This window comes from Janthinobacterium sp. P210005 (assembly GCF_036231865.1).
GTDB lineage: Bacteria > Pseudomonadota > Gammaproteobacteria > Burkholderiales > Burkholderiaceae_D > Janthinobacterium > Janthinobacterium kumbetense.
On sequence record NZ_JAZARC010000002.1, the window covers coordinates 1 to 115,343 of the forward strand.

At 64.0% G+C, this 115,343-nt stretch carries 96 protein-coding genes, 2 tRNA genes and 1 rRNA gene (1 of these 99 running past the window's edge); 56 read left to right on the plus strand and 43 right to left on the minus strand.

Annotation, left to right across the window (positions count from 1 at the left end; genetic code table 11):
• Both VPH40_RS09980 and VPH40_RS09985 read right to left on the minus strand, forming a co-directional pair.
• Positions 1–113, minus strand: a 16S ribosomal RNA gene (locus VPH40_RS09980); the annotation flags it as partial.
• Between the two features lie 382 nt (positions 114–495).
• Positions 496–1,272: an enoyl-CoA hydratase gene (locus VPH40_RS09985; protein WP_328573355.1), complete on the minus strand. Its 777-nt coding sequence runs from the start codon at positions 1,270–1,272 to the stop codon at positions 496–498.
• 173 nt (positions 1,273–1,445) lie between these two features.
• Between VPH40_RS09985 and VPH40_RS09990 the strand changes: the two genes are divergently transcribed.
• Together VPH40_RS09990 and VPH40_RS09995 are read left to right on the plus strand one after the other, a co-directional pair.
• Positions 1,446–2,654 (plus strand): MFS transporter, encoded by a 1,209-nt coding sequence (locus VPH40_RS09990; RefSeq protein WP_328573356.1) that lies wholly within the window; start codon positions 1,446–1,448, stop codon positions 2,652–2,654.
• Positions 2,655–2,791: 137 nt separating this feature from the next.
• The gene (locus VPH40_RS09995) at positions 2,792–3,229 is read left to right on the plus strand and encodes a universal stress protein (RefSeq protein ID WP_034785626.1); all 438 of its coding nucleotides are present in this window, start codon (positions 2,792–2,794) and stop codon (positions 3,227–3,229) included.
• Positions 3,230–3,269: 40 nt separating this feature from the next.
• Here the strand turns inward: VPH40_RS09995 and mltA are convergent, their stop codons facing one another.
• Positions 3,270–4,454, minus strand: a complete 1,185-nt coding sequence (gene mltA, locus VPH40_RS10000) for a murein transglycosylase A (protein WP_328573357.1) — start codon at positions 4,452–4,454, stop codon at positions 3,270–3,272.
• A gap of 94 nt (positions 4,455–4,548) precedes the next feature.
• On the opposite strand from mltA, the gene VPH40_RS10005 reads away from it, so the two are divergent.
• A complete protein-coding gene (locus VPH40_RS10005) occupies positions 4,549–4,695 on the plus strand; it encodes a hypothetical protein (RefSeq protein WP_167468630.1) in 147 nt (48 codons plus the stop codon).
• A gap of 23 nt (positions 4,696–4,718) precedes the next feature.
• Here VPH40_RS10005 and apaG read toward each other — a convergent pair whose 3' ends face one another.
• A complete protein-coding gene (gene apaG / locus VPH40_RS10010; protein WP_328573358.1) occupies positions 4,719–5,093 on the minus strand; it encodes a Co2+/Mg2+ efflux protein ApaG in 375 nt (124 codons plus the stop codon).
• 165 nt (positions 5,094–5,258) lie between these two features.
• On the opposite strand from apaG, the gene rpe reads away from it, so the two are divergent.
• The 7 genes from rpe (at position 5,259) to VPH40_RS10045 (ending at position 11,402) form a co-directional block, all read left to right on the plus strand.
• The gene (gene rpe, locus VPH40_RS10015) at positions 5,259–5,933 is read left to right on the plus strand and encodes a ribulose-phosphate 3-epimerase (protein ID WP_077399332.1); all 675 of its coding nucleotides are present in this window, start codon (positions 5,259–5,261) and stop codon (positions 5,931–5,933) included.
• An 11-nt stretch (positions 5,934–5,944) separates the two neighbouring features.
• Positions 5,945–6,637: a phosphoglycolate phosphatase gene (locus VPH40_RS10020; protein ID WP_328573359.1), complete on the plus strand. Its 693-nt coding sequence runs from the start codon at positions 5,945–5,947 to the stop codon at positions 6,635–6,637.
• A gap of 269 nt (positions 6,638–6,906) precedes the next feature.
• On the plus strand, positions 6,907–8,403 hold the full coding sequence (gene trpE / locus VPH40_RS10025; RefSeq protein ID WP_328573360.1) for an anthranilate synthase component I: 1,497 nt from the start codon (positions 6,907–6,909) through the stop codon (positions 8,401–8,403).
• 1 nt (position 8,404) lies between these two features.
• A complete protein-coding gene (locus tag VPH40_RS10030; RefSeq protein ID WP_099665565.1) occupies positions 8,405–8,968 on the plus strand; it encodes an aminodeoxychorismate/anthranilate synthase component II in 564 nt (187 codons plus the stop codon).
• A gap of 65 nt (positions 8,969–9,033) precedes the next feature.
• Entirely contained in the window at positions 9,034–10,077 is a 1,044-nt protein-coding gene (gene trpD, locus VPH40_RS10035; protein ID WP_328573361.1) for an anthranilate phosphoribosyltransferase, read from the plus strand.
• 33 nt (positions 10,078–10,110) lie between these two features.
• Positions 10,111–10,911: an indole-3-glycerol phosphate synthase TrpC gene (gene trpC / locus VPH40_RS10040; protein WP_328573362.1), complete on the plus strand. Its 801-nt coding sequence runs from the start codon at positions 10,111–10,113 to the stop codon at positions 10,909–10,911.
• A gap of 20 nt (positions 10,912–10,931) precedes the next feature.
• Positions 10,932–11,402: a hypothetical protein gene (locus VPH40_RS10045; protein WP_328573363.1), complete on the plus strand. Its 471-nt coding sequence runs from the start codon at positions 10,932–10,934 to the stop codon at positions 11,400–11,402.
• Here VPH40_RS10045 and VPH40_RS10050 read toward each other — a convergent pair.
• From VPH40_RS10050 to dkgB, 9 genes are all read right to left on the minus strand, one after another.
• Positions 11,353–12,522: a GGDEF domain-containing protein gene (locus VPH40_RS10050; protein ID WP_305053958.1), complete on the minus strand. Its 1,170-nt coding sequence runs from the start codon at positions 12,520–12,522 to the stop codon at positions 11,353–11,355. The two genes, VPH40_RS10045 and VPH40_RS10050, sit on opposite strands and share 50 nt — an antisense overlap.
• A 214-nt stretch (positions 12,523–12,736) precedes the next feature.
• Entirely contained in the window at positions 12,737–14,647 is a 1,911-nt protein-coding gene (locus VPH40_RS10055) for a M61 family metallopeptidase (RefSeq protein WP_328573364.1), read from the minus strand.
• A 27-nt stretch (positions 14,648–14,674) separates the two neighbouring features.
• Positions 14,675–15,283: a nucleotidyltransferase family protein gene (locus VPH40_RS10060; protein WP_305053956.1), complete on the minus strand. Its 609-nt coding sequence runs from the start codon at positions 15,281–15,283 to the stop codon at positions 14,675–14,677.
• Positions 15,284–15,296: 13 nt separating this feature from the next.
• Positions 15,297–17,561: a xanthine dehydrogenase family protein molybdopterin-binding subunit gene (locus tag VPH40_RS10065; RefSeq protein WP_328573365.1), complete on the minus strand. Its 2,265-nt coding sequence runs from the start codon at positions 17,559–17,561 to the stop codon at positions 15,297–15,299.
• Between the two features lie 10 nt (positions 17,562–17,571).
• Positions 17,572–18,030, minus strand: a complete 459-nt coding sequence (locus VPH40_RS10070) for a (2Fe-2S)-binding protein (protein ID WP_077399302.1) — start codon at positions 18,028–18,030, stop codon at positions 17,572–17,574.
• 132 nt (positions 18,031–18,162) lie between these two features.
• Positions 18,163–18,879 carry a DsbC family protein gene (locus VPH40_RS10075; protein WP_287774243.1) on the minus strand — a complete coding sequence of 239 codons (717 nt, stop codon included), beginning with the start codon at positions 18,877–18,879 and terminating at the stop codon, positions 18,163–18,165.
• Between the two features lie 159 nt (positions 18,880–19,038).
• On the minus strand, positions 19,039–20,271 hold the full coding sequence (locus tag VPH40_RS10080; RefSeq protein ID WP_328573366.1) for an FAD-dependent monooxygenase: 1,233 nt from the start codon (positions 20,269–20,271) through the stop codon (positions 19,039–19,041).
• 66 nt (positions 20,272–20,337) lie between these two features.
• Complete coding sequence (locus tag VPH40_RS10085) at positions 20,338–21,258, minus strand: LLM class oxidoreductase (protein ID WP_370385308.1); 921 nt, start codon at positions 21,256–21,258, stop codon at positions 20,338–20,340.
• A 10-nt stretch (positions 21,259–21,268) separates the two neighbouring features.
• On the minus strand, positions 21,269–22,093 hold the full coding sequence (gene dkgB / locus VPH40_RS10090) for a 2,5-didehydrogluconate reductase DkgB (RefSeq protein ID WP_305056721.1): 825 nt from the start codon (positions 22,091–22,093) through the stop codon (positions 21,269–21,271).
• Positions 22,094–22,279: 186 nt separating this feature from the next.
• Here dkgB and VPH40_RS10095 point away from each other — a divergent pair.
• Positions 22,280–22,355: transfer RNA gene (locus VPH40_RS10095), tRNA-Phe, on the plus strand.
• 132 nt (positions 22,356–22,487) lie between these two features.
• On the opposite strand, the gene VPH40_RS10100 is transcribed toward VPH40_RS10095, so the two are convergent.
• On the minus strand, positions 22,488–23,027 hold the full coding sequence (locus VPH40_RS10100) for a DUF2058 domain-containing protein (RefSeq protein ID WP_077399286.1): 540 nt from the start codon (positions 23,025–23,027) through the stop codon (positions 22,488–22,490).
• A 266-nt stretch (positions 23,028–23,293) separates the two neighbouring features.
• Between VPH40_RS10100 and VPH40_RS10105 the strand changes: the two genes are divergently transcribed.
• Entirely contained in the window at positions 23,294–23,599 is a 306-nt protein-coding gene (locus tag VPH40_RS10105; RefSeq protein WP_046682222.1) for a PsiF family protein, read from the plus strand.
• A 51-nt stretch (positions 23,600–23,650) separates the two neighbouring features.
• Here the strand turns inward: VPH40_RS10105 and VPH40_RS10110 are convergent, their stop codons facing one another.
• Both VPH40_RS10110 and ptsJ read right to left on the minus strand, forming a co-directional pair.
• A complete protein-coding gene (locus VPH40_RS10110; protein WP_328573367.1) occupies positions 23,651–24,370 on the minus strand; it encodes a glutamine amidotransferase-related protein in 720 nt (239 codons plus the stop codon).
• 33 nt (positions 24,371–24,403) lie between these two features.
• A complete protein-coding gene (gene ptsJ / locus VPH40_RS10115; RefSeq protein WP_328573682.1) occupies positions 24,404–25,705 on the minus strand; it encodes a MocR-like B6 salvage transcription factor PtsJ in 1,302 nt (433 codons plus the stop codon).
• 92 nt (positions 25,706–25,797) lie between these two features.
• Here ptsJ and VPH40_RS10120 point away from each other — a divergent pair, with 92 nt between their 5' ends.
• The 3 genes from VPH40_RS10120 to VPH40_RS10130 all read left to right on the plus strand — a co-directional run bounded on the left by VPH40_RS10120 (position 25,798) and on the right by VPH40_RS10130 (position 31,477).
• A complete protein-coding gene (locus tag VPH40_RS10120; protein ID WP_328573368.1) occupies positions 25,798–26,604 on the plus strand; it encodes a YggS family pyridoxal phosphate-dependent enzyme in 807 nt (268 codons plus the stop codon).
• Positions 26,605–26,741: 137 nt separating this feature from the next.
• Positions 26,742–29,000 carry a putative bifunctional diguanylate cyclase/phosphodiesterase gene (locus tag VPH40_RS10125; RefSeq protein WP_328573369.1) on the plus strand — a complete coding sequence of 753 codons (2,259 nt, stop codon included), beginning with the start codon at positions 26,742–26,744 and terminating at the stop codon, positions 28,998–29,000.
• 92 nt (positions 29,001–29,092) lie between these two features.
• Positions 29,093–31,477: a S9 family peptidase gene (locus VPH40_RS10130; protein ID WP_328573370.1), complete on the plus strand. Its 2,385-nt coding sequence runs from the start codon at positions 29,093–29,095 to the stop codon at positions 31,475–31,477.
• A gap of 42 nt (positions 31,478–31,519) precedes the next feature.
• Here VPH40_RS10130 and VPH40_RS10135 read toward each other — a convergent pair whose 3' ends face one another.
• Positions 31,520–32,515, minus strand: coding sequence for a cytochrome-c peroxidase (locus VPH40_RS10135; RefSeq protein WP_328573371.1), 996 nt, complete (start codon positions 32,513–32,515; stop codon positions 31,520–31,522).
• Positions 32,516–32,723: 208 nt separating this feature from the next.
• Between VPH40_RS10135 and VPH40_RS10140 the strand changes: the two genes are divergently transcribed.
• A complete protein-coding gene (locus VPH40_RS10140) occupies positions 32,724–33,155 on the plus strand; it encodes a hypothetical protein (protein ID WP_099665581.1) in 432 nt (143 codons plus the stop codon).
• 41 nt (positions 33,156–33,196) lie between these two features.
• On the opposite strand, the gene VPH40_RS10145 is transcribed toward VPH40_RS10140, so the two are convergent.
• The gene (locus VPH40_RS10145) at positions 33,197–33,967 is read right to left on the minus strand and encodes a hypothetical protein (protein ID WP_328573372.1); all 771 of its coding nucleotides are present in this window, start codon (positions 33,965–33,967) and stop codon (positions 33,197–33,199) included.
• 119 nt (positions 33,968–34,086) lie between these two features.
• Between VPH40_RS10145 and VPH40_RS10150 the strand changes: the two genes are divergently transcribed.
• The 6 genes from VPH40_RS10150 to VPH40_RS10175 all read left to right on the plus strand — a co-directional run bounded on the left by VPH40_RS10150 (position 34,087) and on the right by VPH40_RS10175 (position 40,669).
• A tRNA-Phe gene (locus VPH40_RS10150) sits at positions 34,087–34,162 on the plus strand.
• Between the two features lie 176 nt (positions 34,163–34,338).
• Complete coding sequence (locus tag VPH40_RS10155) at positions 34,339–35,448, plus strand: serine hydrolase domain-containing protein (RefSeq protein ID WP_328573373.1); 1,110 nt, start codon at positions 34,339–34,341, stop codon at positions 35,446–35,448.
• Between the two features lie 186 nt (positions 35,449–35,634).
• Entirely contained in the window at positions 35,635–36,984 is a 1,350-nt protein-coding gene (locus VPH40_RS10160; RefSeq protein ID WP_328573374.1) for an RCC1 domain-containing protein, read from the plus strand.
• Positions 36,985–37,546: 562 nt separating this feature from the next.
• Positions 37,547–37,879 (plus strand): hypothetical protein, encoded by a 333-nt coding sequence (locus VPH40_RS10165; RefSeq protein WP_077399256.1) that lies wholly within the window; start codon positions 37,547–37,549, stop codon positions 37,877–37,879.
• A 123-nt stretch (positions 37,880–38,002) separates the two neighbouring features.
• Positions 38,003–40,357 (plus strand): acyl-CoA dehydrogenase, encoded by a 2,355-nt coding sequence (locus tag VPH40_RS10170; RefSeq protein ID WP_328573375.1) that lies wholly within the window; start codon positions 38,003–38,005, stop codon positions 40,355–40,357.
• A gap of 66 nt (positions 40,358–40,423) precedes the next feature.
• Positions 40,424–40,669 carry a DUF1059 domain-containing protein gene (locus VPH40_RS10175; protein ID WP_099665586.1) on the plus strand — a complete coding sequence of 82 codons (246 nt, stop codon included), beginning with the start codon at positions 40,424–40,426 and terminating at the stop codon, positions 40,667–40,669.
• Here VPH40_RS10175 and VPH40_RS10180 read toward each other — a convergent pair.
• On the minus strand, positions 40,666–41,874 hold the full coding sequence (locus VPH40_RS10180; RefSeq protein ID WP_328573376.1) for a TCR/Tet family MFS transporter: 1,209 nt from the start codon (positions 41,872–41,874) through the stop codon (positions 40,666–40,668). The two genes, VPH40_RS10175 and VPH40_RS10180, sit on opposite strands and share 4 nt — an antisense overlap.
• Positions 41,875–41,979: 105 nt before the next feature.
• Between VPH40_RS10180 and VPH40_RS10185 the strand changes: the two genes are divergently transcribed.
• From VPH40_RS10185 to gdhA, 9 genes are all read left to right on the plus strand, one after another.
• Complete coding sequence (locus VPH40_RS10185; RefSeq protein ID WP_328573377.1) at positions 41,980–42,618, plus strand: TetR/AcrR family transcriptional regulator; 639 nt, start codon at positions 41,980–41,982, stop codon at positions 42,616–42,618.
• Between the two features lie 221 nt (positions 42,619–42,839).
• Positions 42,840–44,228 (plus strand): FAD-binding oxidoreductase, encoded by a 1,389-nt coding sequence (locus VPH40_RS10190; RefSeq protein ID WP_328573378.1) that lies wholly within the window; start codon positions 42,840–42,842, stop codon positions 44,226–44,228.
• A 92-nt stretch (positions 44,229–44,320) separates the two neighbouring features.
• Positions 44,321–45,682: a prephenate-dependent tRNA uridine(34) hydroxylase TrhP gene (gene trhP / locus VPH40_RS10195; protein WP_328573379.1), complete on the plus strand. Its 1,362-nt coding sequence runs from the start codon at positions 44,321–44,323 to the stop codon at positions 45,680–45,682.
• A gap of 184 nt (positions 45,683–45,866) precedes the next feature.
• Complete coding sequence (locus tag VPH40_RS10200) at positions 45,867–47,114, plus strand: DUF819 family protein (RefSeq protein ID WP_328573380.1); 1,248 nt, start codon at positions 45,867–45,869, stop codon at positions 47,112–47,114.
• Positions 47,115–47,427: 313 nt separating this feature from the next.
• The gene (locus VPH40_RS10205) at positions 47,428–48,168 is read left to right on the plus strand and encodes a Stf0 family sulfotransferase (RefSeq protein WP_251349263.1); all 741 of its coding nucleotides are present in this window, start codon (positions 47,428–47,430) and stop codon (positions 48,166–48,168) included.
• A gap of 56 nt (positions 48,169–48,224) precedes the next feature.
• Positions 48,225–49,265, plus strand: coding sequence for a polysaccharide pyruvyl transferase family protein (locus VPH40_RS10210; protein ID WP_289899411.1), 1,041 nt, complete (start codon positions 48,225–48,227; stop codon positions 49,263–49,265).
• Positions 49,266–49,267: 2 nt separating this feature from the next.
• Positions 49,268–50,569 (plus strand): Rieske 2Fe-2S domain-containing protein, encoded by a 1,302-nt coding sequence (locus VPH40_RS10215; protein ID WP_328573381.1) that lies wholly within the window; start codon positions 49,268–49,270, stop codon positions 50,567–50,569.
• Positions 50,566–51,555: a glycosyltransferase family 2 protein gene (locus VPH40_RS10220; RefSeq protein WP_328573382.1), complete on the plus strand. Its 990-nt coding sequence runs from the start codon at positions 50,566–50,568 to the stop codon at positions 51,553–51,555. The genes VPH40_RS10215 and VPH40_RS10220 overlap by 4 nt, the downstream gene beginning before the upstream one ends.
• A 208-nt stretch (positions 51,556–51,763) precedes the next feature.
• Positions 51,764–53,107 (plus strand): NADP-specific glutamate dehydrogenase, encoded by a 1,344-nt coding sequence (gene gdhA / locus VPH40_RS10225; RefSeq protein WP_328573383.1) that lies wholly within the window; start codon positions 51,764–51,766, stop codon positions 53,105–53,107.
• A 157-nt stretch (positions 53,108–53,264) separates the two neighbouring features.
• Here gdhA and VPH40_RS10230 read toward each other — a convergent pair whose 3' ends face one another.
• Positions 53,265–53,822, minus strand: coding sequence for a flavin reductase family protein (locus VPH40_RS10230; protein WP_077399216.1), 558 nt, complete (start codon positions 53,820–53,822; stop codon positions 53,265–53,267).
• A 174-nt stretch (positions 53,823–53,996) separates the two neighbouring features.
• Between VPH40_RS10230 and VPH40_RS10235 the strand changes: the two genes are divergently transcribed.
• Positions 53,997–54,626 (plus strand): head GIN domain-containing protein, encoded by a 630-nt coding sequence (locus tag VPH40_RS10235; RefSeq protein WP_328573384.1) that lies wholly within the window; start codon positions 53,997–53,999, stop codon positions 54,624–54,626.
• A 42-nt stretch (positions 54,627–54,668) separates the two neighbouring features.
• Entirely contained in the window at positions 54,669–55,475 is an 807-nt protein-coding gene (locus VPH40_RS10240; protein WP_328573385.1) for an enoyl-CoA hydratase, read from the plus strand.
• A 6-nt stretch (positions 55,476–55,481) separates the two neighbouring features.
• Here VPH40_RS10240 and VPH40_RS10245 read toward each other — a convergent pair whose 3' ends face one another.
• The 5 genes from VPH40_RS10245 to VPH40_RS10265 all read right to left on the minus strand — a co-directional run bounded on the left by VPH40_RS10245 (position 55,482) and on the right by VPH40_RS10265 (position 61,639).
• Positions 55,482–56,219, minus strand: coding sequence for an AIM24 family protein (locus VPH40_RS10245; protein WP_152252167.1), 738 nt, complete (start codon positions 56,217–56,219; stop codon positions 55,482–55,484).
• A 3-nt stretch (positions 56,220–56,222) separates the two neighbouring features.
• Positions 56,223–56,864 (minus strand): AIM24 family protein, encoded by a 642-nt coding sequence (locus tag VPH40_RS10250; protein ID WP_034784288.1) that lies wholly within the window; start codon positions 56,862–56,864, stop codon positions 56,223–56,225.
• Positions 56,865–56,881: 17 nt separating this feature from the next.
• A complete protein-coding gene (locus VPH40_RS10255) occupies positions 56,882–57,535 on the minus strand; it encodes an AIM24 family protein (RefSeq protein WP_077399203.1) in 654 nt (217 codons plus the stop codon).
• A gap of 122 nt (positions 57,536–57,657) precedes the next feature.
• Positions 57,658–60,822: a S8 family serine peptidase gene (locus VPH40_RS10260; protein ID WP_328573386.1), complete on the minus strand. Its 3,165-nt coding sequence runs from the start codon at positions 60,820–60,822 to the stop codon at positions 57,658–57,660.
• A gap of 1 nt (position 60,823) precedes the next feature.
• Complete coding sequence (locus VPH40_RS10265; RefSeq protein ID WP_099665602.1) at positions 60,824–61,639, minus strand: NF038120 family PEP-CTERM protein; 816 nt, start codon at positions 61,637–61,639, stop codon at positions 60,824–60,826.
• 436 nt (positions 61,640–62,075) lie between these two features.
• On the opposite strand from VPH40_RS10265, the gene VPH40_RS10270 reads away from it, so the two are divergent.
• Together VPH40_RS10270 and VPH40_RS10275 are read left to right on the plus strand one after the other, a co-directional pair.
• A complete protein-coding gene (locus VPH40_RS10270; protein ID WP_099665604.1) occupies positions 62,076–62,984 on the plus strand; it encodes a histidine kinase in 909 nt (302 codons plus the stop codon).
• The gene (locus VPH40_RS10275) at positions 62,981–63,658 is read left to right on the plus strand and encodes a response regulator transcription factor (protein ID WP_257218760.1); all 678 of its coding nucleotides are present in this window, start codon (positions 62,981–62,983) and stop codon (positions 63,656–63,658) included. The genes VPH40_RS10270 and VPH40_RS10275 overlap by 4 nt, the downstream gene beginning before the upstream one ends.
• Here VPH40_RS10275 and VPH40_RS10280 read toward each other — a convergent pair.
• On the minus strand, positions 63,655–66,156 hold the full coding sequence (locus tag VPH40_RS10280) for a TonB-dependent receptor (protein WP_328573387.1): 2,502 nt from the start codon (positions 66,154–66,156) through the stop codon (positions 63,655–63,657). The two genes, VPH40_RS10275 and VPH40_RS10280, sit on opposite strands and share 4 nt — an antisense overlap.
• A gap of 98 nt (positions 66,157–66,254) precedes the next feature.
• Positions 66,255–66,716, minus strand: coding sequence for an Lrp/AsnC family transcriptional regulator (locus VPH40_RS10285; protein WP_328573388.1), 462 nt, complete (start codon positions 66,714–66,716; stop codon positions 66,255–66,257).
• Between the two features lie 99 nt (positions 66,717–66,815).
• Between VPH40_RS10285 and ilvB the strand changes: the two genes are divergently transcribed.
• Positions 66,816–68,570 carry a biosynthetic-type acetolactate synthase large subunit gene (ilvB, locus tag VPH40_RS10290; protein ID WP_328573389.1) on the plus strand — a complete coding sequence of 585 codons (1,755 nt, stop codon included), beginning with the start codon at positions 66,816–66,818 and terminating at the stop codon, positions 68,568–68,570.
• Between the two features lie 10 nt (positions 68,571–68,580).
• Here the strand turns inward: ilvB and VPH40_RS10295 are convergent, their stop codons facing one another.
• A complete protein-coding gene (locus VPH40_RS10295; RefSeq protein ID WP_251349274.1) occupies positions 68,581–69,438 on the minus strand; it encodes a helix-turn-helix domain-containing protein in 858 nt (285 codons plus the stop codon).
• A 113-nt stretch (positions 69,439–69,551) separates the two neighbouring features.
• Between VPH40_RS10295 and VPH40_RS10300 the strand changes: the two genes are divergently transcribed.
• The 5 genes from VPH40_RS10300 to bamE are packed head-to-tail and all read left to right on the plus strand — an operon-like array spanning position 69,552 to position 72,987.
• Positions 69,552–70,991 (plus strand): cytochrome P450, encoded by a 1,440-nt coding sequence (locus VPH40_RS10300; RefSeq protein ID WP_305063335.1) that lies wholly within the window; start codon positions 69,552–69,554, stop codon positions 70,989–70,991.
• A 35-nt stretch (positions 70,992–71,026) separates the two neighbouring features.
• On the plus strand, positions 71,027–71,488 hold the full coding sequence (locus VPH40_RS10305; protein WP_328573390.1) for a GNAT family N-acetyltransferase: 462 nt from the start codon (positions 71,027–71,029) through the stop codon (positions 71,486–71,488).
• On the plus strand, positions 71,485–71,844 hold the full coding sequence (locus tag VPH40_RS10310) for a nucleotide pyrophosphohydrolase (protein ID WP_251349277.1): 360 nt from the start codon (positions 71,485–71,487) through the stop codon (positions 71,842–71,844). The genes VPH40_RS10305 and VPH40_RS10310 overlap by 4 nt, the downstream gene beginning before the upstream one ends.
• A 49-nt stretch (positions 71,845–71,893) precedes the next feature.
• Positions 71,894–72,682 (plus strand): hypothetical protein, encoded by a 789-nt coding sequence (locus VPH40_RS10315; RefSeq protein ID WP_328573391.1) that lies wholly within the window; start codon positions 71,894–71,896, stop codon positions 72,680–72,682.
• Positions 72,679–72,987, plus strand: coding sequence for an outer membrane protein assembly factor BamE domain-containing protein (bamE, locus tag VPH40_RS10320; protein ID WP_328573392.1), 309 nt, complete (start codon positions 72,679–72,681; stop codon positions 72,985–72,987). The genes VPH40_RS10315 and bamE overlap by 4 nt, the downstream gene beginning before the upstream one ends.
• Before the next feature lie 35 nt (positions 72,988–73,022).
• Here the strand turns inward: bamE and VPH40_RS10325 are convergent, their stop codons facing one another.
• From VPH40_RS10325 to VPH40_RS10335, 3 genes are all read right to left on the minus strand, one after another.
• On the minus strand, positions 73,023–74,678 hold the full coding sequence (locus VPH40_RS10325; RefSeq protein WP_328573393.1) for a methyl-accepting chemotaxis protein: 1,656 nt from the start codon (positions 74,676–74,678) through the stop codon (positions 73,023–73,025).
• A gap of 437 nt (positions 74,679–75,115) precedes the next feature.
• A complete protein-coding gene (locus VPH40_RS10330) occupies positions 75,116–77,272 on the minus strand; it encodes a DEAD/DEAH box helicase (RefSeq protein ID WP_251349280.1) in 2,157 nt (718 codons plus the stop codon).
• 272 nt (positions 77,273–77,544) lie between these two features.
• Entirely contained in the window at positions 77,545–78,390 is an 846-nt protein-coding gene (locus VPH40_RS10335) for an alpha/beta fold hydrolase (protein ID WP_328573394.1), read from the minus strand.
• Between the two features lie 135 nt (positions 78,391–78,525).
• On the opposite strand from VPH40_RS10335, the gene VPH40_RS10340 reads away from it, so the two are divergent.
• Positions 78,526–80,142 (plus strand): M28 family peptidase, encoded by a 1,617-nt coding sequence (locus tag VPH40_RS10340; protein WP_328573395.1) that lies wholly within the window; start codon positions 78,526–78,528, stop codon positions 80,140–80,142.
• 140 nt (positions 80,143–80,282) lie between these two features.
• Here VPH40_RS10340 and VPH40_RS10345 read toward each other — a convergent pair whose 3' ends face one another.
• The 3 genes from VPH40_RS10345 to VPH40_RS10355 all read right to left on the minus strand — a co-directional run bounded on the left by VPH40_RS10345 (position 80,283) and on the right by VPH40_RS10355 (position 84,792).
• Positions 80,283–80,699, minus strand: coding sequence for an SRPBCC family protein (locus VPH40_RS10345; protein ID WP_328573396.1), 417 nt, complete (start codon positions 80,697–80,699; stop codon positions 80,283–80,285).
• A gap of 132 nt (positions 80,700–80,831) precedes the next feature.
• Positions 80,832–81,530 carry a dienelactone hydrolase family protein gene (locus VPH40_RS10350; RefSeq protein ID WP_289899433.1) on the minus strand — a complete coding sequence of 233 codons (699 nt, stop codon included), beginning with the start codon at positions 81,528–81,530 and terminating at the stop codon, positions 80,832–80,834.
• Positions 81,531–81,618: 88 nt separating this feature from the next.
• Positions 81,619–84,792 carry a DUF6701 domain-containing protein gene (locus tag VPH40_RS10355; protein ID WP_328573397.1) on the minus strand — a complete coding sequence of 1,058 codons (3,174 nt, stop codon included), beginning with the start codon at positions 84,790–84,792 and terminating at the stop codon, positions 81,619–81,621.
• Positions 84,793–84,907: 115 nt separating this feature from the next.
• On the opposite strand from VPH40_RS10355, the gene VPH40_RS10360 reads away from it, so the two are divergent.
• Positions 84,908–85,912, plus strand: a complete 1,005-nt coding sequence (locus VPH40_RS10360; RefSeq protein WP_251349285.1) for a GlxA family transcriptional regulator — start codon at positions 84,908–84,910, stop codon at positions 85,910–85,912.
• Positions 85,913–85,924: 12 nt separating this feature from the next.
• On the opposite strand, the gene VPH40_RS10365 is transcribed toward VPH40_RS10360, so the two are convergent.
• Complete coding sequence (locus VPH40_RS10365; protein ID WP_034784311.1) at positions 85,925–86,158, minus strand: hypothetical protein; 234 nt, start codon at positions 86,156–86,158, stop codon at positions 85,925–85,927.
• Between the two features lie 118 nt (positions 86,159–86,276).
• The gene (locus VPH40_RS10370; RefSeq protein WP_328573398.1) at positions 86,277–87,383 is read right to left on the minus strand and encodes an S-(hydroxymethyl)glutathione dehydrogenase/class III alcohol dehydrogenase; all 1,107 of its coding nucleotides are present in this window, start codon (positions 87,381–87,383) and stop codon (positions 86,277–86,279) included.
• A gap of 216 nt (positions 87,384–87,599) precedes the next feature.
• On the opposite strand from VPH40_RS10370, the gene VPH40_RS10375 reads away from it, so the two are divergent.
• From VPH40_RS10375 to VPH40_RS10385, 3 genes are all read left to right on the plus strand, one after another.
• Entirely contained in the window at positions 87,600–89,048 is a 1,449-nt protein-coding gene (locus VPH40_RS10375; protein WP_328573399.1) for a PQQ-dependent sugar dehydrogenase, read from the plus strand.
• A gap of 117 nt (positions 89,049–89,165) precedes the next feature.
• The gene (locus VPH40_RS10380; RefSeq protein ID WP_077399141.1) at positions 89,166–89,609 is read left to right on the plus strand and encodes a thioesterase family protein; all 444 of its coding nucleotides are present in this window, start codon (positions 89,166–89,168) and stop codon (positions 89,607–89,609) included.
• A 41-nt stretch (positions 89,610–89,650) separates the two neighbouring features.
• On the plus strand, positions 89,651–90,451 hold the full coding sequence (locus VPH40_RS10385; RefSeq protein ID WP_328573400.1) for a substrate-binding periplasmic protein: 801 nt from the start codon (positions 89,651–89,653) through the stop codon (positions 90,449–90,451).
• 29 nt (positions 90,452–90,480) lie between these two features.
• Here the strand turns inward: VPH40_RS10385 and VPH40_RS10390 are convergent, their stop codons facing one another.
• The gene (locus tag VPH40_RS10390; protein ID WP_099665620.1) at positions 90,481–90,984 is read right to left on the minus strand and encodes a DUF3016 domain-containing protein; all 504 of its coding nucleotides are present in this window, start codon (positions 90,982–90,984) and stop codon (positions 90,481–90,483) included.
• Between the two features lie 436 nt (positions 90,985–91,420).
• On the opposite strand from VPH40_RS10390, the gene VPH40_RS10395 reads away from it, so the two are divergent.
• On the plus strand, positions 91,421–92,926 hold the full coding sequence (locus VPH40_RS10395) for a DUF3369 domain-containing protein (RefSeq protein ID WP_099665621.1): 1,506 nt from the start codon (positions 91,421–91,423) through the stop codon (positions 92,924–92,926).
• A 226-nt stretch (positions 92,927–93,152) separates the two neighbouring features.
• On the opposite strand, the gene VPH40_RS10400 is transcribed toward VPH40_RS10395, so the two are convergent.
• Positions 93,153–95,108, minus strand: coding sequence for a GAF domain-containing sensor histidine kinase (locus VPH40_RS10400; RefSeq protein WP_328573401.1), 1,956 nt, complete (start codon positions 95,106–95,108; stop codon positions 93,153–93,155).
• A gap of 185 nt (positions 95,109–95,293) precedes the next feature.
• Between VPH40_RS10400 and VPH40_RS10405 the strand changes: the two genes are divergently transcribed.
• From VPH40_RS10405 to VPH40_RS10425, 5 genes are all read left to right on the plus strand, one after another.
• A complete protein-coding gene (locus VPH40_RS10405; protein ID WP_305063324.1) occupies positions 95,294–96,841 on the plus strand; it encodes a C13 family peptidase in 1,548 nt (515 codons plus the stop codon).
• Between the two features lie 42 nt (positions 96,842–96,883).
• The gene (gene czcI, locus VPH40_RS10410) at positions 96,884–97,252 is read left to right on the plus strand and encodes a cation efflux protein, CzcI family (protein WP_328573402.1); all 369 of its coding nucleotides are present in this window, start codon (positions 96,884–96,886) and stop codon (positions 97,250–97,252) included.
• Between the two features lie 107 nt (positions 97,253–97,359).
• A complete protein-coding gene (locus VPH40_RS10415) occupies positions 97,360–98,598 on the plus strand; it encodes a TolC family protein (RefSeq protein ID WP_328573403.1) in 1,239 nt (412 codons plus the stop codon).
• Positions 98,599–98,610: 12 nt separating this feature from the next.
• Positions 98,611–99,816, plus strand: a complete 1,206-nt coding sequence (locus VPH40_RS10420) for an efflux RND transporter periplasmic adaptor subunit (RefSeq protein ID WP_289919319.1) — start codon at positions 98,611–98,613, stop codon at positions 99,814–99,816.
• Positions 99,817–99,841: 25 nt separating this feature from the next.
• On the plus strand, positions 99,842–103,024 hold the full coding sequence (locus VPH40_RS10425; RefSeq protein WP_328573404.1) for an efflux RND transporter permease subunit: 3,183 nt from the start codon (positions 99,842–99,844) through the stop codon (positions 103,022–103,024).
• A 23-nt stretch (positions 103,025–103,047) separates the two neighbouring features.
• Here VPH40_RS10425 and VPH40_RS10430 read toward each other — a convergent pair whose 3' ends face one another.
• Positions 103,048–103,560 carry a hypothetical protein gene (locus VPH40_RS10430; protein WP_099665627.1) on the minus strand — a complete coding sequence of 171 codons (513 nt, stop codon included), beginning with the start codon at positions 103,558–103,560 and terminating at the stop codon, positions 103,048–103,050.
• A 122-nt stretch (positions 103,561–103,682) separates the two neighbouring features.
• On the minus strand, positions 103,683–103,862 hold the full coding sequence (locus VPH40_RS10435; RefSeq protein WP_077399114.1) for a hypothetical protein: 180 nt from the start codon (positions 103,860–103,862) through the stop codon (positions 103,683–103,685).
• Positions 103,863–104,131: 269 nt separating this feature from the next.
• On the opposite strand from VPH40_RS10435, the gene VPH40_RS10440 reads away from it, so the two are divergent.
• Positions 104,132–104,512 (plus strand): hypothetical protein, encoded by a 381-nt coding sequence (locus VPH40_RS10440; RefSeq protein WP_099665628.1) that lies wholly within the window; start codon positions 104,132–104,134, stop codon positions 104,510–104,512.
• Here the strand turns inward: VPH40_RS10440 and VPH40_RS10445 are convergent, their stop codons facing one another.
• Positions 104,513–107,557: a sensor domain-containing diguanylate cyclase gene (locus VPH40_RS10445; protein WP_328573405.1), complete on the minus strand. Its 3,045-nt coding sequence runs from the start codon at positions 107,555–107,557 to the stop codon at positions 104,513–104,515. It abuts the gene before it with no gap.
• A gap of 225 nt (positions 107,558–107,782) precedes the next feature.
• Between VPH40_RS10445 and VPH40_RS10450 the strand changes: the two genes are divergently transcribed.
• Positions 107,783–108,502 carry an AraC family transcriptional regulator gene (locus VPH40_RS10450; protein ID WP_328573406.1) on the plus strand — a complete coding sequence of 240 codons (720 nt, stop codon included), beginning with the start codon at positions 107,783–107,785 and terminating at the stop codon, positions 108,500–108,502.
• Here the strand turns inward: VPH40_RS10450 and VPH40_RS10455 are convergent.
• On the minus strand, positions 108,486–109,391 hold the full coding sequence (locus VPH40_RS10455) for a sterol desaturase family protein (RefSeq protein ID WP_328573407.1): 906 nt from the start codon (positions 109,389–109,391) through the stop codon (positions 108,486–108,488). The two genes, VPH40_RS10450 and VPH40_RS10455, sit on opposite strands and share 17 nt — an antisense overlap.
• Positions 109,392–109,472: 81 nt before the next feature.
• Positions 109,473–110,186, minus strand: a complete 714-nt coding sequence (queC, locus tag VPH40_RS10460) for a 7-cyano-7-deazaguanine synthase QueC (protein ID WP_328573408.1) — start codon at positions 110,184–110,186, stop codon at positions 109,473–109,475.
• Positions 110,187–110,407: 221 nt separating this feature from the next.
• On the opposite strand from queC, the gene VPH40_RS10465 reads away from it, so the two are divergent.
• Together VPH40_RS10465 and VPH40_RS10470 are read left to right on the plus strand one after the other, a co-directional pair.
• Positions 110,408–112,333, plus strand: coding sequence for an autotransporter assembly complex protein TamA (locus VPH40_RS10465; RefSeq protein ID WP_328573409.1), 1,926 nt, complete (start codon positions 110,408–110,410; stop codon positions 112,331–112,333).
• Positions 112,333–115,343: the 5' portion of a translocation/assembly module TamB domain-containing protein gene (locus tag VPH40_RS10470; protein ID WP_328573410.1), read on the plus strand. 1,417 nt of this gene lie beyond the right edge of the window; the window shows 3,011 of its 4,428 coding nt (coding positions 1–3,011); it begins with the start codon at positions 112,333–112,335; its stop codon lies beyond the right edge, outside the window. Before VPH40_RS10465 ends, VPH40_RS10470 begins: the two co-directional genes overlap by 1 nt.

Genomic DNA, 115,343 nt, shown 5'->3' on the forward strand with positions numbered 1-115,343 from the left:
TACTCACCCGTTCGCCACTCGCCACCAGAGCAAGCTCCGTGCTGCCGTTCGACTTGCATGTGTAAGGCATGCCGCCAGCGTTCAATCTGAGCCAGGATCAAACTCTTCAGTTTAATCTCTGTTACTTTGCCGTTTTACCGGCACCATCATTACTGATGGGTCGCTCACTCAAAAAACTGACAGGCTACTTCCGAAGAAGTATCCTATTTCATTATTTCTTGTGAACATTTGATATATTTTAAGTATTACGCCAATCCGAAGATTGACGCTGCACTTACATCAAATGCCCACACTTATCGACTGTTAATTGTTAAAGAACTGTATTCGGTTACTGCTTTCGCGCTATCGACAAAGCGTTGTGTTTGTCAGCTGCGAAGAAGGAAGAGTATGAAGCGTTTCGGCCATTTCGTCAACCTTCTTTTTTACTACCCAGCCTCGGAAGGCTGTCCCTTTTGTGCCGCAAACCAGTGCGTCTTATCGGGGAGGCGAATCATATCAAAGACCGTCGAAGTTTGGCAAGCGCTTTTCCAAGAAAGCGTGCATGCCTTCTTTTTGTGCAGGCGTACCGAAGGCGGCCTGGAACAAGCGGCGCTCGTAGGCGACACCATCCGTCAAGGTGGTTTCAAAGGCGCGGTTGACGCAATCCTTGATCATCATGGCCACCGAGGTCGGCATGGCGGCAATAGTCTTGGCGGCAGACAGGGTTTCTTCCAGCAACTTATCGGCCGGCACGACGCGCGACACCAGGCCGATGCGCTCCGCCTCGGCGGCATCGATGGTGCGCGCCGTCAACAGCAGATCCATGGCCTTGGCCTTGCCGATGGCGCGCGGCAAGCGCTGCGTGCCGCCCGCACCCGGCGTGACGCCGACCTTGATTTCCGGCTGGCCAAATTTGGCGCTGTCGGCGGCGATCAGGAAATCGCACATCATGGCCAGTTCGCAACCGCCACCGAGCGCATAGCCGGCCACCGCGCCCACCACAGGTTTGCGCACGCGCAAGATATGTTCCCAGTTGCGGCTGATGTAGCCCTGGGTAAAGGTGTCCGGGTAGGTGTAATCGGCCATGGCGGCGATGTCGGCGCCGGCGGCAAACGCTTTTTCGCTGCCAGTGAGCACGATGCAGCCGATATTGTCATCCGCATCGAACTTCAGCAAGGCGTCGCCCAGCTCATTCATCATGTTGTCGTTCAAGGCATTCAAGGCCTTCGGGCGATTCAGGCGGATAAGCGCCACTTTGCCCTGGATATCGATGATCAAGTCTTCGTATTGCATATAGTCTCCTCTGGATGAACACGGTGACAACGATTGTAGCGGCTAACGGCAGCGGCGCGGCAGGTGCGCTGCTATTATTGTGAGCCTGATCATTTCATATCGAGCAAGATATTTTCTCCTCCCTCTTCCAGTACTGCGCCCATTACCTGCGCGGCGACGGCAGCGCCGCCAGCGTGAATTTCCGCCGCCTGTGGTTCAGCAACGGCCTCAATTGCTTCGGCGCCCAGATCACCTCGCTGGCCCTGCCCCTGTGCGCGGTGCTGTTATTGCATGCGACGCCGGAACAGATGGGCGTGCTGGTTGCCTTGCAGGCGCTGCCGTTCGCCCTGTTCGGCTTGCCCGTCGGCGTGCTGCTGGACCGGCGCAGCAAGCATCCGATCATGCTGTTCAGCGAAAGCATGTCCGGCCTGGCCCTGGCCAGCGTGGCAGTGGCCTATTGGTGCGACGTGCTGTCGATGCCGTGGTTATATATAGTGGGGTTCATCATCGGCACGGGCTTCGTCGTGGGTGGCGGCGCCGAGCAGGTGTTTCTGACTTTCCTCGTGGGCCGCGATGGCTTGATCGATGCGCAGTCGAAATTTGCCGCCACCGAATCGGCGTCGCGCCTGATCGGCCCCGGCCTGGCCGGCGTACTGGTGCAAGTGCTGTCCGCACCCGTCGCCATCCTGTGCACGGCGTGCGGCTATCTGATTTCCGTCTTCAATTTGCGCGCCATGAGCGTGCGCGATCCACGGCCGGCGCCATCCGACAAGCACGCCTTGCGCGACATCGCCGACGGCTTGCTGTTCGTGTGGCGCGAACCGCTGCTGCGCGCGCTGGCCTGGGGCGCCGGCATCTGGCACTTCCTGTTTTACGCCAGCATGGCCTTGATGGTGCTGTTCGCCACGCGCGATCTGGGCATGAGTCCTGGCGTGCTGGGCATGACGCAGATGCTGGGCGGCGCCGGCGTGCTACTCAGCGCCTTCATCGTCAAGCCATTGACGAAGCGCTACGGCGCCGGCCGCACCATCCTGATCGGCCTGGCATCCACCTCCGTGTGCTTTGCCCTGACGCCGACGATTCCGGCAGCACTGTTCGGCAGCGCGGCCGCCAGCGCCGTGGCGTATGCCATATTGATGTTCTTTTTCGATTGCGGCGTGATGCTGTTCTTTATTCCCTACCTGGGCCTGCGCCAGAAGGTGACGCCCGACCCCATGCTGGGCCGCATGACATCGACCATGCGCTTCCTGACGGTGGCGACGGCGCCGCTGGGCGCGCTGGCCGCCGGCTGGATCGCGGAACACTTTGGCGTGCGCAATGGTCTCGCTTGCATCGCGGCCGGCAGCATCCTGTTGACGGTGGCCATGGTATGGGGCACGCCGCTGCGTAGCGTGCGCACCTGAAGCGATGAACGGGCATACACTGTTAAAAGATTGCCTTGGCGACATTATTCACGCCAAAGCCTGTGAGGTTTGATTTATATCAAGGTTTTAATTGATGTAAATCCATAAGCTGTCTGACATCACTTGAGGAGCACGCTATGTTTAACACCATCTTATTTCCCACCGACGGCTCGCCGTTGTCCGACAAAGCCGCCGAGACCGCCCTCGCCTTCGCCCAGCTGAACAAAGCCAAGCTGGTTGCCATCAGCGTGGTGCAGCCCTTCCCGTTCTCGCCGATGGCCGACGGCGGCATCGTGCTCGACGCCAGCCTGTATGAACAGCAGATGCAAGAAGCCTCGCAACGCGCCATCGACAAGATCGGCGCAGCGGCAAGCGCTGCCGGCGTGCCTTTCGAAGGCGTGGTGGCCGTATCGCCGAGCCCGCACGATGAAATCGTCAATGCGGCGCAAACCTACCATTGCGACATCATCCTGATGGCCTCGCATGGCCGCAAGGGCTTGAACAAGCTGTTCGTGGGCAGCGAAACGCAAAAAGTGTTGGCCCACACCCATTTACCCGTCATGGTCCTGCGCTAACCTTGCGCTAGCGCAATCCCCGCCCGGCGCCGCGAGAAACTCAGCGCGCCGGCGCCTGCTTCGGCAACAACACCCACACGGCGCCGCTCTGTTTCATGCGGCCCGCATTCTCGGCAGCTTCCGCGCCAAAGCCAAAGAAATAATCGATCCGGATCGGCCCGCGAATGGCGCCGCCCGTATCCTGCGCCATCACCAGGCGCTGCATGGGAATTTCGCTATTGGCTTGCGTGGTGGACAGGAACACGGGCGCACCCAGCGGCAGGAAGCGCGAATCGATGGCCACCGAGCGCTGCGGCGTCAGCGGCACACCCAGCGCGCCCTTCGGCCCCACTTTCGGATCGGGCAAGCGCTCTTCCTTGAAGAAGACATAGCTCGGGTTGGCGTTGAACAATTCATCCTTGCGCGTGGGATGGCCCGCGATCCACGCCTTGATGCCCTGCGCGGACGCCTGGCTCAGGGTCAGCTCGCCCTTGTCGACCAGGTAGCGGCCGATCGATTTATACGGATGGCCGTTTTGATCCGCGTACGCCACGCGCACGGTTTCCTGCGTATCGGTCAGCTGTACGCGCCCGGAACCCTGCACTTGCAGGAAGAACGCCTCGACTTCGTCATCCACCCACAGCAATTCCTTGCCAGTGACGGACGTGGCGCGCTCGATGTCGGCGCGAGTTGCGTACGGTATCACCTTCTTGCCGACCAGCTTGCCCCGCAAGCGCATGTTTTTCAGCTCCGGATACACGCCGGACAAGTCCACCGAGACCAGATCGTCAGGCACCTTGTACAGCGGTGTCTGGTATGGACCGCCGCGCTTGCGCGCGCCGTGCAGCAATGGCTCGTAATAACCGGTCACCAGTCCAGTATTGGCGCCATCGGCGGTGAGGACTTGATTTGGCACAAAGAAGGTCTCGAAAAACAGGCGGATGGCCTTGTCGCTGTCGGCATTGACCTGGCGCGCAATCGTGCACGATTCCTTCCAGTCCGGCCGTTTCACCAGCACGCCGCACGAAGCCATGAAGGCGGGCCAGGCGGCGCGCATGTCGTCGCGAGCCCAGCCTGGCAAGGCGGCAAACTTGGCGGGCACGAAGGTGGGCGCCGCCACATCCGTGGCATCCTTGGCATCGGCCGGCTTGGCAGGCACAGGCTTGACGACGGTCGGCGCAATGGCGGGCGCCTTGCCGCTGGAAGCAGCGGGCGGCGCGACGGGCGGCGTGGTGCAGGCGGACAAGACAAGCGCGACGGCGCCGATTGAAACGGGTAGACTACCGCGTGTAAACAGACGGCTGGTAAATGGGCTGCGGGTAAATAACATAGGGATGCGTATGTGGATCTTGATGATAGAGGCGCTGGTGGCGTTCTTCTTGCTGGCATTTATAGTCTGGTGGACCATGTATTCGGGCAAAAAGCCCGCACCGCCGGCACGCAAGCAGCTCAGTGAAGAACAGGACGCCACCGAAAAACTGAAATGAGGGGGCAAGCCCCCGGCGTTTCCTTAATGCAGGGTACGCGGCACCGACAGCACGAACTCGGGAATCGGCGCTTCGAACTGATGGCCGTCTTCGGCCACGCAGAAGTATTCGCCGTGCATTGAGCCTTGCGGCGTGCCCAGCATGGTGCCGCTCGTGTATTCGAACTGCTCGCCCGGCTGCAACAGCGGCTGGTGGCCGACGGCGCCCAGGCCGCGCACCTCTTCCACCTTGTTGTTCGCATCCGTGATGACCCAGTGGCGCGAAATCAGTTGCGCGCCAGCCGTGCCCGTGTTGACGACGCGGATCGTGTAGCTGAACACGTGCCGCCCCTCGTCCGGTGCCGATTGATCGGGCAGATATTGCGTTTTGACCGTTACCGTAAATTCATAAGTCGCCATCGTCATTCCTCTTCAGACATTGCCAGTCATATTGTGTGTCGCGCGCGACGCAATGGCCATCGCGCGATGCGTATTCTGTGTTTCACCGTACTTCAATGAGGCATGGTAACGGCGTCAGGCGTAAAATAGCGCAAATCGCATTTTCTATCCTTTGGCTACTTCACCATGACAACATTCCGTATCGCTCCCAGCATCCTGTCCGCCGACTTTGCCCGCCTGGGCGAGGAAGTGCGCAACGTCGTTACCGCCGGCGCCGACATCATCCACTTCGACGTGATGGATAACCATTACGTGCCGAACCTGACCATCGGCCCGCTGGTGTGCGAAGCGATCCGCCCGCACGTGCAAGTACCCATCGATGTGCATCTGATGGTCAAGCCTGTCGATCGCATTATCCCGGATTTCGCCAAGGCTGGCGCGAACATCATCACCTTTCACCCGGAAGCGTCGGATCACGTCGACCGTTCCTTGCAGTTGATCCGCGACAATGGCTGCAAATCGGGCCTGGTTTTCAACCCGGGCACGCCGCTGCACTACCTGGAACACGTGATGGACAAGATCGACATCATCCTGATCATGTCCGTCAACCCGGGCTTCGGCGGCCAGTCCTTCATTCCGCAAGCACTGAAGAAAATCGCCGAAGCGCGCCGCATGATCGACGAATCGGGCCGTGACATCATGCTGGAAGTCGATGGCGGCATCAAGATCGACAACATCGCCGCCGCTGCCGCCGCCGGCGCCGACACCTTTGTCGCCGGCTCGGCCATCTTCGGCAAGCCGGACTACAAGGCAGTCATCGACGCCATGCGCGCCGAACTGGCCAAAACGGTGGGCAACTGATGCAAACGGGCATGGTGAAGGACCACGTACTGGCTGGCGTGCGCGCCGCCATCATCGACCTCGATGGCACGATGCTCGACACCGTGCCCGATTTTCATGTCGCCATCAATGGCATGCGCGCCGAACTGGACCTGGCACCCATCAGCGCCGACGCCATCAAGTTAATGGTGGGCAAGGGTTCGGAAAACCTGATCCGCACCGTGCTGGCGCTCGACTTCGATGACGCCGGCGTGGAACAGCGTTTCGAGCAGGCGATGGAGGGCTACCAGCGTCACTACCTGGCCATCAACGGCCAGTTCAGCACCCTGTATCCGGAGGTCGAAGCGGGATTGTCGGCGATGCAGGCGGCGGGCCTGCGCCTGGCCTGCGTCACCAACAAGCCGATCGCCTTCGCCCTGCCCCTGCTGAAACTGAAAAACCTGGACCAGTATTTCGAGATCGTCTATGGCGGCGATTCGCTGCCGCAGAAAAAACCGCACCCCATGCCGCTGCTGCAAGTGTGCGCGGACTTCGACTTGCCGCCATCCAAAGTAGTGGCCATCGGCGACTCCTCGAATGACGCGCAAGCGGCCAGGGCTGCGGCTTGCCCCGTACTGACGGTACCGTATGGCTACAATCACGGACACTCTATACACGATACCGATTCCGATGGTATAGTAAAGACACTGCTCGAAGCAGCCCGTTTTATTGGCATGCAAAACTAACCGGCATACTGACCAAACCCAACACCATATCGTGAACACGTTTCTCATCAAAAAACACAATGTCACCCAAACCGGCTCGATTGAGGCCTGGCTTTGGCGACGCTGGCAATCCTGGCAGGCTTAAGGGCCGAGCCGTTACGATTGCTGCCGGTTGTACACACGTCGTTTGCGCATATTGCGCACGTTGCGTGTCCCGGCAAGTTTTTTGATAACCCACCGCAGGGTTTGTGCACTATGCACACTCATACCCTGACGGCATGGAGAGAAACATGACCGAACTCGAATTCAAATCGCTGGCCCAGCAAGGCTACAACCGCATCCCCCTGATCGCGGAAGCGTTCGCCGACCTGGAAACCCCGCTCACCCTGTACCTGAAACTGGCACAGTCCCAACAAGGCGGCAAGAACACCTTCCTGCTCGAATCCGTCGTCGGCGGCGAACGCTTCGGCCGCTATTCCTTCATCGGCTTGCCCGCCACGAGCGTGTTGCGCAGCTATGGCAAACGCACCGAAATCGTCAAGAACGGCACCGTGATCGAAGAACACGAAGGCAATCCGCTCGACTTCATCGAACAATTCCAGTCGCGCTTCAAGGTGGCCCTGCGCCCCGGCATGCCGCGCTTCTGCGGCGGCCTGGCCGGCTACTTCGGCTACGACACCGTGCGCCACATCGAGAAAAAACTCGCTGGCGGCGCGCCGAAAGATGACTTGAAGCTGCCCGACATCCAGCTGATGGTGACGGAAGAACTGGCCGTCATCGACAACCTGTCCGGCAAGCTCTACCTGATCGTCTACGCCGACACCACGCAACCCGAATCGTTTTCGAAAGCACAGCAGCGCCTGAAGGATTTGCGCATGATGCTGCGCCGCGGCGTCGATGCGCCCGTCACCAGCGCTTCCGTGCGCACGGAAACCATCCGCGACTTTTCCAAGGAAGACTACCTGAAGGCCGTTGCCAAGGCGCATGAATACGTGATGGCGGGCGACCTGATGCAGGTGCAGATCGGCCAGCGCATCCGCAAACCTTATGTGGATTCGCCGCTGACTTTGTACCGCGCCTTGCGTTCGCTCAACCCGTCGCCGTATATGTACTTCTATAATTTCGGTGACATGCAGATCATCGGCGCCTCGCCGGAAATTCTGGTGCGCAACGAAAAGACGGCGGACGGCGGCAAGAAAGTCACGCTGCGCCCGATCGCCGGCACCCGTCCACGCGGCGCCACGCCAGAGCGCGACGCCGAATTGTCGGCCGAGCTGCTGGCCGATCCGAAAGAGATCGCCGAGCACGTGATGCTGATCGACCTGGCGCGCAACGATATCGGCCGCATCGCCGAGACGGGCAGCGTGCAAGTCACCGACCGCATGGTCATCGAAAAATACTCGCACGTGCAGCACATCGTTTCGAACGTGGAAGGCAAGCTGAAGGATGGCCTGTCGAACCTGGACGTGCTGCGCGCGACCTTCCCCGCCGGCACCCTGACGGGCGCGCCGAAAGTGCGCGCCATGGAAGTGATCGACGAACTGGAAATCACCAAGCGCGGCATCTACGGCGGCGCCTGCGGCTACCTGTCGTTTGGCGGCGAAATGGATGTGGCGATCGCCATCCGCACGGGCGTGGTCAAGGACGGCATGCTGTACGTGCAGGCCGCGGCCGGCATCGTGGCCGACTCCATCCCCGAAATGGAATGGCAGGAAACGGAAAACAAGGCGCGTGCCGTACTGCGCGCCGCCGAACAAGTGCAAGATGGCCTGGATGGAGGGTTTTAAGATGCTGCTGATGATCGACAACTACGACTCCTTCACCTACAACATCGTGCAGTATTTCGGCGAGTTGGGCGAAGATGTGCGGGTCTACCGCAACGATGAAATCACGATTGCACAGATCGAGGCGCTGAACCCGGACCGCATCTGCATCTCGCCCGGTCCGAAAGCGCCGGCACAGGCCGGCATTTCCGTGGAAGTGCTCAAGCACTTCGCCGGCAAGAAACCGATACTGGGCGTGTGCCTGGGCCACCAGGCCATCGGCGAAGCGTTTGGCGGCAACGTCATCCGCGCCAAGCAAGTCATGCATGGCAAGACTTCCCTCATCGCGCATACGGGCGTGGGCGTTTTCAAAGACTTGCCCAGCCCCTTCACAGTGATCCGCTACCACTCTTTGGCGATCGAACGCGCCTCGCTGCCTTCCTGCCTGGAAGTGACGGCGTGGACGGACGACGGCGAAATCATGGGCGTGCGCCACCGGGAATACGATATCGAGGGCGTGCAGTTCCACCCCGAATCGATCCTCTCGGAGCACGGCCACGCCCTGCTGAAGAACTTTCTCGAGCGCTGATTTTCCGCGCACGCCACGGCGTGCCATCAGTGTCCTCCTGCGCCATCATTGAAGAAGGAAGCATCATGCCGATCACACCACAAGAAGCCCTGCTGCGCTGCATCGAACACCGCGAAATCTTTCACGACGAAATGCTGTACCTGTTCCGCCAGATCATGTCCGGCGAAATGTCGCCCACCATGATCGCCGCCCTCACCGTGGGCTTGCGCGTGAAAAAGGAAACCATCGGCGAAATCGCCGCCGCCGCGCAAGTGATGCGCGAGTTTTCCACCAAAGTGCCCATGGCCGACACCACCAACCTGCTCGACATCGTCGGCACGGGCGGTGACGGCGCGCACACGTTCAATATTTCCACCGCCTCGATGTTCGTGGCGGCGGCAGCCGGCGCGCGCGTGGCCAAGCATGGCGGGCGCAGCGTGTCTTCCTCGTCCGGCAGCGCCGACGTGCTGGACTCGCTGGGCGTCAACATCAACCTGCAGCCCGAGCAGATCGCCCAGTCGATCGCGCAAACGGGCATCGGCTTCATGTACGCGCCGAATCACCACGCGGCCATGAAGCATGCGGCGCCCGTGCGCAAGGAGCTGGGCGTGCGCACCATCTTCAATATCCTGGGCCCCTTGACCAATCCCGCCGGCGCGCCGAACATTTTGATGGGCGTGTTCCACGCCGACCTGGTCGGCATCCAGGTGCGCGTGCTGCAGCGCCTGGGCGCGCAGCACGCCATCGTCGTGTATGGCCGCGACAACATGGATGAAGTGTCGCTGGGCGCGGCCACCATGGTCGGTGAACTGGTCAACGGCGAAATCCGCGAATATGAAATCCATCCCGAAGACTTCGGCATGTCGATGATCGCCAGCCGCAACCTGAAGGTGGCCGATTCCGTGGAATCGAAAGCCAAGATGATGGAAGCGCTGCGCGGCGAGCCCGGTGCCGCCGCCGACATCGTGGCCCTGAACGCGGGCACGGCGCTGTACGCGGCCGGCGTGGCCAGTTCGATCGAAGACGGCCTGGCGCGCGCGCGCACCGCCGTCAGTTCGGGCGCAGCCCTGGCGAAACTCGCGCAATTCGTGCAGGTCACGCAACAGCTGGGCACCCCGGCACAAGCGTAAGCTGCCGCCCTCCTTTATAGAATAGCGACCATCATGTCCGACATACTCGATAAAATCCTGGCCGTGAAAGCCGATGAAGTGGTCAGGGCCAAGGCCCGCCGCAGCCTGGCCAGCCTGCGCGGCGACGTGGAAAGCGACAGCGCCCTGCGCGCCGGCCTGCGCGGCTTCGAAGCGAGCCTGCGCCAGCACATCGCCGCCGGCAAGCCCGGCATCATCGCCGAAGTAAAAAAGGCGTCGCCGTCGAAAGGGGTCATTCGCGCCGACTTCCGCCCTGCCGACATCGCCGCCAGCTATGCCGCGCATGGCGCGGCCTGCCTGTCCGTGCTGACGGATGAACAGTTCTTCCAGGGATCCGTGGAGTACCTGCAGCAGGCGCGTGCCGCCTGCACCATTCCCGTGCTGCGCAAGGATTTCATGGTCGACATGTACCAGATCTATGAAGCGCGCGCCATGGGCGCCGACTGCATCCTCCTGATCGTCGCTGCGCTCGACCATGGCCTGATGGCGGAAATGGAAGCGTGCGCCCACGAACTGGGCATGGGCGTGCTGATCGAAAGCCACGACGGCGACGAACTGACGGCGGCCCTGAAACTCAAGAGCGCATTGATCGGCATCAACAACCGCAACCTGCGCACCTTCGAAACGTCGCTCGACACGACCATCAAGCTGTTACCGCGCATCCCGCAAGACAAATTGATCATCACGGAATCGGGCATCCACGGCACGGCCGACGTGCAACGCATGCGCGATGCGCACATCCACAGCTTCCTCGTGGGCGAAGCGTTCATGCGCGCGCCCGACCCCGGCGTGGAGCTGGAACGCCTGTTCAGTTAAACCATGGTAGGCTGGCGGTCATGAAACACGGAATTATCGTCCTTGCCGCCGCCAGCCTGCTGTCGGCCTGCCAGACTGCGGCCCCGCCGGCGGTGAGCACGCCCACGTCCACGTCCACGCCCCCTCGCACGCCAGCCGCGATACAGCTCGCGGCCAGCATCGACGCCTACAAGTCGCTGGTGGCGCAGCAGATCATGGCGGCCAACGCCGCCTACACGTTCAGCGGGCGCCTGCCGCCCATGCTGCCGGCCATCGTCGTGCTCGACCTGAGCGTGGGCCCGGACGGCGAGCTGAAAAGCGTGCACGTACACCGTTCGCGCGACAGCGAAGCATCGGCCGCGGCGCTGGCCGCCGTGCGGCGCGTGCCCACCCTCTTTCCGCCGGCGGCACACCTGATGCGCCGCCACGCCCGGACCTTCGATTTCTCCGAAACCTTCCTGTTCAACGACCAGTACCAATTCCAGCTGCGGACCTTGTCCGGTCCACAGTAAACGCGGCGGTATCGAGTTCGATACGGTCGCGTCCCCGTTCCTTGGCCAGGTACAGGGCCGCATCGGCGCGCGACAACAGCTGCTCCAGCCCTTCCACCACCGACGCCTGGCAAGCTACGCCGATGCTGACCGTACACGGCGGCAGCCCTGTATGACTGGGCTCGCGCAGCAAGGCACGGATGCGTTCGGCCACGCCCAACGCATTATGCGCCGGCATGTCCGGCATCAGCACGACGAACTCCTCGCCGCCGAAACGCGCCACGCAATCCGATTCGCGCAAGGCGCCCTTGATAACGGTGGCCACGTGCGCCAGCACCCGGTCACCCACCGCGTGGCCGTGGCGGTCATTGATCAATTTGAAGTAATCGAGGTCGATGCTGAGCAATGTCAACGGCAAGCGGCGGCGGCGCAGATTGTCTATCTCGCGCGCATAGGCGTCGCCAAAGCCGCGCCGGTTCAGCACCTGGGTCAGCGGATCATGGGTCGAGCGGCGCTCCAGTATCTGCTGCAGGCGGCGCGTCGCCATCGTCATGAAGCCCACCGTCAGCAGCAGCGCCATGAAATTGGCGACCGCCAGATAGATGCCGGCCGGCGTGCCGGCCACCGTCAGGTTCACGCTGGCGCCGCCATGCAGCAAGGCAGACACGCCGCGCGCCAGCACCACGACGGCTTGCATCAGCATCAGCGCGGCAAAGAAAAAACTCGAGAAATGGCGCTCGCCGTGGCGCCACACCAGTTGCACCTGGCGCGCATAAAACAGGAAGACCAGCAGGGAAAAGACCGCCACGCGCGCCGAGAAATCGGGGTGCGCCAGCAACCACCAGCTATTGCCGGCGATGGCCAGGGCAAGTATCAGCAGATAGGCGCGGCGGCTGGGCGCCAGGCCAAAGAATTTTTCCGTGCCCAGCATCGACAGGCCGATGCCGGCCACCAGCGCCGCATTGGCCGCGATCATGGACAATGCCGGCGGCAGCACTTCGCGGGTGCCGAACAGCAGGGACGCGCACACCAGCAACAGCAAGCCGGCCGCCCAATGCCCCAGGCCATGCACCTCGCGCCGGAAACTGCGATACACCGAGAACATGACGATGCTCATCGCCCCGCACATCAGCGTGGTCATCAGCATAATCGTTCGAGGATCGAGGGTTTGCACGTTGGGCGCGATCTAAAAGAAGCGGTTCGGCAATTTTAGTTTAGTTAAAGAAAAATTAGTTCATTTGCAGTAAATATGATGGCAAGCCGCCAGTTTCACCGGATAAGTTGCATTTGGGAAATTGCTGCTTGAAATAAAAACCGGCCAGTGACGGCCGGTTTTCTGTCTTACTGCATGAGCATCATGCCGCGCTAGGACGCTTCGGCCCCGTGGCTTTCTTCGGCGCCGGCAGCAGCGCCAGGCTGACGCCGGGCACGCGGTCGCCTTGCAAGACGGCTGCAAACGTCATCAGCTCGTCGCGGCGGAAGGCGTGGATGGCCACCTTGGCGCCGACGGCGTAGCGGCCCAGCAAGGTGTCCAGGTTGGCAGGGTTACCCGTCACGCGCAAGCCATCGATGGCCACCAGTACGTCGCCCGCCGACAAACCGGCCACGTGCGCCGCGCCGCCCTGGTGCACCTGCGCCAGCTTGGCATCGTTGCCGTCGCGGCCCAGGTTGACGTCCAGGCTGGCCTTTTCCGCCTTGCGCGCGTCGCTGTATTTCACGCCGAACGGCGCCAGCAGGCGCGCCAGCGGCACGTCGTCCGTGCCGCGGATGTAGCGCTCGAAGAAGGGCTTCATCCGCGTGCCGGCAATTTCATCGAACAGGGCTTCGACTTCGGCCGGCGTCACGCCGCGGCCTTTGCCTTCTCCCTTGCCCTTGTAGAAATCGCGGCCATAACGCTGCCACAAGGCCTGCATCACGTCGTCCAGCGACTTTTCACCATTCGTCTTGGCGCGGATCGTCAGGTCGAAGGCCAGCGCGATCAGCGAACCCTTGGTGTAGTAGCTGACGATGGCGTTCGGCGCGTTTTCATCCTGGCGGTAGTACTTGCCCCAGGCGTCGAAGCTGGAATCGGCCACGCTTTGCTTCGTGCGGCCGCTGCCGCGCAGCACGCTGTTGACGGTTTTCCCCAGCAATTTGAAATAGGCCGCTTCATCGATCAGGCCAGCGCGCACCAGCATCAGGTCGTCGTAATAGCTGGTGAAGCCCTCGAACAGCCACAGCAGCGGCGAATAGCTTTCCGCCTGCAGGTTGTACGGCGCGAAGGCGGCCGGCTTGATGCGCTTGACGTTCCAGGTGTGGAAGTACTCGTGGCTGCACAAGCCCAGGAATTTCAGGTAGCCGTCGCCGATTTCCGTGCTGTTTGAAGCCGTCGTCGGCAGGTCGGCGCGCGCGCAGATCAGCGCCGTCGAGGCGCGGTGTTCCAGGCCGCCGTATCCGTCGCCGACGGCCATGGTCATGAACACATAGCGGTCCATCGGCGCTTTCTTTGTCTTTGGCTCGAAGAAGGCGATCTGCGTTTCGCAGATGGCTTTCAGGTCGCGGCACAGGCGGTCCAGGTCCAGGTTCGGCACCTTGCCCGTGACGACGATATCGTGCGGCACGCCATGCGCGGTGAAGGTGGCCAGCGCGAAGTCGCCCATTTCCACCGGGTGGTCGATCAGCTCATCGTAGTTGGCCGCCTGGTAGCTGCCGAAGCCATAGCGCTTCGCTTTCAATTCCGGCAGGGTGGTGGCGACTCTCCAAGTCTTGCAGGCCGCATCCTTCGGCTGCACGATATGCACTTCATGCGGCTCGGCCTCCTGGCCCAGCACGCGCAGGAACACGCTGGTGCCGTTGAAGAAGCCGTGATTCTGGTCCAGGTGGGCGGCGCGCACGGACAAATCCCAGGCATACACGTCATATTCGACGGTCAACGGGCCCTTGCACGGGGCGGCTTGCCACGAATGCTTGTCCAGCTTGGTCAGCGCCACGGCCTTGCCATCGGACTCGGCGCGGATGCTGACGATATTGCGCGAAAATTCGCGGATCATGTAGCTGCCCGGAATCCAGGCCGGCAAGGCAAATACCTGACCGATGGCGGCCGGCGACTTGACGGTCAACGTCACCTTGAACATGTGACCGGCCAGGTCAGCGGCGGCAATGCTGTAGATGATGCCGGCGGCCGGTGTGGCTTTCACTGCGGTTTTTGCCGCGGCTTTGCTTGTGGCTTTGCCGCTTGCCTTGGCTCCCGCCTTGGCGGTGATTTTTTGAATCGGTGCTTTCTTCATGTTTTCCTCGTGTCTGGCATGGATGTTCTACAATCGCCCGGGCGCGCCAGGCGCCGGCGACAAATCGTCAGGTGTATCAATATCGCGCAAGATGCCGCTGTCGTCCACTGCTACTTCGCACACGGCATGGCTGTTGACGATGCTGCGCGCGCCCTGGTCGCCATCGAGTGCCAGCAGCAGCGGCAAGTGAAAGGCGCTGAACGCGACAGGATTGCCGCGCCGTCCCCGGAACACGGGCACGGCGATGCGCGCGCCATCGCCGATGGCGTGCGACAAGGCGGCGATTGTAGCCGCTTCCACACTCGGCATGTCGCCCAGCGCGATCAGCCAGCCCGGCGCGCCGCGCACGTGACCGATGGCGCAGGTGAGCGAGGCGGCCATGCCCGTGTCGGCATCATGGCAGACGCGCACCTCGCAGCCCAGCGCACCGAGCTGGCGCGCGACCTCGGCATCGTCGGGGCGCACCACGGCCAGCACGCGCGGCAAGGCAGCCAGCATATTCCTCGCTGCCGCCACCACCACCGGCAGACCCGCGTGCGGTCCTTCCGCCAATGGCTGCAATAATTTGTTCTGCACGCCGGAAGGGTCAAACCTGCGTCCCCTTCCGGCTGCCAGCAAGATGCCGACCGTGCTCAAAAATCCGCTACCGTCATGCGGCCGCCAAATCGAATGGCAGCTTGCGCAGGCGCTTGCCCGTCAGGGCGAACAGCGCGTTGGCGAAGGCGGGCGCCAGCGGCGGCACGCCCGGCTCGCCCATGCCCGTCGGCGCATCGCCCGACGGCACCAGGTGCACCTCGATCACCGGCATGTCGGGCATGCGCGGCACGGGGTAGTCGCCGAAGTTCTGCTGCTCCACCACGCCATCCTTGAGCGTGATGGCCGCGCCGGGAATCGTCATGCCCAGCGCCATCAGCGCGGCGCCCTGCACTTGCGCCTCGATCGTCAGCGGATTGACGGCCAGGTTGCAATGCACGCCCGCCCACACCTGGTGCAGCTTGGGCGCGCCTTGCACCACCGACGCCGTCACCACGTAGGCAACCACGGAATTGAACGATTCATGCATGGCCACGCCCCAGGCTTGCCCCTTCGGCAGCTTCTTCTTGCCGTAGCCGGACTTGGCCACGGCCAGGTCCAGGGCGGCGATGTGGCGCGTATGCTTGGCGTCGATCAGCTGCTTGCGGTAGGCGACGGGGTCCATCTTCGCCACGTGCGCCGCCTCGTCGATCAGGGTTTCCATGACGAAGGCCGTGTGCGTCGAGCCGACGGAGCGCCACCACAGCACGGGCACGTTCGCCTTGGCCGTGTGCACGGACAGTTTCATCGGCAGGGTGTACGGCTCGCCCATGCCTTCGACCATGGTGCCGTCGACGCCATTTTTCACCATGAAGGCTTCGAACGGCGTGCCGGCCATGATGGACTGGCCCACGATGGTATGGTCCCAGGCGAGGATTTTCCCTTTGGCGTCGAGGCCGATCTGCGCGCGGTGCACGTGCGACGGCCGGTAGTAGCCGCCCTTGATGTCATCCTCGCGGCTCCACATCAGCTTTAACGGGCCGCCCTTGCCCGCCGCCCTGTATGCCTTGGCGACGTTGACGGCTTCGACCACGTAGTCGGACGAGGGCACGGCGCGCCGGCCAAAGCCGCCGCCGGCCATCATCGTGTGCAGGGTGACCTGCTCCGGTTTCAGGCCCGAGGTCGCCGCGATGGCCGCCTGGTCGCCCGTCTGGAATTGCGAACCGACCCACATCGTGCATTTGTCCGCCTGCAGGTCAACGACGCAATTGAGCGGCTCCATCGGCGCATGCGCCAGGTAGGGGAATTCATACACGGCTTCGATCTTTTTCGGCGCCGAGGCCAGCTTGGCCATGTCGGCAGGTCTGGCGACGGTGCCCGGCGTTTTCGCCAGCGCCTTGAAGGCGGCCAGCTGCTTGTCGCTGCTGACCTTTTCCACGGCGCTCGTGTCCCATTCGATCACCAGCGCGTCGCGCCCCTGTTTGGCCGGCCAGTAGCCTTCGGCGATGACGGCCACGCCGCTGCCGCCACGGTCGGTTTTGACCTCCAGCACGTCCAGCACGCCCTTGATGGCTTTCGCCTTGCTGGCGTCGAATTTCGCCACTTTCGCGCCAAACACGGGCGGGCGCGCCACCATGGCCACTTTCGCGCCAGGCGGCTTGAAGTCGATGCCGAACTGCTGCTTGCCCGTGGATTTGGCGGCCGCGTCCAGGCGTTTCACTGGCTTGCCGATGATGGCAAAGTCGCGCGGGTCCTTCAGCTTGACGGTGGCGGGGACTGGCTGGCGCATGGCCGCGTCGGCAAATTCGCCAAACGTGGCCTTTTGTCCGCCGGGGCCATACAGCACGCCCTTAGCGGCGCGCACCTGGTCAGGGCTGACTTTCCATTGCGCGGCGGCGGCGCCCACCAGCATGGCGCGCGCCTTGGCGCCGATTTCGCGGTACTGCGTAAACGAATGGGCGATGCTGCCCGAACCGCCCGTCATCTGCATGCCGTAGGCGGCATCCTTGTACTGCTCGCCGGCAGGCGCCAGCGCGCCGTGCACCAGGCTCCAGTCGGCGTCGAGTTCCTCGGCGATCAGCATGGGCAAGCTCGTTTGCACGCCCTGGCCAAATTCCAGCCGGTTCACCTGCACCGTCACCGTGTTATCGGGGGCGATGTGCAGGAAAGCGTTCGGTGCATACACGGGCTTGGCGGGTGCGGCATCGGCAGCCTGCGCCAGCTTGCCTGCACCCGGCAGGAAAAAGCCCAGCATCAAGCCGCCGCCGGCCACCGCGCCCGCCTTCATGAAACCGCGCCGCGACACGCCATCCGCCACGGTAACAGGCGCCGATGCCAGCGCCGCGCCCAGGGTCACCCCGCCATGCTGCAATGCTTCCTGATTCAACCATTCGATACGCATGTCGCTCTCCTCAGGCCAGGGTCTTGGCCGCGTCCTTGATGGCCGCGCGGATCCGTTGATAGGTGCCGCAGCGGCAGATATTGCCGCTCATGGCGCCGTCGATGTCGGCATCGCTGGGCGCCTTGTTGGTGCGCAGCAGCGCCGTCGCGCTCATCACCTGGCCGCTTTGACAGTAGCCGCATTGCGGCACATCGTGCTGTACCCACGCCGCCTGCACAGCCTTGCCCACCTGGTCGTTTTCCATCGCTTCGATGGTGGTGATCTTTTGCGCGCCGACGGAGGAAATCGGCGTGATGCACGAGCGGATGGCCTGGCCGTCGAGGTGCACCGTGCAGGCGCCGCACAGCGCCATACCGCAGCCGAATTTGGTGCCCGTCATGTTCAGGTTATCGCGCAACGCCCACAGGATGGGCGTGGAAGGATCGGCATCGACCTGCGTGTCGCGTCCGTTGATATTCAGGGTAATCATCTGCTGCTTCTCCTTTTTGGAATTGTTATGGCGTCTACAAACAACACTTGATGATACGACAGCGGAAAAAAGTGCAAAAAAAAGCGCGCCTTGCGAGGGCGCGCCGTCCAGCCTTCCTGGCGACAGCCCGGATTACTTAATGGTCGAGAATTTCTGTTCCAGCGTCTTTGCATCGACTGCGCCCGGAATGCGGCTGCCGTCGGCAAAGAAGATGGCTGGCGTGCCCGACACGCGCAGCTGCTGGCCCAGCGCCAGGATTTTTTCATGCGGGTTGGCGCAATTGGCAGCCACCGTGGCCGGCGCCTTGCCGTTCAACATCCAGTCGTCCCAGGCCTTGTTGCGGTCCGGCGCGCACCACACATTGCGCGATTTGACGATGGAGTCCGGCGACAGGATGTTGTACATGAAGGTGTAGACGGTGACGTTGTCGATTTCCTTCAGCGCGTTCTGGCGGAAACGCTTGCAGTAGCCGCAGTTCGGGTCTTCGAACACGGCGATCACGCGCTTGCCATTGCCCTTGACCGATTTCATGGCCGAATCGAGCGGCAGGTCGGAGAACTTGATGCGATTGACTTCGTCCAGGCGCACCTTGGTCAGGTCCTGCGACGTCTTGGCGTCGAAGACGTGGCCGACGAACAGGTATTGCGCGGTTTTGTCCGTGTACAGGATGTCGCCACCCGTACGCACTTCGTACAGGCCGCCGTACGGGGTTTCTTTGACCGAATCGACCTTGGCGCCTTCGCCCAGGCGCGGCTCGATCAGCTTCTTGATGCCCGCTTCCGTCGGCGTTTCCGCGCCGGCGCACGACATCATCAGGCCCGAGGCCAGTACCAATGCGATTCTGCTCATTTTTATCACTATCACTTCTCCACTTGAAACGCCTGGCGGAACTGGCATCTGGCCCGGCGCCGTTACCTATTTGACAAAACGATCGCCGCAGACCAGCTGCGGCAACCTTGAATTTTCACTGCTGCCATTATCCGGCGATATCTTAAGATTCACTGATATCTACTGATTTCCCAGTGCGTGCGAAATCATTTTCCGCTTCAGGGCCGGTAATTTATCCAGCAAGTTTAATCCCAAATTGCGAACCACGCGCAACGGCTCCAGATCGGCGCCGAACAAACGCGCCAGTCCATCGGTGGCCAGCTGCATCAGCAGCACGTCTTCCTTGCGCGCGCGCGCATAGCGGGCCAGCACGCGCTCGTCGCCGATGCCGCGGTGCGCCTCGCGCTCGGCGATGGTCTTGACCAGCTGCGCCACGTCGGCAAAACCCAGGTTCATGCCGTGTCCCGCCATCGGGTGCACCACGTGGGCGGCGTCGCCCACCAGGGCCACGCGCGGCGCCACCATGGCGTGCGGACGCATCAGGGTCAGCGGAAACGCGCGCACCAGCTCCGGCTGCAATGGCGTCAGCTTGCCCAGCTTGTCGTGGCAGTAGGCGGCCAGGCGCGCAGCCAGGGCGTCGGCCGGTTCGGCCATCAAGGTATCGGCCAGCGCATCGGGCGCCGACCAGACCAGCGAAACGCGCTCGCCAGGCAGCGGGAGCAGCGCGACGATGCCTTCGCTGCCCGTGAACCACTGGTGGGCCGCGCCATGGTGCGGCTTTTCGCAGGCGAAGTTGCTGACCACGCCCCGCTGGCCGTACGAGCGGTAATCGAGGCCGATGTCGCACTGGCCCCGCACCCACGACTGGGCGCCGTCCGCGCCCACGACCAATGCGCAAGTGATGGTGTCGCCGCCATCGAGATGCACGATGGCCGAGTCGTTCGTCCATTCCAGGCGGCTGGCGCGGCCCTGCACCACGTTGACGTTCGGCGCGAATTTCAGGGCGGCGTCCAGCGCCTGGCCCAGGTTGCGGTCTTCGACGATCCACGCCAGGGTGCCCACATGGGCACCGTAGGCGTCGAAACCAAGCCCGCCCGCCTGCGCGCCGTCGCCGTTGACCAGCATGGCGTCGACGGGCGCCACCCTGTCGGCTTCCAGGGCGCCCCATACCTTCAGCGACGACAGCAGCTGGTGCGCCGTGTGATTGAGCGCGTACACGCGCACATCCCAGCTGGGCTCGACCGGCTTGCCAGCGGATGCGGGCGGACTCACCGGGGATAACAGGGTGACGCTTTGTCCTGCCTGGGCAAACGCCAGCGCCGTGGTTTTCGCGATGGCGCCATTGCCGACGATGCAAACGTCGCTGTGGCTATGCATGAAGCGCCGCATGGTAGGGGGAGTGGGACTGTTCATGCGGCCATTATAGCGTTTGCCCCACCTGTTTCAGATAGTCCGGAAGTACAGGACGCGTGTCCCAGATCAAGCGATGCCATGAAAGACGGGCAGCACGTGGTCCGCGATCTCCTGCATCGTCTCGGCCAGCGGGCGGCGGTTCTGCCGCAACTGCAAGCCGATGTGCCGCACGCCGGCGTCGCGCATGGCCGTCAACTCGGCGATCAGGCCGTCGCGCCCCGTACGTGCGCCAAAGCGGAAGCGCTGCAGCGGCAAGTTCGGGGCCTCGTCCAGGTCCAGGTGAATGAAGCTGACGTAGGGTTTATCTTCCCCGGCGACGGCGCGCCATTGCGCCGAGCGCCGCGCATGGTCGTCCGGCGTGCCTGGATAGGCGAGCCAGCCATCCATTTGCTCGCCTATCCAGGCGGGCGACTGCTGCGCCAGCCCCGCCACCAGCAGCGGCAAGGGCGCGGACGGCTTGGGCAGCAAACGGATGCCAGGCGGCAGGCGCCTCTCGCCCCAATCGCGCAGCATGGCCACCTGTTCGCGGAAGGCCGCGCCGCGCTGCTCGAAGTCGCGGCCGAAGACGGGATATTCGACAGGACGGTCGCCGCTGGCCACGCCCAATAGCAAACGCCCGCCGCTCAACTGGTCGACGCTGGCCGCCGCTTTTAACGTCAATACAGGCTCGCGCAGGGGCAGCACCACGGCGGCCGTGCCCAGCAAGATGTTCTCCGTGATGCCGGCCAGGTAGCCAAGATAGGTAAACACCTCGAAGACCTGGGCCGCGTCGCCGAAGGACGGGTCATACAAAGGCACGTCGCGCAGCCACAAGGCCCTGAAACCGAGGCGGTCGGCCAGCTTTGCCAGCGCCGCATGCTGTTGCAGGTCCGGTTCGCCCGGCACGCGGCCGGACGCCGCATTCGCCTGGCGCCCCGTGGACGACCAGTCATTATCGAGCGGCAGTTCCAACCCGATGCTGAAACCGCCCTGCCCGAGCTTCGTCATGGCGCCCATATCAATCCCACTGCGGCGCCAGGCCGTCCGGGTTGGCCAGGCGTTCGCCACGCTCCAAGGTCGCCATCTGCGCCATCTCGTCCGGCGACAGGGTGATGCGCTGGAAATGCAGGTTCGCTTCCAGGTTGGCCCGTTTGGTGGACGACGGGATCACGGCAAAGCCCTGCTGCAGCGACCAGCTCAGGGCCACTTGCGCCGGCGTCACGCCATGTTTTACCGCGATGGCCATGATGACGGGATCGACGACCACCTTGCCGTACGCGAGCGGCATATAGGCCGTGATGTGGATGCCCTGGCTACGCGCAAAGTCGATGACGGTGCGGTTTTGCAGGAACGGGTGGATTTCGACCTGCTGCGTGGCGATTTCAGACGCGCCCACCGCAGCGATGGCTTGCCGCAGCTGCGCATTCGTGAAATTCGATACGCCGATGGCTTTCGTCAGCCCCTGCGCCTTGGCGTCCGCCAGCGCCGCCATGTACTCGGCGACGGGAATGGCGTCCTGCGGCGACGGCCAGTGGATCAGGGTCAGGTCCAGCTGCTCCAATTGCAGCTTGTGCAGGCTGTCCTTCAGGCTGGGAATCAGTTTATCGCGCTGCAGGTTCTCGATCCAGATCTTGGTGGTGACGAACAGCTCGTCGCGCGGGACGGGGCTGGCGGCGATCGCCTGGCCCACTTCGGCTTCGTTGCCGTAGATTTGCGCCGTGTCGATATGGCGGTAGCCGACGTCCAGGCCCGTGGTGACGGAATCGATGACGACCTGGCCCTGCAGGCGGAAGGTGCCCAGGCCGATTTCAGGGATGGCGGTGCGATTTGTGGTGGCGTTCATGCGGTAATCCTCTCAAGTCAATGTCGATGGCCACACTATGCGCCCATCCTTTATTGAGAAAAATACCGCTGATATCAAATCATATTTGACCTACAAGCAAGTAAAACCATGCCCATGCAGGAAATCGGGGAAAAGTCGCAGCCGGCTCTTGCATTCCCGTTTTGGTCTGCTATAATTCGCCACCTTGGCCTGGTAGCTCAGTCGGTAGAGCAGAGGATTGAAAATCCTTGTGTCGGTGGTTCGATTCCGCCCCGGGCCACCAAGAATACGTTTCACGTTCAAAAACGCCACCTTCGGGTGGCGTTTTTGTTTGTGGACTGTCTATACAACACGCAGGCCGTTTCCGGCCCGCAACCACTCCCCCGGCGCCGTCAGCGCCGGGCAAACATCCCTCTTACCACATCAAATCATCAGGAATCTGGAACGCCGCATACGGATCGTCCTCGTCCACTTCCGTGCTGGCCTGTTTCACGCGCACGACGATGGCGGGGTCGCGTTCGGCGATTTTGTCGGCGATGATGCGCGGCACCAGTTCCACGGCGCCGTTCAGGCAGATGATGACCAGGCGACCCGCCACCAGGTGTGCTTGCACGGCGGCCGTCACGTAGATGCGCTCGATCTTGTTATTAAATGTAAAGTTGTACGGCACGTCGCCGTTGTTGCCCTTGCTCTGGCGGTTCTTTTGCACCATTTGCGCGATCTGCGCCACGATGGCCTTCTGGTTGGCGGCCGCGTCGCGCTGGGCGTTCAGTTCGCGCGCCCGCTCGGCATTCTTGCGCTGGGTCTCGAGCGCGGCCAGGCGCACTTCGTCGACGCTTTGCGTGCCGCTCTTGCGCTCGTCCTTTTTCTGCTTGCTCTTGTCCTGGTTGGCCAGCTTGACCTTCTTCTTGTCGACCAGGCCGGCCTTTAAAAACTGCTCTTGCAACGAGACCATAACTACTCCGTATTGAGGGTGCGCCGGCCAAGGCAGCGGCATCGGCCGGTGGAAAGACGCTAGCATAGCAAAAAACAGGGGCGCTGCCGCCGCAACATGGCTGCCTGGGCCGGCTGGCGGGCGCCTTCTGCCTGCCAGTAACAAAAAGACACACTCGAGTGGAAATTTTGTTGATAAATGTCATATAGTTAGTTACGTTTTGCATATCGGCATTCTGTGCCGATTGCATCGCCCCCTTCCACCGACTGCGTCTACAAGGATTTGCCATGAAACAATTAATCGCCCTCTGCATCGCCGCCGCGTTTGCCAGCACCGCCTTTGCCGCCGCACCGGAAGCGGCGCCTGTCGCCAAGACGGCCCAACAATCGAAGATGACGACCTGCAATGCGGACGCCGCCGGCAAGAAAGGCGATGAACGCAAGACCTTCATGAAGGAATGCCTGAGCGCCAAGCCGGCACCGGCCATGACGCAGCAAAACAAGATGAAAGCGTGCAATGTCGACGCCAAGGACATGAAGGGCGATGCCCGCAAAGCCTTCATGAAGGAATGCCTGAGCGCGCCGAAGAAATAAGCGCCTCGCCTGTTTGCCCCACAACGCCAGCGTCGACGCTGGCGTTTTTTTTCACGGCGAGGCGTACGCCTGCATGAGGCGGTCAAGGAAACCGAACAGCTGGCCGTTCATGACGTGCCAGTCGTGGCTGCGCAAGACCGCTGGCGGCTGCACGAAGCGGTGCGGCTCCAGCATGGCCAGTTCGGCTTCCGACGCGGCGATCAGCAGTTCGACCACCTCCGGCGTGAACTCCATATGGCACTGGAAGCCGTACACCAGCTTGCCGTATTCGATGATCTGGCGGGGGCAGCCTTCGCTACAGGCGATGACCTTCGCACTGTCAGTCAGGCCAGGCATGTCGCTATGCCAATGCCCGGTCTCCAGCACGTCGCCGAAATGGGCAAACTTGTCGTTCGCCCTTCCTTCCGCCGTCAGCATGACGGGGAACTTGCCGATCTCCTTTTCAGGGCTGTGCGCCTGACGCGCTCCCAGGGCGGCGCCTATCAGTTGCGCCCCCAGGCAGACGCCGACGACCGCCTTGCCCGCCGCGGCACATGCGGCAATCAGGGCCTGTTCGGCCGCGGCGTCGAAATGCGGGCATTCCTCGCGCGTCGTCGACGGCGATTGCGGCCCGCCCATGACGACCAGCAGGTCGATGTCCGCGATGGACGGGGGCAGCGGCTCATGGGCATGGACGCGGGAATACGTGGCCGCGTAGCCGCGCTCGCGCACCCATGTCTCGTAGGCGCCCGGCGCCTCGAACGCTTCATGCACGATGAAATGGACTTTCATGATGTTCCCTTTCTGTGGCGAGGAATTAAAAAACTATGGCCGGCCCAGCACCTGGGCCAGCACGCCGGCGAACGCCTGCGCGCCCGCTTCATCCATGCTCGACACGGTGATCCGCAATCCCTGCGCCGGCGCTTGCACCCCAAACGCTTCACCACCGCGCACCAGCCAGCCATGCCTGGCCAGCGCCAGCACGGCCGCCTGGCTGCTGCCCGGCAGCGGCAGCCACAGGTTCAAGCCATCGGCAGGACTGGCGCAGACCAGGCCTTGCGCCGCCAGCGCATCGGCCAGGATGCCGCGGCGGCGCGCATAGTCTGCGCGGGCCAGGGCCACCTGCGCCAGCACGTCCGGCGACGACAGGCAGGCGCTCACAGCATCCTGCAAGAGATGGCTGACCCAGTTCGTGCCGGGCGCCAGGCGCAGGCGCAGGCGGCGGGCGGTCTGTCCGTCGCTGGCGACAACGGCCAGGCGCAGGTCGGGGCCGAAGATCTTCGATACCGAACGGACCAGCGCCCAGCGCCGGGCGGCAGGGGGAATCACGTCCCGGTAGCCAGCGACGGACAGCAGCGAAAAATGGTCGTCAACGATGACCAGCACGTGCGGATAGGCGGCCAGCACGGCGCGCAGCTGAGCCGCGCGCGCCGCGCTCAGGCTGCAGCCGGTCGGGTTGTGCGCGCGCGGCGTCACGATGACGGCTTGCGCGCCTTGCGCCAGCGCCCGTTCCAGCGCTCCGGCCTGCATCCCCTCGGCATCGACCGCCACGCCAACGACGTGCAGCCCCGCGATGCGCAAGGTGTTGATGCTGCTGACGAAGCAGGGGTCTTCCACGGCCACCTTGTCGCCAGCGACCAGGTACGCGCCCAGCAGGCGCTCGACCGCATCGACCGCCCCATTCGTCAGGGTAATGTCGTGCCCTTCCGGGCAATCGCCGGCCAGCCAGCGCCGCGCCAGGGCTTCCAGCGCCGGGTCCAGCGTGGCCTCGCCATACAGGCGCGGGCGGTAGGGCTTGCGCGCCAGGGCCGCGCCGATATCGGGCAGCCAGGCCAGGTTCGGATTGCCGCCGCCCAGGTCGGCCAGCGGCGAACCGGGCAGCAAGCCTTCCTGCTCGCCGGGATCGCGCTGCGCGCGGATGGCCGTGCCCAGGCGCCCTTGCGTGACCGCGATCCCGGCCGTCACCAGGCGCTTGTACGCCAGCGACACGGTATTGCGGTTGACGCCCAAGGTCGCCGCCAGCTCGCGCACGGTCGGCAGCGCCTGGCCCGGCGGCAGTTCGCCCGCCTGCGTCAGCGCGCGGATGCTGTCGAACAGCTGCGCCGCGGTTTTCCCCGTCATCTTCATGATGGTCTCAGACATGATATATTTTGGCATAGGACAATCATACATCACTGCGGCGACTCCTGCCGCTCATAAGGCTGACACAAGGCTGACACATGAACAATGACACTCCCCTGCCCACTCCCACCATGCACGCGCAGCATGGGCGCTGGCCGCAGGCCGTTTCCGTGGACGACTTCCGCCGCAATCTGGCGGCGGTGCATGCGCGCATGGCGGCCGCATGCCAGCGGGTCGGGCGCGATCCGGCCGGCGTGCGCCTGCTGCCCGTCAGCAAGACCAAGCCCGAGGCAAGCCTGCGCCTGGCCTATGCCGCGGGTTGCCGCCTGCTGGGGGAAAACAAGCCGCAGGAAGCGGGCCGCAAGTGGGAAGCGATGGCGGACCTGGCCGACCTGCAATGGTCGGTGATCGGCCATTTGCAGACCAACAAGGCCAAGCTGGTGGCGCGCTTTGCCAGCGAGTTCCAGGCCCTCGACAGCCTGCGCGTGGCCGAGGCGCTGGAACGGCGCCTGCAGGCGGAAGGGCGCGGGCTCGACGTGTTCGTACAAGTGAACACCTCGGGCGAAGCCAGCAAGTACGGCTTGCCGCCGGACGAAGTGGCTGCTTTCCTGCGCCAGCTGTCCGCCTTCCCGGCGCTGCGGGTGCGCGGATTCATGACATTGGCCCTGTTGTCGGCGGAAGCGGTGCGCGTGCGCCGCTGCTTCGTGCTGCTGCGCGAACTGCGCGACCGCCTGCGCCAGGACGCCCCGCCTGGCATCAGCCTCGACGAGCTGTCGATGGGCATGTCCGGCGATTATGAAATCGCCATCGAAGAAGGCGCCACCGTCGTGCGGGTCGGCCAGGCCATCTTCGGCGCACGGGACACGCCGGACAGCCACTACTGGCCCACGGCGCAGACGAAGTAGGCGGCCCGACGCGCCCCGCAGGTAGCCGCGCAGTCAACCATGCCGAATGATCAAGATGACATGCATAAAGATAGCGCGTAATATTTTTACCATACTGCTCAGCTCGGCAGCACAGCTCCTGGGGAAAGGACGGCAGCGTGGCCGCGTCAAACGATCTCGCGCACTGGCGCGGACAGATTTTTTCGCGCCTGCTGCAGGTGGTGTTGCTGCTTGGCATCATCACCGCCATTCCCAGCGCCTTGCTGGCGGCGCGCGAAGCTATCTGGTCCATAGTCGCCCTCGACGTGCTGGCCATCGGCTGGATCGGTCTCATCTGGCATCTGCGCGCCATGCCCTACCGCTGGCGCGTGTGGCAATTCCTCATCGTCGCCTACCTGGTGGGCGTGGGCCTGCTGTTGAAAATCGGCCCCGTCAGCCAGATCTACATGATGCTCATGCCCGTGCTGGCGGCCCTGCTGCTGGGGATGCGGCCAGCCTTGTCGACCCTGGCCCTGACTTCGCTGACCATCTTTTTCCTCGGCTTGCATCCCGACGTCGCCCTGCACGTGCAGGGCGTGCCCGACTCCCCCGTGCTGCGCGCGCTGATCGTGGCCCTGAACTTCCTGTTCATCGCCGCCGTGCTGACCCTGTCCTGCGCCTTCCTGCTGCGCCACCTGGAACGCAGCAGCCAGGCCCTGTCGCAGCTGAACGCCGATCTGCGCTTGACGGCCACGGCGCTGGCCCGCCTGAACGACATGGTGATGCTCGCCGAAGTGACCGATGCCCCCGGCGGCGCGGCGCCCGCCACGCGCATCATCTTCGTCAACGACGCCTTCGAACGCAGTAGCGGCTATGCGCGCGCCGAGGTGCTGGGCCGCAGCCTGCTGTTCCAGCAGGGCCCCGCCACCGATGCGGGCGAGCTGGCGCGCGTCGCCGCCGCCATGGCCAACGCCCAGCCGGCCAGGGCGGAATTGCTCAATTACAACAAGGCCGGCAAGGCGTACTGGGTCGAAGCGGAACTGGCGCCATTCACGGATGCGGACGGCAAGCAGACGCACTGGGTGGCCGTCGAGCGCGAAATCGACGAGCGCAAGAAATCGGAAGCGGACATCCACCGCCTGGCCTTCTACGACGTGCTGACGGGCCTGCCCAACCGGCGCCTGCTGATGGACCGCATCGGCCACCTGCTGGCCGCCGCGCCGCGAGGAAATACAATCAGCGCGCTGATGTTCATCGACCTCGACCACTTCAAGCACATCAACGACGCGCGCGGCCACGCCACCGGCGACGCGCTGCTGCGCCTGGCCGGCGAACGGCTGGCGCAGCTGATGCGCAAGGCCGACACGGTGGCGCGCATCGGCGGCGATGAATTCGTCGTGCTGCTGGCGCACCTGGCCGAAGACCTCAACAGCGCCGCCCGCGCGGCGGCCCAGGTGGCCGAGAAAATCCGCGCTGCCATCGCGCGCGACTTCGATATCGACGGGCAGTCCTATCATTGCAGCGCCAGCATCGGCGTGACCCTGCTGCCGAAAGCGGGCCAGCAGGCGCACGACCTGCTGCGCGAAGCGGACATCGCCATGTACCGCGCCAAGGCGGAAGGACGCAACGGCATCGCCTTCTTTGAAGCGGCCATGCAGGCGGGCGTGGAACGCCGCCTGACCCTGGAACGGGCGCTGGCGCGCGCCCTCGATGCCCATGCACTGTGCATGCACGTGCAGCCGCAGGTCGACCGCCATGGCCGGGTGACGGGCGCCGAATTGCTGATGCGCTGGCCGCAGGCGGACGGCAGCCATATCGCGCCCGGCATCTTCATTCCCATCGCCGAGGAATCGGGGCTGATCGTCAGGCTCGGGCACTGGGCACTGCGCGAGGCGTGCCGCGCCGCCAGCCTGCTGGCGCGGGCCGGGCAGCCCGTCGCCCTGTCCGTGAATGTCAGTCCGGCCCAGTTTCGCCAGCCCGATTTCGCCGCCCGCGTGCAGGCGGCGCTGGCCGAACACGGCACGCCGGCCGGCGCCCTGATCCTGGAACTGACGGAAGGCCTGCTGATCGACCAGCGCGACGCCTCGCTGGCGCGCATGCGCGAACTGGCGGCCCTGGGCATCCGCTTTTCCATCGACGATTTCGGCACCGGCTATTCCAGCCTCGCCTACCTGACCTCGATGCCGCTGTACGAACTCAAAATCGACAAGCGCTTCATCGACGACACGCCGCACGATGCGCGCGACACGGCCATCGTGCAAGCGATACTGGCCATGGCGCGCCACCTGGGCTTGCGCGTGGTGGCCGAAGGCGTGGAAACGCAGGAGCAGGCCGACTTCCTGCTCGCCCACGATTGCGACGGCTTGCAAGGCTACCTGTATGCGCGGCCCATGCCTCTGGACGACTTTCTGGCCTGGCTGGCCCGGTATCAGGCTTAGCTTTCCGACATTTCCTGTACGAAACTCCTCCGCTAGAATACCGGCCTCATAGCCTGTACCTTCACCATCCCCTTTGATTAAAGTGATCCCCGATGCGTCTGGTTCTTCCCCTGCTGCCGCTCTTGCTGCTCTCTCTGCTCCCCGCCGCCCATGCGGCTCCATCCACCGCACCCACGCCCATCACCCTGGACCAGGCCATGGCCGATCCCGACTGGATCGGCACGCCCGTCGAAGCGGCATGGTGGGGCTGGAATGGCCAGCTCTACTACAAGCAGAAACGCCTCGGCTCGCCCCTGCGCGACACCTATCAATTGCCGGGCGCGAACGCCAAATTCAATAGCGGCAAGAAGGTCGACGATGCGCAGCTGGCCAATCTCGACGGCCAGCACATGGTGGTCAACCGGGCCGGCACGCGCGCCATCCTGCTGCGCAACGGCGACTTGTTCGAGCGCGACCTGAAAAGCGGCGCCTTGATCCAGATCACGCGCGGCGTGTCCGCCATCAGCGACCCGCAATACTCCGCCGACGGCGGCGCCGTGCAATACCGCAGCGGCACAGACTGGTTCAGCTGGAACCGGCATGACCGCCTGAGCGCCCCCGTGGCCCTGTTGCGCGCCGTCAAGGACCCGGACGCCAAGCCGGAAGCGGACGCCCTGCGCGAACTGCAGCTGCGCCTGATCGTCAACCTGGCGCGCCAGAAGGAAGACCGCGACGCCAGCCGCGAACGCCGCCATGAAGAGCGCCGCCTGGACGCCACGCGCGCGCCGGAACCGATCTACCTGGGCGACAAAGTCACCATTTCCGGCAGCGCCCTGTCGCCGGATGGCCGCTGGCTGCTGTTCGTCACGCAGGACAAGGCCGCCGAAAAGGGCAAGCTGGGCAAACTGGCCCGCTACGTCACGGAAACGGGCTATCCGGAAGCGGACGACGAGCGCACGCGCGTGGGCCGCAACATGCCGATCGCGCAAAGCCTGAAACTGGCCGACCTGCGCACGGGCCAGGTGCGCGACATCGCCTTCGATAACCTGCCCGGCATCGCCGCCGATCCGCTGGCCGCCATGCGCGCCGAACAGAAGCTGCCGGCCCTGAAAGGCAACCGTGCCGTGCGCATCGACGCCCAGCGCGACGGCATCGCCTGGACCGACGACGGCGGCAAGGCAGCCGTGCGCATCCGCGCCATCGACAACAAGGATGGCTGGCTCGCCAACGTCGACCTGGCCAACGCCGCCCTCGTGCCCGTGCACCGCATCAGCGACACGGCCTGGGTCAACCGCCGCGCCGACGAATTCGGCTGGCTGCCCGACAACGCCACCCTGTGGTATCTGTCCGAGGAAAGCGGCTACGCCCACCTGTACACGAAAACGGGCGCGGCCCCGGCGCGCGCCCTGACCAGCGGCCAGTGGGAAGTGAGCGCCGTCGAATGGAGCCGTGACGGCAAAACCGCGTATTTCATGTGCAACCGGCAGGCGCCAGGCACGTATGAAGTGTGCGCCAGCACGGCCAAGGAGGGCGGCGCGCGCGAAGTGACGAATTTGAAAGGCGTGGAAAACTTCGGCCTGTCGCCCGATAACGGCAAGCTGCTGCTGCGCTATTCCACCAGCTATATGCCAGCCCAGCTGGCGACGATTTCCGTTGCCGGCGGCAAGGCGAATATCCTGACGGATACGCGCAGCGAGGCCTTCAAGGCGCGCAGCTGGGTCATGCCGGAACTGGTGCAAGTGCCGTCCACGCATGGCGCGGCGCCGATCTGGGCCAAGCTGTACCGCCCGGCCCAGCTGGAAGCGGGCAAGAAATATCCCATCGTCATGTTCGCGCACGGCGCCGGCTACCTGCAGAACGTGACCGAGCGCTATCCCGTCTACTTCCGCGAACAGATGTTCCACAACCTGCTGGTGGAGCAGGGCTACATCGTGCTCGACGTCGATTACCGCGCCTCGCTCGGCTACGGCAGCGCCTGGCGCACGGCCATCTACCGCCAGATGGGCCATCCGGAACTGGAAGATTTCATCGACGGCGCCCACTGGCTGGCGCAGCAGCACCAGGGCGACATCAAGAACGTGGGCATCTATGGCGGCAGCTATGGCGGCTTCATGAGCCTGATGGCCCTGATGCGCGCACCGGAAATCTTCAAGTCCGGCGCCGCGCTGCGTCCCGTGACGGACTGGACCACCTACAACCACGAGTACACGGCGAATATCCTGAACACGCCGGACGTCGATCCGCAAGCGTATAAAATCTCGTCGCCGATCGAATACGCCGATAAACTGACGGGCAATCTCTTGATCGCCCACGGCATGATCGACGACAACGTGTTTTATCAGGATTCCGTACGCCTGTCGCAGCGCTTGATCGAGCTCAAAAAGGATAACTGGGAAATGGCCAGCTATCCGATGGAGCGCCACGGCTTCGTGCAGCCGGAAGCGTGGTATGACGAGTACCGCCGCATCTACCAGTTGTTCCAGAGAACATTGAAATAAACCCCGATGCCCGCTTGATGCGGGCATTTTTCATGGACTCATTCAGTCAAACGGCACGGGCCGCGGCGTCGTGTCCGACGATGGCGGCAGGATCGGCAGCACGATGTGCGGCTGCTTGCCCGTCAGGGTTTTCAGGAAAGCCACCAGCTTGCCATTTTCATCGGGCGTGAAGGTGCGGCCCAGCTGCAAGCGGCCCATCACGTCGACGGCTTGCGTCAGGGTTGCCGCTTCGCCATCGTGGAAGTAGGGATACGTCAGCTCCACGTTGCGCAGGGTCGGCACCTTGAAGTTGAAACGGTCCGCATCCTTGCCCGTCACGGCCGAGCGTCCCTCCGCCGTCATCGCCGTCTTGTACGGCTCGACGACACCCATCTTCTGGAAGGTGTTGCCGCCCACGGCGGGACCGTTATGACAGGCGATGCAGCCGCTCGATTTGAACAGCTGGTAGCCGTCCAGCTCGTCTTTCGTCAACGCGCTCTTCTTGCCCGACAGCCATTGGTCGAAGCGGGAACCGGGCGTCACCAGCACCTCTTCAAAGGCGGCGATGGCGCGCGTGACTTGCTCGATGGTCAATTTATCCTGGCCAAACACTTGCCGGAACTCCGCGCGGTAAGCGGGAATCGAGGCCAGCACGTCGATGGCAAGCTCGTGCGTAAAAGCCATCTCGCCGGGATTGGCGATGGGGCCGCCAGCCTGCTCCTGCAAATCCTTGGCGCGGCCATCCCAGAATTGCGCCACGTTCATGCTGGAATTGAGCACGGTAGGCGAATTGATGGGTCCGCGCTGCCAGTTGTGGCCAATCGACGTCTTGATGTTGTCCGTGCCGCCCATGCTCAGGTTATGGCAGCTATTGCAGGAAATAAAGCCCGAACGCGACAGGCGCGGATCGAAAAACAGTTTCTTTCCCAGCTCGACCATGGCCGGATTGGCCACCTTGGCGGCGGTGATCGGCTGGATCGGTTCCTTGTCGGCGGCGTGCAGCACGTTGCCGAAAGTCAGGCTGGCGATGAAGAGGAAGGGGGATAAGGTGCGGCGCATAGTCTAACTCCTGGAAACATTCCCGAATCGGCGGCGCGCGCCGGCGCGGGAATGCAGCGCACCGGCCCGGTTGCCACCCGTACATCGCTGGTTGGATGTTGATTTATATTAACTTTGACTAGTTAATAAGGAAAATGACCGGGATCAAGGTTCTGCCCAAGTTCGAATCGCGCTTGCCATTTACGCAAGCGTGGCACATGATGAGCGCATGCAAACGCCAACCTACTCCGCCCTGCTGCGCGCCGCGTGCGCCAGCTTCCTGCTGCTGGCCGCCAGCGCCTGCGGCAGCGCCCCCACGCAAGATGATGCGCCGCCCGCCCCCGGCAATGCCGGCTTGCTGGCGCAGATCCAGGCGGAAGTGGGCGCCGCCGCGTGCGATTCCACCCAGCAATGCCAGACCATCGCCATCGGCGCCAAGGCTTGCGGCGGCCCCGAGCGCTATCTGGCGTGGTCCAGCAAAAGCAATGACGGCAAGAAACTCAAGGCACTGGCCCAGGCGCAAGCCGAGGCAAGCCGCAAACAGCAGCAGGCGGACGGCATGATGTCGACCTGCTCCATCATCACGGACCCGGGCGCCACTTGCCAGGCAGGGCGCTGCGTGCTGCAAAAGAGCGGCCTGGGCGGCAGCTCGGCCATGTAAAAAAGCCGCTGATTCAGCGGCTTATGAGGTTCGGCAACGCGTCAGGACTGCAATTGCAAGGTCTTGACGATCTTGCTTTCCACCTTCTCGCCTGCGCCCGACATGGCATTCTTGCTTTCCTTGCGCAGGAGCAATAAATGGTCGCCGCTGACGCCATACTGGCGCGTCTCGTCCGTCTTTTGCGTAAAGCTGATGACGACAAAGGCGCGCCCGCTCACATCCACGTGGAAATGGCTGGCCAGCGGCGTGCCGTCCGCCGCGATCCACACATCGAGGCCGCCTTCGAACTTCTTCACATACTTGCGGTCTTTCTCAGGCACCTTGTCGAGCGACAAGGTAAAGCTGAGCAGGCGCGCCGGCTTGCCCTTGTAGCTATCCATTTTTTCGCCGCTGAACACGGCTTCCTCGATTTCGCGCGACAGGGTATCCGCCGCCGACACCATGGAGCGCAGCTCCGTCGCCTTCATTTCCCCCAGCGCAAAGCCGATCGGCGCCTTGGCCTTCGGATCCTTCACCTTGGCGCGCTGCTCGGCCTCCACTTTCGCCAGCACCTCCTTGCTGTAGAGCACTTGCAAGCCCGCCGGCCCGCCCTCGACCGCCACCGTGGCCTGGCCGCTATCCTCTTCCGCCGCCTTGCCCTCGCCTTCGCGGCGCCAGGTTTTCGATTCGACCTGCGCCTTGATCGGCATCTGCCCCTGCAAGCGCGCCAGCGCCGCGTTCAGCTCGGCCAACCCGTCGGCCCGCGCCGCGCCGCACAACAAACCGAACAAGCCCGCCACCGCCAGGCCTTGCACTCCAATACGTCGCTGCATCGCCACATCCCTTTCGGTCATACAAGGATGCCAAAACACCATGTTTTGGCCATCTGTTGCATTTGAACACAGCCAGCTCTGGTCAGGTGGAAAGTCTTTCTGCTATAATTCGCCGCCTTGGCCTGGTAGCTCAGTCGGTAGAGCAGAGGATTGAAAATCCTTGTGTCGGTGGTTCGATTCCGCCCCGGGCCACCAAGAATAAAAAAACGCCACCTTCGGGTGGCGTTTTCTTTTGTCCGGCACCGCCGTTCCCCCTCTGGCAAAACCGTGCGCGTGACTTTTTTCTGTCGCCGCCGAACCCATTGTGCGAGAATGCCCCTCCCCACTGGATGGTGCGCATGATGATCAGACTCGCCGCAATCACAACCGGAATGACACTGCTGCTGGCAGCTTGCAAGCCCGCGGCCACGGCGCCCGCGCATGACATTCCTGCGGCAATGCGCCAGACCGCGACCGCCCTGCTGCAGTCGAAACTGCTGCACGCGACCTCGATAGCCCTGGTTTATCGCGGCCAGGAGTTCATCCTGCATCAAGGCGAGCTGGAGACCGGCAAGGCCAATCCGCCCAACGATACAACGCTGTATGAAATCGGCTCAGTCAGCAAAACCTTTGCCGGCCTGCTGCTGGCGAACGCCGTGCTCGATGGGAAGGCGACGCTCGACGATCCCATACAAAAATACCTGCCGGCCGCCTACCCGAACCTGCAGTCGCAGGGGCAGCCCGTGCGCTTGCGCCATTTGATCACGCACACCAGCAATATGCCGGGCATGCTGCCATTGCAGGTGAACACCGTATTGCAGGATTTCACGGCGCACGCCACGCCGGCAAAGCTCAACGCAGCCTACGCCAACTACGGACAACCCCAATTCTGGCAGGACTTGCATACAGTCAACATCAACGGTCCGCTGGGCAAGGACTACGCCTATTCCAGCGCCGGCACCGAACTCGTTGCGCACGCGCTCGAAACCATCTACGGCCTGCCCTATGAAGTGCTGCTCACGCAATTTCTCGCGCGCGAAGCCGGCATGCACGATACCAGGCTGAGAATCGCAGCCGGGGATAGCGACAGGCTGGCGCCCGGCTACCACAGCGACAATCCCGTCATCACGACACCGATGCCGCAACTGCCCTGGGGGGCCGCCGGCAACCTGAAGTCGACCATGCCGGACATGGCGAAATACCTGCGCCTGCAATTGAGCGCCCATCCCGCCGTCGTCGAATCGCACAAGCCGCTGCTACGCTTTCAGGATGACTTCAGCATTGCCTATTTCTGGAACATCGGCACGAATCGCCAGCTGGGCACGCATTACGTCCACCATGGCGGCGTGCCGCGTGCGCAAGGCTACGCCTACATCGTTCCCAAATATCAGCTCGGGGTCTACATCATCACCAACCAGAGCGGCGACGCCACCGCCGGCGCCATGGAAAGCGCGCTGGCGCATATCTTCGACACCGTGGCATCCATGGAAAGCGCGCAGTAGGCCGGGCCTTGTTTGGCACATCTTCGTACCGCTGCTTCGATTCCGCCCCGGGCCAGCAAGAATGCAGCAGTACTGATCAAGACGCCACCTTCGGGTGGCGTCTTTGTTTGCTGGCGCCGAAAACAATAATGCCGTATGACAATATGACTTAAGTTACAATCATGCAATTTTATAAATTGCATTCCCATGACTCATTTGCGTATTATTTCAGCGACCAGCTTAATGCTCGCCTTGAGCGCCTGCGGCGGCGGCAGTACTTCACCGACATCGCCTCCCGCTCCTCCCCCGACACCGCCCACACTGCCAACGCCCCTGCCGCCCGAGGTCAGCGCCGTTTCGCCCGCCAAGGCCAACATCGGCATGGTCACCACCTTTACTGTGACTGGCAGCAATCTGCCGGATAACATGCAGTTTGCGTTGACGGACTGCGCAGGTATCGCCGAGCTCAGCGGGGGTAACAGCACGCGGCGTCAATTCAGCTGCACGCCGACCGGGCAATCGGGAGCGCGCCAGGGTGCCGTGTCCGCGAGCGCCGGCGCCGCATCGCCATTGCACAAGCTCTCCATCGACTATCAGGCGATTGCCGCATTCGTCACCAGCCTGAATTGGCGCTACGCCGCCCTCAAATCTGACGGCACACTCTGGGGCTGGAACCCTCTCCAGCCCGTACCGGTCAAGATCGGCGACGGCTACGCCGATGTTGCAGTCAGCATCGCTGCCACCCTGGCCATCAAGAAAGACGGCTCGCTTTGGAGCTGGGGCAACAGCAATGACGCAGGCATCCAGGGCAATGGCACGAGCGGCTCAAACGCCACTCCTGTGCAGATCGGCAGCGATTTCCTCAAGGTCGTCGTCAAAGGCGAGAGAAGCGTCGCCGGCGAAAACGCCGAAGCCCTGAAAAAAGACGGCAGCCTGTGGGTCTGGGGCGCGCGTAGCCTGCAGCAACCCAACGCCATCGAACCGGAGCTGACGCCGCGCATGATAGACACGGGCTACGTGGATATCGCCCGTGGCAGTGGCGGGGCGTCACTGGGCCTCAAGCGCGACGGCTCGGTGTGGACATGGACCCAGAATCTGGCCAACCAGCCATTTACACCGGTCAAGATCGCGGATGGCTATATTGCGATTGCCACCAGCTACGATGCGGTCTATGGCTTGAAGGCGGACCATTCGCTGTGGAACTGGGGCGGCAACGCGCCCAACCAGGCACCCGCCGCCACACCCACTGCCGCCACGCCGGTCAAGGTGGGAGATGGCTTCATCAGCATATCGGCAGGCACTTATTATGCGCTTGCCGTCAAGTCCGACGGCACCTTGTGGGCAGGCGGCGATGGCAACAACGGCCAGTTCGGCGATGGCCAATTCAATCGCGGCGTCTTCCGGCAAGTCGGTACCGGGATTGCCGCCGCATGGGCTGGCAGCGCATGCTCCTTCATCCAGAAGAGCGATGGCAGCTTGTGGGCGGCAGGCTTCTGCGACCTGGGGGATGGCAAATATGCGCGCTACATTCTCACGCCGGAACCCGTCACGCTGTAATTTTCCCAACTGCCCATCCGGTCACCGTCCTGGATTTACGTGACATCAAAGGCCTGGCTCTGGCACAGCCATGGCCGTTTCAAGGCGGCGCCAGCACAGGCGTCACTATTGAGAATGGACAAGTTCGATGAGGCCTCTGGCACTTGTATTTAGCGCGTGTGTGCTCGTTGCATGCGGTGGCGGAGGCGGTGGTGGCGACTCCCCGCCGGCCCCTGCCGCCCAGGCAGATTTGACCGTCAAATAAGCGTGCCAGGCAGCACCAGGCCCTCAGTCGCGGTGCTGCCACTCCAATTTGAACAGCCACAGCAACCTTCGGGTTGGCTGTTTGTCCTTGCACAAAACCTCCCCCCCACCCCGCCGCTATGTACGCAAACGTACGGACTGCGGCTGTCCAAAAGCACATGCTGCAGGCAGACCACATCCCTTCCCGCCGCCAGCGCCCTGCGCGACACGGCGCAACGGCTACCTGATCCGATTCTCTCCGCCATACCGCCATGCGAAACTCGCGCCCGACGCCGTCGAGCCGTTCCGTACATCACGGCACACTGCCAAAGGATGCATCATGAAAACTACCCTGATATTGCTCGCGCTCGCCTCTACCCTCGCCCTGACCGCTTGCCAGCGCGAAGCGCCACCCGCGCCTACCGTCGTACAAGTCGTTCCCGGCCCTGCCGGCGCGCCTGGTCCTGCCGGCGCTACCGGTGCCAAGGGCGCCGAAGCCCCTGCCGGCGCGACGGGTGCCACCGGCGCCACGGGCCAGACGGGCGACAGCGGCATGCAAGGCAACGATGGCGCCAAGGGCGACGCTGGTGTTGCCGGCGATGAAGGCGCCAAAGGCGACACGGGCGCCAAGGGCAAGACGGGCGACACGGTGATTGTCGTTCCGCAACGCTGATACGCCTCACGCCAGACACCACAACGCCAACCCCTGCGGTTGGCGTTGTGCGTATGCGCAGTACCGCACAGTAACATCGGCCGCATCGGCCTACTCTGTTGTCATGACACAGGGAGATATCGCATGCTGACGATCATACTGATGCTGGCCCTGCTGGGCCTGGCTTTACTGTTTGCGCCCGGCCCCGTGCGCCGCGCCTTGCTTGCGCCGCACCTGCTCGCGCTGTTCAAGCGCATCTTGCCGACCATGTCCGAGACGGAACGCGACGCGCTCGAGGCGGGCACTACCTGGTGGGATGCGGACCTGTTTTCCGGCCGGCCCGACTGGCCCAAGCTGCTGGCGTATGGCCGCGCCACGCTCACCGCCGAGGAGCGCCACTTTCTCGAGCACGACGTCGAACGGCTGTGCAAACTGGTCAACGACTGGGAAACGCAGCAGCAACTCGACTTGCCACCGCAAGCCTGGGACTACATGAAAAGCCAGGGTTTCCTCGGCATGATCATCCCGAAACAATACGGCGGCAAGCAATTCTCCGCCTACATGCATTCGCAAGTGGTGATGAAGCTGTCGAGCCGCTGCTCGGCGCTGGCCGTGACCGTGATGGTGCCCAATTCGCTGGGGCCGGCCGAACTGCTGTTGCACTACGGCACCGAAGAACAGAAAAACCATTATCTGCCGCGCCTGGCTGCCGGCACGGAGATTCCCTGCTTTGCGCTGACCAGCCCGTATGCGGGTTCCGACGCGGCCGCCATTCCCGACCTGGGCGTCGTGTGCATGGGCATGCATGAAGGGCGCGCCACTGTCGGTTTCCGCCTCACGTGGAACAAGCGCTACATCACGCTGGCGCCCGTGGCGACCTTGCTGGGCCTGGCATTCCAGACCAGCGATCCAGAACACTTGCTCTCCGACAACGATGCGCCCGGCATCACTTGCGCCCTGATCCCCGCCAGCCACGACGGCGTGGTGATCGGCCGCCGCCACCATCCCTTGAACGCCGCGTTCCAGAACGGCCCCACGTCCGGTCAAGATGTCTTCATCCCCATCGACTGGGTCATCGGCGGCCAGGCGCAAGTGGGGAAAGGGTGGCGCATGCTGATGGAATGCCTGGCGGCCGGGCGCGCCATTTCGCTGCCCTCGTCCAGCGTCGGCATGGGCAAGATGGCCGTGCGCGGCACCGGTGCGTATGCGGCCGTGCGGCGCCAGTTCAACATGCCAATCGGCAAGTTCGAAGGGGTGCAGGAAGCGCTGGCCCGCATGGGCGCCAACCTGTACTTGATGGACGCGGCCCGCACCCTGGCCGCGCACGCCGTCGACCTGGGCGAAAAGCCGGCCGTCATTTCCGCCATCGTCAAATACCACGTCACGGAGCGGGGCCGCGCGCTCGTCAACGATGGCATGGACATTCTCGGCGGCAAGGGCATCTGCGTGGGACCGAACAATTTCCTCGCCAGCGCCTACCAGCAAATCCCCATCGCCATCACCGTCGAAGGCGCCAACATCCTCACGCGCAGCCTGATCATCTTCGGCCAGGGCGCCATCCGCGCGCATCCGTATGTGCTCAGGGAAATGGCCGCCGTCAGCGAAAGCGACGGCCGCAAGGCCGTGCGCGATTTCGATGCAGCCTTCTTTGGCCACGTGGGCTTTGTCCTGAGCAACCTGGCACGGGGGCTGTGGTACGGCCTGGGCGGCGCGCGCCTGGCAGCCGTGCCCGACGACGGCGCCGCGGAACTGGCGCCCTATTACCGCGCCCTGACGCGGCTGTCGACGGCGTTTGCCGTCATGACGGATATGTCGATGTTCGTGCTCGGTGGCGAACTCAAGCGCCGCGAGCGGCTGTCCGCCCGGCTCGGCGACGTGCTGGCGCAGCTGTACCTGGCGTCATCCGTGCTGAAGCGCTATGAGGACGATGGCCGTTTCGCCGCCGACCTGCCCTATGTGCACTGGTCGCTGCAAGATGCACTGGTCAAGGCCCAGCAAGGCTTGACGGGCGTGCTCGATAATTTCCCCACGCGCGGGCTGGCCGTGCTGCTGCGCACCCTGCTGTTCCCGTTTGGCCTGCCACACCGTCCGCCATCCGACGAACTGGGCAGCGAGGTGGCGCTGGCCCTGCAAACGCCGGGCACCGACCGCGAACGGCTGCTGGCCGACGGCCATGTCGCCAGCGACGCCGCAGATCCCGTGGCCTGCGCCGAGCGGGCGCTGGCCCTGCTGCCCGACGTGCTGCACATCGAAAAACGCCTGAAAGACACGCCCGCAGGCGCAACCCTGCGGCACTTGCCGCAAAGCCTGTCCGCCATGCAACAGTGGCTGGCCGCAGCCAAGGCAGCAAGCTTGGTCAGCTGCCAGGAGCACAATACCTTGCTGGAATATGCGCGCCTGGCCGATGGCTTGATCCAGGTCGACGATTTTCCGGCCGAGGCGGCGCAGCCAGCACACTTGCCGGTACACGAGGCCGATACCGGCGGCCGCGCCGCCTAGGCGAATTTGCGACCTATACTGAATGGAGCGGGCGCGGTGCCCGCTCTTTGCAGAAAGGAGTCGATCATGACACGCAAATTCATCGATTGCCGGGAATTTCCAAGCGACACACATTGCTCGGTGGCCATATCGGCCGACAGCGAGGAAGAGCTATTGGGCATTGCCGTGGAACATGCGGTCTCGGTACACCACCACCACGACACGCCGGAGCTGCGCCAGCAGCTGCGTCAACTGTTCAAGGACGGCATGCCGCCCGAACACCTGCCCATGACGGGGCAGGCCGGCAGCAGCGGGGCCTCGCACGCGCACTAGCCTGCCAGGGCTTGCGCCGGTTTCTGCAAGCGCAAGCCCAGCACGAGCGGTACCAGCGCCGCGTACACGACGATCACGGACAGCCAGACGGCGCCGGGCCAGTGCGCCCTGACGCCAAAGTAAATGCTGGAAAACACCAGCGGGCACAGCACGGACGCCAGGCTCACGGCCGAGGCCAGCACGCCCTGGAACTGGCCTTGCCGGTCCTCGGCAACTTGCCGCGTCGCCAGCGACTGCAAGGCCGGCGCGCCGATGCCGCCCAGGGCGAACACGGGCATGATGGCGAAGATCATCCAGCTGCGCGTGGCAAACGCCATGACGAGCAGCGCGATGCAGGCGCAAGCCACACCCGTCAGGATGGTGGCGCGTTCGCCCAGCAGTTTCACGGCCGGACCGGGCAAGAAGGCCTGGGCCAGCGCCTGGCACACGCCAAAGGCGCCCAGCGACAGGCCGATCCACAGCCCGTTCCACGCGAACGCGTCGTGTCCCCACAAGGCCCAGCACACGCCATACACTTCCCCGGCCGCGCTGAAGGTAAAGAAGATGACGGTGATCGGCAGCAAGCTTTTCTCAGAGAAAACCCAGCGCAAGGGGCGCAAGGGATGCAATGCCGCCAGGTCGATTTTTCCGCGTGTCGGCGTTCGTGATTCGGGCAAGCTCAACCACGCCAGCAACAGATTGCCCGCATTCAAGACGGCTGCCGCCATGAACGGCAGGCGCAGCCCGTAATCGCCCAGCGCGCCGCCCAGCACGGGGCCGATGATGAAGCCTGCACCGAACATGGCGTTGAGCAAGCCGAAGCGGCGCGCCCGCTGGTTCTCGGCCGAAATATCGGTGAGGTAGGCGGTGGCCACGGAAACGTTGGCGCTGGTCAACCCCGCGATGGCGCGCCCCAGCAGCAGCATCCACAGGCTGGGGGCGAAGGCTAGGAACAGGTAATTGACGGCCGCGCCCACCAGCGACAGCAGCAGCACGGGACGCCGGCCCAGGCGGTCGCTCAACGCGCCCAATACCGGCGCAAAGATGAACTGCATCAACGCGTACAGGGCCGTCATGATGCCGATATACGGCGCCACGTTATCGGCATGCGTGACGTCACGCAGCAGCGCTGGCAGGATGGGGAAGACCAGGCCGATGCCGACGGCGTCCAGTACGACAGTGGCGAAAATGACGGGCAGCGCCGCCACGGGAAGGGATTTCTTCATATACTCAATCTAAATATGTACTCAGTACATAAATAGTATTCCCCATCTTGCCGCATCATCAAGCGTTATCTGTACTCAGTACACTTCGTGTATGATCGGGGCAACATGACGATTCCTGCCGACCTCCGCTCCCGCAAACGCCTTGCCACCAGGCAAGCCATCTCGAATGCCGCCACGCGATTGTTCTTCGTGCACGGCTTCGAGCAAGTGACGGTGGACGAAATCGCGGCGGCCGCCAGCGTGGGACGCATGACGGTGTTCAACCATTTCCCCCGCAAGGAAGACATGTTCTTCGACCGCGAGGAAGAGGGACGCGAACTGCTGCGCGCCGCCCTGCGCCAGCGCGATCCCGCCATCGCTCCCATCGAAACCCTGCGCCTGCTGGCGCACCGCCTGGCGGCCGAGGACAGTCCCTACCTCACGTTTTCCGCCGCCGGCCAGGGCTTCATTGCCACCGTCGAGGCCAGCGCTACCTTGAAGGCGCGGGCGCGGGCGATCCGCGACGAGCTGGCGCACGTGGTGGCGCAAGCGCTGAGCGACGCCACGGGGCGCGATGCAAGCGATCCCCTCGCCCGCCTGGCGGCCAGCCTGCTGCTGGCCACGTGGAGCACCGCCCTCGTCGAAGCGCATCGTGCCTTCGCGCAACATGGCGACGCGCAACTGGCCAAGGCCGGCTTCCTGTCCCTGGTAGACCGGGGACACACGGGCTTGAACGCCGCCATGGCGGGCACGCCCTACGCCTGAAGCGGCAGCCCCGTCGTTCAGGCAGCCAATCGTCTGTCGCAGCGCAAGCCCTCGTACTTCCCTGTTTCATTTGCCGGCACCTGGGCTTGCGTACCGTCTGGCGCCTTCCTATCATGAAACCACGCGCTGGCAAACGATGCATGCAGGCCGGCACGCGGGAACAGTCCTCCTGCTTCCCGTCACCATACCCATAACCGCATGCAGCCGCTGGGAGGTACACGATGAATACCTTGACGAACGGCCAGCTCAATGAGTTGCAAGCCTCATTGAGAGGGCAACTGTTACAAACGAACGACGCCGGCTACGACAGCGCGCGCGCCGTCTGGAATGCGATGATCGACCGGCATCCGGCCCTCATCGCGCGCTGCGCGGGCACGGCCGACGTGCGCGCGGCGCTGGCGTATGCACGCGACCACGGCCTGCCCCTGGCCGTGCGGGGCGGCGGCCACAATATCGCCGGCAGCGCCTTGTGCAACGATGGCATGGTGATCGACCTGTCGGGCATGCGCTCGGTGCATATCGATCCGCAACAACGCCGCGCCCACGTCGAAGGCGGGGCCACCTTGCACGACTTCGACCACGAGGCGCAGGCGTTCGGCCTGGCCACGCCGCTGGGCATCAATTCCACCACGGGCGTGGCAGGACTGGCCCTGGGCGGCGGCTTTGGCTGGCTCAGCCGCACGCTGGGCCTGGCGGCCGACAACCTGCTGGCGGCCGACGTCGTCACGGCCGACGGCCAATTCCTGCATGCGAGCGCGATGGAGCATCCCGACCTGTTCTGGGCCTTGCGTGGCGGCGGCGGCAACTTCGGCGTGGTCACGCGCTTCGAGTTCCAGCTGCATCCGGTGGGGCCGCAAGTGACGGCCGGCCTCATCGTGTTTCCCTATGCGCAAGCCAAGGCGGTGCTGACGAAATACCGCGATTTCGTCGACGGCATGCCCGATGCATTGACCGTCTGGGCCGTCTTGCGCAAGGCGCCGCCGCTGCCCTTCCTGCCGCCGGAAGTGCACGGCCAGGACGTGCTGGTCCTGCCCGTCTTTTCACCCGTGCAATCTGCCGCCATGCAGGAAGCGATCGAGCGCATCGGCAGCTTCGGCCAGCCGCTGGGGATGCACCTGGGCAGCATGCCGTACACGGCCTGGCAACAGGCGTTCGATGCCCTGCTCACGCCGGGCGCGCGCAATTACTGGAAGTCGCACAACTTCACGCAGCTCAGCGACGCGGCCATCGATACCGTCATCCGCCATGCCGGCAAGCTGCCGACGCCGCAATGCGAAATCTTCCTCGGCCTGCTGGGCGCGCAGGCGAGCCGGCCGGCGCCGCAGGATACGGCCTATCCGCACCGCGACGCCCTGTACGTGATGAACGTGCACACGCGCTGGGACGAGCCGGCCGATGACGCGCGCTGCATCGCCTGGGCACGCGAGTTTTTCAACGACGCGGCGCCGTATGCGACGGGCAGCGTGTACGTCAATTTCCTGACCGAGGATGAAAGCGGGCGCACGGCCGACGCGTATGGCGTGAACTATCCGCGCCTGGCGCGCATCAAGAAGCAATACGATCCCGCCAACCTGTTCCGCGCCAACCAGAACATCTGTCCGGCCGCCTAGGCTGCCACGGCGCAGCGCCTTGCAATCCCTTGATCCAGGGCAATGCAATGCGCTCGCCGCCCGCTTACAATCGCCGGCTTTGCCCCTCCTCCATGCGCCACGCTCCCGAACTTCTCCTGCCTGCCGGTTCCCTGGCCAAGATGCATGCCGCCTTCGACTATGGCGCCGATGCCGTCTACGCGGGCCAGCCCCGCTACAGTTTGCGCGTGCGCAATAACGATTTTTCGACCTTGCAAGCCTTGCAGGAGGGAATTGATGGCGCGCATGCGCGCGGCAAGCAATTTTTTGTCGCAAGCAATATCTTCGCCCACAACGCCAAGCTGAAAACGTATTTGCGCGACATGGAGCCGGTGATCGCCATGCGCCCGGACGCCCTGATCATGGCCGATCCGGGCCTGATCATGATGGTGCGCGACAAGTGGCCGGAGATTCCCGTGCACCTGTCCGTGCAGGCGAACGCCGTCAACTGGGCCGACGTGAAATTCTGGCACCGCATGGGCTTGACGCGCGTGATCCTGTCGCGCGAACTGTCGCTCGACGAGATCGAGGAAATCCGCCAGCGCTGCCCGGAGATGGAACTGGAAGTGTTCGTCCACGGCGCCCTGTGCATCGCCTATTCGGGCCGCTGCCTGCTGTCCGGCTACTTCAATCACCGCGACCCGAACCAGGGCACGTGCACGAATTCCTGCCGCTGGGATTACAAGGTGAAAAATGCCACCGAAGACGCCAGTGGCGACCTGGGCGGCATGCAAGTGGTGCCGCTGGAATTCCACCAGGCGCTGGCCGAGGCCGACAACAACGCGTTTTCCGCCCTGCACCAGCAGCCGCGCCACCCGCTGGCCGACCAGCCCTATCTGATTGAAGAAGCCCAGCGCCCGGGCCAGCTGATGCCGATCCTCGAAGACGAGCACGGCACCTACATCATGAACTCGAAGGACTTGCGCGCCGTGGAACACATCGAGCGCCTGGTGAAAATCGGCGTCGATTCGTTGAAGGTCGAGGGCCGCACCAAATCGCTGTACTATGCGGCGCGCACGGCGCAAGTCTACCGCCAGGCCATCGATGACGCCGTCGCGGGCCGGCCTTTCGATATCAGCCTGCTGGGCCAGCTGCAAGGCTTGGCCAACCGCGGCTATACGGATGGTTTCTACCAGCGCCACCACACGCAAGCGCACCAGAACTACATGCGCGGCGCGTCCGAGGCGGACCGCAGCCAGTACGTGGGCGACGTGCTGGGCGTGACGGACGGCTGGGCCAGGGTAGACGTGAAAAACCGCTTTGCCGTGGGCGACCGCATCGAAGCCGTGCATCCGGGCGGCAACCGCGACTTCACGATTACCCGCATGCTGGCCGACGATGGCAGCGAGATCCAGGTGGCGCCCGGCAGCGGCCACTTCGTGCGCATCGAACTCGACGGGTCCCTCGACAAGGCCTTGCTGGCGCGCTATTTGTAACCGCCAGTCTGGAGCGCGGAGTGGCGAACCAGTATGTAAGTGTTTGATTTGACAAGAAAAATTCCCGCTGGCACGGCCTAAATAATTTGTTTAGGCTTCAACATTGCTATACGATACGGCCACCCTACGCCCGGGGGCCTTATCGGCATCCCGCGCGTCCCTGACACGTTCACCGGAATCCCCGATGCCACCTGCCACCTCTGCCCTGATCACCAATGACGCCGTCGTCCTCGGCCTGCTCGCCATGACCCTGGGGGCCGTTTTCTGGACCGCCTCCCGCCAAAATGGCTTCTGGAAAAAGTTTTACACGTATATCCCGTCCCTGCTGATGTGCTATCTGATCCCGGCGTTGCTCAACACCTTCGGCATCATCGACGGCAACACGTCCGGCCTGTACGCCGTGGCGCGCGACTATCTGCTGCCCAGCGCGCTCGTGCTGCTGTGCGTGGCCATCGATTTCGGCGGCATCATCCGCCTCGGCCCCAAGGCCATCATCATGTTTCTCACCGGCACACTCGGCGTGATGCTGGGCGCCCTCGTCTCGTTCGAAGCGCTGCGCCTGATCCACCCGGAAACGGTGGCGGGCGACACCTGGCGCGGCATGACGACTGTCGCCGGCTCGTGGATAGGCGGCGGCGCCAACCAGGCGGCCATGAAGGAAGTGTTCGAAGTGGACGCCACCCTGTTCGGCCAGTTCGTCGCCGTCGACGTGCTGGTGGCCAACGTCTGGACGGCCGTGCTGCTGTTCCTGGCTGGCCGCGCGGGCGCCTTCGACCGCTGGACGGGTGCCGATTTGACGGCCATCAATGCGCTCAAGGACAGCATCGAAAGCTACCGCGCCCAGCACGCGCGCGTCGCCACCCTGACGGACATCATGATCATCCTCGGCGTGGGCCTGGGCGTGACGGGACTGTCGCACTTCCTGGCCGGCCCCATCATCAGCTGGATCAATACCTTGCCCGCCGCATGGCGCCTGCAGGATTACAGCCTGACGTCGAACTTCTTCTGGATCGTCGTGCTCGCCACCACCTTCGGCTTGCTGCTCAGCTTTACCCGGGCGCGCAGCCTGGAAGGCGCGGGGGCATCGACCATCGGCTCGGCCATGCTGTACGTGCTGGTGGCCGCCATCGGCATGCACATGGATCTCGGCGCGCTGCTCGACAAGCCGTTCTTGTTCCTGCTGGGCCTGATCTGGATCGCCGTGCATGGCGGCTTGATGCTGCTCGTCGCCAAGCTGATCCGCGCACCCCTGTTCTTCATGGCCGTGGGCTCGCAGGCGAACATCGGCGGCGCCGCGTCGGCCCCCGTCATCGCCAGCGCCTTCCACCCGGCCCTGGCCCCTGTCGGCGTGCTGCTGGCCGTGCTCGGCTATGCGCTGGGCACCTACGGCGCCTACATCACGGGCTTGATCTTGCGCAGCATGGCGGGGTGACGCTTCTGGCAGCGCGGTAACGACAACGCCAGCCTTCGGGCTGGCGTTGTCGTTGGCTCACGAATCAGCTTGCTACCGGCCATCAATAGTTGCTAGGGAGAGACATAAAACATAAATAAATAATAACTTTGTGCTATATATGGCATGAATTGAGATAATATTTTAAAGCAACATATTTTCAAGAAAGTAAATTCTTTAATTGCTTTAAAAGCATCATCGCACGCAACAGGGCATAGCCAGCCTCCCCCCCCCACTCATGAATGAACGTTTCCCCACTCCGTTGACTAATATCAAGTCAGTATGGACCGGCAGCATGCGTCCAACGCCCGCAGAAATGCGTGAGTTTCCTTACGATACGTCGTCGCCACTCCCCCATAAAAAGCTATTGGTATGCGCAGCGCCACGTGCATCGAGCAAACGCCTGGCCCGCCTGTTACTCGGCGCAGGGATCGGCGTGCCGCTGGAGTATTTCAACGACAATAGCGTGCAGGCGCTGACGGAGCGCTGGCAAATCAAGAAACAGGATTACCTCGCGCATATTTTTGCCAGGCGTTCTGCGAATGGCCTGTTCGCATCGAATATCCAGTTTCCCCAGATACAAAAGTGGCCGTATCCACACGACTTTACCGCCTTGTTCGAAGGAGCGACGGTCATTCATTTGATCCGCGACAACAAGCTCGCCCAAGCGGCATCCCTGGCGACCTGCATGATCACGGGGCGCTGGGGTTTCGAAGTCGCCCCGGTAACAAAAAATTACTCGACCTGGCGCCTCAAACTGGCGGCGCGCAAGGCCATGCAGCTGATTGCCGTGGATGAGCAACTCTGGCAGGACTGGTTCAAGCAACGGGGTATCGAACCGCTCGTCATCAGTACCGAACGTGTCAACCGGCACGATCTGACGCTGATCGATGACATCGCCGCCTTGCTCGGCGTCAATGCCGATGCGGCAAGCGCCCAACGCATGCTGGACGTGGACCAGGGCGCCTACCCAGGGGACCAGGAACTGAAATCGCGCATGCGCACGCTCGTCGAAGAACTTGCGGCACGCGGCTAGTCAACGCCCGGGCTTCCCCGTTTTCATTGAACACACACAACAAGACAGGACGAACATTGAATATCTTTATGGTGCGCCCCACCACTCGCAATATCGGCAACGATCTCATCGGCTACGCTACGGCAGAGCTCCTCTATGAGGTGTTCGGAGCGGCCACCAATGTCGTCAGCATTCCTGCCTTGAAGGGACCGCAATTTGGCGGCCTGGTGCCACGCCAGATTTACGATATGAACCGCCTCGCCGACGCCGTCATCGTGGGCGGAGGGAATCTGTTTGAAAACGGCCAGCTGTCCTATGATGCCCAGGCCGTCAATGCCTTGCGCCGGCCGATGATGCTGATGGGGCTATCCCACGGCCGCATCACGGGCCGCGACGGGCAAATGGAAGACCGCACCGATGCGCTCAGCCCGACTGCGATACGGCACCTGGTCGAGCATGCCAAGGTGGCCATGGTGCGCGACACGGGTTCGCAGGAAATCCTCGCCGACCTTGGCGCCAAGGTGACGGTCGGTGGCTGCCCCACGCTGTACCTGCCGCCGAATGCCGAGGGCGATGCCGCCAAGGGCGGCGTGATCATTTCCATCCGTCACCCCATGCGCATGAGCGTTCCGGCCACCTTGCAGTGGCGCATCGCCGAAGACTTGCGCCGCCTGATTGCCGCCCTGCGTGCCGAATATGCGCAACCCGTCTACCTGGCTTGCCACGACTACATCGATCTCGAATTTGCCGCCGGCTTCCCGGAAGCGGCCCCCCTGTACTTTGACGAAGTCAGCCGCTACATCGAAGCGCTGCGCACCTGCAAGCTGCACGTCAGCTACCGCCTGCATGGTTTCCTGCCCTGCCTGGCCATGGGCTCGCACAGCATCAACCTGTCGTATGACGAACGGGGCCGCTCGATGCTGTCGACCATCGGCATGGCGTCGTGGGATGTTGATCTGATGCAAAGTGGCGACTGCGTGAGCGCCATCATGGACCGCGCGCGCTCGGTCGCGCAGTATCGCCGCGCGCGCCAGGACGCCCTGCCGCTGATACAGGAGTTGCGCCAGATCACGGTGCGCGGCTTGCAAACCTTGCGCACCCTGGCATCGGAGCAATGAAGATGAGCGCTCCATCCTCGACACAGGGCGTGTGGCTCAAGTGCCACGTCCGTGAACTCGCCCCGTGGGCAACGATGACCGAGCGCGTGCTCAGCGAAATTATTTCCACGGTCGAACAAATGAAGGGCGCCGCAGCAGCCCAGGTGCTGCGCCAGCATGGCATCGAGCGGCTGCACGAAGTGATCGACACCGACGATGTGACGTCCTTGCGCAATCAGGTGCTGGAACGCTTGCGCCAGCCCTTGCTGGCCATGGCGACGGCCGTCGGCCGCCAGATCCTGGGCTGGGACGGCGATTTCTATGTGGATGACTATTTGATCCTGCGCATCAACTTCCCCTACGAAGTGGCGCGCAAGACCAATCCGGCGAGCGAAAATCCCGGCATTGGCCGCCTCAGCGCGACCGTGCGCGAGCAGTTTCAGGCCCGTAAGGTCATCGACCCCGTGTACGCGCCGAAAGACTATCACCGGGGCCACCCGCCCGCCGCCTGGGCGCATGGTCCGCACATCGATAGCTGGGCTGGCCATTCGCGGGACGGACGCAATATCTGGTGGGCCATTGGCGAGGTGCCGGCGGAAGCGGGCATGGTGCTGTATCCGGAACTGGCCAACGCCTCGCTGCCCTGCGAGCGGCGCACGCTGTACCTGCAAGCGGGCTACCGCCTGCCGGTGCCGACTTATCTGCCGCTGGCGGCAGGCGAGATGCTGGTCTTCGATCCAGAAGTGCTGCACGGCACGCACCTCAATACGACGGACGCGACGCGCGTGGCCATCTCCATGCGCCTGAATGCTTCCCGCCCGACCTTCGATCCCGCCTGTTTTTACTCGCGCGAATTCTGGCGCCGGGCCGCCGATATCGAGCAGGGCCACGATGAAGTGCTGCACCTGCGACGCGAAGACAATTTCGGCGCGCCCGTCGTCGCCGCCCCCGTGCAGACGCCGGCAGCCGTTCCCGTCGTTGCCGGCCAGCTCGACCAGGCGAGCGGCGTCATACATGGCCAGCTTCCTGCTGCCGGGTCCGACACGCAGCGCATCATCGTCGATGCCGCGCCGTATCGCATCATGCTGGTGCGCACCAGCGACGGCACCCGCGCCTACGATGCGGCCTGCCCGCATTACGGCGTGGACCTGGCCGATGGCGGCTGCGACAGCGACAAAGTGTATTGCCCGGCCTGTGCCATCTCGTTCGACTTGCAAACAGGAAAATCGTCCTGCCCGTCATTGACACTGCAACCGTATGACATCCGGCAAGACGGCGCAGCCATCCGCATCCGTGTTGCGCCGCCAGAAGCCGTGGCGCCATGAGCGTCGCCCCCGTCAGCGTCATCATTTGCACCAGGAACGGCTGGTCCAGGGGGTTTCTCGACGACACCTTGCAATCGCTGCTGGCCCAGTCCCGGCCCGCGCAGGAAATCTTGCTGATCGACGATGCCAGCAGCGACGGCACTGCCGCTTACGTCCACGCTGCCTACCCGCACGTGACCATCGTGCACAATGCGGGCACCGGCCTGGCGGCCGCCAGGAACACGGGAGTGGCCGCCGCCCGTTGTCCATGGGTGGCCTTCATCGACGACGATGACATCTGGCTGCCTGAAAAACTGGCCGAACAACTGGCACAGGCAGAAGCATCCGACACGCCAGATGCGATTGTGTATGCATCGCAAGTTGCCACGCTTAACAGCCATGGCGGCAATCCCGTGGCTTGGGCAACGCCACGGCAATTTGCCGCCTGGCCCGCCTGCCTGCTGGGTTCTCCCATCCAGCCATCCGGCGTGCTGCTCAGCAAACGACTGCTCTCCCGTATCGGGCCATTCAGCGAACAGTTGAAGGAAGGCGCCGCTTACGACTACTGGATACGCTGCCTGAGTGCCGGCATGTCCATCCACTACAGTAGCAACGTCCTGCTGCACTATCGGCAACATCATCCACAAATGACCGCAATGTCGCGCAAGCTCGAGCATTTCCTGCATATCGACGCCATGCTCACGCCGCACCTTGCGCGACTGGCGCCAGCACTGGCCAATACGATCCGCTCAGCGCGCAAGCTGAACAATCTGCGTTCCCTGCTGAACCATACCGGTATACCGGCAGCAACACGTTACTGGCGCGCCAGCGCCCCTTGCCCGGTGCCCGGCCTGCGCACTCTTTCCTATTTCTTGCTGGATACTGTTGCATGCCGGGCTCCGCACCGGATTCGCCACACGCTGCGGCAGCGCGCCATGCAGCTGCTCATCGGCAAGGAAACGCCCTTGCCCGGGCTGCGCCCGAAACGATCCGGACACCTGACGTAAAGGTCCGCAACGCCAGCACTCACGCTGGCGTTTTTTGTTTTTCGGTCACTTTTTCCACCAGACCACTCTCTGTTTGGCCTCGCCGCTTGATGGGAAAGCGCGCCCCACAATGTAGCAGAAACCCCTCAAAACCAAATTTCCGCACCATTTTCGTGCAAAATCTGCGATGATAGTTGCCCAAATAACCGATTACCTCCATGGAATTCTGATGAAATACGCATCTGCTCACGAGTATGTCCAGCATGTCGCCGCACGCAATCCAGGTCAACCCGAGTTTCTGCAAGCCGTCACCGAAGTCATGGAGAGCTTGTGGCCATTCCTGGAACAGCATCCGAAATACGCGGAACAAGGCTTGCTGGAACGCTTGATCGAGCCGGAACGCGTGGTGATGTTCCGCGTGTCGTGGGTCGATGACCATGGGCAAGTGCAAGTCAATCGCGGCTACCGCATCCAGCACAGCATGGCCATCGGGCCGTACAAGGGCGGCATCCGCTTCCACCCGTCCGTGACCCTGTCCGTGCTGAAATTCCTTGCATTCGAGCAAACGTTCAAGAATGCCCTGACCACGTTACCGATGGGCGGCGGCAAGGGCGGCGCCGATTTCGATCCGAAGGGCAAGAGCCCGGGCGAAGTGATGCGTTTCTGCCAAGCCTTCGTGAGCGAACTGTTCCGTCATGTGGGTTCGGACACGGACGTGCCGGCCGGCGACATCGGCGTGGGCGGGCGTGAAGTGGGCTATATGGCCGGCATGATGAAAAAACTCAGCAACCGCGCCGACTGCGTATTCACGGGTAAGGGCGCCAGCTTCGGCGGCTCGCTGATGCGTCCGGAAGCGACGGGCTACGGTACCGTGTATTTCGCCGAAGAAATGCTGAAAACGCGGGGCCGCTCGTTCGAAGGCATGCGCGTGTCCGTGTCCGGCTCGGGCAACGTGGCGCAATACGCGGTGGAAAAAGCCATGGCCATGGGCGCGAAAGTCATCACCGTCTCCGATTCGAGCGGCACCGTCATCGACGAGGAAGGTTTCACGCCGGAAAAGCTGGCCATCCTGATGGAAATCAAGAATCATCTGTATGGCCGGGTCAGCGATTACGCCGCGCGCACGGGCGTGCGCTTCGAGGCGGGCGTGTCGCCATGGCATGTGCCGGTCGACATCGCCCTGCCCTGCGCCACGCAAAACGAACTGGACATCGACGCTGCGCGCACCCTGATCGCCAATGGCGTGCAGTGCGTGGCCGAAGGCGCCAACATGCCCACCACCATCGAGGCCGCCAAGGCCTTCGAAGCGGCCGGCGTGCTGTACGCGCCGGGCAAGGCCAGCAATGCGGGCGGCGTGGCGACTTCCGGCCTGGAAATGAGCCAGAACGCGGCCCGCATATCGTGGCCGCGCGAAGAAGTCGATGCACGTTTGCTGCAGATCATGCAAGGCATCCATGCCGCATGCAAGCAATACGGCACGCGCGCCGACGGCACGGTCAGCTATGTGGATGGCGCCAATATCGCCGGCTTCGTGAAAGTGGCCGACGCCATGCTGGCGCAAGGTGTCATTTAACCCCAAGACAGATACGGGGAGCATCTTGAGAATTAACGACACCTGACAAAACCGTAGCGAGCGGAAGAGAGAGGTGGCCGAGAAGCGCAACCGTACTCGGGTACGGTGAGCATCGCAGGCCGCCTATATCGACGCGCAGTAGGTTTGGTCAGGTGTCCTACGACATTTCAGGTTTCATCAGGCTCTTGCGGCTGATGGTGCGGCCCGATACCATGAACTCGCCGTTGCCACGGTAGTGCAGGGTTTCGGGCAGCTTGGGCGAGGTGGCCACGTGGGCTTTCACGCACTCGAAAATGAAGAAGCCGCCCTTGGGATTGCCCGCCACCTGGGCCAGCTTGCATTCGAAGTTGGCGTAGCACTCGGCGATCAGGGGCGCGCCCACCTGCTCGGCCGGCTGGGGCGTCAGGCCGAAGGCCGTGAACTTGTCCGTGTCTGCGCCGCTGCAATTGCCGATGGCGACCACCTGGTCGACCATATCGGCCGTGGGCAGGTTGATCACGCACTCCATGCTGCGCTTGATCATTTCATAGCTGTGGTTCGCGTCGGAAATGAAGCAGCCCAGCAAGGATGGCGTAAATTCCATCAGCATGTGCCAGGCCATGGTCATGACATCGCTTTCGCCCTGCCACGTTGAACTGACCAGCACCACCGGCCCCGGTTCGAGGAAGCGCCGGATGTCGGCGACGGGATAATCTTCTTTGTGGTAATTTTTCATGCAGTCTCCAGGACGCGGTACGCCACAGCATAGCCCAACGGCGCCTTGCCGGGCGCGCGGCTGGCCGCTGGCGGCGCTCATCCGCGCCGCGATTTGTGCCGTTCGTCGCAAATTTCTCCCCAATGGAGATGTTGCACAATAGAATACACTGATCAACTACTCAAGGAAACCGCCATGCGTCCTCTGCTCCTGTTGTCAGCCCTGTCCCTTGCCTGCCTCTCCACCCTCGCGCATGCCGACGAGCAAACCCGCACGGTCGGCGCCTTCAACGCCATCGATATCCGCGGCCCCATCAGCATCGAAGTCGAATCGGGCAAGGAGCAAAGCCTGCTGCTGCGCGGCGACCAGAAATTCCTCAGCGGCGTGATCACGGAAGTGGTCGATGGCGAACTGAAAATTTCCATGAAGGACAAGGACATCAAGAAGACCGAGGGCGACCCGCGCATCATCATCACCATGCCGACCTTGCGCAAGCTGATCGCGGAAGGCGCGGGCGAAAAGATATTGACCAAGCTCAATGGTCCAAGAGTCGACATCAGCTACAAGGGTGCGGGCCGCCTGGCCGCCGATGGCCAGGTCGACTGGCTGCGCCTGAAGGCGCAAGGCGTGGGCGAAGTCGATACGAAAGCCTTGCTGGCGAAAAACGTCGACGTCAATTTCGAAGGCATCGGCTCCGTCAAGGTGTATTCCTCGGGCGAACTGAACGCCGTGGTGCGCGGCATGGGCGAACTGACGTATTACGGCAAGCCGAAGATCGTGCACAAGTCGATCGCCGGCATCGGCAGCGTCAATGCCGCCAAGTAAGATTTCCTAAAACAACAAGGCCATCAGGCCAGGGGAGACCGCATGACCGCAACACCCGAAACCCAGGATAACGATGCGCCGCTGGTGCTGCGCGAAGACGAGGGTGGCCTGGTCACCCTGCGCCTGAACCGTCCCTTGCAATTCAATGCCCTGTCCGAAGCCATGCTGGCCGCGCTGCAAGAGGCGCTCGATGCCGTCGCGCAGCAGCCGCACGTGCGCTGCGTGGTGCTGGCCGCCGAAGGCAAGGCTTTTTGCGCAGGACACGACTTGCGCCAGATGCAAGCCACGCGCCAGCTTGCGTATTATCAAACCCTGTTCGCGCAATGCTCGCGCGTGATGCAAGCCATCCAGGCCTTGCCCGTGCCCGTGATTGCCCGCGTGCACGGCATCGCCACGGCGGCCGGCTGCCAGCTGGTCGCCAGCTGCGACCTGGCCGTGGCGGGCGCGTCCGCGCGCTTTGCCGTCTCCGGCATCAACGTGGGCCTGTTCTGCGCCACGCCATCCGTCGCCCTGTCGCGCAACGTATCGCCCAAGCGGGCCTTCGACATGCTGGTGACGGGCCGCTTCATCGACGCCGACACGGCCGCCGACTGGGGCTTGATCAACGAAACGGTGGCCGACGCGGCGCTCGACGACGCCGTGGCGCGCCTGGCGCAGCAGATCATGGCGAAAAGCCCGACGGCCATCCGCTACGGCAAGCAAATGTTTTACCAACAGCGCCAGCTGCCGCTGGACGACGCGTATGCGTATGCGGGCGACGTGATGGCGCGCAACATGATGGAAGAGGATGCGCAGGAAGGCGTTGCCGCCTTCCTTGAAAAGCGGCCGCCCGGCTGGGCGCGGCCGTAAAGCAGCTTAACGCTGTTCCTTCATCTGCTGCTGGACAGAAAGACTCAAGGTGCCGAGGTCTTCCTTGCCCAGCAGCGGCAATTGCGCCAGCAGCTGCATCAGGGCGGAACTGCCCGTCACGTCCAGCTCGGACGACTGCACCAGCACCGTGCCGGCGCCCGTGAAGTCGATCTGCTTTTCCTCGCCCGACAAACTGAAACCGGTGAGCGCGCCGGCGGCCGAGGCCCAGCCCTGCACGTGGGCGTAATCGTAGTGGTACGACGGGCTGGGGCAATCGGCCCAGCCCAGCACGGCCTGCTCATCCACGCGGCACGGCAGTTCCAGGAAATGCACGGGGCCGTTCGACGAGGCGATGACTTTCCCTGTGCCGATCATGGTCAGATAGCCGGGCAAGGTCGATTCCTGGCAAATCACATCCTTCGTAAAACCCAGCAGGTTTTTCGCGCGGATGGTCATGTTGGCGTTGTCCAGGTCGTAGCACGCCAGGTCGTTGCCGTTGTCGCCCAGGATCAACTGGCCTTGCCCTTGCGCCACGACAAAGTGGTGCACGTATTTCGGTGCATTGAAGGCATTGCGCACGATCAAGTCGAGCACGCTGCTGCCCATGGCTTCGAAGCGCAGTTCGCCATAGAAGGCGATCATCTTGCCCTTGCGAATGAATATCTGTTCCTTGACGTCGATGACATACGAAAAACGGTTCAGGTTATCGTTCTTCGGCAAGGTATCGGGATTGTAAATCGTCATGGCTTACCTTTCGCTCGCTTGGATGTAGACCGTGCCCTGGCCCGTGAACTTCACCTGGTACGATTCGCCGGACGCCTGGCCGACGAAGGTTTTCCAGTTCAAGTCCGTGACGATGGTCGAGCTCAGCTGCCCCGTGTGGCCGATATACGCTTGCGGGTCGACAAACACGGGCACGTCCGGCGTGACGGGCAAGCCGATGGCATTGCCGTCCGACAAAATTGCCACTTCGCCCGTGCCTTGCAGCGTGGTGGTAAACAAGCCCTGGCCCGAGGCCATGCCGCGCACCACGCCCTGCACGCCGCCCTGGTTGCCGAGGAACATGGTGCCGGCCGTCAGGCGCGCATCGAAGGCCAGCAGGGAATCGCTTTCCACATAAAACGTTTCGCCGCGCACGGGGACGATGGTGACGAACAGGCCGCCCTGCGCATAAAACACGCTGCCCGTGCCGCGCGCCGACATCAGGGCATAGCCCTCGTTCGTGACGGCGCGCATGGCCAGGCTTTGCACGCCCTGGCCGGCCAGGAAGGAACGGCTGAACGCCACGTCGCCCTGGTAGGACACCATGGCGCCCTTGCGCGCGAACACTTCTTCATTGCCGAGTTTGACCTCAAGCATCTTTTCATTGATTTGCTGATAGACAGGCATCGCGGGTCCTCGCTGACTTAACGTTCGGCGGGCTGGATGAACACCACGCCCTGGCCTGTGAATTTGTGCTGGTACGATTCGCCCGAGCTCTGGCCGATCATCGTGCGCCAGTTGACGTCGAAAACGAATTCCTGGCGGATATCGCCCTTGAAGCCGACGAAGGCGTCCGGGTCCACGCGCAGCGGGTGCGCGGGCGTCACTTCCAGCATGATCAGGTTGCCGCGCGAAATGACGGCCAGGTTGCCGTGCCCTTCGACGGTGGTGGAAAACAGGCCCTGGCCCGAACTGGCACCGCGCAGACCCGCAAAGCTGGTGCCCGTCTTCAGGCTCGTGTCGTAGGCCAGCAGGCTGCTGCTTTCGATGGTCAGCTTTTCGCCCGTCAACGGAATAACGGTGATCTCGGCCGCATTCTGCGCGAAAAACACGGTGCCCGTGCCGGCGGCCTGCATCACCTGCATGCCTTCGTTCGTCACCTTGCGCTTGAGCGCGCCGAACAGGCCCTCGCCGCCGAGCAGGGATTTTTCAAATTTGATGCTGCCCGTATAGGCGACCATGGCGCCGGCAATCGCCAGCACTTTTTCATCCTGCAGGCGCACTTCCAGCAGGCGGTCGGTATTGGTGCGGAAACTGGTCACGCGCGACTCCCCAAGAATGCCAGGGCACAAAGCCATGGCTATCCGACAAGATACCGTTGGCGTTACCTCCATGCAAGTGCTATTCCTCCCGAACGGGGGGAGTGAATAAAAAAAAAAGCGTGCCCGAAGGCACGCCTTGCGTTCAAGCAAAGAACGGTTTACTCAGCCAGCACCGGCTTGGCGCCGCGCGCGTTCTGGAACAGCGGCACGGGATCATTGGTATTGACCTCGACCACCGTCACGCCCTGCACCACGCCAGCCACCTGGTAGCCGACGGCGCCCAGGTGACGCTTGCCTTCGGCCAGGTTGGACCAGCTCAGCGATACAGTCGCCGTGCCGCCCGTGTAGGCCGTGCCCGGCATCAGCGCCTTGAAGCCGCCATTCGACAAGCCCGGCGCCAGCACCCACGACGACAAGGTGTAGTCGGCCTGGCCGTTTTGCGGCGCAAAACCGATCACGCACACCTTGTAGGTGCCGGCGGCGGGCAGGCGCAGTTCCACTTGCTCATTGGAACTTTCATTGCCGCTGCTGCCGACCAGCACATTGGCGGCGTTGTAGACCTCCATGTCCATGTCGGTATTCGCGCCGCCCGTCGTTTCCGCATCGTAGGTGGCAAAGCGCGCCGCCAGGGTGCCGGCCGGGATCACCACATTGTGCACGTTCACGCCCGTGGCGCCGCCCGCCTTGCAGGCAGCCGATGCGGCGGCGCCCGTCGTCGCCTGGCCGATCGTGCGCGCCTGGCGCACGGCTTCGACGAGACCCGACTTGACGCCCACCAGCGCGCCCGAGAAGCCCGTGCCCAGGGTCAGCACCTTGCTGCCCGTGGCCGCTTCGCTGCTGACCAGCGGAATGGCCACCAGCGCCGTGCCGCGCGCCGTCAGCGGGCTGCGCACCGTGTGCGTGCCATCCGTCCAGCTCAGGGCGCCGTAGGTCCAGGTATTGGCCGGCGCCGTGGTGCGCGTCAGCTTGACCTGGTACTGGCCCTTGGCGCCCGGCGCCAGGCTCAGGCTCGTTGGCGTCACCGCCACCGTATAGCCGGGCAAGCTGGCCGAGACGTTGTAGACGGCGCTGCTGGCGCCCACGTTGGTCACCGTGCGCGTCAGGGTTTGCGTGCCCAGCACGTTGGCCGCCGTCAGCGACGCCAGGTTCAGGTTATAGGCCGCGATCGTACCGATGGCCTGGCACGTGGCGGCGCTGTAGACCTTCAGGTTCAGGCCGCACAGGAAGCGCGCATAGTCGATTTCCGACATGTCGTACACGAGGCCCGGATCGGCCGCGCTGTTCGGCGCGATGTGGCCGGCGCCCTGGCCCCACGGCAGCTGGCCCGAGTTCTTCGCCGTGGCATCCCACGACACGGAACCGTTCAAGCCATCCGAATACGTGCTGAAGGCCGTCGTCATCAGCGCCGACTTGATGGCCGCGGGCGACCAGTCAGGATGCTGCTGCTTGAGCAGTGCCGCCACGCCCGCCACGTGCGGGCTGGCCATCGAGGTGCCGGAATAGAAATCCCACTCGGCCGCCGGCGCCACGCCGCCTGCCGCCACGGCATCGCGCTGCGCCTGCGTCAGGTCGGCCGTCACGCCGGCCAGCACGTTGGTGCCGGGCGCCGAGAGATCCGGTTTCAGGATGTTCGCGTTGGCCACGTTCGGTCCGCGCGAGGAACGGTCGCTGACGATCGGCGCCAGCACCGTCGTGTCGGCGGTGGTGTGGATTTCGCCCAATGCCGCCGTGCCGTCGGGCGTCGCCGCCATGAAGGCCTTCAGCGCGTCGCCCTGCGCCTGCGCCAGGTGCACGGTCGACAGCGCGTGCGCCTGGTTGATGACGGTGTTGGCGCCGCCGGCCACGTTGGCGATGATCACGCCCGCCGCGCCCGCCGTTTTGGCGTTCGCGCTCTTGTTGACCAGCACGTTGCCGCCACGGTCGCACACGAGTATCTTGCCCGCCACTTTCGCCGGGTCCAGATACGCCGACGTGGCATCGGCCACGCCGAAGCAGCGCAGCAAGTTGACATCCGTCGGCAGCACGCCGGCCAGGCCCGCGTCGCGCGACTGGATCAGCGGCAGCGCCGGCGTATTCGCATTGCTCGATGCGCCTTCCAGTTTCGAGCCGCTGCTGAGAGTGACGTTGGCCGCGTACAGGCGGTTGTGGGTGGAATTGGCCACCGTCGCCAGCCACGGGCTGATGTGCGAGACAGGCGCCGGCACGTCGGGTGCGGGCGTGGCCGGGCCGGAATTGCCGCCGGACGTGGCGACAAACACGCCGGCTGCCGCCGCGCCGAGGAAGGCCACTTCCGTCGGTTCGTCGAAAGCGCCGCCGCCCGCGTTCGGGCCGATGGAGAAGTTGATGACGTTCACGCCATCCTTGACCGCCTGGTCGATGGCGGCCACGCTGTCGGCCGTGGCGCAACCGTTGCGGCCCGTCGAGGCGGCCGTCCAGCACACTTTATAGGCGGCGATGCGGGCGCGCGGCGCCATGCCGGACGCCTTGCCCAGCGACACGCCGTTCGAGGTGGCCAGGGCGCCATTGTTGCCGCCCGCCGTGGACGCCGTATGCGTGCCATGGCCGCCGTGCCCCGTCAGGCCGGCGACGGAATCGCGCGGCGACATGAATTCCGTCCAGTGCAGCGCCGACGTGGCGGCGCGGTAGTAGCGCGCGCCGATCAGCTTATTGTTGCAATTCTCGGCGCTAAAGCCTTCGCCCGTCTGGCAAGTGCCCTGCCAGCTGGCCGGCGGCGCGCCATACACGACGTTGTTGCCGCTGTGGCTGGGCACGCCATTCTCGTCGAGGCGGTCGGCAAAGGCCGTGTTCTCGGGCCAGATGCCGCTGTCGACGATGCCGATGATGATGTCTTCGCCCGCGTGCGCCTTGCCGCCCAGCTGCTCCCAGATGCCGCCCGGCTTGTCCAGGCCCAGGAAGCTGGGCGTGTAGCTGGTGTCGAGCTGCAGGATGGAATCGGCGCTGATGCTGGCCACGCCGCTGTTTTTCTTCAGGGCGCGCACTTCATCGTCCGTCAGCAAGGCGGAAAAACCGTTGAAGACGACGCTGTACTGGTGCGTGATTTCCGCCGCGCTGACGGTGCCGGCCACGGCGGCCTGTTTGGTGTCGAGGTAGCTCAAATAGGCCTGCACGTCGGCGGCGCCCACGTTGATGCGCGCCCCCGGGGCCGGCTTGGTGGCGGCCAGGCCGTCGACCTGGCCCGTGTAGGTGGCGGCCGGCTTGTCGACCAGTTGCACGATGTAGGAGCGGCGTTCCTGCGCCTGCGCCGCTTGCGCCAGGCTGGCGGCCAGCAAGAGGATGCCGAGTGAAACGGGACGTAATTTCATCTCATGCTCCTTGCACGGTGGAGGCGGCGAACTTGCCGCTGCGGCGGCGCGACAGCATGCCGATGGCGCCCAGTCCGGCCAGCATCAACATGTAGGTCGACGGTTCCGGCACGGCGCTGATATTGATATTGTCGAGCGCAAACTGGCCCTGGTTGAAGGCGGGGAAATCGAGGGAATTGCTGCACGCGCCCGTGTCGTTGAAGATGCACGCGTTGAAGCTCAGGCCCGTAAACGCATAGTTGCTGAAGCCGCCCAGCAGGGAAGCGCTCTGGAAATGGTAATTGCCATCGCTGCCCTGGCCGGGAAACGCCAGCGAGGTGCTGATCACCTGGCCGTCGCTGAGGGTGCCGCTCAGCTGCAGCTGGCCCCAATTCTGGTTCGGCAAGCCGGACACGGGGGCGATAAAGGAATAATCGAAACCGGCCAGGGTGAATGCCTGGTGGTCGGCGCGCGTGAAATTCACGCCGCCATCGTTGAGGATAGCCAGGTAATTGCCGGTGGCGCCCTGCGGGCAGGCGGCGATATCGCACGACGAACCCACGCGGCCATCGAGGATGGCGCCCACGCCGCTGACGCCGCCGCCGGCCGCCGTCGTCGGGTCGGCCAGGAACAGCAGGTTGTAGCTCGACGTATTGAGCGTCTGGCCGCTTTCATACACGTCGGGACGCAAGTTGTCGAAAGTCAGGACACCGGCCAGGGCCGGTGCCGAGCCCAGCACGGACAAGGTGGCCAGCGCGGCAAGGACGGCGACGCGACCGCGGGTAGCGGGCGGATTGGCGGTGGCGGGCGATACCCGCGCATGTGATAAACGATTCATTCTATTCCCTTGATTGTTGTGGATAGATAGGTCGGCAGGTCTGACGCCCGCTTTCAGCTTTTTCACAAAAGTGTCAACAAATATAGCAAATCGTATAAAACAAATATCATATTTTTAATATCATTTATTTATTTTTTATCTAACTCCGCGAAACTTTGTTTTGTTTTATCTATGAAAGTTTGAGGAATCTCAACGTTACATTTGAACAACAAGAGCGCACACTGCAGACGCGTACGCCAGCGGACCGGCCCGACTTCGGATAAGCTCGAAAACCGCGCCTGCCGCGTCGTCCTCCCCGTCACATCGCGGTACACCTGTTCCATCCTGGAACACTTGCCTGTCCCCTCCGCCCCGCATGAGCGGCCCCTCGCGCCCTTGCGCCGATGGCATGAAGCTTGCACAACAAGAAGATCGACCGTGCTCAGGGAGCAGCATCATGGAACACCATCAATTTGGCGCCCAGGCAAGCGCGCACGCCCGGCCGCGCCGGACCGTCCTGCTGTGCTGCGCACTGGCGCTGGCTTTTTTCCTGCTGGCCGCCAGGCTGGACCTGGCCGAACGGCTGACGCAGTCGCTCTGGCGCCAGGAGCATTGGCAGCTCGATGAACTGGCCCTGAGCCTGCTGGTGCTGGTGCTGGCGCTGGCCGGCTTTGCCCTGCGGCGCGGCCGCCAGGTGGCGCTGCTGCTGGCGCAAAACCGCGCCCTCACGCAGCGCCTGCTGCGCGCGCAGGAAGAGGAGCGCTGCGCGCTGGCGCGCGAGCTGCACGATGAAGTGGGACAGGACTGCACGGCCATCCGCGCCGCCGCCAGCTACATCCTGCGCGCGCGCGAGGGCGACCAGGCAAACGTGCAGGCGTGCGCCGCCAGCATCGCCCGCTCGTCGGAAGCGCTGCACGCGATGGTGCGCACGATGCTGCGCCGGCTGCGCCCGCCCGTGCTCGACAGCCTGGGATTGGCGCCGGCGCTGCAGGCGCTGTGCGACAGCTGGACCCAGCAGCACGGCATCGCCTGCCATTTCGCGCCGCACGCCATCCCCGCCGGCCTCGACGACAGCACCGCCACCGCCATCTACCGCCTGGTGCAGGAAGGCTTGACGAACGTGGCGCGCCACGCGGGCGCCGACCGGGCCACGGTGGAATTGCGCGCCGATGCGCACGGCTTGCTGCACCTGGCCATCGAAGACAATGGCCGGGGTTTGCGCCAGGACAAGACGCCAGCAGACGGTTTCGGCATGCTGGGCATGCGCGAGCGCGTGGCGGGCTTGCGCGGCCACATCCGCTGGATCAGCGCGCTGGGCAACGGCTTGCGCATCGAAGTGGCCCTGGCGGCACGGTGCGTGGCATGAGCGCCATGAACGCCATGCACAGCGGCATGCGGCCGATCCGCGTGATGCTGGTGGACGACCACCCGGTAGTGCGCACGGGCTACCGGCGCCTGCTGGAACAGGGCGGCGACATCGCCGTCGTGGCCGAGGCGGGCAATGGCGAAACGGCGTATGGCTTGTACCAGGAGCACGCGCCCGACGTCTGCGTGACGGATTTGTCCATGCCCGGCATCGGCGGCCTGGAATTGCTGCGCAAGCTGCTCGCGCGCGACGCGGGCGCCCGCGTGCTGGTGTTTACCATGCACGACACGCCCCAGCTCATCGCGCGCGCGTTTGACGGCGGCGCCTGCGGCTTCGTCAGCAAGCAGGCCGACCCGGAACACCTGGTCGACGCCGTGCGCGCCGCCCACGCGGGCCGGCGCTACCTGGACCCGCACAGCGCGCCCGGCGTACTGCAAGGCACGGCCAACATGGAAGCGGACCGCTTGAGCAGCCTGAGCCAGCGCGAATTCGAAATCTTCCGCCTGCTGGCCGAAGGCCGCAGCGCTGCCGACTGCGCCCGCCTGCTGCACGTGAGCTGCAAGACGGTGGCCAACCACCAGACTTGCATCAAGGAAAAGCTCGACGTGCCCGGCCCCGCCGCCCTCGTGCACCTGGCGCTGCGCAATGGCATCATCGAGCAAGTCCATCCTTAAAACGCATAGCGCACGCCCACATTCACGCTGCGCGGCGCGCCGGCCGCATAGAACGTCGCATTGACCATCGGATAGTCGCCGTTCACGGCGGGCAACGGGCGGGCGGCGAAATTGCCGTTGGCGTCGAAACCCGTCGCGCCCAGCTGGGCCGCCGTCGCATATTTCCGGTCGAACAGGTTATTCACCTGGGCAAACACGCTGAGCCGTGGCGTCAGCTGGTATTTGCCGTTCAATTCCACCACGGCATAGCCTCCGCTCTTGCCCGCGCCCAGGTAGGCTGGCCCGCCCGCCTGGTGCGCATTGTTTTCATTGCCGCGCGCATACGCGCTGGAGACGGCCGTCATGGCCAGGCCCACCGTCCAGTCGTGTCCGCCCTGAATATCCACGTGCGCCTTCAGGATATGGCTGGGCGTCAAGGGAATGCGCTTACCGGGCGTGATGACGATATTGCCTTCCAGGCCGGGCGCGTCCGCATCGCTGCTGCTGTTGGCGCTGCCGTTGACGAGCTCCCGGCTTTGATACGTCGCCTGCAGCCACGTGTAGTTGACGCCGAAGTCCAGCATGCCCGCCTTGCCATCCAGCGCCAGCTCCACGCCCTGGTGGCGCGTCTTGCCGAAATTCTTGAAATAGCCAAACCCCGCCTGGTTGTCGGCCACGAACAGGATATCGTCGTGATTTTCCGCGCGGAACACGCCGGCACTCCAGCGGGCCACCTCGCCCCACTGGCCGCGCACGCCCGCTTCCCACGTCTTCGTGATGACCTGCTTTAGTGGCGGGTCGCCGGCCATGGCGTTGGGCAGGCGGCACGGGTTTTCCGGGTCGGCGCAACCGAGCTCGATGGCCGTCGGCGTGCGACTGCCTTCGTTGTAGCCGAGATACGCGCTGATGCCTGCGGCCGGCGCATACGCCAGGCCGATGGCGGGATTGAAGCGGCTGAAACGGTGGTCGCCGTCCAGCGAACCGCTGCCGCCGCCGGGCGTGATGGCGTCGCGGTTGCGCACCGTGCTGCGGTTGTAGCGGCCGGAGACGGTCAAGGTCAGGTCTTGATTCAACGCAATGCTGTCGCTCGCATACACGCTCCACGTGCGCATGCGCCCGCTCAAGTCGACCCGGTTGTCGACGGGCGTGCCGTCGTCATCGATTTCCGTGCCGTCGGCAAAGAAGCTCACAGGCGTGATGCTGCGGTCCGGGTTCAGGTAGCCGAACTGGCTCGTCTGGCGGAACGTGGCGTGGCTCGTGTCATAGGCGGCGCCGGCCGTGACGGCATGGCGCGCTCCCGCCAGGTCGGCCAGCACGGTGAACTGGCCCGAAAACCCATAGTTTTCCTGCCGCGTATGGCTGCGGTTGAGCATGCCATTGCATTTTTCGGCCGGCTCGTCGTTCAGCAGCACGTTGGCGATGCAGCGCCACTTGGGAAAAGGCGTATTGGCCGCGTTCGCCCCGCTGGCGGGAAAGCCCGTGTAGCCGGCCGCCGCCAGGGCCGCCCGCTCGGCCGCGCCTGGCTGGTAGACGGACTGGTCGAGCGACTCGTCGTTCAAGTCGCCATTGAACGTGTGCGTGTCGATCTTGCGGTAGTACACGTTGCCGGACAGCAGCAAGGCCGCGCCGGCCTGGTGCTTGCCCGTCAGATTCAGCAGGGTCGACTTGTTTTCCGTCAAATCCGGCTTGGTATACACGCTGCGGTAATCGCGCGCCAGCATGCGCTGTTCCTGCAAGCCGTTGCCCGTCAGCGCATTGTCCGCGTGGGCCACGGTGACGGCGATGTCCGTGCGCGCATCGCTCCAGCCCAGCTTGCCAAACACCTGGCGCACGTCGGACGGCGAATCGTCGCGCCAGCCGTCTTCCTTAAAGCGGTTGCCCGTCACATACCAGTGCCAGCCCTGCGCATTGCTGCCGCCATGCTCGACCTCGACGGCGCGCCGTTTGTCGGAACCCAGGCGCGCATCGATGGCGGTGCCGGGGCTGCTGCGTCCATCCTTGGTTTGCAGCGCCAGCGCGCCGCCCAGGGTATTCAAGCCGAACAGGGGGTTCGAGCCGGGCATCAGGGTCAGCGATGCGATGGCCATGCGCGGGATCAAGTCCCAGCTGACGACGTCGCCGAACGGCTGGTTCAGGCGCATGCCGTCCAGGTACACGGACAGCCCTTGCGGCGTGCCCAGCAGGGGCGACGCCGTATAGCCGCGGTAGCTGACGTCGGGCTGGAACGGATTGTTCTGTACCTCGTTCACGACGACGCTGCCCAGGTTGCGGCGCAGGAAGGCGGAGATGTCGAGCGCGCCGCTGCGGGCGATCTGCTGCGCGCTGGCCGTCTGCACGGGCGCGGCCAGGGTGTCGCGCGGCTGGTCCACGGTGGGCAGCGGCATGCTGCCCGTGATGATGACGGTGGGCAAGTCACCCGAGGTGGCCAGGCTCGCGGCCAGGCTGGCGTCAGCGGCAAGGTCAGCGGCCTGCGCCTGGCACAGCGCCATGGCGGCGGCAGCCAATAAAGTCAGTTTCATGCTAGTCCCCAGTGATTTTATCGTGGTTTTTATTAATGTCCAGTATCGGACAACCACCGGGAGATGGACTAGGGAAAAACTCCCGCCGTGCGGGGGAACTAGCGTTGCAAGGGCAGGTAGCTCTGTTTGAGCTGGCGCAACACGAAACTCGATTTGCTGTGGCGGATGCCGGGAATTTTATATAAACGCTCGCGCAGCAGGCGTTCATAGTCGCGCGTGTCGCTCACCGCGATGCGCAGATAGTAATCGTAGTCGCCGGAGACGAGAAACGCTTCCAGCACTTCCGGGATCATGGCCAGCGCGTGGCCGAATTCGAACAGGGCCTGGTCGGAATGGTCGTCCAGCGTCACTTGCACGATGACGGTGTCGGCCAGCCCCACCTTGGCCGCGTTGACGTTCACCGTGTAGCCTTCGATGACGCCAACGTCTTCCATGCGCTTGATGCGCGCCCAGCATGGCGACGAGGTCAGGCCCACCTTGGCGCTCAGGTCGTGCAGGCTGATGCGGGCATCCTGCTGCAGGGCCGTCAGGATGGCGAGGTCGAATTTATCCAGTTTCATTCTGTCATATCCTTATTTCACAGCAAATTTTACTGAATATCGCATTCTATACGAGAAAACCAGCAGCCTTTTCTGCCGCATCAGGCAGAAAATAAGGCCATGAAACCCGATCCCGCTCCCCTCCTCGCTCCCGCCGCCGACCTTGCGCCGCGCAACGGCGCCAGCACCCTGATCGACACCCTGCTGGCCCTGGGCGTCGACACCGTCTTCGGCTACCCGGGCGGCGCCGTGCTGCCCCTGTACGACGCGCTGCACGCGCAGCCCCGCCTGCGCCACGTGCTGGTGCGCCACGAACAGGCGGCCGTGCACGCGGCCGAAGGCTATGCGCGCAGCACGGGCCGGCCTGGCGTCGTCTTCGTCACCTCCGGCCCCGGCATGAGCAACACCACCACGGGCTTGCTCGACGCCCTGTGCGATTCGGTGCCCGTCATCTGCATCAGCGGCCAGGTGGCCAGCACCAGCATCGGCACGAACGCCTTCCAGGAATGCGACGCGCTGGGCATTTCGCGCCCCGTCACCAAGTGGAACCGGCAAATCCGCGCGGCCGAGGAAACGGCCGCCGTCGTGCACGAAGCATTTGTTCAAGCCACGCAGGGACGGCCCGGCCCCGTGCTGGTCGATTTTCCCAAGGATCTGCAGCTGGCGCCCGTCACGCAGCACGCGCCGCTGCCGCCCGCCGCATCTGCCGCTGCCCTGCCGCAGCCCGCCGACCTGGAACGGGCCGCCAGCCTGATCGCCGGCGCGCGCCAGCCCGTGTTCTATGGCGGTGGCGGCCTCGTCAATTCCGGCCTGGATGCCTGCGCCGCCTTCCAGCAACTGGTGAAACTGGCCGCCGCGCCGTGCACCCTGACCTTATTGGGCCTGGGCGCCTTTCCCGCCTCGCACCAGGCCTTCCTCGGCATGCTGGGCATGCACGGCACCCTGGAAGCGAACCTGGCCATGCACCATGCCGATCTGATCGTCTGCGTCGGCGCCCGCTTCGACGACCGGGTCACGGGCCGCCTGGATGCGTTTTGTCCTGGCGCAAAGGTCATCCACATCGACATCGACCCGGCCTCCATACACAAGGTGGTGCGCGCCGACGTGGCCCTGCGCGGCGATTGCGCCCCCGTATTGGCCGCCTTGCTGGCACAGCTGCGCGGACGCCTGCTGGCGGACCGCCAGCCGTGGTGGCAGCGCATCGACGCCTGGCGCGCCCAGGACAGCCTGGCGTTCGACGATACGCCGGAGGTGATCGCGCCGCAGGCGCTGATGCGGCGCCTGCAGGCGGCGCTGGACAGCATGGACGGCGGCGACGCCATCGTTTCCACCGACGTGGGCCAGCACCAGATGTGGGCGGCGCAGCATTTGCGCTTCGAGCAGCCGCGCCGCTGGCTCACCTCGGGCGGCGCCGGCACCATGGGCTATGGCTTGCCGGCCGCCATCGGCGCGCAGATTGCCCATCCGGGCAAGCGCGTCGTGTGCATCAGCGGCGATGCGTCGATCTTGATGAATATCCAGGAACTGGCCACCGCCGTGCAGCACCGCCTGCCCGTGAAAGTGGTGCTGTCGAACAATGGCTACATGGGCATGGTGCGCCAGTGGCAGGAACTCATCCATGGCGGGCGCTACAGCCACAGCTACACGGAAGCGCTGCCCGATTTCGTCGCCCTGGCGCGCGCGTTCGGCTGGCAGGCGCACACGGTGAGCCGGCGCGAGGAGCTCGACGCGGCGCTGGCAGCCTGCCTCGCGGCCGAGGGCCCGTACTTCCTCGACGTGCGCGTGCATGGCGCGGAAAACTGCTTCCCCATGATGGCGCCCGGCGCGGGGCACCATGAAGTGACCTTGCGCAAAGGCGTCGTCTACACCGGGTAACAAATCCTGTTCAACTCCACACCCTGTATATCCAGTAGCTTTCATCGTCGCGCATGGCGCGCGCCAGCTCGGTGGGGCTCAAGCCCGTGATTTCGCGCGTCTCGCGGCAAAAATGGGCCTGGTCGGCGTAACCGCCGCTGGCGGCGACGTCGGACCAGGACGCCGTGCCCTGCAAGATGGCGCCGCGCTCGTCGAGAAACAGCTGTTCCGCGCGGCGCATGCGGCGCAAGGTGCGCATGGGCTGGCCGGCCCAGGCCTTGATGCGGCGCTCGATATTGCGCGCGCTGCTGGCCAGGCCCGTCGATGCCGCCTGCACGGCCAGGCGGCGCACCCAGTCCTGCACGGCGCCGGCAGGATGGTCGCCGCTCTTGCGCGCCAGCGCCCAGCGCGGCGCGAGAAAATCCTCCACCAGCCTGACGCGGACCGCATCGTCGGGCGCCGCCAGCACGGCGTCCGACAGGGCCAGCCAGTCCCCATCGAACAGCGCGTCGAGCGGGCGGAACTGGTCCAGCAAGCCATCCATCGATACGCCCGACAACGCATGCAGGGCGGCCGGGTAAAACATCACCACAAACGTATGCACGGGGCCGGGGTTGTAGCTGACCAGCGGATACGAGCGGGGGCCGCCGAACAGCGCGGGCGGCATGCGCACGTCCCGCAGCGACAGGCCCGGCGCTGCCGCTTCCACGTCGCCCGCGACGGTCCAGACGATGCTGCACATGGGCGCGGCGGGAAAGCGGTTCAGGCGCTGCGCCGGCGGCAGCGGCGCGCAGCCCGTGGTGTCGCGCACGAGGAAGGCGCGCACGCAGGAAGCGAGCGCCGTGCGCGGCGCGATCAGGCGGGTCAGGGGCGTAGGGGCGGCAGGCATGGCGACGATTGTACCGGCAATTTCCGGCCGCGCCCGATGTCGTATTCGTTCAAGACGCGGACGCGCAAGCGCGCTACAGTGAAGTCATTGTCGCCATCCACCAGGAGTACGCCATGCCCCCGCTCGATCACGCCGCCGCGCCCGCCACCACGGCCCTGCGCCAGATTCGCCGCCTGCCGGGGCCATTCGCCCTGCCCATCGTCGGCAACAGCCTGCAGATCAAGCTCACGCGCATCCACCGCGACGTGGAAGAGTGGGTACGGCGCTACGGCCCCTACCTGCGCGCCTGGTTCGGCCGCACCCTGGTGCTGGTGGTGGCCGACAGCGAGGCCGTCGGCGCGGTGCTGCGCGACCGGCCCGACGGCTTTCGCCGCCCCCTGAGCAGCTCCATCGTTTCCGAGGAAATGGGCGGCATCCCCGGCCTGTTCCTGGCCGAGGGCACGGAATGGCGCAACCAGCGCCGCATGGTCATGGCCGGCATGGCGCCCGGCGCCGTCAAGGCCTACTTCCCGGCGCTGGCGACGGTGGCGCAGCGCCTGCAGCGGCGCTGGCATCTTGCCGCCACGCAAGGCCAAGCGATCAACCTCGATGGCGACCTGAAACGCTACACGGTCGACATCATCGCCGGCCTCGCCTTCGGCACGGAGGTCAATACGCTGGAAGCGGGCGAGGACGTGATCCAGCGGCACATGGACGCCATCCTGCCCGCCGTGGCGCGGCGCAGCCTGTCGATGTTCCCGTATTGGCGCTACGTCAAGCTGCCCGTCGACCGCCGGCTGGACCGCGACGTGGCGGCCCTGTCCGCCGCCGTGGCCGACCTGGTGCAGCAGGCGCGCACGCGCATGGCACGCGACCCGGCACGCCGCGAGCATCCGCCCAACCTGCTCGAAGCGATGATCGCCGCCGCCGACGAAAAGGACAGCGGCGTGAACGACCGCGCCGTGGCCGGCAATGTGCTGACCATGCTGCTGGCGGGCGAGGATACGACGGCCAATACGCTGTCCTGGATGATTTACCTGTTGCAACGCCATCCGCACACCCTGGCGCGGGCGCGCGAGGAAGTGCGGCGCCTGGCGCCCGACGCGGCCCGCTTCACGATCGAGCAGATGGATAGCCTCGACTACCTGGGCGCCTGCGCCAGCGAAGCCATGCGCCTGAAGCCGGTGGCGCCCTTCCTGCCCGTGGAAGCGCTGCGCGACACGGTCATCGCCGATATCGCCGTGCCGGCCGGCACCCTCGTGTGGTGCGTGATGCGCCACGACACGGTGTCCGATGCGCACTTTCCCGACGCGCAAGCCTTCCAGCCCGAGCGCTGGCTGGCCGAAGGGGGCGAGGCGAACAACAAGCGCGCCGCCATGCCCTTCGGCGCCGGCTTGCGCACGTGTCCGGGCCGCTACCTGGCCTTGTTGGAAATCAAGATCGCCATGGCCATGCTGCTGGGCAGCTTCGACATCGCCGGCGTCGACACGCCCGATGGCGGCGAAGCGCAGGAACTAATGGGTTTTGTAATGTCGCCCATCGGCTTGACGCTGCGCCTGGCGCGGCCGCAGTGATACCATGGGGGAAGTCCCATTCATTCGACCTCCCCATGACCATCCGCCTGGAATCGCCGCAGCAAGCCGACGTGCAAACCCTGATCGCCGAGCTTGATGCATATCAACAGACCCTGTATCCGGCCGAGTGCGTCTACTCGCTGGACTTGGCGTCCGTGCCCTCCGATACCCTGCTGTTTGCCGTCGCCCGCGATGCGGCGGGCACGGCACGGGCCTGCGGCGCCATCGTCGTCACGCCCGCTTTCGGCGAAGTCAAGCGCATGTACGTGCACCCGGACAGCCGGGGCCTGGGCCTGGCGAAACGTTTGCTGGCCTTGCTGGAAGAGCAGGCGCTGGCGCGCGGCTGCCGCTTGCTGACCCTGGAAACGGGCATCCACCAGCCCGAGGCGATCGCCCTGTACGCGCGCCACGGCTACCAGCGGCGCGGACCGTACGGCGACTATCCCGACGACCCATTCAGTGTCTTCATGGAAAAACCGCTTCAGGCGGCGGCATGAGCGCGCCCAGCGACAGCCTGTTTGACATCCGCGCGCGCCTGCGCGCCTTTGCCGACGAGCGCGACTGGGACCAGTTCCACACGCCGAAAAACCTGGCCATGGCCCTGTCCGTGGAAGTGGCGGAACTGGCGGAACACTACCAGTGGCTGGCCACGGGCGCGGATAGCGAACTGGACGAGGCGAAGCGCACGGGCATCCGCCACGAACTGGCCGACGTGCTGATGTACCTGGTGCGCCTGGCCGACAAGAGCGGCGTCGACCTGCACGCGGCCGTGCTGGAAAAGATGCAACTGAACGCACAGAAATACCCGGCGCAGCAGGTGCGCGGCGACGCGCGCAAATACAGCGAATACTGACACGCCCACCCGTGCGTGGCGGATGCGAAAAAAGGCGTAGCATCAAGCCATGCGTATTTATCGATTACTGCTGATCATAGGCTTGCTCCACGGCCCTATTGCGCTGGCGCAAACCGCGCCCGTGCCGCAGGTGAAGGTGGACGCCACGCGCGACCCCGTCGACAAGTCCTACCGCAAGATGCTGCAGGGCGTGGACCGCTTCGAGCGCGACCATGCGCTGGCGCCGCAGGCCGTGCTGCGCTTCCGCTTGCTGCCGCGCCAGCCCGGCGTGGACATGGCGGGCGTGCAACTGCGCATCGCCGGCGACACGGTCAGCATCCCCTTGCCCCTGGCTGAAGACAACAGCTTTGCCCCCGTGCGCAATGCGCAAGCGGCGCGCGAAGATGCCGTGCTGCTGGCCAACCGCAAGGCCACCACCATGAGCTGGCGCGCGCAAGTCATCACGCCCGGCTTGCCGCCCGGCACGCGGCGCCTGGGCGACCTGCGCCTGGAATGCCGCGCCGGCATGGATTCGGGCCTGATCTCGAACGACCCGCAAATCATCGCCTGGCTGTCCAGCATGCTCTACAGCACAGATAAAGTGTGTTCCGAGCCGGATGGCAATTATCTGTTCTTCACGGACCGTCCCCTGTTCGGCGTGACCCTCGTGCACGGCGAGCGCCGCCTGGCGCTGCCGTTCACGATGCTGTACGCGGGCGGCGAGCAAACGCCCGCCTCGCTGCCCTATTGCGATTGCCAGGTCTTGCTTGACCGCACGTACTACGCGCCCTTGTGGGATAACAACTGGCCGGACGACACCCTGCTGGAATTTACTTACATGGACGAGGTGGCGCCATGAAGTGGCTGTCGCTGATCTTGTTGACGCTGCTGGCCGCCTGCTCCGGCACGCGCGCCTTGCAAGCAAGCAAGAATGTTCCCTACGCCACCCTGGAACAGACGGTGCAAGTGGGCAGCAGCACGCGCGAACAGGTGCGCGCCGCACTGGGCGACAGCACGTCCATCCGTTTCGAAAGCGGCAAGGAAGTGTGGATGTACACCTATCCGGCGGCCTCGGGCGCGCAGGGGGAATATGTGATTCTGTTTGGCGGGGATGGGGTGGTGAAGCAGGTGCGCGGCGGCGAGGTGTATCAGGTACGGAAGTGATTCCCGCCAGCATGGCGCTGGCGGGACTGACATGCTTATCGTGCCTTCAGCAAGGCCCGCGACGCGACGCCCGCGCCCACGCTGCGGCCCACGCCGGCAACCTTGCGCTTGGGCGACGCCTTCAGCTTGAAAATGCCGATCGACTGGGCCACGCTGTCGGTGCGCTGCGCCAGGTTGGTGGCGGCCGCGGCCGCCTGCTCCACCAGCGCCGCATTCTGCTGCGTGATGCCATCCATGTGGATGACGGCCTGGTTGACTTGCCCGATGCCCTGGTTCTGCTCGCGCGTGGTCGAGGAAATCTCGTCCATCACTTCCGTCACGCGGGCTACCGAGGCGATCACTTCCGCCATGGTGGCGCCCGCATTGCTGGTCAGCACGCTGCCCGCGTTCACGGTGGCGATCGAATGGTCGATCAGGTTTTTCACTTCTTTCGCGGCCGTTGCCGAGCGCTGCGCCAGACTGCGCACTTCGCCGGCCACGACGGCAAAGCCGCGACCGTGCTCGCCCGCGCGGGCCGCTTCCACGGCCGCGTTCAAGGCGAGGATATTCGTCTGGAAGGCGATGCCGTCGATCAAGCCGATAATGTCGAGAATCTTGCGCGACGACGAGCTGATCTCATCCATCGTAGTGACCACTTCGCTGACGATGGTGCCGCCCTTGGCCGCCACGGTGGACGCCTGCGCCGCCAGGTCGTTGGCCGTGGCCACATGGTCGGCGCTGTTTTGCACGGTCGACGTCAGTTCTTCCATGCTGGCCGCCGTCTGCTCCAGGCTGGACGCCTGCGATTCCGTGCGGCTGGACAAGTCCATATTGCCCGTGGCAATTTCTGCCGTGGTGATGCGGATATCCTCGAAGTTGGCGCGCACGTCGCCGATGATGCTGTGCAAGTTGATGTTGGTCTGGCGCAAGGCCGCCATCAATTGCCCCATGTCATCGTCGCGCACCTTGTCGATGACGCCCGTCAAGTCGCCGCCGGCCATCTTGCGCGCTACCGTGATGGCGTCGCCCAGCGGGGCGACGAGGGAATTGTGCAGATGGGCCCAGAAATACAGCATCAGCGCCACGGCGGCGGCGGCGGCACCGCTGAGCCAGCTGCGCGTGGCCGTGCTCGTGTCACCGTCGATATTCCACACGGCGCAGCCGAGGATGGCCAGCACCACGCCGAAGACGATGCAATGCAGGGCCAGGTCTTGCGACAGGCTCAGCTTGCTCCACTCGGCCAGCTTGGCGGCCCAGCCCTGGCGCACGACGCGGCCATTGCGGATCGCCAGGTTGGCGGAATTGCCGTCTTTGAAACTTTTATACAGGGCTGCCGCTTCGTTGATCTGCTCGCGCGTGGGCTTGGTGCGCACGGACATATAGCCGATCGGGCGGCCGCTTTCGATGACGGGCGTGATATTGGCGAAGACCCAATAGAAATCGCCATTCTTGCAGCGGTTCTTGACCATGCCGGTCCAGGGCATGCCCGTCTTGATGGTGTCCCACAGGTCGGCAAACGCTTCGGCCGGCATATCGGGATGGCGCAGGATATTCTGTGGCGCACCCAGCAGTTCCATTTCTGAAAAACCGCTGACTTCAATGAAATACTGATTGGCGTAATTGATGTTTCCCTGTAAATCCGTGGTGGAAACAATCGTCATGCCTTCATTTAATACGTATTCATTTTGCGTGATAGGCGTATTGACCCGCATCGTCGCTCCTCTATTTTTTTCAACTAGCATAACAAAAACATAAAAACAATATACCACATCAAGCACCCATGATATATCGCCTCGGCGACAGTGACGCCAGTCAAACAATTTAATAAAAGTCAATTTATTTATATTTTAGGATTTACTTTGATTCAACTCAATTGATTTTATTGAAATGCAAAATTTAAATTGCGTGCACATACAATAATTAATAAAAAATTATATATCGATGCAGCAGGCAATAAAGATGGCGTTTACGCCGATAAAAAGATGCAAAGGAGCCGTGGCCATTGCCGGCAGATGGCAATACCTGCCGCCAACCATAACGCGGCAATCATGTTTATTTCTTGAGGGAAAATAAAAACTGGCGCGAATGCGCCAGTGGGGGATGTGTCTCCAATCCGCGACACAGGCGCCGGAGCGCCCGTGGGGATGGCTTATTTGTACGTTTTACGGGGTGGCGACTTCGGACGCGGCGGCGCAGGCTTGCGCTCCGTCGTGCCATCGTCCAGGCTGATGCGCAGTTTCTGGCCAGAAACGACGACCGATTTCAGGTGGTCGAGGATTTCCGGCGGCATGCCTTCTGGCAAGTCCAGCACGCTGTAGTTGTCAAAGATATCGATGCGGCCGATATGCTTGGCTTCCAGGTTCGCTTCGTTGGCGATGGCGCCGACGATATTGCTTGGCGTTACGGCGTGCTCACGGCCCACTTCGATGCGGTAAGCCGTCACGCCCGGGCGTGGACGTTCCTTCTTCGGCGCGCGCGGGGCAACTTCGCCCGCGTCCGCCGGTGCATCCTTGAACGCTGGCGCGGACTTGGCGGCGAACGGCTTGCGCGGCGCGGCTGGCGGCGCCAGGTCCGGCGCGTCGCCGTCGCGGCTGATGCGCAGCTGCTGGCCCGCCACCCACACGGTTTTCAGCTGGTCCAGCAATTCTTTCGGCATGCTATCCGGCAAGTCCAGGACGCTGTAGTCGTCATAGATTTCGATGCGGCCGATGTTTTTCGAATCGATGCCCGCTTCGTTGGCGATGGCGCCCACGATATTGCCCGGTTTCACGCCATGCTGATGACCTACCTCAATGCGGAAGGTTTGCATGCCGGCGTCGGCTGGACGCTGGATGCGTTCCTTTTTCGGGAAGGCCGGGCGCTCGCTGCGCTCGTTGCGGTCGAAGCGGTCATTGCGTTCGAAACGGTCATTGCGTTCAGGGCGGTCAAAGCGGTCTTGGCGCGCAGGACGGTCGTCTTGCCACGTGGCTTGCTCGCGCGCCTTGTTCTTGTCCAGCAACAAAGGCACATTGCCACGCGCCATCTTCGCCAGGGCGGCGGCGATTTCGATGGCGGGAATGTTTTGCTCGCGTTCGAAATCTTCGATCAGCGACTGGAACTGCTCCAGTTCGCCCAAGGCCAGGGTTTCGCTGATCTGTTCCTTGAACTTGGCGATACGCACGTCGTTGACGGCCTGGATCGTCGGCAGTTCCAGCATGCCGATCGGCTGGCGGGTCGAGCGTTCGATGGCTTTGAGCAAGTTCTTTTCACGCGGGGTGATGAACAGGATCGCTTCGCCGCTGCGGCCGGCGCGGCCCGTGCGGCCGATGCGGTGGGTGTAGCTTTCCGGATCGTGCGGCACGTCGTAGTTGACGACGTGGCTGATGCGCTCGACGTCCAGGCCGCGGGCGGCCACGTCGGTGGCGACCAAAATGTCGATCTTGCCGTCTTTCAACTGCTGGATCGTGCGCTCGCGCTGGGCTTGCTGAATGTCGCCATTGATGGCGGCAGCCGAGAAGCCGCGGGCTTGCAGCTTGCCGGCCAGCTCTTCCGTACCCAGCTTGGTGCGGGCGAAGATGATCATGCCGTCGAACGCTTCCGCTTCCAGGATGCGGGTCAGCGCGTCGAGCTTGTGCATGCCCGACACCAGCCAGTAACGCTGGCGGATGTTGTCGGCCGTGCCCGTCTTGGCGGCCACCGTCACTTCGGCCGGGTTCACCAGGTAGGTGGTGGCGATGCGCTTGATGACGGAAGGCATGGTGGCCGAGAACAGGGCCGTTTGATGGCCTTCCGGCGTTTCTTGCAAGATGCGTTCGACGTCGTCGATAAAGCCCATGCGCAGCATTTCATCGGCTTCGTCGAGTACCAGAGTCTTCAGCTTGGACAGGTCGAGCGAACCCTTGTCCAGGTGATCGATGACGCGGCCAGGGGTACCGACGACGACGTGCACGCCGCGGCGCAAGGCCGACAGTTGCGGGCCGTAGCTTTGGCCGCCGTAGATCGGCAGCACGTGGAAGCCGGGGATGTGGGCGGCGTACACCTGGAACGCTTCGGCGACCTGGATGGCCAGTTCGCGCGTCGGTGCCAGGACCAGGGCTTGGGGTGAGCTTTGTTTCAGATCGATGCGCGACAGGATAGGCAAGGCGAAGGCGGCGGTCTTACCCGTGCCTGTTTGCGCCTGGCCCAGCACGTCGCGGTTCGCGAGCAATAATGGAATCGTCGCCGCCTGGATAGGCGACGGTGTTTCGTAACCGACATCCTTGAGCGCGCGAATCAGCGGCTCGCTCAGGTTAAGGTCGGAAAATAAGGAAATTGGTGTATCAGACATGAAATCACTCACAAGTTCGCTCGAATCGCCCAATGCGAAAGAGTGTATCTGCTAGTTTACTCTTTACTGGACCTTACCGGGTGGCTGCATGCCGCAGAACGCCGTTTTTTGCGCCATATCTACGTAAAAAAGGCAGAAAAATCGGCGATCCGCACGCATTTGGCGCGTGATTTTGCCAACATTAAACGATACACAACAATATGCCGGCTGCGCCTGTTCTGCGTGGCAATAGCTACGGCGGGCGCCGCGCCGCCATGGCGCCCGCCCCCGTTTCAGGTGCGCAAGAACTCCAGCAAGTCCTCGTTCAGCCTATCCTTGTGCGTCGTCGCCAGGCCGTGCGGCGCGCCCGCATACACGAGCAATTTGCTACCGATGATGAGCTCGGCAGTGCGCCGCGCCGAGGCGGCGATCGGCACGATCTGGTCGTCGTCGCCATGGATCACCAGGGTCGGCACGTCGAATCTGGCCAGGTCGCCCGTGAAATCCGTTTCCGAAAACTGCTTGATGCACAGGTAGGCGGCCGGCATGCCCGCCTGCATGCCTTGCCGCCAGAAACTGTCGCGCACGCCCTGCGACGGCTTCGCGCCGGGCCGGTTGTAGCCATAGAAGGGCTCGCTCAAGTCGCGGAAAAACTGGCTGCGGTCGGCCTGCACGCCCGCGCGGATGGCGTCGAACGCGGACAGCGGCAAGCCCAGCGGATTATCGGCCGTCTGCAGCATCAGCGGCGGCACGGCGCCCACGAGCACGGCGCCGGCCAGGCGCTGCGTGCCGTGGCGGCCGATGTAGCGCGCCACTTCGCCGCCGCCCGTCGAATGGCCGACGAGGGTGGCGCCCGACAAGTCCAGCGCGGCGATCAGGGCGGCCAGGTCGTCGGCATAGGTATCCATGTCGTTGCCGCCGAACGGCTGGCTGGAACGGCCATGGCCGCGCCGGTCGTGCGCGATGACGCGGTAGCCGTGCGAGGCCAGATAGAACATCTGGTCTTCCCAGGCGTCGGACGACAATGGCCAGCCGTGGCTGAAGACGACGGGCGGGCCGCTGCCCCAGTCCTTGTAGTAGATCAAGGTGCCGTCGGCGGTACGCAGGGTATTGCTCGATTGGAAGTCAGGGCGAGTCATGGAACGCTCCTTGTCGGTGGACCAGCAGCCATTGTGGCCCCAATCGGCTGGCGCGCGCCGCGCGCTACGCCATAGCATTGCGGTAGAGTAAGATTACCGCTGCTTTGCTTTCCCGTATTCACTTTTGGAGTTGTCATGCGTTTTCCCTTCGTCCTCGTCGCCAGCCTGTTCAGCACGGCTACCCTCGCCCAACCGCTCGTTGCCGAGGCGCCCCTGCGCGCCCACCTGTCCTTCCTGGCCGACGACTTGCTGGAAGGACGCGGCACGGGCCAGCGCGGTGGCGACCTGGCCGTGCGCTACCTGGAAACGCAGGCGGCCGTGGCCGGCTTGCAGCCGTTGCCGGACGGCACGTATCGCCAGGCGCTGACCATCGTCGGCAGCAAGGCATTGCCATCGAGCACAGTGACCTTCAGCGCGGGCGGCAAGACCTTGTCCCCCGCCTTCGGCCAGGACATCGTCTTTGGCGCGGCGAATGGCCAGCAGAAAGTGGCGTTCGACGCGCCCGTCGTATTCGCCGGCTACGGCATCCGCGCCCCCGAAGAGCAGTGGGACGACTTCAAGGGTGCTGATTTAAAAGGAAAAATGGTCATCCTGATGGTCAACGACCCGCAGCCGACCGTTGCCGAACCGAACCGCTTTGCCGGCAAGTCGCTGACCTGGTACGGCCGCTGGGTCTACAAGTACGAGGAAGCGCTGCGCCAGGGCGCCGCCGGCGTGCTGCTGATCCACACGACGGCGTCCGCGTCGTATCCGTGGTCGGTGCCGGCCAATGGTTTCGGCCATGAACGCTTCAACCTGGCCGGCGCGGGCAATGCGATGGAAGGCTGGCTGCAGGAAGACATGGCGCGCGCCCTGTTCCAGGCGGGCGGGCAAGACCTCGATGCCTTGCGCGCGCAGGCGGAAACGCGCGAATTCCGCCCCGTGGCCTTGAACGCGACGGTCAAGGTGGTCTTGAACAGCCAGATCCGCAGCATCGAGCAATTCAACGTGGCCGGCATCGTGCCGGGCACGGATCCGAAACTCAAGGACGAAGCTGTGATTTACTCTGCCCACTGGGACCACCTGGGCAAGGATGACGAAGGCAGCGCCCGCTCAGGGCAAAGCGACCACATCTACAACGGCGCCATCGACAACGCCTCGGGCGCGGCGGCCCTGCTGGCCATGGCGCAAGTTGCGGTAAAACAACCTGCACGGCGCACGCAGATCTTCCTGTGGCCGGCCGGCGAGGAAACGGGCATGCTGGGCAGCACGGCCTACACGCGCAAGCCCCTGTGGCCGCTGGCGAAAACGGCCGCCGACCTGAACCTCGACAGCATGAATTTCGTCGGCAAGACGCACGACATCGGCGTGGCCGGCGCCGAGCGCAGCAGCCTGTACGCGAGCGCCGCCAAGGTGGCCAAACGCATGGGCCTGCGCCTGGCGCCCACCATTCCCGACCTGTCCGGCGCGTTTTACCGGGCCGACCATTTTGCGTTTGCCAAGGCTGGCGTGCCCGCCTTCAACGTGGGTTCGGCCGTGTTTTCCGGCGACGGCTCGTTCGACTTCGTCAAGGAGCCGAAAGCGTCCAGCGAACGCCTGGTGGCGTTCAAGAAGGATTACCACCAGGTAACGGACGAATACCACCCGTCGTGGGATTTATCGGGCATGGTGCAGCAGGCGCAATTCACCCTGAACCTCGGCTATGAAGTGGCAAACGACAAGAATTTGCCTACATGGAACAAGGGCGAGGCGTTTGGCAAGGTGAAACGCTAGGCGCCATGCAAAACACCGGCATGTGCCGGTGTTTTTTTAAGAGTGCTGGACAAAATGTTCAGGGCTAGGCGTGTTGCCGAAGACAGTACGAATGTACGGCGAGGCAACGCAACAACGCCATGGACTTTTTGTCAGGCGCTCTAAATTGCCATGATGCGTTTCAGGTCGACGAAGGCCGTTTCATACAAGTGCTGGAAGGCGCCGATCATGACGTCTTCCACGCCTTCGGCCGCGTCGAACTCGCTAGCCCATTCCGCCACGCACTCATTCGCGCCCGGCTCGCCCGTGACGCGCAGGGTGGAGCGGTAGTTCTTGACGGGGATCGGCCCCGAAACGATGGTGTAGCTGTAGCTCTTGTCCGCCTCGCTGTAGCTTTGCAGGCGTTCGGCGATGATGGCGCCGTCCGTGGTTTTCAGGCGGCGCACGCGGCCGCCGTGTTCGGACAGGCTGGTCTTGATCGAGCTCGACCATTCAGCCAGCGACTGGAAGCCGCCGATAAAATCCCACACGCGTTCGGCGCTTGCCGCCAATGTTACAGAAACAATTACTTGGGCCATCTTTAATTCGGTTCCTCATCCAGGTTTGCCGGGCGTTGCCCGGCACAGCCGCTATTTTAGCGCCCATGCGGCTTTGCTGCTGGGCGGATATCGACATGGACGTCGGCGGCTGGCCTGGCTGACGGGAACGCCTTACAGGTTTTCCGCCAGGAAAATCAAGGAATTGCCGTGCGCGTGGGCGGCGGCGCGCTGCTGGTAGCTGTCGCGGTGGGTGCAGTTGAAACCGTGCTCGGCGCCCGGGTAGATGTGGATTTCCACGTCTTGCCGGTCTTCGAAGCGTTCGGCGATCTTTTGCACGGCTTCCGGCGGAATGTGGCTGTCCTGGCCGCCGAAATGCATGAGCAACGGCACCTGGATGCGGTCGGCCAGGTCCAGCTTGTTCTGGATGCCGCCGCCGTAATAGGCGATGGCCGCGTCGACCAGGCCAGCCGCGGCCGTCTGGAACGATAAACGGCCGCCGAAGCAGTAGCCGACCGAAGCCAGCTTGCCCGTCACTTCCGGACGCGCGCGCAGGACGGCGATGGTGGCCTTGATATCGCTCAAGGCATGTTCGTTATCGGTAGCCTGCATCAGTTCGACGGCGCGCTTCCAGCCGTCCGCGTCATAGCCCAGTTCGATGTGCGCACCGGCGCGCCAGAACAGGTCGGGCACCAGCACCACGTAGCCATCGGCCGCGTACTGGTCGGCCACGGCGCGGATGTGCTCGTTGACGCCGAAAATTTCCTGTAACAGGATGATGGCGGGGCCCTTGCCCACGTGCGGCACGGCCAGGTAAGCCTGGAAGCTGCCGTCCGGGCCGGCGATATCGATCCACTGCGATGTTGTGCTCATAGAAACTCCAGTCTGAGGTTGGGGGGAATGCCACAGCCAGGCATGTTACTGGTTTTTCCCTCTTTCTGCGCCCACCCTTTGTCCTGGCTCAATACATCTCGCGCAGGTAAATCACCGGGCCCGACTTGAAGACGCCAAAGACGACGGTGCCCACGGTGCTGGGCAAGTACGCGATGCCGGGCACGGACACATCGACGCTGCCGGTCTTGCCGGCGCCGGGCGCCGCCACAATCAGGCGTCTATTCGGCGGCAAGATGCCCTTGTCGAACGTATAAGTAATAGTCGTGCCAGCGGGAAATGCAAAGTCCTTGCACACCAGTGTTTTCTTACAATTGGCAAACACCACCTGCGCGCTGCCGAAGGCGCTGATGCTGTCCAGCAGACTGGTGACCCAGGTCTTGCCGTCCCAGTACTGCGCCTGCACGGCCAGGCGCACGGGATAGCGCTCGGAACCGTAGTCATGCGGCACCATCAGGCGGCCCGTGAGCACGGTCAGCTGCGCTTCCTTGCCATCGGCCGGCGCCGAGCTCACATTGCCAGCCGCCGGATAGGCATACGTCGCGCGCAGCAGCAGCCCCGTCGGCGATGCCAGCGCTGTCGGCTGCTTGGGCACGGCATAGGCGGCGGGGAAGCTGTAGGCGATGGCGCGCGTGGCAACGCCATTGGTAAAACTGGTGACGGGTACGCCCGTCACGGCCGCAGGTACTGTTGCCCCATCCGTCAGCGTGCTGCCCGATGGCGCCGTGGGCGGATATTTGTTGTTCCCCGTGGCCGCGTCATACGGGACCAGCGGCACCTGCGTTTTGTTGATGTCGGCATTCCTGGCGTCGAAGTTCTTCGTCTCGTTGCCGGCGGCCGTCTGGGCGCGGATGGTCAGGTCGAAGGGCTGGCGCGAATACACGGCGCGGTTGCCGGCGCACACGAGCGGCGCGCTGCACGGGAAAGGAAACGGCATCATCACGCCCCCCCCGATATCCACTTGCTTGACGACCAGTTCCGTCACAAAGTGGTGCGGATAAAAGAGCACGGGGTCGCTCGTCCCCGGCGACGTCAGGCTGCTGCCCAGATAACCGTTTTGCAGCGCGGCCGTGAAATTGATCTTGCCCACTTCGGGCCAGATCAGCGGCGGCGCCGCGATGACGCCCCCTTTTTTCAAGAAATCGAGATCGCCGCCGACCGTCGGATTGGCAGGCGTGTTAACGTCCGGGTTTTCGTAGACCGGCGCCAGCAAGATATTGCCAAGCACGACTTTTTGCACGGCGACACCGCTTTCGTTGCCGAAATTCTTCGTCACGGCACCGGCCGCGTTGACGGCCGACAGCATGATGGTCGTACCGGACGTCAAGGGCGCCGCCGCCAGGCCCGCGCGCTGAATCAGCGCCAGCTTCGTGAACAGAAATTTCGCTGGCGCCACGATGACCGTGCCGCTGCCGCTCATGTCCAGGCCGTTATCGCTGCCGCTTTTCGGATTGTAGGCAGCCGTCAGGAGCAACGCTCCCGCATCGGCATACAGCATGTTCGGCTTGGCCACGCCATCGGCGCCAAACGTCACATTCACCTTGGTGCTCGCCACGGCGCAGCTGCTCTGGTCGCTGCCAGCCAGGGCGACATAGCTATTTTGGACGCTGTCAAAGATGCGCGCAGGCAATGTTCCCTTGTCCGGATTGCTGTACCCGCAAGTCAGGTTCAATTGCTTGGTCTGGCTGGCGAACATGGGCACGCACACGTCCCTGTTGCCGGACGAGGTCTGCAAGGCGCTGATTTCCAGTTCGGCCACGTCCTCCGCGTAGCGCGGAACGCCGCTTACCTGGAAGCCGCTTGAAAGAAAGCTGATCTGGCAATTGCTCGTGTTGCCGCCGCTCTTGCACACCAGCGCGCCCGTCGTGGCGGGCGTGCTGACCAGGCTCAGGGTGGCGATGCCCACCGTGGTCTGGCGCACCGTGACATTGGGATTGACGCCGCTGGCATCGATCTGCGTCGGCACGCCGCCCGGGCTGACGGTGACGCTGGGGCTACCCTTGTACACCGTGCTGCAGCTGGCGTCGGCGCAGGCAGTCACCGTCACCGTGGGCACCTGGCAAGTGAGCGCCGTCAGCGGGTGCTCGATCTGGAAATGGTGCAGTCCGGTCGGCGTGCCGGGCCCGCACTTCGGCCCCATCGGTTCATTAAAGGCCCAGCCGCTGTTGTTCGTCACGCAACTGCACGGGTTCGACGGCGTATACGCCTTGCAAGTGATGGTTTGCTGCACCCGGCCCTGCCAGCCCAGAGTGATGTGGTCGACCAGCGCATTGCCCGTGATATACGCGTTGGACGAGTCCAGCGTGACGTTGCCGCCCTCGACATTACCCTTCACGCCATTGCCGGAGGCGATGCTCAGGGAGCTGGACGCTTTCACGTCGCCCGTGACCAGCAGGCCCGAGGCCTTCAAGTCGATGGTCGGCGACGTCAGGTTGCCCTTCACCTGGCTGCCCGAACCGACTGTCAGCGAGGTGCTGGCCGTGATATCGCCCTGCACCTGGCTGTTCGCTGCCTCGATGCTGACGACGGGCGCCTTGGTGGTGCCATTCAGGTTGCTGCCCGAACCAAGGCTGAAGGAATTGACCGCCGTCACGTCGCCGGTAATCGACACGCTGGAACTGGTGGTGATGCTGCTGCCGTTGACGGGTCCCGTTATAGTCGAGCTGGAGCCGATGCTGACGTTGCCGCTGGCCTTCACGCTGCCCGTGATCGTGACCTTGGAATTGCCGCTGATCGAGCCGCCGCTGATGGCGCCATTCAGCGTCGAGCCGGAGGAAATGTCGATATTGCCCGTGGCCGTGATATTGCCCGTCACCTTCACGGGCGTGCCGCCCAGGGAAACGGACGCCGCCGAGATATCGGCCACGAGCACGGTGCCGCCCTGCGACCCCACCTTGAAATTGCCGCCCTTGGCCGTCAGGCTGCCGCCCGTGATCTTCAGGTTGGGCGGATTGACATTGCTGATGTCGATATTCTTGTTGGCCGTCAGGGCCGCCGTGCCGCTCATGCTCAGGCCCTGGTTGTAGTCGATGCTCACATCGCTGTTGACTGTCACGCCATAGCCGCTGGCGATGACGACGTTGTCGGTGCTGCCCATGATCAGGCTGGCGCATGTGTATTGGGTGCTGGACGCCGGCAGGGTGCAGCCGCTGACGGCGCCGCCATTGAAATTGAGCGTGGCCGCGTGGGCAAGGGTTGAGCCCAGCAGCAATGTCAGGGCGGCAAAAATGTGGAGTAAGCGCACGATATCGAGGAATCCGGTGGGTGGGGAGCCAGCGGGCGCGCGGATTATTTCATGCTAACCTACGCCATCGCTGTTGTTGCATTATGGCAGTATTTATCCCCCTCGCGCATATCGCATGATCAAGCAAAGCCCCAAAGAATTTCCCCTGCGCACCGTCGACATCATCGTCTATCCCGGCTTCAAGGCGCTCGAAGCCATCGGCGCCATGAAAGTGTTTGACTACGCCAACACCCATTTGCGCCTGCGCAATCTGCCCGGCGGCTACGACGTGCGCATCGCCTCGACAGCCGTCGGCCCGGTCGAGTCGGACACGCTGATGTCGCTGCACGCCAGCAAGGCGCTCGATGTGAACCGCCTGCCCGACCTGGCCGTCATCGTCGGCTGCCACCACGTCGAGCAAGTCTTGCAGGACATTCCCGCCCTCGCCGCCTGGGTGGCCGAGGCGGCGCCGCGCATCGATACCCTCGCGGCCCTGTGCACGGGCTGCTTCTTCCTGGCCGAGGCCGGCGTGCTCGACGGCAAGAGCGCCGCCACGCACTGGAGCGCCGTGGACAGCCTGCGCCAGCGCTATCCATTGATACAGGTCAATGCCGATGCGATTTTCGTGCGGGAAGGGAAATTCTGGACGTCGGCCGGCGTGACGGCCGGCATCGACCTGGCGCTGGCCCTGGTGGAAGACGATTTCAGCCGCGATATCGCGCTGGAAGTGGCGCGCGACCTGGTCGTGTATCTGAAGCGGCCCGGCGGCCAGTCGCAGTTTTCCGTGCACCTGTCGAGCCAGATGACGACGCACCCGACCATCCGCCAGTTGCAGGGCTGGATCATGGAGCATCTTGCCGAAGAGCTTACCGTGCCGCTGCTGGCGGCCAGGCTGGCCATGAGCGAACGCAATTTTACGCGCGTGTTCCAGCGCGAAACGGGCACCAGTCCCACGGAATTCATCGACACGGCCCGCTTTGAAGTGGCGCGTCGCTTGCTGGAAGACAATGTGTCTTCCTTAAAACAGGTGGCCGTGCAGGCGGGCTTGCACAGCGAGGACAGGCTGCGCCGCCTGTTTCAAAAGAAACTCGCCATCACGCCACGCGATTACCGCGAGCGCTTTTCCAGCACGGCGCGCTAGGCGCAGCGGGTATCAGCGCGGCTTGCCGTGACGCACGTGGCGCGTGGCCAGTTGGCGGCTCTGCCGGGCCAGCGGCGTAAACAGGAGTGCGCACAGCAGATACGTGGCCAGCAGCGCCAGCCAGATGGCGGGCGTGGCGAGGCTGGCGGCATTGCTCCACCACAAGGCCAGCAGGGAAGACAGGGCCGCGCCGAGGAAGACGGGCAGCATGCGGCGCAAGGTCGCGAGGTAGGCAGTGGCAAACATGGACGGCTCCCGAAGCAAGGCGGTGATGCCTTCACACTAGCAGGGGCAGGCAGCGAAGTACAGCGCGCCGCCCTGCCCCGTCCGTCAAGTGTTGCGCAATGAGTACAGTCAGATAAAATTAATACAACACGACGGAACGGATCGATTCGCCGCTCTTCATCAGGTCGAAACCTTCGTTGATGCGTTCGAGCGGCAAGCGGTGCGTGATCAGGTCGTCAATGTTGAGCTTGCCTTCCATATACCAGTCGACGATCTTCGGCATGTCCGTGCGTCCGCGCGCGCCGCCGAAGGCCGAACCGCGCCATTCGCGTCCCGTCACCAGCTGGAACGGACGGGTGGAAATTTCCTGGCCCGCCGCCGCCACGCCGATGATGAAGGACTTGCCCCAGCCCTTGTGCGTGCACTCGAGCGCCTGGCGCATCAGGGTCGTGTTGCCGACGCACTCAAACGAATAATCGGCGCCGCCATCCGTCAGTTGCACGATGGCGTCGACGACGTTTTCCACTTCATTCGGGTTGATAAAGTGCGTCATGCCGAACTTGCGCGCGATGGCCTGGCGCGCCGGATTGATGTCGATGCCGATGATTTTGTCGGCACCCACCATCTTCGCCGCCTGGATCACGTTCAGGCCGATGCCGCCCAGGCCGAACACGGCCACATTGGCGCCCGCCTCGACCTTGGCCGAGAACAGCACGGCGCCCACGCCCGTGGTGACGCCGCAGCCGATGTAGCAGACCTTGTCGAACGGCGCGTCGGAGCGGATTTTCGCCAGCGCGATTTCCGGCACGACGATGTAGTTGGAAAAGGTGGACGTGCCCATGTAGTGGAACAGCGGCTGGCCATTCAGCGAAAAGCGGCTGGTGGCGTCCGGCATCAGGCCGCGGCCCTGCGTGGAGCGGATGGCCTGGCACAGATTGGTCTTTTGCGACAGGCAGAATTTGCACTGGCGGCATTCCGGCGTGTACAGGGGAATGACGTGGTCATCCTTTTTCAGGGTCGTCACGCCCGGACCCACGTCGACGACGACGCCGGCCCCTTCATGGCCGAGAATGGCGGGAAAGATGCCTTCCGGGTCGGCGCCGGACAGGGTGTAGTAATCGGTATGGCAGATGCCCGTGGCTTTCAGCTCGACCAGCACTTCGCCGGCGCGCGGGCCGGCCAGGTCGACTTCTTCGATGGTCAGCGGGGCGCCCGCTTTCCAGGCAATCGCGGCTTTGGTTTTCATGTATGTCATTCCTGCTCGGTTTCAGATGCGCCATTATCAGGCGCCGGCGGGCGCGGCGGCGCAAGTGCCGGCGCGCTTGTCTGAAAACGCGGCGCATTTGTCCGATGCCACCGTACGTTTGCGCCAGCTCAAACTTCCCGCCGCCAAGACGCGCATTCTTGGCACAAGCCCATCCCCTCTTGAGCAGCCATTGCGTCGTTCCCGCAGGAGACTGACATGCGCCACTTCCTTTCCCGCTTGCCGCTGCCCTGGCTGGCCCCGCTGCTGGCATGCTGCCTGGCGCTGCTGGCCGCCTGTGGCGGCGGCCATCACCACCCTGCGCCGGGCGCCACCACGGGGAACCTGACGGTCACCCTCGGCGGCTTGCCGGCCGGCGTGGCGGGCGCCGTCACGGTCACGGGGCCTGCGTCGTACAGCAAGACGCTGACGGCCAGCACCACGCTCACCGGCCTGGCGCCCGGCGCCTACGCGGTGAGCGCCGCCAGCGTGACGCAAGGCACGGGGACGCTGGCGCCCACGCCCGTCACGCAGCAGGTGCAAGTCACTGCGGGGGCGATGGCCAGCGCCAGCGTCACGTATGCGGCAGCCACGCCGCTGGCCCTGCGCCTGCAAGAGGTGGCCAGCGGACTGGATGCTCCCCTCTTCCTCACGGCGCCGCCCGGCGACAGCCGTTTGTTCATTGTCGAACGGGCCGGCCGCATCCGCGTGGTGCAGAACGGCAGCCTGCTGGCCACGCCCTTCCTCGACATCGGTACGCTCACCACCACCAGCGGCGAACGGGGCTTGCTGTCGCTGGCCTTCCATCCGCAGTACGCCAGCAATGGCTATTTCTTCATCTATTACACCAACCTGGCCGGCGACATCGTCATCGAGCGGCGGCAAGTGTCGGCCGGCAACGCCAACGTGGCCGATCCCTTGTCCGCGCTGGCCATCCTCACGATTCCCCACCCCACCTTCAGCAACCACAATGGCGGCTTGCTCAGCTTTGGCCCGGACGGCTATCTGTATGCGGGCACGGGCGACGGCGGCAGCGGGGGCGACCCGCCCGGCAACGCGCAAAACACGAATGTGCTGCTCGGCAAGCTGCTGCGCCTGGACGTCAACGCCAGCAGCGTGGCCCAGCCGTATGCCATTCCACCCGGCAATCCCTTTGCCTCGGCAGGCGGACGCCCTGAAATCTGGGCCTACGGCTTGCGCAACCCGTGGCGCTACGCCTTCGACGTGCCGGCCCTGCTGCTGTATATCGCCGACGTGGGCCAGGCCAGCTGGGAAGAGGTCGACGTGCGGCCCGTGGGTCAGGCGGGCAACAACTATGGCTGGAACATCATGGAAGGCGCGCAGTGCTACAACAGCGTCAGCTGCAACCAGACGGGGCTGGTCTTGCCCGTCGTCACCTACGGCCACGATGCAGCCGGCGGCTGCTCGATCACGGGCGGCTATGTGTACCGGGGCGCAGCACTGCCGGAACTGGCGGGGCAATACCTGTATTCCGACTACTGCAGCGGCTGGCTGAAAAGTTTCAGCTACAGCAATGGCACGGCCTCCGCCGTGACGGACTGGGGCATCGCGAACGTGGGCAACATCGTGTCGTTCGGCCAGGATGGTCAAAACGAGCTGTACATGCTGAGCGGCACAGGGAAAGTCTACCGGATCGTACGCAAGTAGCGCCCCTGCGCGATGCCTGCAGCACACGGACGATGGGACGTTTTTCGACGGGACGCGGGGAACCGGCTAGAATTGGTTTTTTCCGCCGCGCCCTGCGCCCCAGCTCAAGAGAACACCATGGCCCGTTTGAAACTTGAATTCCCCGAAGACCAGTACTGCTATTCCTCGCAACTGACGGTACGCACGACGGACATCAACGCCGGCAACCATCTCGGCAACGATTCCATGATTTCCATGATTTCCGAGGCCCGCGCCCGCTTCCTGTTCGAATATGGCGTGCGCGACATCGAAGCGGACGGTACCGGCATCATCGTCACCGACCTGGCCACCACCTACCGCGCCGAAGCCCATGCACGCGACCAGTTGCTGTTCGAAGTGGGCGTCATGGATTTCAACAAGTATGGCGGCGACATCACCTTCCGCATCACGCGTCCGCGCGACAGCACCCTGATTGCCATGGCCAAGTCCGGCTTTGTGTTTTTCAACTATAAGCTCAGCCAGGTCGTGCCCATGCCGGAAGATTTCGGCAGCAAGTTCCCGCAGGTGAACTGGATCGATTGAGGCGCGGTACATTCCGGCCATCATCCTGTATGCTTGTCAGGATGATATGTAAAATTGACCTGCGCCGCGCCGGCGCCTGCCTGCTGGCCGCCGTCTGCGCGATGGCCGCCCCCGGCATCGGCCATGCCGCGCCGCAAACCGTCATCCTGTACGGCGACGACGACTATGCACCGTACAGCTATGTGGAAAACGGCGTCTTCAAGGGCATGTATGTCGATATCCTGCGCCAGGCGGCCAGCACGATGCCCGCCTACCGGCTGGAACTGCAGCCGCGCCCCTGGAAGCGGGGCCTCGATGCGCTGGAAAAGGGCCAGGTTTTCGGCCTGTTTCCGCCCGGACGCAAGACGGAACGGCCCTACGTACAGCCGTATTCAGCCATGCTGTACCGCGAATCGGTGGTGCTGTTTTGCCATGACGCCGTCATGCGCACGCCGCGCACGCGGTTTCCCGCCGACTTTGCCGGCCTGACCATCGGCGTCAATACGGGGTTTTTACTCTCGGAAAAACTGATGGCGCCGGCCCGCGAGGGACTGCTGCGCCTGGAAGCGGCCAAGGGCAATGAAGCCAATCTGAAAAAACTGGCCTTGCGGCGCATCGATTGCTACGCCAGCGACCGCGGCGCGGCACGCCACACGGCGCGCCGGCTGGGCGGCGAACTGGCCCGTTACGGCTTTGCCTTGCACGAAGTGCTGGAATTGTCGTCCGAAGCCACGTATATCGCCTACAGCGCGCGCAACACGCCGGCCTACAAGGCCGATTTCGTCGCGCAGATGAATGCCGCCCTGCTGGCCCTGCGGCATAGCGGCCAGCTGGCGCGCATCGAACACGCTTATTTGCGTTGATCAGCCCGGCACTTCGCGCCGCGGCAAGATCATTTGCGTACCGGACTCTTCACTTGCGCGCCGAACGTGCTCGCAAACCAGTCATCGATCATCTGCTTCTCGTAGCGCAGCTTGTCGCCGCTGGAATAACGATTGATGCGCGTCAGATAGGACATATCGGACAGGGCCGCATCGGCGCTGCCGATGACCTTGCCATCTTGCTCCAGCACATAGTGCAAGCGTATGCGCGGCCAGTCGGCCTGGCCGGTCATCACGCGGAAATCCTGCGCAGAGCGCATGGCGGGATTTTCACGGCCAGCCATATCCAGATCCGTCACATCGATCTTCAGGGTTAGCCCGGGCTTGAGCGCCTCTCCCCGTTTTGCGAAGTGCGCCGCCAAGTCCTTGAGGACATTCTCACGCTCCGTCCGATCGAAAGACACATCCGAGAATTGTTCCGGCTTGGTGAAATGCACTTCCGTGCCCGCCCAGGCGGCAGTGCTCGCCAGCAAGGCAAGACCAGCAATGAAGGTACGCGTCGTTTTCGTTTTCATGATGAGTCCTTTCAAGAATGTGGATGGCCTGCGGCCATTTTTTACTTCTCAATATAGCGCGATGCGTTTCATTCTAAAGGGAAACTAATACATTGTTACTTTTCTTGCACCGCGTAACGAACGAGGCTTCGTCCCACCGATTTTTTTTACAGATTCATTGGCAATATTAATTAAAACAAAGTATTGTCTTGAAAATATAGTTGCCTAAGCGATAAAGTATACATAGTGCCGGCAGCGTGGATTTAAAGTGCTTTTTTGATATGCATGTTGCATGAGTTTAGTCAATTATTCTTGCTTGTTGTTAATACTTGGCTGTCAGTCTACAATCGATAAAATGCGCCCGAAAAACGCGCAACGCCAGTAGTGGCGCACAGGCAAGCCTGGCGCGGGCGTCTCAGTATTGCGTCAGTTATGCCTTTTAGCGGAACTCGCCCTTATGTCATTTTTGTCTTCAGCATCGCCCAAGTTACCTCCCTGGAAAGTCCTGCTCGTCGACGATGAACCCGACATCCATGACATCACCGAACTGACACTGAGCCGTTTTCGCCTCGAGGGCCGCGCCCTGAGTTTCGTGCATGCCTACAGCGGCGCCGAAGCCAAGCAGGTGCTGGCGCGCGAAGCAGGCATCGCGCTGGTGTTTCTCGACGTGGTGATGGAGCGCGAAGACAGCGGCCTGGAAGTGGCGCGCTGGATGCGCGAAGACCTGGGCAACCAGTTTACGCGCATCGTGCTGCGCACGGGACAGCCGGGACAGGCGCCGGAAGAACGGGTGATCGTCAACTACGACATCAATGACTACAAGGAAAAGACGGAACTGGACCGCACCAAGCTGTTCACCACCACCTTTGCCGCCCTGCGCGCCTACCGCGACATCATGAAGGTGGAAGAGGCGCGCCAGGCCCAGCTCCATTACCGCGAGGGACTCGAGCGCGTCATCGCCGCCTCGGCGCACATCTTCAAGCAGCGCAACCTGCGCGACTTCGCCAGCGGCCTGCTGCAGCAAGTCGTCGCCCTGCTGCGCCTGGAAACGAGCATGCTGCTGCGCCTGCGCGGCGCCAGCGCCATTTCGGGCGAACAGGACTATGAAATCCTCGCGCAGATCGGCGACACGGACGACGGCATCCTCAGCCCTTCCCTGCTGTCGCAGCTGGACGACGCCAAGAGCAACAAGATCTCGCGCCTGCACGGCGACACCTATGTCGGCTATTTCCCGAACAGCAGCGGCAAGGCGTCCTTGCTGGTACTCAAAGGCGTGGAAGAAATCTCCGACCTCGATGCGCAATTGCTGGAAGTCTTCTGTTCCGGCGTGGCGATCGCCTTCGACAACATCCTGCTGACGCAGGAAATCACCGATACCCAGGCCGAGCTGATCCTGCGCCTGGGCGACGTGGTCGAATCGCGCTCGCACGAAGGGGGTAACCACGTGCGCCGCATGGCCGAAGTGTGCCAGCTGCTGGCGCAGGCGTCCGGCATGTCGGACGAGGAAACCATGGTGCTGCGCCATGCGGCGCCCATGCATGACATCGGCAAGATTTCCACGCCCGACGCCGTGCTGCTCAAACCGGGCAAGCTCGACGCGGCCGAATGGGAAATCATGAAGCAGCATCCGACGGTGGGCATGTCCATCCTCGACGGCTCGCAGCGCCCGCTGTTGAAGGCGGCCGCCGTGATTGCCCACCAGCACCATGAAAAATACGACGGCAGCGGCTACCCGCAAGGCCTGGTCGGCGAGCACATCCACAAATACGCGCGCATCGCCGCCGTCGCCGACGTCTTCGACGCCCTCATGCACAAGCGCTGCTACAAGGACGCCTGGCCCCTAGAGCGCGTGGTGGGCTACCTGCGCGAAGTCAGCGGCAGCCACCTGGACCCGCAATATGTGGAATTGCTGATTGCAAATCTGGATGCGGCGCTTGCGTTGAATCAACGTTTTCCAGACTAGCAGACCGGATTACGCGGTTCGTCCAAGAACCAAGTGCCCCCCTGAGCAATACGCACGCCGGCAAAACACGCTTCGGCCCAGGTCTCCAAGACGGGCATTCCGGGCCAAGCGGACCTGAAAAATGTCGAGGGCAAGGCGCAGCGACGCAGACAGTACGCATGTACGGCAAGGAGCTGCAACGCCGCCATCGGCATTTTCTCAGGCCCGCGTCTCCGGCCCGCCGCTTTTAGGTTTTCAAGGACACATCATTGAACCCGAGCGGGAAGCGGATCTTGTAGTGCAATCCCATCCCTGGCGCGCTGACCACCTTCACCGTGCCGCCCAGCGGCCCCGTCACCAGGTTGTAGAGGATATGCGCACCCAGGCCGCTGCCGCCGGAACCGCGCTTGGTCGTGAAGAAGGGGTCGAACAGCTGGCCCAGGGTGGCGCTGTCCATGCCCATGCCGTCATCGCTGTAGTCGAGTTCCAGCATCTCGCCGGCCGTGCGCACGCTGATCCTGATCTTGCCCGGCTCGCCTTCGACAAAGCCGTGCACCAGTGAATTGACCACCATGTTCGTGACGATCTGCGAGACGGCGCCCGGATAGCTGCGCAGCTGCACCTCGGGCGCGCAATCGATGTCCACCTTGACGGGCTTGCCCTTCAGCTTGGGCTGCAAGGACAGCAGGATTTCATCGAGGTATTTGCGCAAGTTGAAGCTGCGCAATTCGTCCGACGACTGGTCCACGGCCACCTGCTTGAAGCTGCGCACCAGCGCCGCGGCGCGCTGCGTGTTCGTCGTCATGATGCGCAAGGTCTGGTCGATGATGTCGAAAAATTGCCGCAAGCCATCTTCATCGAGCTGGCCGCCTTCCAGGTCTTCGCGCGTGAGCTTCAATTCCTGCACCAGGTGGCTGGTGGCCGTCACGCAAATGCCCAGCGGCGTATTGATTTCATGCGCCACGCCCGCCACCAGCCGTCCCAGCGAAGCCAGTTTTTCCTGACGCACCAGTTCCGATTGCGCCTCCTGCAAGGCGCTCAGGGCGCTGTTCAGGGCCGCGTTCTGCTCTTCCAGCGCTTCCTTGGCGCGGCGCATGGCGCTGTCGGCCTGGATGCGGGCCATCGCCACGGCCACGTGGCTGGCCATGAAGGCCAGCACGTCCAGTTCCGCCTGGCCATACACGACGGACGTGTCATAGCTTTGCACGATGATCACGCCATATTTCCGGTCGCCCAGCAGCATGGGCGCGCCCATCCAGCTGGCGATGCTGGTATTGCCCAGCGGCTCTTCCATCTCGCCGCTGGCCACCAGCGCCGCATAGCTGTCCGCATCGAGCAGGCAAGCCTGGCGCCGCGCCAGCACATAGGAACTCATGCCGATGCCGTAATGAAAGCGTTTCACGGGCGCCTGCGCATCCTTCTCGTCGACGAAATACGGGATCGTGATGTCCTTGTTGTCCGGGTGATACAGGGCGATGAGGAAATTCTTCGCCGTCACCAGCTCGCTGATGATGGCGTGCAGGCGAGCGTACAGGGTCGTCGCATCGGAAGCCTGCGCCGACAGGTTGGCGATTTCATACAGCGCATGCTGCAGGTTTTCCGCGCGGCGCCGCTCGGCCACCTCGTGCGCCAGCAGGGCCGTGCGCTCCTGCACCGCCTTTTCCAGCCGGTCCATGCTTTGCATGCCTTGCAGCGCGCTCGACACGTGCGTGGCGATCAGCGCGAACAGGGCCTGGTCTTCCAGGCTGAAGCGGTGCTGGGCGTCGTAGCTCTGGATGACGATGGCGCCCAGCACCTGGTGCTGCTGGTCCAGCAGCGGACAGCCGATCCAGTGCTCGGCCGCCGTGCCGCCGCCCCAGGCGCCGCCGCCGATGGCGCGCATGGCGTCGTCGTCGGCCGTCATCACCAGCTGCTTGCGGTTGACGATGACCCACGCCGTGGGCGACTGCGCGGCGCTGGCCAGGCGCACGCCCTCGTCCGGGTCGGGCGCGGCGTCGAATTCGTCGACAAAATAGGGAAAGCGCACGAGGCCGTCGTCGCGGTCGCTGAGCGCGACATAGAAGTTCGCCGCATACATGATGCGTCCCAGCGCCGCATGCACCGCCTGCAGGAATTCACTGATATCGCTGCAGGTGCTCGAGCGCTGCCCGATTTCCAGCAACACGGTTTGAACGGCTTCCAGGCGGCTGAGGCGGCTTTCCATGGGTGACTATGTACCTTGTGCAAGTATATGTTCTGAAAATCAATATTATCAGTTCAGCCCAGCCTTGGCACGGCATAAAACGGAGAATCTTGCCTTGAGGCAGAGCAACACACGCCACGCGCGCATTTGCCACGCTGGCAATACAGTGGCAGACTAGGCCCCTTCCTACAGACCAGACCGTCCTCATGACTGCCACGCTACGCGCCTCGCTTCGCCCCTACACCCTCGCCGGCCTGCTGGCCTTTGCCGCGCTGGGCATGCCGCCGCTGTGCGCTGCGCCAGCCAAGGCGCCGGCGGCGGAAACGGCCGATGGCGGACGCTATTTCGGCCCCCTCGTCGCGGGCAAGATGCATGGCCAGGGCCGGCTCGAGTATGCGAGCGGCGCGTTTTACGAAGGGGGCTTCGCGCGCGGCGTGTTTTCCGGCCAGGGTAAGCTGCGCCAGGCGTCCGGCGTCGAATACACGGGCGCGTTCAGTCAGGGCGCCTTCGATGGCCTCGGCCGCTACACCTCGCCCAAGGGCGAAATTTACACGGGCAACTTCGTCAAGGGCAGCTTCGAGGGCGTGGGCCGCTTCCAGGGCGCCGACGGCGCCACCTTCGAAGGCCATTTCAAGCACTGGCGCCCGCACGGCGCCGGCAAGCTGACCGACACGGACGGCACCGTCTTCGAAGGCGAATTCGTCCAGGGCCAGGTGCAGGGCAAGGCCACCGTCACCACCAGCGACGGCATCCATTACGAAGGCGAGCTGAAGGACTGGAAATTCGAGGGCCAGGGCGTGCTGCGCACGGCCGACGGCGACGAATACCGGGGCGGCTTCAAGAATGGCCAGTTCGACGGCAAGGGTGTGCTGCGCTACGCCGTGGCGCAGGCGGACGGCCGGCGCGAAGACAGCGGCAACTGGACGGAAGGCCAGCTGGACGACCCGGCCCTGGACAAGCTCACGCGCGACAATATCGAGCTGGCCCTGTACAACCAGCGCACCTTGCTCGACGGCGCCCTGGCGCGCATCGCGCCGCGCGATGCGGCGAAAAAGATCAATCTGTATTTGTTGGGCGTGGCCGGCGATGGCGCACAGGAAGTGTTTCACCGCGAAACGGCCTTCGTGCAGCGCCAGTTCGACCGCGATTACGGCACCGTGGGCCGCTCCTTGATGCTCGTCAACAGCCGCAACACGGTGGCGCAGCAGCCGATGGCCACGCGCACCAGCATCGCCGCCAGCCTCGACGCGCTGGGCGCGAAGATGGACAAGGCCAACGACATCCTGTTCCTGTTCCTCACCAGCCATGGCTCGCCCGAGCACGAACTGGCGCTGGCGCAAAACGGCATGGACCTGCACAGCCTGCCCGCGCAGGAACTGGCGTCCATGCTCAGGCACAGCGGCATCCGCTGGAAAGTCATCGTGATCTCGGCCTGCTATGCGGGCGGCTTCATTGCCCCCTTGAAAGATGACAACACCCTCATCATCACGGCCGCGCGCAGCGACCGCACTTCGTTCGGCTGCGACGACCAGAACGATTTTACGTATTTCAGCGAAGCGTATTTCAAGGAAGCCTTGCCGAAAAGCAGCAGCTTCACGGAAGCGTTCGACAAGGCCAAAGTGCTGGTGCAGGCGCGCGAGGCGGCCGATTTCCGCGAAGGCGGCATGGAAGCGGAAGAGCATTCCGAGCCGCAACTGTTCCAGGGCAAGGCCATCGCCGCGCAATTGAAGGCGTGGCGCGCCCAGCCGCGCTGACATGGGCACGCCCGCCCGCCTTTCTGTACAATAGCCGTCACCATGCGTAAATTCTTCCTCATTTTGCTGCTGTTCGTGCTTCCGCTCCAGATGTCCTGGGCCGCGGCGAGCGCGTATTGCCTGCACGAGGAAGGCAAGGCGGCGCAGCACCTGGGCCATCACAGCCACCAGCACAAGGCGGATGCGGACAAGCAGCCCGCGGGCGATAAAAAAGTGGCGGACCAGCAGAAAAAAGGCCAGCCGCACAGCGATTGCAACGTCTGCCACGGCATCGGCCACGCATGGCTGCCGGCCGGCTCCAGCCTGCCCATCGGCGACATGGCTGCCGTGAACGCGGACACTTCCCCCTTCTTTTACGCTTCCCACATCCCGGACGCTCCCAAGCGCCCCGACTGGTCGTCGGCCATCTAGGCCGACGGGACGTCCCCTTTTGTCATAACGCAATGCGCGCCCTGAAATAATCCGGGCGCAAGCCTGCGCGTCCCGTCGAATTCTTTTTCCATACCTTGGAGAATTCGATGCACCGATCCATTTACCTATTGCTACTCTCCGCCGGCCTGCTGGCCGGCAACTTTGCCCACGCACAATCTGGCGTGGAACCCGCCGCGCCCCTGACCCTGCCTGCCGCGCTGGCCCTGGCGGAGGGCGGCAACGCCACCCTGTCGGCCGCCCGCCATGAACTGGCGGCGCAAGGGGGCGCCCTGCAACAGGCGCGCGCCCTGCCCAATCCGGAATTGCAAACCGTGCTGGAAGACACGCGGCGCGCCACGCGCAGCACCACCGTGCAGCTCAACCAGCTCATTGAACTGGGCGGCAAGCGGGGTGCGCGCGCCGCCGCCGCCCAACGCGGCGCAGACCTGGCGCAGGCGGGCCTGTCCCTGCAACAGGCGGACACGCGCGCCGCCGTCACGTCCGCCTTTGTCGACGTGCTGGCCGCGCAGGAAGGCTTGCGCCTGGCCGACAGCGCGCAGGCGCTGGCCGCGCGCGCCAGCGACATCACGGCGCGCCGGGTGACGGCCGGCAAGGCGTCCCCGGTCGAGGAAACCCGCGCCAGGGTGGCCGAAGCGAGCGTGCGGCTGGAACTGAACCTGGCGCGCAGCACCCTGGCCAGCGCCCGCCAGCGCCTGGCCGCCCTGTGGGGCAATGCCACGCCCCGCTTCACACTGGCAGAGGGACGCCTGGAAACCTTGCCGGAGCTGCCCCCAGCCAGCGAACTGGCGGCACGCATGGCCCAGGCCCCTGCCGTGCGCCAGGCGCAAAGCGCGCTGGCCCAGCGGCAAGCCATGCTGGACGTGGAACAGCGGCGTGCCACGCCCGACGTCACGCTCAGCATCGGCATGAAGCGCTCGGAAGAGCTGGGCCGCAACCAGGCCATCATCGGCCTGGCCCTGCCGCTGCCCCTGTTCGACCGCAATGCGGGCAACAAGCTCGACGCCTTGCGCCGCAGCGACAAGGCCAGCGACGAGCTGGCTGCCGCCCGCATCGCCGTGCAAACGGCCGTGGCCGCCGCCAGCGAACGCCTGGCCACGGCCAGGCTCGACGTGGAAAGCTTGCGCCAGGACATCTTGCCTGGCGCGCAAAGCGCCTACGACGCGGCCAGCAAGGGCTTCGAGTTCGGCAAGTTCGCCTTCCTCGACGTGCTCGACGCCCAACGCACCTTGCTGCAAGCCAAAAACCAATACCTGCGCGCACTGACGGAAGCGCAGCACGCCGCCGCCGACATCGAGCGCCTGCTGGGCACACCAGCTCCTCTGTAAGGAACACCCTCCATGAACATCACACGCAACAAAAAGCAGACAATCGCCATCGCTTCCATCGCCGCCGCCGGCATCGTGCTGGCCGTTCTCATCCTTGGCACGGGCAATTCCAAGACCCCGCCGCCCGCCGCCGCCAAGGCGGAAGCGCATGCGGAAAAGAAAGACGAACACGGTCACGAAGAAGTCGAAGGCAAGCTGGAATTGACGGCGGCGCAAAGCCGCGCAGCCGGCGTCGTCATCGCCACGGCCGCGCCCGGCCGCATCAAGACGACGGTGGCCCTGCCCGGTGAAATCCGCTTCAATGAAGACCGCACGGCCCACGTCGTGCCGCGTCTGGCTGGCGTGGTGGAAGCCGTGCACGCCGACCTGGGCCAGCTGGTCAAGAAGGGGCAAGTACTGGCCGTCATCGCCAGCACGGAACTGTCGGAACAGCGCAGCGCACTGCTGTCGGCGCAGCGGCGGCTGTCGCTGGCCCGCTCCACGTATGAGCGCGAAGAAAAACTGTGGCGCGAGAAGATTTCGGCCGAGCAAGATTATCTGCAGGCGCAGCAAGCGTGGCGCGAAGCGGAAATCGCCGTGCAAAACGCGCAGCAAAAGCTCAGCGCGCTGGGTGCCAACTCCACCAGCAAGGGGCCGCTGAACCGCTACGACATCCGCGCGCCGTTCGACGGCATGGTGCTGGAAAAACACATCACCTTGGGCGAAGCCGTCAAGGAAGATGCAAACATCTTCGTCATTTCCGACCTGTCGACCGTGTGGGCGGAAATCGCCGTGCCCGCGAAAGACCTGGCCACCGTGCGCATGGGAGGCAAGGCGGAGGTGAAAGCGTCCGCGTTTGATGCCAGCGCGCAAGGCACGATCACCTATGTGGGCGCGCTGCTGGGCGAGCAGACGCGCACGGCCAAGGCACGCATCAGCTTGCTGAACCCGGACATGGCGTGGCGCCCAGGCCTGTTCGTCACGGTGGAAGTCGTGTCCGGCGAAGCGGACGCGCCCGTCACCGTGCAGAGCACGGCCATCCAGACGGTGGAAGACAAGCCCGTCGTCTTCGTGCAGGTGAAAGATGGCTACCAGGCCACGCCCGTGGTGTTGGGCCGCAGCGATGGCAGCTTGACGCACATCAAGCAGGGCCTGGCCGCCGGCACGCCGTACGCGGCGCAAGGCAGTTTTGTCCTGAAGTCCGAGCTGGGCAAGGACTCCGCCGGTCACGAACACTGATCACGTCAAGGCTAAGGAAACCATCATGTTTGAACGCTTGATCCGCTTTGCCATCGACCAGCGCTGGCTGGTGATGCTGGCCGTGGCCGCCATGGCCGGCCTGGGCATCTACAGCTATCAAAAGCTGCCCATCGACGCCGTGCCCGACATCACCAATGTGCAGGTGCAAATCAATACCCAGGCCGCCGGCTATTCGCCGCTGGAAACCGAGCAGCGCGTCACCTTCCCCATCGAGACGGCCATGGCCGGCTTGCCCAACCTGGAGCAGACGCGCTCGCTGTCGCGCTACGGCCTGTCGCAAGTGACCGTGATCTTCAAGGATGGCACGGACATCTATTTTGCGCGCCAGATGATCAACGAGCGCTTGCAGGAAGCGAAGGAAAGCTTGCCAGCAGGCATCACACCGAAGATGGGCCCCGTTTCCACGGGCCTCGGCGAAATCTACCTGTGGACGGTGGAAACGCAGGACGGCGCGAAAAAGCCCGACGGCACGCCGTACACGCCGACGGACTTGCGCGAAATCCAGGACTGGATCATCAAGCCGCAGTTGCGCAATGTCACGGGCGTGACGGAAATCAATGCCATCGGCGGCTACGCCAAGCAATACCAGGTGGCGCCCTACCCGGAAAAACTGGCCGCCTACGGCATCAGCCTGCAAGATGTGGTGACGGCGCTCGAGCGCAACAACAGCAACGTGGGCGCCGGCTACATCGAACGGCAGGGCGAGCAACTGCTGATACGCGCGCCGGGCCAGGTGGCGTCCAAGGACGACCTCGGCAACATCGTCGTCGCCAATGTGCAGGGCGTGGCCATCCGCATCCGCGACGTGGCCGACGTGGTGCTGGGGCGCGAGCTGCGCACGGGCGCGGCCACGGAAAACGGCCGTGAAGTGGTGCTGGGCACGGTGTTCATGCTGATCGGCCAGAACAGCCGCGCCGTCTCGCAAGCCGTCGACAAGAAGATGGTGGAGATCAACCGCAGCCTGCCGAAAGGCGTGCACGCCGTCACCGTGTATGACCGCACGGTGCTCGTCGACAAGGCCATCAATACGGTGAAGAAAAACCTGCTGGAAGGCGCCGTGCTGGTGATCGCCATCCTATTCCTGTTCCTTGGCAATATCCGCGCGGCCGTCATCACGGCCATGGTGATTCCGCTGGCCATGCTGTTCACGTTTACGGGCATGGTGCAATACCACGTGAGCGCCAACCTGATGAGCCTGGGGGCGCTGGACTTTGGCATCATCATCGATGGCGCCGTGGTGATCGTGGAAAACTGCGTGCGCCGCCTGGCCCATGCGCAGCAAAAACTGGGACGGCCGTTGACCTTGCAAGAACGTTTTCACGAAGTGTTTGCGGCATCGCAAGAGGCGCGCCGGCCCTTGCTGTATGGTCAGCTGATCATCATGGTCGTGTACCTGCCCATCTTCGCGCTGACGGGCGTGGAAGGCCGCATGTTTACGCCGATGGCCCTGACGGTCGTCATCGCCTTGCTGGGCGCCATGCTGCTGTCGATCACCTTCATCCCGGCCGCCGTGGCGCTGTTTATCGGCGACAAGGTGGCGGAGAAGGAAAACGCCATCATGCGCGCCGCCAAGCGCTGGTATGCGCCGCTGCTGGACAAGGTGATGCGCAACACGCCCGTCGTGCTGACGGGTGCGGCGGTGGCCGTGCTGCTGTCTGGCTTGCTGGCCACGCGCATGGGCAGCGAATTCGTGCCCAGCCTCAACGAGGGCGACATCGCCATCCAGGCCTTGCGCATCCCCGGCACCAGCCTGACGCAATCGCTGGCCATGCAGCAACAGCTGGAAAACAAGCTGATGAGTAACCACAAGGAAATCGCCCGCGTATTCGCCCGCACGGGAACGGCCGAGATCGCTTCCGACCCCATGCCGCCGAATATTTCCGACGGCTACATCATGCTCAAGCCCCGCGACCAGTGGCCGGAACCGAAGAAATCGCGCGGGCAATTGCTGGCGGAAATCGAAGCGACGGCCAGCAGCTTGCCCGGCAACAATTACGAGTTTTCGCAACCGATCCAGCTGCGCTTCAATGAACTGATTTCCGGCGTGCGCAGCGACGTGGCCGTGAAACTGTTCGGCGACGACATGCTTGTCCTCGACGGCACGGCGGCGAAGATCGCTGGCGTACTGGGCAAGATTGCGGGCGCCACGGAAGTGAAGGTCGAGCAGACGACGGGGCTGCCCATGCTGACGGTGCAGATCGACCGCGAGCAGACGGCCCGCTACGGCCTCAACATTGCCGACGTGCAAGCGGCGATTGCCACGGCCATCGGCGGGCAGGAAGCGGGCACCCTGTTCCAGGGCGACCGCCGCTTCGACATCGTCGTGCGCTTGCCCGACAGCCTGCGCAGCGACCTGGAGCAACTGAAACGCTTGCCCATCGCCCTGCCCCTGGGCGCGGCGGCGGAAGGCCGCGCGCGCTTCATCCCGCTCGGTGAAGTGGCCAGCCTGCAAGTGGCGCCTGGACCGAACCAGATCAGCCGCGAAGACGGCAAGCGCCGCATCGTCATCAGCGCCAACGTGCGCGGCCGCGACATCGGCTCGTTCGTGGCCGACGCCACGCAGCAGCTGCAAGCGCAGGTGGCCATTCCTGCCGGCTACTGGACCAGCTGGGGCGGCCAGTTCGAGCAATTGCAGTCGGCGACGAAACGCCTGGAGCTGGTGGTGCCCGTGGCGCTGGCCCTCGTCTTCGTCTTGCTGTTCGCCATGTTCGGCAATGTGAAGGATGGCTTGCTCGTGTTCAGCGGCATCCCGTTCGCCTTGACGGGCGGCATCGTCGCCCTGTGGCTGCGCGACATTCCCATGTCGATCTCGGCGGCTGTGGGTTTCATCGCCCTGTCCGGCGTGGCCGTGCTGAACGGCCTGGTGATGATCGCCTACATCCGCCAGCTGCGCGAACAGGGCATGCCCTTGCAGGAGGCGATACGCGTAGGGGCCATCACGCGCCTGCGGCCCGTGCTGATGACGGCGCTGGTGGCCTCGCTGGGCTTCGTGCCGATGGCCATTGCCACGGGCACGGGGGCTGAAGTGCAGCGGCCGCTGGCCACCGTGGTGATCGGCGGCATCCTGTCGTCGACAGCCTTGACCCTGCTGGTGCTGCCGCTCTTGTACCGGCTGGCGTACCGCAAGGAAGACGAGGTGGAAATGCACACCGCGCCCGAAGGCGCGGCGGTACAGCTGAGTAAATAGAGGGAAGCGCTACCGCAATCGGCTTAACCCGGCCGGCGGTAGCCGCCTTCGATCCAGTTCGCCGCTGCGGTGGCGTTGAACTTGAAGGCGGCCGAGGTGCGCACCTTGGCGATCTGTTCGCCGTCGGCGTCGTAGGCGCTCAGTTCCGCATACGGGTGGTCTTCGTCGGGCACGATGTCGAACATCACCTTGATCTGCCCCTCGTCGGTGGCGACGAACAGGTTCTTGTGCAATTGCGCATGCAGCTGCTGCTCGTGGCGGCGCAGCACTTCCGAGGCCGTCTTGACCAGCGTGTTGAACGCGTTGACGTCGAGCGGCTTCGGGTTTTTCTTGTCGCGGCCCATGGTCCACGGGCCTACCAGGGCTGGCTCCGGTTCGCCATCCTTGATCATGGCCACGGCCCAGCCTTCATCTTCCTCGTTCTTGATCACGCGCGCCGTCCAGCCATTGCCTACCCACAGGCGCGGCTCCTGGATCGGGGCGTCGTTGTCCTGCTCGGCTGCTTCGTCGGAAAAATCGGGGAAATCGGTACTCATGGCGGTGCTCGTGATGGAAGGTCGGGGCTAGCATGATAGTCGAAAACGCCCGCCCGTGCCGCCTTGCCGCAAGCGCGACGGCACGTCATAAAACACGAGGCAGCCTGCCGCCACGGCGGCTGTCAGCACATGGACATGGCAGGCCGGTTGGGCCAGGTCAGCGGCGGACCGGGCGGTACCCAGCGCGGGTCGATGGCCGGCAGCGGCGCATGGTAATTGAAGGGGTTGATGATGATCGGCGGTATCGCCGATGGCGCGCCGACGGGCTCGGCGCAGGACTGCGTGGCGCTACGCTGGCGCATGATGCGATGGTCAGGGGGGGATAGCGATTGATCCCCGGTATCTGCAAACAAAAGCATGTTGCCCTCCTTGCGAGACTGAGGTATTCAGTATAGGACGGCTTGCGCGCATTACAAGAAAAGAAATCTTGTTCCAGATCAGCGTTTTTCTGCCCCCCAGCGCCTTCCATACCGTGAAAATGACGGCCTGTCGCACGCCGCTGGCGGCGAGCCGGGCGCATCCCTACAGTGTGAGCATGCAACACCCCATCACCCACACACCGAGGCCTATCATGAAAAAATTGCTCACCTTCGTCCTCATCGTCATGCTCGCCTGCCTGTTCCTCGACAAGATCAGCGGCAGTGGCAGCGACATGCACATGCAGTTCAACGGCGACGATGTCGACGGGCCGCTGGAGTGGCTGTTCGGCCTGGTGTTTGCCGGCGGCGGCTTGCTGATCGCCGCCATCGCGGTGGTATGCGCGGCCGTCATCACGGGAGTGGTCCTGGCCGGCGTGGGCGTGGTGCTGATCGCGGTGGTGGCGCTCTGCGTGGTACTGGCGCTGGCCTTGAGCACGCCCGTGCTACTGCCGCTGCTGATTCCCGTCGCCATCGTCTGGCTGATCGTCAGCCGCAACCGCAAGCAGGCGCAAGCGCGTCAGCACAGCCTGTAATCACTGCGCCATGAACTTGCTGAGCACGCCGTCGCCGCCGCCGTCATTCTGTTCGATGCGGTTGCGCCCGCCCCGCTTGGCCCGGTACAGCGCCTCGTCGGCGCGCGCCAGCACGGCATCGCAATCGGCATCGGTACCGGCCATGGCGGCCATGCCGATGCTCACCGTGATGGTGATCACAATGCCGCCATCGATGGTCAGCGAACTTTCCGCCACGCGCCGGCGCAGCCGTTCGGCAAACACGGCGGCGGCGCTCAGATCCGTGCCAGGCAGCAAGATGGCGAATTCTTCGCCGCCCACGCGGCCCGGCACGTCGACCTTGCGCAGCGCCTGGCACATCAGTGCGCCCAGGTGGCGCAGCACGGCATCGCCCACCGCGTGGCCGTACTCGTCGTTGACGCGCTTGAAGTGATCGATGTCGAGCATCAGCACGCTGGCGCAGCTGGCCAGCTCGCGCTGCAGCCGCGCATGCTCGTTTTCCAGCGCCGCCATGAAATGGCGCCGGTTCGGCAAGCCGGTCAAAAAATCCGTGGTGGCCAGTTGCAGCAGTTCCGCGTTCATGCGCTTGCGCTCGGTGATATCGAGCGAAGACACCATGACGAAATCGAGGCTGTCCGCATGGCCCGGCATCACCAGCAAGCTCAATTCATTTTGCCGCGCCGCACCATCGAGACGCACGAAGCTGCTCTCGCACTCGTACAGGTGGGCGCCGCCAGCCAGCGCCAGCAGCGCATCGCCAAAGCGCGGCAAGGCGCTGTCGTCGAAATTCTGCGCCAGGCCCAGCGCGCCGCGGCGCTGGTCGTCTTCGTTGGCGCGCACCTGCGCCAGCGCGGCGCCGTTCGCATCGATGATGCGCACCATCCCCGCCAGCCGCTGCAGCGCCTCCGGATGGGCCTGGAAATGGGCGCCCAGGTCGCGCACGCCCGCTTGCTCAAGAACATCGAGCGCGGCGCGCACGGCCGACCAGTCCTGTTCCCACAGGGCCACGGGCGCATGGTCGTACAGGCTGCGGAAACGCGCTTCGCCGGCGCGCAGGGCCAGCGCCACTTGCGCCTGCTCAATGGCCATGCCGGCCAGATGCGCCGCCTCGCTCAGCCGCGCCAGGTGCGCCGCACCCGGCAAGGTGGGCTGGCGGTGATACGCCATCAGCACGCCCAGCAGCTTGCCCGAGCCGCCACGCACGGGTTCGGCCCAGCACGATTGCAGCTGGGCCCGCCACGCCAGTTCCATCGTCTCTTGCGCATCGGCAACGGCGTGCAAGTCGCCGACGATCACGCGCAAGTCGTCGCGCAGGGCTTGCGCAGCGATGCCATGCACGCCCTGCAGGGTGTCGAGGTCATGGCCATGGCTGGCCAGATTGAAGAATGCAGGCAAGCCCGGCGCCGCGCCCAGCACCAGGCGGTGGCGGCTTTCATCGAGCAGCAAGATGCTGCACAGCATGGCAGGATGGTCCGCCTGCACGCTCAGCACCACGCTTTCCAGCACCCGTTCCAGCGGCGCGCCCGTGGCCAGCATTTCCAGCACTTGCCGCCGCGTATGCTCGCGCCGTTCCATCTGGCTGCGCTCGCTGATATCGCGAAACGTCCACAAGCGCGCCTGTTCATTGCCCAGTTGCATGCTGCGCACATATTGCTCGACCACCCGCCCATCGCGCAGGTGCAGCACGTCGCGCCGCTCGCGGTGGCCGTGCGGCGCATGGACGCGTGCTCCGAGGAAAGGCGCCGCCTGCTCCAGCTGGCTTTCCACATGGCGCACCAGCGCCGCGCCGTCGGCTTGCCAGTCGAGCGCATCGGGCACTTGCCACAGGTCGCGGAAGCGCCGGTTCGACGTGAAGATGCGGCCATCGATGTTGTCGACCAGAATGCCGTCGATGGTCGAATCGAGGATGCTGCGCAGCATGGCCTGGCTGCGCTGCGCCGCCTCGGCCATCGCCAGCACGCTCGCCTGCCCCTGCTCCAGCTGGCCCGTCAGTTCGCTCGAACGCGCCAGCGCCACCTGGGCGCGGGCGCGGCCCGCCGCCAGCAGCCAGGCGGTCAGCGCCAGCACGATGCTGGCCAGCAAGCCGGTCAAGGCCACCAGGCGGGGCCGCGCCAGCAGTTCGCCATCGAAACCGGGCATGGCGCGCACGCGCAAGGTCCAGGCATGGCCGGCGATGGTGATCGTTTCCTGCGCCACCAGGCTGTCCGAGGCGGCAGACGACAAGGCGCCCGGCAAGCTGTCATACATCAGGGCAGCCTCGGCCAGTTGCGCGCCATCATAGATTTCCAGGTCCAGCTGGCGCGCGCTCTCGCCGCCCACGCCCGCCATCAGGTCGCCCATGCGAAATGGCGCAAAGACCCAGGCGCGCAAGGCGGCGCGCCGCTGCTCCACGCTGCCGTGCAGCAAGCTATTCTCATACACGGGCAGCACGATGAGAAAACCATGCGACTGGGCGCTGCCGCCATCCTGCACCAGGTGGATCTTGCCCGTCATGGCGGCTTGCCCCGTGTCGCGCGCCTGTTCGAGCGCGGCGCGGCGCACGGGTTCGGAGCCGATGTCGTAGCCGAAGGCCAGCAGGTTGCTCTCGCTCAAGGGTTCCAGATAGGTGATCGGCGCATGCCAGGCGCGCTGGCCGTGCGGACGCACGGCATAGCCGGGATAGCCTTCCGCGCGCACGCTCGCTTCGTGCCGCGCCAGGGCGGCGCCGGACAACAGCGGCAGGTAGCCGATGCCATGGATGCCGGGAAAGTGGCGGTCCACCTGCTGCACCGCCAGGTAGGCATGAAATTCGCGGCGCGTGACTTCCTGCGAACTGGCATACAGTCCCTGCACCCCGTGCAGCACCTGGATATAGGTCTGCATGCGGCCGGCGATGTTATTGACCAGTTCGTGCACGCGGAAATCGAAATCGGCCCGCACCTGCTGTTCGCTGGCATCGTGGGCATTGCGCCAGGCGCCATACGTCAATCCCAGGCACAGCGCCAGCACCAGCGCGGCCAGCACGCGCGGTCCCACCCAGTGCGACACTGGCCCAGCAAACCACGACGTAGACGCGCGTGTAGGCATGACAGGATGACAAGCAGAACGGATATCAAACCGCTTCACGGCCAGCGACGTGGCTGGCGGCGGGCTGCAGGACTACCATCGGTAGTCGATGAGAATGATAGTACGTTACAGCGGGCGGCCTTGCAATGCTGAATATTGTATTAAAAAAATCACATATTTCGCCAATGCAATGATGTGTGCTCCAGGAAAATTCGATGCCGTGAAAACAATCCACCACTCGCTGATATGATCGCCCCGCAATCCATCACCTGGGAGTCGCGTTTGCAACAGGATAGCTGGCAGGGAACACTCTGGCTGGCGCCGGACTTCGCCATCTTGCATGGCGCGGCGGGCGCCACGGCCAGCCACGCCCATTATGCGCACCAGTTGATGCTGAGCACCGGCGCGCCTTTCACGGCCGAGCTCGACGGCATCGTCCACACGGCGCGGCACTTGCTGGTCGATAGCCTGCGTCCGCACGTCATCCTGGCCGCCCCGGCGCCTATGCTGACCATCTATGCTGAGCCGCAGCGCCTGGGCGGCCCGGCCCTGCTGGCAGCGGCCGGCAGCGCAGGCATGCCCAGCCTGGACAGTCTGGCCGCCGCGCTGCAGGCGCAGCCGCGCGAACACTTGCCCGATCCCCGCTTGCGGCGCGCGCTGGACAAGGTCGACACGTTGTTGTCAGGCAAGGTCAGCGCGGCCGCCGTGGCCGAGGCGGCGCATTTGTCGCTGAGCCAGCTGGAACGCCTGTTCAGCGCCCAGCTGGGCTTGCCCGTGCGGCGGCTGGTGCTGTGGCGCCGCCTGCGCCTGGCCATCCGTTTCATTGTGCTCGGCAGCACCCTGACGGAAGCGGCCCACGGCGCCGGTTTTGCCGATGCCGCGCATTTTTCGCGCACCATGCGCAGCCTGTTCGGCGTGCGCGCCGACCGCAGCTTGCGCCAGCTCAACGTCAAGCTGCTCGATTGAGGGGCACGCGCAAGCCTTCCGGCAGTGCGGGCGCGCGCACGCCCTCTTCCGCGCGGAACGGTTCCAGCAGCTGCGCCCCGTACGCGGCCGGGTAATCGGGACGGCTGCCGATGCCCAGGTCCTCGCCCCGCATGCGGTAGCCGGGCGCGTCGAAACGCGTGCCCAGCAAGCGGTCCCAGCAGGTAAAGAACAGGCCGAAATTCACGTCGCCCGCCGTGCCGTACTTCATGTGATGGAAACGGTGCAGGGGCGCCCAGGCAAACACGTGGCGTAGCGGCCCCATGCGCATGTCGACATTCGCGTGCTGCAGCAACAGCTGGATCGCCACGGCAAACGCCAGCACGGCCATGACACGCTCCGGTATGCCCAGCAGCAACAAGGGCAGCATGCCGCCCGCCGCTTCCAGCAGCAGGTGCAGCGGGTGTTTCATCCAGCCGTTGAAACCGTACAGGCGCGTCACGCTGTGGTGCACGGCATGCAGTTTCCACAAAAAATAATAACGGTGGCTCAGGTAATGCACGAGCGTGATACCGCAATCGGCGATGAGGATGGCCAGCAGCAGCTGCGCCCAGAACGGCAGTTGCAGTGGCCAGAACGTCCCCAGCGCCAGGTGCCCGGCCAGCAGGGGGAAAGCCGCCAGGCCCAGCAGGTACAGCGCTTCATTGACGAGCGCATGCAGGCTGTCGCGCCAGCCATCGCCGTGATCGTGGTTCCACGCGCCGTCATACGGCAGACAGCGCTCGGCAAGAAAGGAAGTGAGAAGGGCCAGCAGCAGCAAGGGCGGCAAGCCCCAGAGAGAGCAGTGGCAAACGGCAATCAGGCAACTGGCGGCGCCGATGAAGCCGGCCCAAAACACGGGGCCGTACAGCGCGGCAAAGAGGGATTTCATGGCAAGGGACTCCTGTGGCAAAAACCACAGCATCGCTTGCACTGCTGCCGCGCCGCTTGAAGAAACGGCGCAACCTGTCTTTTACGTTGCTGCCTTGCGCGCCGCGTATTGCTGGTAGCCTTTCGCGCGCAGGGCGCAGGCGGGGCAAGTGCCGCAGCCATAGCCCCAGTCGTGCAGCTGGCCCCGCTCGCCCAGGTAGCACGTATGCGTGCCGCTGCGGATCAGGTCGACCAGCGGCTGGCCGCCCAGGTCTTCCGCCAGGTCCCAGCTTTGCGCCTTGTCCAGCCACATCAGCGGCGTTTCCAGCTTCAGGCGCGTATCCATGCCCAGGTTCAGGGCCACTTGCAGGGCCTTCATCGTGTCGTCGCGGCAATCCGGATAGCCGGAAAAATCCGTCTCGCACATGCCGCCGACCAGCACCGTCAAGCCGCGGCGGTAGGCCACGGTGGCGGCCACCGTCATGAACAGCAAGTTGCGTCCAGGAACAAATGTGTTCGGCAAGCCATTTTCCTGCATGACGATCTCGACGTTCTGCGTCATGGCCGTATCGGAAATGGCGGAAATCAGGGACAGGTCGATCATGTGATCCTGGCCCAGGCGGCTGTCCCACTCGGGCGATTGCCGGCGCATCTGTTCCAGCACGCCGGGACGCACGGTCAGTTCGATCGCATGGCGCTGTCCATAGTCAAAGCCGATGGTTTCCACGCGGCTATAGTGTTTCAAGGCCCAGGCCAGGCAGGTGGTGGAATCTTGTCCACCGCTAAAGAGCACCAGTGCGGAGTCCGTTGCTAGCATAATTTCTTTCTTTGAGTTTTATTCTGTCCAATAGTGCGCAGGGAAACGAGATTCCCCATGCAAAAAATACTTATTCGTCCGCCATCAGTTTACCTATTCCGGTAACATGCAGTCAGCATTTACTCATCTGGAGCACCATGTTTTCTGCACGACCCATACGGCATACGGTTGCCGGCAAGGCGATACGACCACGAATTTTGGCACAAGTAGTGACAAAAGCAATGGGTCAACTGACACTGGCGGCCGCCGGCAGTGTCATCTTGCTGTTCCCCATCGCCCAGGCCGCCGCGCAGGAAGGGGCGCAACAGAGCGCGCAAGACGCGCCCGCCGACAGCGCCGCCACGGAAGCGGCGCCCGCCCTGCTGCAGTACGAGGTCAAGGTCAATGCACCGGGCGACCTCGATGAGTTGCTCGAAAAAAACCTGGACCTGGAACGCTTCCGCGGCAACCCGCGCATGGACCGCGAGCAATTGCAGCGCCTCGTCCGTGATACGCCCGAGCAAGCCAGGAACCTCGTCGCCACAGCCGGCTACTATACGCCCGTCGTCACGGTGCGCGTCGATACGAGCGGCGCCAAGCCTGTCGTCATCGTCGACGTCGATCCGGGCGAGGCGGTCACCATCGACAAGGTCGAGCTGGAATTGCGCGGCTTCAACCCCACGCCGCCGCTGGCCGCCAGCGAGCCCTACGATACGGAAGCCCTGAAGCGCAGCTGGTCCCTGAAGACGGGCAGCGTGTTTCGCCAGGCCGACTGGGAATCGGCCAAGCGCGCCCTGCTGCGCGAAGTGGTGCAGACGCGTTACCCGCGCGCCCAGCTGGTCGACACGCAAGCCGTGGTCGACCCGGAAACGCATAAGGTCTCGCTGCTGGTAGTGCTCGACAGCGGCCCCGAGCTGCGCTTCGGCGAGCTGCGCATCGAAGGCTTGAAACGCTACGATCCCAGCATCATCCGCAACCTCGACAAGATACGCCCGGGCGAGTACTACAGCGAATCGGCGCTGCAATCGTTGCAGGCGCGCCTGCAGGACACGGGCTACTTTGCCAGCGTGGAAGTGAGCGCCGACATGAGCAGCATCCTCAGCGAGCAGATCGAGGCCGGCCAGGAAAGCCAGCAAGCCGAGGCCGAAGGTGCCAGCGCCGGGACCGGGGCCGCCGCCGAAGCCAAGCCCGTCAACCGCGGCCCCGCGCCGCTGCTGCCGCTGGTGGTGCGCGTCACGGAAAACAAGCAGCAGAACGTCAGCGCCGGTCTCGGTTTCAGTACGAACACGGGCAATCGCGCCCAGCTCAACTATGACAACCTGAACGTGTGGGGCACGCGCTTCAAGAGCGCGATCACCATGGAAACGAAGAAACAGGCGGCGCACGCCAATTTTTACTTTCCAACGACCGAGCGCGGCTACAACGACAGCGCGGGCGCCTCGTTCGAGCGCAGCGACATTTCCAACGAAATCACGGCCGTCACGACCATCTCGGCCAAGCGCAACTGGGGCGGCACCAACCTCGAGCGCAGCCTGACGTTCGAGTTCCTCAGCGAGGACAAGACGGTGGTCGGCCTGGAACAGACGCGCAGCAAGAGCTTGCCGCTGACCTATGCCATCACCAAGCGCAGCCTCGACAGCCTGCTATTCCCCACCAGGGGCTACGTCATCAACGCCCAGGTGGGCGGCGCCCTGCTGCCCGTGCTGACGGATGAACGCTTCGTGCGCGTGGCCGGCAAGGCCGTGTATTACCGTCCGCTCGGTGAAAAAGGCGAGCTGATCGTGCGCGGCGAAATGGGCGCGCTGGGTTCGAAGGAAAAACGCGGCGTGCCGGCCGTCTACCTGTTCCGCGCGGGCGGCGACCAGTCGGTGCGCGGCTATGGCTACCAGGAACTGGGCGTGAAGGAAGGCGACGCCACCATCGGCGGGCGCTACATGCTCACCGGCAGCGCCGAATACCAGTACTGGTTCAAGCCGAAGTGGGCCGTTGCCGCCTTCTATGACGCCGGCAACGCGGCCGATACCGTGAAGGCGGCCATGACGCCGAAATCGGGCTACGGCCTGGGCGGGCGCTACAAGAGCCCCGTCGGCCCCATCAATGTCGACGTGGCATATGGCCACGCCGTCCACGCCTACCGTTTGCACTTCTCTCTGGGATTCACTTTCTGATGTCCGATATTACTACCGAGTCCCCCAACGGCGCCGCGCCGCCACCGCCGGCGAAAAAGGCCCGCCGTTGGCCCCGCTATGTGGCGATCGCCGTCGCCAGCCTGGCCGTGCTGCTGGGCGCCGCCTTCTGGTTCCTGGGCCGCGAATCGACCCTGCAGATGCTGGTGCAAAAAGTGGCCAGCGCCAGCGGCGGCGAAATCGCCGTGTCGGGCGTGTCCGGCTCGCTGTACAACCGCATGCACCTGGGCCACGTCAGCTACCGCAGCAAGACGCAGCACATCACGGCCGAGAACATCGACATCAACTGGTCGCCGTTCCAGTTCTTCTCGGAAGGCATCGCGATCAGCGAACTGCACGTGGCCAGCCTGTCCGTGGAAAGCACGGCGCCCTCCGAGGAACCGTCGACGATGCCCGCCAGCCTGGCTTCGCCATTCAAGATCGGCATTGCCGACGCGCGCCTGGACAAGGTGACCTTGGTGAGTCCGGGCGGCAACACGGTGTTTGAAAAGATCCATTTCACCTTGTCGGGCGACAAGACGCAATGGCAGCTGGAAGACGCCTCGGCCCTCACGCCCTTCGGCCAGGCCACGGCCAGCGCGACGATTGCCGCCACGCAACCGTTCAAGCTATCTGGCAAAGCCGGCTTGACGCAGATCAACCCCGCCGCCGGCGAAAAACCGGCCGCCCTGGCCCTGCAACTGGGCGGCGACCTGAATGTGCTGAACGTGACGGCCAAGGGCAGCGCGGGCGCGGCCACGGCCGACGCCCAATTGGCGCTGGCGCCGTTCGACCCCGTCATCATCCTGCGCTCGGCCAGCATCAAAGGCCGCAACATCAATCCGGGCAAGTTTGACGCGACCTTGCCGCAGGCGGACCTGAGCCTGGAACTCGACGCCGCCATCGATACGCGCCCAAGCGCGCAAACCGTCTCGGGCAAGCTGGCCATCCTCAACCACGCGACACCGGGCCCCATCGACCAGCAAAAGCTGCCGCTGCGCCAGTTCGAGGCGAGATTGGGCGGCACCCTGACGGCCACCACCCTGGAGTCGGCCCTCATCGATTTCGGCACCGCAGGCAAATTCACGGGCAGCGGCAAGCTGAACCGCGACGCGGCCGATGCCCCCATCGGCAATGCGCAGCTGACCTTGCACACAGACAAGATCGACTTGCAGCACATTTACAGCAGCATCAACAGTACGAAGATCGTCGGCGATATCGTGCTCGACAGCGACGGCAAGACGCAAACCCTGCGCGCCAAGCTGGGCGAAGCCAAGCTGCGCCTGGACGTGGAAGCCACCCTCGCCGATTCTCTCGTGCAATTGCGCAAGGCGACCTTGCAAGCGGGCAAAAGCAGCGTCAACGCGACGGGCCAGATCAGCCTGAAGGATGAGCAACCGTTCAAGGCCGTGGCCAGCACCAGCCGTCTCAATCCCGCCGACTTCGGCGCCTTCCCCGTGGCCGACCTGAACCTCGACGTGCGCGCCAACGGCCACGTGGCGCCGCAATGGCTGGCGAATGCGGACTTCACCGTGCGCCCCAGCAAGCTGCTCGACCAACCCCTGTCCGGCAAGGGCAAGCTGACGGCCGATGCGGCCCATTTCAGCGGCATCGACGTGCAATTGGCGCTGGGCAAGAACAACGTGACGGCCAAGGGCAACTTTGGCGGCGCCAGCGAAAAACTCAACTGGAATGTCGATGCGCGGCAACTGTCCGCCCTGAAGTCCGACTTGCTGGGCAGCGTGCTGGCCAGCGGCGTGGTGCAAGGCACCATGCAGCAGCCGCGCACGACGTTTGTTGCCGATGCGAAAGGGCTTGGCTTGACCAGCGGCAAGCGTCCCGCGCCGGACAGCGCCATCCATGCCAGCGGCGACGTGGGCTTGACGGGGCCGAAGCAGGCAGCGGAACTGAAAGTGACGGGTTCCTTGCAAAAGATCAACCCGGCCGCGTTTGGTGCTGCACTGCCCAACGGCAACGTCAACGCGGATTTCAACGGCAGCGGCCGCCTGAGCGGCGACTGGCAAGTGGCCCTCAACCTGGCCCTGCGCGAATCGACCTTGCAAAATGCCCCGCTGGCCGGCTATGCCAAGCTGTCGGCCAATGCGAAACGGGTCGACAGCGTGGATACGGAACTGCGCCTGGGGCCGAACAGCCTGCTGGCCAAGGGCGCGCTGGGGGGCGCCACGGACAAGCTGACGTGGAAACTTGATGCGCCGCAACTGTCGACCCTGGGCCCCCGCTTTGCCGGCGTGCTGCAAGCGTCCGGTTCCGTCAGCGGCAAGATGGACGCGCCGGCCGCGCAGCTGACGCTCGATGGCAGGGATTTGACCTTCTTTGGCGACCAGCAATTGAAATCCATCAAGGGCAGCGCCAGCGTGGGCGCCGGCCAGGGCGCGCTCGACCCCATGGTCAGCAGCCTGGACATTACAGGCTACAGCACGCCCACCTTCAAGCTGGGCAGCGCCCGCCTGGCCACGACGGGCACGCGCGGCAGCCATACCGTGAGCCTGGCGGCGCGCAACGACGATTTCGATGCCACCGTGCAAATCCGCGGCAGCCAGAGCGGCGCCAGCTGGACGGGCACGATCGACAGCCTGCAAAACAAGGGCCGCTATGCGCTCGTGCTGCAAGCGCCCGTGCCCGTGAAAGTGGCGGGCCCTGCCGGCAGCGGCGTGGCGGGCCTGGGCCAGCCGGAGCAGATCAGCGTGGGCAACACCGCCATCAAATTGCCTGCGGGCAGCATCACCATGCAAAGCCTGGTCAAGAACGGCCCCCGCTGGACCAGTTCCGGCCAGGCGGCCGGCGTGGCGCTGACGTATCTGGCGCAAGTGATTCCCTCGCTGCAAGCCAATGCGCGCAGCGACCTGACCCTGGGCGCGCAATGGTCGCTCGACATGCAGGTGCCGACGGCGCAGCAGAAAGATCCCTCCCTGGCGGGCATGCTGCACATCTACCGCGAAAAAGGCGACGTAACGGTGGGCGTGGAGCAGCCGCTGGCGCTGGGTTTGCGCAC

Bases quoted from the DNA above. Each gene is read 5' to 3' on its own strand.
- VPH40_RS10145 (WP_328573372.1), bottom strand. From the start codon at position 33,967: ATGCAGCGACGTATTGGAGTGCAAGGCCTGGCGGTGGCGGGCTTGTTC.
- VPH40_RS10385 (WP_328573400.1), top strand. From the start codon at position 89,651: ATGATATGTAAAATTGACCTGCGCCGCGCCGGCGCCTGCCTGCTGGCC.
- VPH40_RS10455 (WP_328573407.1), bottom strand. From the start codon at position 109,391: ATGAAATCCCTCTTTGCCGCGCTGTACGGCCCCGTGTTTTGGGCCGGC.
- VPH40_RS10240 (WP_328573385.1), top strand. From the start codon at position 54,669: ATGACCGCAACACCCGAAACCCAGGATAACGATGCGCCGCTGGTGCTG.
- VPH40_RS10430 (WP_099665627.1), bottom strand. From the start codon at position 103,560: ATGAGTACCGATTTCCCCGATTTTTCCGACGAAGCAGCCGAGCAGGAC.
- VPH40_RS10265 (WP_099665602.1), bottom strand. From the start codon at position 61,639: ATGAATCGTTTATCACATGCGCGGGTATCGCCCGCCACCGCCAATCCG.
- VPH40_RS10245 (WP_152252167.1), bottom strand. From the start codon at position 56,219: ATGACGATTTACAATCCCGATACCTTGCCGAAGAACGATAACCTGAAC.
- VPH40_RS10180 (WP_328573376.1), bottom strand. From the start codon at position 41,874: ATGAAGAAATCCCTTCCCGTGGCGGCGCTGCCCGTCATTTTCGCCACT.
- VPH40_RS10130 (WP_328573370.1), top strand. From the start codon at position 29,093: ATGCGTCTGGTTCTTCCCCTGCTGCCGCTCTTGCTGCTCTCTCTGCTC.
- bamE (WP_328573392.1), top strand. From the start codon at position 72,679: ATGAAGTGGCTGTCGCTGATCTTGTTGACGCTGCTGGCCGCCTGCTCC.
- VPH40_RS10085 (WP_370385308.1), bottom strand. From the start codon at position 21,258: ATGACGAAGCTCGGGCAGGGCGGTTTCAGCATCGGGTTGGAACTGCCG.
- apaG (WP_328573358.1), bottom strand. From the start codon at position 5,093: ATGGCGACTTATGAATTTACGGTAACGGTCAAAACGCAATATCTGCCC.
- VPH40_RS10345 (WP_328573396.1), bottom strand. From the start codon at position 80,699: ATGGCCCAAGTAATTGTTTCTGTAACATTGGCGGCAAGCGCCGAACGC.
- VPH40_RS10450 (WP_328573406.1), top strand. From the start codon at position 107,783: ATGATCGCCCCGCAATCCATCACCTGGGAGTCGCGTTTGCAACAGGAT.
- VPH40_RS10300 (WP_305063335.1), top strand. From the start codon at position 69,552: ATGCCCCCGCTCGATCACGCCGCCGCGCCCGCCACCACGGCCCTGCGC.
- VPH40_RS10305 (WP_328573390.1), top strand. From the start codon at position 71,027: ATGACCATCCGCCTGGAATCGCCGCAGCAAGCCGACGTGCAAACCCTG.
- VPH40_RS10330 (WP_251349280.1), bottom strand. From the start codon at position 77,272: ATGTCTGATACACCAATTTCCTTATTTTCCGACCTTAACCTGAGCGAG.
- VPH40_RS10070 (WP_077399302.1), bottom strand. From the start codon at position 18,030: ATGATTACCCTGAATATCAACGGACGCGACACGCAGGTCGATGCCGAT.
- VPH40_RS10005 (WP_167468630.1), top strand. From the start codon at position 4,549: ATGTGGATCTTGATGATAGAGGCGCTGGTGGCGTTCTTCTTGCTGGCA.
- trpD (WP_328573361.1), top strand. From the start codon at position 9,034: ATGCCGATCACACCACAAGAAGCCCTGCTGCGCTGCATCGAACACCGC.
- VPH40_RS10155 (WP_328573373.1), top strand. From the start codon at position 34,339: ATGACACTGCTGCTGGCAGCTTGCAAGCCCGCGGCCACGGCGCCCGCG.
- VPH40_RS10315 (WP_328573391.1), top strand. From the start codon at position 71,894: ATGCGTATTTATCGATTACTGCTGATCATAGGCTTGCTCCACGGCCCT.
- VPH40_RS10160 (WP_328573374.1), top strand. From the start codon at position 35,635: ATGACTCATTTGCGTATTATTTCAGCGACCAGCTTAATGCTCGCCTTG.
- trhP (WP_328573379.1), top strand. From the start codon at position 44,321: ATGCGCCACGCTCCCGAACTTCTCCTGCCTGCCGGTTCCCTGGCCAAG.
- gdhA (WP_328573383.1), top strand. From the start codon at position 51,764: ATGAAATACGCATCTGCTCACGAGTATGTCCAGCATGTCGCCGCACGC.
- VPH40_RS10310 (WP_251349277.1), top strand. From the start codon at position 71,485: ATGAGCGCGCCCAGCGACAGCCTGTTTGACATCCGCGCGCGCCTGCGC.
- czcI (WP_328573402.1), top strand. From the start codon at position 96,884: ATGCGTAAATTCTTCCTCATTTTGCTGCTGTTCGTGCTTCCGCTCCAG.
- VPH40_RS10285 (WP_328573388.1), bottom strand. From the start codon at position 66,716: ATGAAACTGGATAAATTCGACCTCGCCATCCTGACGGCCCTGCAGCAG.
- VPH40_RS10370 (WP_328573398.1), bottom strand. From the start codon at position 87,383: ATGAAAACCAAAGCCGCGATTGCCTGGAAAGCGGGCGCCCCGCTGACC.
- VPH40_RS10340 (WP_328573395.1), top strand. From the start codon at position 78,526: ATGCGTTTTCCCTTCGTCCTCGTCGCCAGCCTGTTCAGCACGGCTACC.
- VPH40_RS10415 (WP_328573403.1), top strand. From the start codon at position 97,360: ATGCACCGATCCATTTACCTATTGCTACTCTCCGCCGGCCTGCTGGCC.
- VPH40_RS10295 (WP_251349274.1), bottom strand. From the start codon at position 69,438: ATGCCTGCCGCCCCTACGCCCCTGACCCGCCTGATCGCGCCGCGCACG.
- VPH40_RS10465 (WP_328573409.1), top strand. From the start codon at position 110,408: ATGGGTCAACTGACACTGGCGGCCGCCGGCAGTGTCATCTTGCTGTTC.
- VPH40_RS10390 (WP_099665620.1), bottom strand. From the start codon at position 90,984: ATGAAAACGAAAACGACGCGTACCTTCATTGCTGGTCTTGCCTTGCTG.
- VPH40_RS10360 (WP_251349285.1), top strand. From the start codon at position 84,908: ATGATCAAGCAAAGCCCCAAAGAATTTCCCCTGCGCACCGTCGACATC.
- VPH40_RS10190 (WP_328573378.1), top strand. From the start codon at position 42,840: ATGAATACCTTGACGAACGGCCAGCTCAATGAGTTGCAAGCCTCATTG.
- VPH40_RS10325 (WP_328573393.1), bottom strand. From the start codon at position 74,678: ATGCGGGTCAATACGCCTATCACGCAAAATGAATACGTATTAAATGAA.
- VPH40_RS10100 (WP_077399286.1), bottom strand. From the start codon at position 23,027: ATGGTCTCGTTGCAAGAGCAGTTTTTAAAGGCCGGCCTGGTCGACAAG.
- VPH40_RS10105 (WP_046682222.1), top strand. From the start codon at position 23,294: ATGAAACAATTAATCGCCCTCTGCATCGCCGCCGCGTTTGCCAGCACC.
- VPH40_RS10080 (WP_328573366.1), bottom strand. From the start codon at position 20,271: ATGAACAGTCCCACTCCCCCTACCATGCGGCGCTTCATGCATAGCCAC.
- VPH40_RS10400 (WP_328573401.1), bottom strand. From the start codon at position 95,108: ATGGAAAGCCGCCTCAGCCGCCTGGAAGCCGTTCAAACCGTGTTGCTG.
- VPH40_RS10350 (WP_289899433.1), bottom strand. From the start codon at position 81,530: ATGAGCACAACATCGCAGTGGATCGATATCGCCGGCCCGGACGGCAGC.
- VPH40_RS10205 (WP_251349263.1), top strand. From the start codon at position 47,428: ATGCGTCCAACGCCCGCAGAAATGCGTGAGTTTCCTTACGATACGTCG.
- VPH40_RS10175 (WP_099665586.1), top strand. From the start codon at position 40,424: ATGACACGCAAATTCATCGATTGCCGGGAATTTCCAAGCGACACACAT.
- VPH40_RS10030 (WP_099665565.1), top strand. From the start codon at position 8,405: ATGCTGCTGATGATCGACAACTACGACTCCTTCACCTACAACATCGTG.
- VPH40_RS09995 (WP_034785626.1), top strand. From the start codon at position 2,792: ATGTTTAACACCATCTTATTTCCCACCGACGGCTCGCCGTTGTCCGAC.
- VPH40_RS10135 (WP_328573371.1), bottom strand. From the start codon at position 32,515: ATGCGCCGCACCTTATCCCCCTTCCTCTTCATCGCCAGCCTGACTTTC.
- VPH40_RS10425 (WP_328573404.1), top strand. From the start codon at position 99,842: ATGTTTGAACGCTTGATCCGCTTTGCCATCGACCAGCGCTGGCTGGTG.
- VPH40_RS10045 (WP_328573363.1), top strand. From the start codon at position 10,932: ATGAAACACGGAATTATCGTCCTTGCCGCCGCCAGCCTGCTGTCGGCC.
- VPH40_RS10230 (WP_077399216.1), bottom strand. From the start codon at position 53,822: ATGAAAAATTACCACAAAGAAGATTATCCCGTCGCCGACATCCGGCGC.
- VPH40_RS10075 (WP_287774243.1), bottom strand. From the start codon at position 18,879: ATGAGCAGAATCGCATTGGTACTGGCCTCGGGCCTGATGATGTCGTGC.
- VPH40_RS10140 (WP_099665581.1), top strand. From the start codon at position 32,724: ATGCAAACGCCAACCTACTCCGCCCTGCTGCGCGCCGCGTGCGCCAGC.
- VPH40_RS10050 (WP_305053958.1), bottom strand. From the start codon at position 12,522: ATGACCACGCTGATGTGCGGGGCGATGAGCATCGTCATGTTCTCGGTG.
- VPH40_RS10260 (WP_328573386.1), bottom strand. From the start codon at position 60,822: ATGAAATTACGTCCCGTTTCACTCGGCATCCTCTTGCTGGCCGCCAGC.
- VPH40_RS10200 (WP_328573380.1), top strand. From the start codon at position 45,867: ATGCCACCTGCCACCTCTGCCCTGATCACCAATGACGCCGTCGTCCTC.
- VPH40_RS10250 (WP_034784288.1), bottom strand. From the start codon at position 56,864: ATGCCTGTCTATCAGCAAATCAATGAAAAGATGCTTGAGGTCAAACTC.
- ptsJ (WP_328573682.1), bottom strand. From the start codon at position 25,705: ATGAAGATGACGGGGAAAACCGCGGCGCAGCTGTTCGACAGCATCCGC.
- trpE (WP_328573360.1), top strand. From the start codon at position 6,907: ATGACCGAACTCGAATTCAAATCGCTGGCCCAGCAAGGCTACAACCGC.
- ilvB (WP_328573389.1), top strand. From the start codon at position 66,816: ATGAAACCCGATCCCGCTCCCCTCCTCGCTCCCGCCGCCGACCTTGCG.
- VPH40_RS10065 (WP_328573365.1), bottom strand. From the start codon at position 17,561: ATGCGTATCGAATGGTTGAATCAGGAAGCATTGCAGCATGGCGGGGTG.
- VPH40_RS10365 (WP_034784311.1), bottom strand. From the start codon at position 86,158: ATGTTTGCCACTGCCTACCTCGCGACCTTGCGCCGCATGCTGCCCGTC.
- VPH40_RS09985 (WP_328573355.1), bottom strand. From the start codon at position 1,272: ATGCAATACGAAGACTTGATCATCGATATCCAGGGCAAAGTGGCGCTT.
- VPH40_RS10185 (WP_328573377.1), top strand. From the start codon at position 41,980: ATGACGATTCCTGCCGACCTCCGCTCCCGCAAACGCCTTGCCACCAGG.
- trpC (WP_328573362.1), top strand. From the start codon at position 10,111: ATGTCCGACATACTCGATAAAATCCTGGCCGTGAAAGCCGATGAAGTG.
- VPH40_RS10405 (WP_305063324.1), top strand. From the start codon at position 95,294: ATGACTGCCACGCTACGCGCCTCGCTTCGCCCCTACACCCTCGCCGGC.
- VPH40_RS10375 (WP_328573399.1), top strand. From the start codon at position 87,600: ATGCGCCACTTCCTTTCCCGCTTGCCGCTGCCCTGGCTGGCCCCGCTG.
- VPH40_RS10435 (WP_077399114.1), bottom strand. From the start codon at position 103,862: ATGCGCCAGCGTAGCGCCACGCAGTCCTGCGCCGAGCCCGTCGGCGCG.
- VPH40_RS10215 (WP_328573381.1), top strand. From the start codon at position 49,268: ATGAGCGCTCCATCCTCGACACAGGGCGTGTGGCTCAAGTGCCACGTC.
- VPH40_RS10445 (WP_328573405.1), bottom strand. From the start codon at position 107,557: ATGCCTACACGCGCGTCTACGTCGTGGTTTGCTGGGCCAGTGTCGCAC.
- VPH40_RS10220 (WP_328573382.1), top strand. From the start codon at position 50,566: ATGAGCGTCGCCCCCGTCAGCGTCATCATTTGCACCAGGAACGGCTGG.
- dkgB (WP_305056721.1), bottom strand. From the start codon at position 22,093: ATGAACGCCACCACAAATCGCACCGCCATCCCTGAAATCGGCCTGGGC.
- queC (WP_328573408.1), bottom strand. From the start codon at position 110,186: ATGCTAGCAACGGACTCCGCACTGGTGCTCTTTAGCGGTGGACAAGAT.
- VPH40_RS10020 (WP_328573359.1), top strand. From the start codon at position 5,945: ATGGTGAAGGACCACGTACTGGCTGGCGTGCGCGCCGCCATCATCGAC.
- VPH40_RS10120 (WP_328573368.1), top strand. From the start codon at position 25,798: ATGAACAATGACACTCCCCTGCCCACTCCCACCATGCACGCGCAGCAT.
- VPH40_RS10270 (WP_099665604.1), top strand. From the start codon at position 62,076: ATGGAACACCATCAATTTGGCGCCCAGGCAAGCGCGCACGCCCGGCCG.
- VPH40_RS10395 (WP_099665621.1), top strand. From the start codon at position 91,421: ATGTCATTTTTGTCTTCAGCATCGCCCAAGTTACCTCCCTGGAAAGTC.
- rpe (WP_077399332.1), top strand. From the start codon at position 5,259: ATGACAACATTCCGTATCGCTCCCAGCATCCTGTCCGCCGACTTTGCC.
- VPH40_RS10055 (WP_328573364.1), bottom strand. From the start codon at position 14,647: ATGAAGAAAGCACCGATTCAAAAAATCACCGCCAAGGCGGGAGCCAAG.
- VPH40_RS10110 (WP_328573367.1), bottom strand. From the start codon at position 24,370: ATGAAAGTCCATTTCATCGTGCATGAAGCGTTCGAGGCGCCGGGCGCC.
- VPH40_RS10335 (WP_328573394.1), bottom strand. From the start codon at position 78,390: ATGACTCGCCCTGACTTCCAATCGAGCAATACCCTGCGTACCGCCGAC.
- VPH40_RS10255 (WP_077399203.1), bottom strand. From the start codon at position 57,535: ATGGCTTTGTGCCCTGGCATTCTTGGGGAGTCGCGCGTGACCAGTTTC.
- VPH40_RS10420 (WP_289919319.1), top strand. From the start codon at position 98,611: ATGAACATCACACGCAACAAAAAGCAGACAATCGCCATCGCTTCCATC.
- VPH40_RS10280 (WP_328573387.1), bottom strand. From the start codon at position 66,156: ATGAAACTGACTTTATTGGCTGCCGCCGCCATGGCGCTGTGCCAGGCG.
- VPH40_RS10275 (WP_257218760.1), top strand. From the start codon at position 62,981: ATGAGCGCCATGAACGCCATGCACAGCGGCATGCGGCCGATCCGCGTG.
- VPH40_RS10380 (WP_077399141.1), top strand. From the start codon at position 89,166: ATGGCCCGTTTGAAACTTGAATTCCCCGAAGACCAGTACTGCTATTCC.
- VPH40_RS10235 (WP_328573384.1), top strand. From the start codon at position 53,997: ATGCGTCCTCTGCTCCTGTTGTCAGCCCTGTCCCTTGCCTGCCTCTCC.
- VPH40_RS10165 (WP_077399256.1), top strand. From the start codon at position 37,547: ATGAAAACTACCCTGATATTGCTCGCGCTCGCCTCTACCCTCGCCCTG.
- VPH40_RS10170 (WP_328573375.1), top strand. From the start codon at position 38,003: ATGCTGACGATCATACTGATGCTGGCCCTGCTGGGCCTGGCTTTACTG.
- VPH40_RS10440 (WP_099665628.1), top strand. From the start codon at position 104,132: ATGAAAAAATTGCTCACCTTCGTCCTCATCGTCATGCTCGCCTGCCTG.